Source organism: Sphingobium sp. FG11, from assembly GCF_057809915.1.
Window position 1 is genome coordinate 1 of record NZ_JBMDKW010000002.1, and the last position, 115,343, is coordinate 115,343.

Here is a 115,343-nt window from a genome sequence, read left to right on the forward strand (position 1 = left end):
CACCTATCGGCCATCAAAATTGACGCCGACCGGACACCGTAATCGTCGCGCTACACTTGGAGAGATGAATTGACCTCAGCCGCAATTACCGGAATTTCAGGTCAGGACGGTGCATATCTGGCCGAATTCCTCTTGTCCAAGGGGTACGAGGTTTACGGCACTTTTCGGCGATCCAGTTCGGTTAATTTCTGGCGGCTTGAGGAACTTGGCCTGCTTGAACATCCTCGCCTGCATCTTGTCGAATTCGATCTGACAGATTTGTCTACAGCCATTCGCTTGTTGCAAAGCGCACCAATACGGGAAGTCTATAATCTGGGCGCCCAAAGCTTCGTTGGGGTCTCCTTCCAGCAGCCAATCACTACTTCGGAGATTACTGGCTTGGGTGCCGTCAACATGCTGGAAGCGATCCGCATCGTGGACCCGACTATCCGCTATTATCAAGCCAGCACATCGGAAATGTTCGGCAAGGTTCAAAGCGTGCCCCAGAATGAGGATACGCCCTTCTATCCACGCAGTCCTTATGGCGTCGCAAAGCTGTTTGCTCACTGGATGACCGTGAATTATCGGGAAAGCTACGGAATCTTCGGGACAAGTGGCATACTCTTTAATCATGAGAGTCCGTTGCGGGGAAGAGAATTCGTGACCCGCAAGATCAGCGATGGCGTTGCCAAAATCAGTCTTGGTCAAATGGAATGCCTGGAGTTGGGAAATCTGGATGCATTAAGAGACTGGGGCTTTGCAAAAGAATATGTGGCGGCAATGTGGGAAATGCTTCAGGCCGATTCGCCTGACACCTATGTACTTGCCACAGGAACGACGCACAGCGTGCGCGAGTTTGCCGTTCTGGCGTTTGCGGCGGCCGGTATCTCGCTCGACCTGACTGGTAAGGGGGTAGACGAGAGAGGCATCGACCGGGCCACCGGAAAAACAGTCCTGCGCATCAATCCACAATTTTACCGGCCAGCCGAAGTGGACGAATTGGTCGGCGAGGCTACCAAGGCCCGCGATGCGTTGAACTGGAACCCAAAAACTTCCCTGGCAGACCTTTGCACGATGATGGTCGAGGCGGATGTACGCCGGAACCGGAACGGCCGGTCTATGTGATTTCCTGATAGAGCGGTGCCGATGAACCGAATTCTCGTGACGGGTGCAGAAGGCTTTACAGGCCGATATGTCGTACGGCTTCTCGCGCAGATGGGCCACGACGTTTACGGCATCGTGCGCCGCAAGCCGGACAGGGCGATAGACGGCCTTCCCAACCTCCTTGTCTGCGATATTTGTAATATAGATGTCGTGAGCCGGGCAATGGCAGTAGTGTCCCCCACCCACATTTTACATCTAGCCGGAATCGCCTTTGTCGGTCATGCCTCGCCATCTGCCTTTTACAGAGTCAATATTCTAGGCACGCGAGCCTTGCTGGAAGCCAGCCTCTCCCTCGGCAGGAGTTTGCAGCGCCTTGTACTCGCGAGCAGCGCAAGCGTCTATGGGACAGCCGAGGGCATCTTAACCGAACAACATCCGCTTGCACCGGCCAGCGAGTATGCAGTGAGCAAAATGGCGATGGAATCGCTCGCGCGGCTCTATGCGGACCGGTTACCTATCACAATTGCAAGGCCGTTCAACTATACCGGCGTCGGCCAGTCACCTAACTTTCTCATTCCAAAGATTGTAGATCATATCCGTCGGAGGGCGCCAGTGATCGAACTGGGTAACCTGGATATCGTGCGTGACTTCACCGACGTTCGCTCCGTCGCGGATGTGTATAGCCGCCTACTCATGCGACCCGCCAATCGCGGCGGATCCGAAACATTCAATATATGTTCGGGACAGGGTTATAGCCTTGAAAAAATAGTGACAATGGCGCAGGCAATTTCTGGCCACGCGCTAAACATTCGGATCAATACCGCCTTTGCGCGAGCCAATGAGGTGAAGACGCTCATCGGAAACAATAGTCTGCTTCATGAGGCGATCGGCCCAATTCAGTATCACCCGCTTTCCGAAACGATTGAGTGGATGATCGGTGAAGGATGATTTTTGTGTCGGCTTGGCCACACCTGTAAATTGCATGTCATCAGACAAATGCTAAGCTTTCTCATTCAACCTGTAAGAAGGATATGTTGTCTCCCATGAAGCATTTGATCGCCTTTGACCTTGATGGCACTCTTGCCGAAAGCAAGCAGCCGCTTGCCGATGATATGGCGGAAGCGCTCGCTGACCTGCTGACCGTTGCTCATGTAGCCGTAATTTCAGGCGGCGATTGGCCCCAGTTCGACAAACAGGTCGCCAGCCGATTGCCCGTTGGCGCGGACCGCTCCCGCTTGTGGCTAATGCCTACCACGGGGACCAAGCTATATACATATCGGGACGGACGCTGGGCATCGGTCTTTGCCGAACTTTTCGACGATGCCCAGAAGCAGGCCATCTTTAAAGCGTTCGATGATGCGCTCGAGGCGACCGGCTTTATGCCTGAACAAACTTGGGGCGAACGGGTAGAGGATCGTGGTAGCCAGATCACTTTTTCAGCTTTGGGCCAGCAGGCCCCGATCCATGCCAAGGAGGGATGGGACCCCGACTTTGCTAAGCGCAAGATCATTCAGGCCGATCTGCGGCAGCGCCTACCCGGCCTGTCCGTCAACATGGGCGGCGCAACTTCCATCGATATTACACGCGAAGGTGTGGACAAGGCTTATGGCCTCAAAAAGCTGCGAGACGCCAGCGGCATTCCTCTCGATGCCATGATGTTTCTTGGCGACGCGATTTTCCCCGGCGGAAATGACTATCCAGCAAAGGAATTGGGGCTGGATACCGTGCGCGTACGCGATCCTCAGGAAACCCTGTCGGTCATCACAGCCATCATCGCCTGCCAAAAATAATCAGTGGAGCAAGGCTCGCGGGCAGACGAGTGCGCCTTGCCTCTACTGACCTTACTGCTGCGGCCCCTTGCATGGCGTCCAGCACGATGGAATAGAAGCGCGTGTGACTGAACCCTCCTTGCCATCTCACCGCCCGGCCCGCTCTCTCGCCGAACTGATGCGACTGCATGACGAGACATTTGTCGAGAGCGCCTATTGGACACTGCTTGGTAGGCCGGCCGACCCGGAGGGCCTCGTTCACTATCGCACACATCTGCGCCGGGGCGTCAGCAAGGCTCAATTGCTGTGGGAGTTGCGGCACTCGCGAGAGGGCAACTCGCATACTGCTCGACTAGATGGGCTGGAACAGCTGCTACGCCGTCATCGTCGTACCCGATGGCTAGTGGTCGGGCCTCTTTTTGCGCTCCTGACCGGCGCCGAAAGCCAAGGGCGCCGGGCCAGACAGAAGCGTGCAATCGTCAACGCAATCTGGGCGGTGGAGCAGGAACTGGGGCAGCGGATCGATCGTTTGGAAGCACGTGTTGAGGCGCTAGCCGCATATGGATCGGATCCAGCAAATCGAGCTAGGTCATCCTCGATAATGCCTGATAGCGGGATTATGACGCGCCGAGCCAGGGATCTGCTGACCCGGCTGAAGGCGACGATGGCGTCCGCAGCTAAGGAAGGCTAGGCGATGCGCATATTGATCGACCTGCAAGGAGCACAGAATAACAGCCGGACGAGAGGAATCGGCCGATTCGTACGCGCCTTTTCCCGTGCCCTGCTTCAGCATTGCGACGGGCACGATATATTTGTGCTGGTGAGCGAGCTTTTCCCGGATCAGATCGATCCGCTGATAAGGGCTTTCGCCGGCCTGATCCCCCCCGAGCGAGTCATTCGCTTCACCGCGCCGGGACCGACTGCGGAAGTCGACGGCTTCGTCAAACCCGATAATTATTGGCGGCTCGGCGCGAGCGAACTATTATACGAAAAGTTTCTAGCGGACCTCGACATGGATGCTGTCATCCTATGCACCCTGTTTGAAGGGGCGCAGGATGACAGCATACTCGTCGTGCCTGAGGCGGACCGCCGGTACGTTATGGCCGTCGTCCTCCACGATCTCATTCCCCTTACGGATCCGGAGCAGTATATCAACTGGGCGCCGTCGCGGAAATGGTACGACCGTAAGCTTGCCTCGCTTCGGCGAGCCGATCTGCTGCTGTCCGTCTCGGATTCAGCGAAGGCCGAAGCGGTCGATCTCGCGCATATCGACGCCGGCAAGGTCGCCGTTATCAGTTCCGCGGTGGCGGACGAACTCATTGCGCTCAACAGCGCGCCAGAAGATAGGCAGCGCCTATTAGACAGTCTTGGCATCGTTCGCCCCTTTGTCATGCACATGAGCGCTTATGAGCCGCGCAAGAATTTCGATGGCCTCATTCGCGCTTTTGCAGCGCTACCCGCGCTCGTGCGGGACGCGCACCAGCTGGTACTCGTATGTAAGCTCAACGACGATGAGCGCGCCAAGCTCAATCGGCAAATTGAACAGGCCGCACTCAGCCCTGACGCCGTCATCCTTACAAACTATGTTTCAGATCAGGCGATCATGGCGCTTTTTGCATCCTGCCACCTGTTCGTTTTTCCGTCCTTTCATGAAGGGTTTGGATTACCGGCGTTAGAGGCGATGCGGTGCGGCGCCCCCGTAATCGGTTCCAATCTCAGCAGTATACCAGAAGTTATCGGCCGGACTGACGCGCTGTTCAATCCCCATTCCACGACAGATATGGCGCGGTTGATTGAACGTGCGCTGACCGACAACGCCTTTTTGGCCGACTTACGTCGCCATGGAGTCCAGCGCGCTGCCGGTTTTAGCTGGGAGAGAACGGCCAAGCGAACGATCGCAGCCATTGAAGCCTTGCACCGGCGCCATCAGGCCGCCTCCAGCCTTGTCGAAGCTGTGGCTCAGTATGAAAGTGAGCAGCTGATATCAGCTATTGCCAAGGTGGAGGCAGCCGCGCCGATTACAGAGAAAGACTTCACCTCAACCGCAATAGCGCTCGCACAAAACGAAGGGGTCGCGCGCCTCGTCAGGAGCCAGGCGCGTGCTGGCGCTGAGATAATCTGGCGAATAGAAGGGCCATTCGACAGCAGCTACAGCCTTGCGCTCGTCAATCGGGAAACGGCGCGGGCGCTGGCCGCATTGGGACATGCGCCTTCTCTGCATTCGACGGAGGGAGGCGGAGACTACCCCGCAAATCCGACATTTCTCGCTGCCCATGGCGATCTTGCTGCGCTGGACCGCGCTGCCAGCGCCACGCCTTCATCAAAAGCTGCGATCGTCAGCCGCAATCTTTTCCCACCTCGCGTCGCAGACATGATGGGCCGAATAAATGCTCTTCACGGCTATGCATGGGAAGAGACCGGGTTTCCCCATGCCTGGGTCCAGCACTTCAACGCCCATCTGGACCTGATCCTGGTTGTGTCGCGGCACGTGGAGAAAATACTGATCGACAATGGCGTGCGTGTACCAATTGCAGTGACCGGTAACGGCGTCGACCATTGGGAACGAATCGCACCCAATCCGGCTTTTCGTCTTTCGGCGCGGACCTTTCGTTTTCTGCACGTCTCATCCTGTTTTCCACGCAAGGGCGTGGACGATCTTCTCGATGCCTATGGCGACGCTTTTTCTATCAACGACGATGTGTCGCTGGTGATTAAATCGTTCGATAATCCTCATAATGAGGTGCTGGAAATGATCGTGCGTCGGCAAGCGGGCAACCCGACCTTTCCCCATGTGGTCATGTTATTTGAAGATTTTGCCGATAGCGATCTGAAGAGCCTGTACGAGCAATGCGATGTCATGGTCGCTCCCAGCCGCGCCGAAGGCTATGGGCTGCCTTTTGCGGAGGCCATGCTATCGGGCTTGCCCGTGATCACCACGGCTTGGAGCGGACAGCGCGATTTCTGTAATCCTGAGAATTCATGGCTGGTCGATTATACTTTCGAAAGGCCGTCAACGCATTTTGGTTTGCGCGCATCTGCTTGGGCGCGAGTCGATCGCGCGTTGCTGGCCCAGGCAATGCAGACGGCTCGCGCAACCCCGAGGGCAGAGCGGGCGACAATGGCTGCTGCTGGCAGGACCGAGCTTTTGATGGACCATCAATGGCACGATGTGGCCGGACGCATGATCGACGCGCTAGCGGACCTGCCACTGCGCGTAGCATCTGCCACCAAACCAAAAATAGGGTGGATTTCCACTTGGAACAGTCGCTGCGGCATCGCCACATATTCCAACCACCTGATATCCCATATGCCGGACGACGTGACTATTTTCGCCGCGCATGATTCCGAGCCGGTACATCCGGATAAAGCGAACTGCGTCCGGTGCTGGACTAGCTCAAAAACAGAAAATGGGTTGAGCGTGGCATCTAACGAAATAACCCGTCGTAACATCGATGTTCTTGTCATCCAGTTCAATTACGCTTTCTATAATCACGATGAGCTATGCAATCTGATTGAAGATGCCAACAATGCTGGCCGTACCATCATTATGATGATGCATTCCACACGCGACCCAGTTATGGAAATTCCAGGAGCGGAATTGTTCCGGATCGTCAACCATTTACATCTATGCGAAAGAATATTAGTTCACTCTATTGAAGATCTAAACCGACTCAAGTCGATTGGTTTGATAGATAACGTCGCACTCTTCCCTCACGGGACGTTAAGCTCTTCGACCGCAGCTGCGATCCCTGCTAAACTCCCAAGTTGTCCCTTGATTGCAACTTATGGTTTTTGCCTTCCCGACAAAGGACTGGCCGAGCTACTGGAAGCGGTGCATCTTATGGTAAATGGCGGCAATGCAGTAAGACTGCGGATGGTAAATGCCCAGTTCCCTGCACCATCTTCCTTGAAATTGGTTCAGGCCCTGCGCTCGCAGATCGACACGCTGGGACTTTCGGACCGAATCGAATTGATAAGCGATTTTCTTCCGGACGAGAAAAGTTTGGCCCTACTCGCGGAAGCGGATCTTGTCGTATTTCCGTACCAAAAGAGCGGCGAATCGGCGAGCGGGGCGGTCCGATATGGCATGGCTACAGGGAAACCCGTCGCAGTAACCCCTCTTGCTATTTTCGATGATGTGGCCGACGGGACCTTCCGCCTACCCGGAACCGGCCCAGAAGCGATCGCGCGCGGTATCACGTCGAGCCTTTCCGCGATTCGCGAGCAAACAAAAGACGCTCTCGACATAGCCAGTGCCGCGGCTGCGTGGCGTGCCGAACATGATTATAAGGCTATCGGCGATCGCCTCTATAATATGTGCGTTGCACTGAACAATATGAATACGCGCCATAAATTACGCGCTCATTCGGCCCCACCGATATCATCCAAGACGCCAATCGCTTGATCTCAACTCGGCCAGTGTGTAAAAATCCCCCGCAGGAGATGGATTTTACATAGCTGCGTCAAATTGTTGACGCCGATAGGGCATAATGAGCCTGCCAACCCAGGGTAGGTTGCTCTATATTGCGCGCGTCGGCATCATATTATCGTTCAAGGGGCATCATGCCAAATCAATCTCCTTACGCGCTCGATAATCTGGCGAACTTCGATAGCGCTCCCATATGGAAGCAGTTTGAAGGCCAAAAGATCTTTTTCGACGGTGTATTCAAGGGCGACTACAGCCTAGCGGTTGTTAACCGGCACCTTGCACAGGCACTCATCACCGCCGGCATCGAACTCGTCGTTCATACAGCCGAGGATGATTGGCGGACCGACCCGATGCTCAACGAAATGCCCGAAGTCTTGGCTCGGTGCGTTTTCGACTATCCTGAAAAGGGCGTTTATGATGTTCATTTGCGCAATAACTGGCCTCCACGCTGCGACGACATGGTCGGCCAACTCAACGCCTATGCCTGTTTTGCTTGGGAGGAATCACTCGCGCCTAAGGCGCTGATCGACGATTTCAACCTTCATCTCGACCTGATGATGGTAACGGCGAATTTCGTGGAAGAAAGTTTCCGCAATTCGGGCCTCGTCATTCCAATGACCGTAGTCGGCAATGGCACCGAACATCTCAAGGAGACCAGCCCGGCGAAGGGTGTAAAAAAGCCGTCGCGAAAGCGCATCCTGCACGTGTCATCATGCTTCCCGCGCAAAGGTGCAGACATTCTCGTGCAAGCGTTCGTTGATGAATTTGGGCCTGCCGACAATGTTGAACTGTTTATCAAAACATTCGATAATCAACATAACAAGATCGGCGAATATGTTGATAGCGCCCGCGCCAGCCACCCGAATGCGCCGCCCATCACGGTCCTTTATGAATCCATGCCCAAAGCCAAGCTAGTCGACTTGATGCGATCAGCGTCGGTTTTCGCAGCCCCGTCGCGCGGTGAAGGCTTTGCTTTGCCGTTGGCGGAATCGCTGCTACATGACATCCCGGTCGTGACCACCAACTATAGTGGTCAAACCGATTTCTGCACGGCGGACACTGCATGGCTGGTCGATTATTCGCTCACTCGCTCTCAGGCGCATGTCGCAGCTAGTGAAGCGCAATGGGCGGAACCAAGCCCCGCATCGCTGAGACGAATGCTCAGACGGGCGATCGAGGACGATGCGACGTCCCGTGCCAAGGTCGAAGCCGGCAAGTCGTTACTGGCAGCTTATTTCAAATGGTCTGACGTCGCTCGACGGGTCGCGCAATCGATTCAGTCGGTGCAGGCGCGTATGACCGGGGAGGCCCTCGATGCGTCAATCAAGATTGATCTTATTTCGACGTGGGATCAAATTTGCGGCATCGCTACCTATTCCGGCCATCTGATGCACACGCCTATTTTTACCGGAAAGGTTTCCACGGTCCTCGCCCGCAAGTTGACCAACGATGCGCTAGTGGAGGGATCGGACGCATTTCCAGCGGTCGACGAAGTAAAGCGACCATGGGGTTACGACTTTGCCGGTATCCAGCTTTTAATTGAACAAATCGTGTCAGCCAGCGGCAACGTGCTCTGGTTCCAACATCATCCTGGCTTCTTCTCCAACGTAGATATGGATGTCATTACGGCACGGTTTCAGGCGGGCAAGCACGCGGTGCGGGCTATCACCATGCATAATGTCCGTGAAACGCTCCATTCGTCGGCCAACGAGTGGCTTCATGCTTTCGATGTGATCTTCGTTCACACTGAGGAAGATCGTAAGATTCTCGCTGATGGCGAATATGGTCCTGTGGCGGTGATTCCGCACGGCATTCTGCGCCACAAAAATCATGTAAGCCCGGACGCCGAGCATTTCACTATCGGCTCCTTTGGCTTCCTCTATCCGCATAAAAATATCCCATTGCTTCTTGAGGGCTTCGCGCTGGCGCGCAAGATCGTGCCAAATCTGCGCCTCAAAATTCCGTGCTGCGCAAGGCCGGAGGACAAGAGTTGGCGCGAACGGGCAAAAGTTGAAATGCTCGTCGATTTGCTCGACCTCGGCGATAGCGTCGAACTGGATTTCGATTTCCTCCCGGACGCGATAATTCTGGACAAACTCAGTTCGTGCAATCTCCTGTGTTTTCCTTATGGCCCGTCGCTCGAATCTGCGACCGGGGCTGCACGCATAGCATTAGCCGCTGGACGGCCGTTGTTATGTTCCCAATCGACGGTGTTGCGTGATATCCAACCTTATGGGTTCACTCTCCGCGATCTTGAGCCTGCCACTCTCGCGGAAGCTATCATCGTGCTGGCAGCCAGTCCTGAACTCCTTGCCTTGCGGGACGAAGCTCGGGAGCAGTTGGTGACTCGATATAGCTATGAAGCGGTGTCTCAACGATACAGCGATATATTCGCACGGATGTTAAAGGCTAAGGCTCATGCATGAATCATTCGAAATGAGGGCGGAGGCGACCGGCAATGCCTCGGATCAGGAACCAGAGATACCGGTCATGCCGGAAGATTTCCTCCTGCCGGCGCAGGCTTTCGTCGATCGATGCCTAGACGCCTTTGATCTGACAGACATGATCGGGACTACAGAAAAGGCGAACTTGGTCGAGGCCCTGGAGCATGGCGTGACTAAACTGGCCTTGGTCGGCATGTTGTTCGACAAAAAGTCAGGCAATGGCGCACAAATGCTCACACGCAAGAGCGGCGGCATCAACAGGGAATGGGATAATTACGTGTTGGTCGAACTGCTGGAGAGATATGCCCCGGACAATGATCGCGCTTTCATTCTTCAGGCGTATAAACAGATTTTGAGCCGAGAACCCGGCAAGGCCGAGGCACTTGAAGCCATCAGGGCCTTTAAATTTGGCGACCTGTCGCGCAAGGCTTTTATCGAAGGACTCGCCAGCCGGACTACGCAGGCGGTTTTGTCATCCCACAAAACAGCCGATGCCACATCCGTTACGGTGGCGGCCCATGCTGCCGGGTTTGGCCCTAACGCGAAGCAGCAGGTCGTGCTTGCGCAGTTGATGCCTAATGGCCATTACGTCGTGGCACCCAATGTTTGGTTCCAAGACCTCTGGCAGCCCAAGGCTATGTCGGAAGATGGCATATTGCATTTGAATGAAGGCTGGGTCCTGGCGGGGCCCAAACGAAGCCTCGCCAAGGGAGCCTGGACCATATCGATAGACATTGTTCAGGATGATGCGGCCGAGATCATCGCCGATCTTGTTGCCAATTCGGGCATCGACACGCTGATGCACGCGCATCTTGTAGGATCAGCAAGCCTCAAGCTTCAATTCATGGTCGAAAGCCATCATCACTTTATCGAACTGCGTCTGCTCAAACCGTCGCAGGACCGAGAGCGCAGTTGGATTAAGATCCGCGATCTTTCACTGGGATATATGTAATGGGCATTTTCCGGAATCAGGTTCGCAACACCGCCGATCCGGTTGAGGCCAAAAGCGATGACGAGCTTTCTTTCGATCAGGTCCTAGCCGCAGCGGACGAGGCTCAGCAGGGCCAGAAATGGCTAGCTGCCGCCAAATTATATCTCCAGGCGATCGCTATGCGGTCCGACGCAGTCGGACTTCATATGCAGGTAGGTCATGCCCTGAAGGAATCCGGCGATCTCGAAGGCGCCTTGATTCACTATCAACTCTATCGGGATCATCATGAGGATGATCCCGAAATCTATCTTCAGCTCGGTCATTTATACAATCGTGCTGATAAGAAAGATAAGGCTCTGATTTGGTATCAGAAGCTGCTTAGGAAAGTGCCTTCCGGTCACCAGATGGCGATCGATGCCAGGTTGTCGTTGGAGGACCTGTCAGACCGCCCGATAAAACGAGCAAAAGATCAAATTGAACTGATGGCCCGCGCGGGGCGTTTTGAAGACGCCGTGTCTTACGCCGAAAATATGATAGAGACCCTCCAAGACAAATCATTTTATATCGTTATTGGCAATCTAAAAAGGGACCAGGGCGAATTCGAAGGGGCCGAACGCGCTTATGACGAATGTGATGCCGCCGAAGACGAACCTGATCTGCGATTCGACGCAGCCATGCAACGCGCTTTGCTGGAGAAGTTTCGTCGCAAGCCGCTTGCTTCCTTGAAGCTCTATCAGGAAGCCAGACGGCGCTATGTTCAGACACAAAAGCCCAACATATCCCTTCGCGCAGTCGACGAGGAAATTAGCGGCGCGTTGCAGGTGATCTCGCAGGCGCTTCTCCTACTTCATTGACCGCACCTGCCATCACTGCCGCCTGACGGCGCACCAGAGATTATATGCCTAGCCGCGCCCGCAATTGACTGCCCGTGAAGTCCCAACTCGGCAGGTCGGCCCAATCGTCACGAGAAGCATCGAAATCGCCGATCCAGCGCTCGATCGCTGCGGCCAGCACGGCGCTTTGCGATTCCGCGAAGAAACTCAGGCCTTTGTGGGCCAACTCTCTGAACACGGGAATATCACGTACGAGCACCGGCTTGCGGGCCATAAGCGCTTCAACAACCGGAAGACCAAAACCTTCTCCATGGGATGTCATAAGCAACCCGTCACAACGAGCGTAAAGCAAGGCTAGAAGTTCGTCGCTTGCAGAGGATAGCCGGAAAAAGCGTCGGCCCTGCTCAGCATGACAGGCCATCCGGGCTTCAAGAGCAGCACAGCGCCATCCGATCTGACCAGCCACGACGAGCCGAATTGGCGTTTTCGGCTCTCTAGCCCATAGAAGGTCGAATGCATCCAGCGCCGCGTCATAAGCTTTGCGGGGCTCGACTGTTCCCACCATCAATATGGTAGTACCGGGCTGATTGAGATGGTTAAGTAGCTCAAGTTGGTCCTCAGACAAGCCATGACTGGGCTGTGATAAACCAAAATTACCGGCGAGTGTAATAGTGCTGACATGCAAATCATCACTCCTTTGCGACCGCCTAGCTTTCAATGTCGTTGCGAGACGATCAGCGACGAACGCCGATATACAAATTGCTTCGTCGGCATATGCCAAGACCGTGTCCAGCCAGCGTTTGAAATGACTAACATTCTTGGCTGTAAAAAACTCGGGATGATCATGGGGTAGCAGGTCATAGACCAGGACGGCGATACGCATCCCACTCGCTCTCCACCATCGAAGCTCCGAGCGATAACGCGGCAACAGATGGGCCGATAGGTCCAGACCAAGAAATATGTCGCCAGCTTTGGGCACGATCGGATCGCCGATATTATTTCTTTCTGGGATCGAACCAATCGCAAAATCGCTGCCGACGACCCTGTAGGAACGTCTTTTAGTGGCGAATATGGGAACAATTACATGATCGGAACCCGGATCTCTTAACAATTGAAGCAATAAAGCGCGGACAACCCGCTGAATTCCTGTTCGTCCATCCCGATGATAGATTGTCGAAACATCGACATAGATGTGTTTTGACTCTACGCTCCGCCGACGCGCTGCAGCCCTGAAATAGCGGGCCGGCCGGTTTCTGATGTAATAATCAAGAAAGGAAAACAGACGCCCAATTTGGCTTGGCTTCACCGCAGCGTCTCATGATAATAGGAATAAGCCTCCTCGACGTCGTCGAACATACTCAGATGACCGTCCGCCAAGACACCTGCACGTTGGCAATGTTCGCGCATAAAGCTTCCGTCATGCGATACGAAAACCATTGCTCGGTCCTTACGCTTGCCGAAAAGCTCTTCGTCACATTTTTCTGAAAACCGCTTGTCGCCCACGGAAATAATCTCGTCGATCAAGAAACAGTCGAACTCAATCGCCATGGAGAGACCAAAAGCGAGCCGACTGAGCATACCTGCCGAATAACTCACTAGTGGCTCACGAAGATACTGGCCAAGCTCGGCAAACTGCTCAACTGCTTCTGCTCTCCCATCTGTGTCAACGCCATAGATACGCGATACAAGACGGATATTATCGAGACCAGTTAGCGCCATCTGAAATGCGCCGCCGAACGCCAATGGCCACGAGACGCTCATATGCCGCTCGACCTTGCCGCTCGTCGGGATTTCAACGCCGCCTATCAGCCGAATGAGAGTCGATTTACCAGCACCGTTCCTACCCAAAATCCCCAATTTCTCACCGGGTGCCACCGTGAAATTAATATCCTTCAATATGGGCCGCGGACCGCGACGCGTAGGATAGCTTTGGCATAGACCGCTGACTTTGATCATAGATGTATTGGCCTAGTCGAAAAATCACGAATTTTAGCCATCGCAAACAGCGTAATTATCGAGTTGCAAATAATTACAAATCTTAAATCATGCACAGGATGAAAATGCGAACCAAAATAACCTTCACGAATATATTCCGTGCAATGAACAATAGGAATATAAAGAACGACCTTCTGCATTTGCTCAGGTAAGGCATCTACCAAAAACGCAGCACCGGAAAAGCCGAAGAAGAAATAAGAGGCGGGATGCCATATCCTCTCGATCAATTCTGAAGTCTCCGACAATACGCCCAACAAAAGCGCCACAGCCGAAGCGAGCCAGAACAGAAGAAACCAGCCCGTGATGACCTTTAAAATATCTTCAGGGGGACTAATCCATTCCATGTAAATGAATACCAGGCTGAGCACAAAGAACGAGATGGTCGCGCCACCGGCTTCCAAAATGATACGTGCGAGATAAATATCTATGACTCGGACGTTTCTATGGTACATCAGCGCTTGATTTGGATGAATAGCCTTCATGGTCCTGCCAGGCATATTCCGCCATAATAGAACTCCAGAGTAGCCGGTCAAAGCGAAAACTGCGATCGGTAGATCCGAACCGTGGTTCGCACCTAACACCGACCAAAGGATAGTCACGCCTACTGTGAACATCATCGGTTCGATGAACATCCACAAAAAACCGATATTATGGCGACCGAAGCGTGTAAGCATTTCGCGCATGATTAGCGCATGAATGATCCGGCATTGTATCTGCCATGACCGGCGGAGCGAATCTGGCTGCCGCTCTGACATATCAGTCACGATGTTCCTTGAGACCTGCTAGCAACATGCTTAACACACCCCACGCCACCATTCCCAGAGCGAATGTAGAGAAGATGCCCCGCCAGCGCCGCGGCTCCAGAGCCTCGTCCGGGATATTCGGCTGAACAATCCGTTCAAGGTAGACCTGTTTGCGCCGGGCCTCATTGCGAGCTTCTTCCAGCGAAGCGAGCGCACTGGCCAGTTGCTTATCGGCAAACTGACTCTCCAAACTCAGCCGTTGATAGCGGACCTGAGCGGCAGCAAGCGATTTCTGACCACCGGCCACGCGCGCCACCTGTTCGTCGATCTCCTTAGTCAAGCCAATAATGCTCGTTTGCAACACCGGAATCTGGGGATTGTCCGGCGTGAACGCACGCAGTTGCAAAAGTTGCGTCTTTGCCGTGATCAACTCGTCTTGCAGCTTGGAAACCAACTGTATCTGGACCGTGGCCTGACGGTCAGGATCTACAATACCCTGCTGATTACGAAAGGCGGACAAAGCGATCGCCGCAGTCTGCGCAGCAGCTTCCGCATTGCGAACTTCATTCGTGGCGTATCGGATAAGATCTTCACGACTACGGCCATTAAGTCTGTTTACCAACCCTTCGCTCAACTCCAGCAGCCGTTCATTCATGTGGTAGGCGTCGCTGGCCGAGTAGGCACGAAATTGCATTGTCGTGATCGAAGAAGACGCTTCATGCTTGATATCGACTTTTTTCTTATAATATTTATACAAGTCTTCGAAGCTATGCCGACCTTGATTAAGGCGGCTAAACCAATCGACTCCCGGGCGACTAAAGGCGCGAGAAACGATCCCCTTTTGATCCAATGCCTTCAAAGCATCCCGAGATTCTACATATTCTTGCACTGCAAAAACTTCGTCTCCAGAAGCCGAAACACCTGGACTGCGTAGCAACATACCGAGTGCGGAAGATGTCTGCTTTTCTGGGCTTCTAATGACGAAGCGCGATTCTGATATATATACGTCGGACGCGATAACGCCGAAATATATAATCGCAAGCAAGGTAGGGGCCGCTACACAAATCCAGAAAAGAGGGCCAAGCGCCTTGGTCCGTTTCGAAAGGCCATTGATCATTCATCATTCCAGCCAAAGTGCTGTATCAATACAGCCCGCCGTTTGCCAATGCAGCAAAGAATCCTCCTCCGCACCCCGGGTGGAGTTCCGCAATACCGCGCTCATTCGACTCTTGCCTCAGTTTCTGGAAGTTGGCAATGCCCTACCGCGCCGCACAACGGATCGGTATCATCGCACAACTGATGCGAGCCATCCTATCAATACAGAAGCGTGACAGCGCTCAAGCCGTGGCAAAGTGCTCCACCGCCACAGGGCGACCTGATATTTCCCGACCATTTTAACGATATAATGCTGGATAAAAAGCCCGAGACTAGGCGGCAAGAATGAGTCCATATCGCTCCCGACTCGCCTGATACCGCACTGCAGCCGCTTCCATTAGCAATTGCATGGCTGTCGCTCCTTTTCACTATCGCGACAAACCGCTTGCAATGGGCCATCAACTATAGTTGGACAGGACGGATGATGGACCTTGATCCGTCCAGCGATACGCTGAGGAGTTTAAATGATCGATATGCCGCTTCGCCGTTTGCAGAAGCTCAATGGTTTCAGCGCCCTCGCCCTGATTTCGCTAATGGTGACGTCAGGCTGCACCGCTGTAGGCCCGAGTAGAAAATCGGTCACCACTGCCGCAATGCAGGCGGTAAACGGCATTCAGATCATCGATCTGGATGAACGCGTCGCGCGTGGACTGGACGCGGCGAAACCAGCGGATTTTTCCGAAACCTTGGGCGACGCCCTCCCGATTGGTTCTGTCATCCAACCCGGCGACGTGCTGGAAATTTCTGTCTGGGAAGCTCCGCCTGCCGTCCTGTTTGGAACACAGGCCCTGCCGACTTCTTCTGAAACAAGCCGCTCCACCTCTTTGCCCGCGTTCCTGGTAGAACCGTCAGGCCGAATTTCCGTTCCGTTCGCGGGCATTGTCCAGGTCGCGGGACGTACATTGTCTCAAATCGAAAGCGACATTACCGGCAGACTCCGGAACAAGGCTCATTTACCGCAGGTTATCGTTCGCCTTGTGCGCAACGAGACAGCGACGGTAACCGTCGTAGGGGAAGTGACCAACAGTACACGGATGCCGTTAACGCCCAAGGGAGAGCATCTGCTCGACGCCTTGGCAGCCGCTGGGGGCACGCGCCAGCCGATTAACAAGATGTCTATCCAGGTCAGCCGGAACGGGCGGGTGCATATTATGCCTCTTGAGGCGGTCATTCGAGATCCGCGGCAAAATATCATTCTCAAGACAGGCGATGTCGTCACCGCTCTATACCAACCCTATAGCTTCACTGCACTAGGCGCCTCGGGCAAGAATGAAGAGATTAACTTCGAAGCGACTGGTCTGACCTTGGCCCAGGCGGTGGGACGTATAGGTGGCCTGCAGGATGGTCGGGCTGACGCGAAAGGTGTCTTTATATTTCGTTGGGAAGATCCTGTGACAGTTCCGAATAGAGGCGTTGGCGCCGCCATTGGCCCTGACGGGCGAATTCCGGTAATTTATCGGGTCGATATGAAGAATCCTGTGACATACTTCGCAATGCAGCATTTTAAAATTAGGGATAGGGACGTACTGTACGTATCCAACAATCCTACAGTGGAGTTTCAACGGGTTATCGGCCTGGTCGCTTCCGCGGTATTCCCTGTTCTTAATGTGACAAACACACTCAACAATAGAAACTGACGAGCGTGACACGAGCCGTCGTCAGACTGAAAGAAATATAGGGTTCATGCAAAAACTTCGTCCCCGTCATGTCGAAAAACCGTGGGGTCGCACAAGCTTGCCAGCAAGCTTCGCGAATCCTGACGGGCGGCAGATTGGCGAAATATGGTTCGAGGAATTGAACGGTAACGATCTCCCGCTGATGGTGAAATATATCTTCACCAGCGAGCGGTTATCGATCCAGGTCCATCCATCCGATGCACAGGCCCAAGCCCTAGGATTGCCGCGCGGCAAAGAGGAAATCTGGTATATTCTCGATTGCGAACCCGGTTCTACCCTTGGTATCGGCCTGACCGAACAGTTGACGTCTGAAGCATTTCGACGAGCGGCATTGGATGGATCGATCGAGCAATTCATTGACTGGAAGCCCGTTAAGCCCGGCGATTGTTATTTCATCCCAGCCGGCACGATCCATGCCATTGGAGCTGGAATCTCACTAGCTGAAATACAGCAGAATTCAGATATCACATACCGGCTGTATGATTATGGTCGCCCGCGCGAACTCCATCTGGATAATGGGCAGGCGGTCAGCCGGCTGGCACCTTATGAACGCGCGCCGATAGAAGCACCGCTGGGCAAATCCCAGCGCCTCGCATGCACTAGCGAAGCGCCGTTCTGGCTTGACCTTCTTCGCTGGGAAGACACAGCCCAGGCTACGCTTCCATCAGACGAGCCGCAAATGTGGTTTACGCCATTGAGCGGATCCGGAACGATCAATGGGCAGCCGTGGACACAAGGGGATTGCTGGCTGATAGATGGCGACTGCTCCATTATGCTGAACAGCCCGACTTCGGCACTGCTGGCCGCAGCCCGACAGCCCTAGGATACAACTCATTGTGTCGCAGCCAAAGTGATTAACGCGAGTTGGACTGAGGCAAGCAAGTTGTTGTCGCGCTCGTCATATCGGGTGGCCATAGCTCGGAAATGCGCAAGTTTATGGAAGAAGAGTTCGACAAGGTTGCGATAGTGATAAAGTAGCAGGTTGAAAGCAAGGATGCGGTTCGGTTCAGCATCGGTTGGACGCAAGCCCATGCGCGCCCCGCCAAAGTGGTGCATAGCATCGCTGTCATAGGCTTGGTCAGTAAGCAGGACGCAGCCTTTCGCCCACGCCAATCAGGCATATCTTCAAGCGATCGGCCCATCGGAACGCTAATAATCCTGTCCGCTCAGATTATGCTCTAGGAGCCAGGATTCCGTCAGCTTGGCTTCGTCCTGTTCATGAGTTCGACAATCTTTTTAATGTCCTGCGATCGGCTACGGGGCGCAACAAGGACACCTTCGGCCGTTGAGATCACTAGCATATTTTCCAGGCCAATCGTTGCGATAGGTGGGCCGCCGTCGGCATAGAGTAAATTGCCGCGGCTATCGATATCAACAACCAGACCCCGGCGGCTGTTCATATCCTCATCTTGATCTCGAATAGCCCACAACGCGTCCCATGAACCGACATCGGACCAGCCGATATCCGCCGCCACCACCGCCACTCTCTCGGCCTTTTCCATAACGGCATTGTCGATCGAAATATCGGGGGCGAGGGCAAAGCTTGCCTCATCAGGGCGAACGACGGACCCGTCGTGGATAGCGGCATCAACCGCGTTTGCACTGGCCAGCGCAACGCCCGGTGCATGCTGCCGTAGCGCGTCCAATATGGCGCTGGCCCGGAACAGGAAAATGCCCGCGTTCCAAAGGTAATTGCCTGCAGCAACATATTCTTCTGCACGCTCTATCGCTGGCTTTTCATGAAAACATGTGACTGTGTTAACGCTCTCATGGTGGAGAACCCCGCCAACTTCGATATAGCCAAATCCTGTTTCGGCATGGGTTGGCCTGATCCCAAACGTCATCAGATAGCCCTCTTTCGCCGCCGGCATGGCCCTGTAGATTAAGCGGTGAAATTCCTCGACATTGCTGATGACGTGATCGGACGGCATGACGAGCATTAGCCCGTCGCCCTGATTACGGACAATCCATTCGGCGGCAATGGCTACGGCAGCAGCCGTATTACGCGCCATCGGCTCCATTAAGATGGCCGCCGATTGAACGGCAAGGCCTGCGAGCTGTTCCTGAACAAGTTGCGCATGGGAATGGTTTGCCACGATGATCGGCGCGCCAAAGCTGGCGATACCTTGGACGCGCCGCAATGTTTCCTGCATCATCGAAAATTCGGAAATGAGGGGGATGAATTGTTTGGGTCGGTCCTTTCGTGACACCGGCCATAGCCTGGTGCCCGATCCGCCCGAAAGAATCACCGGATAAGCAAGCTCTGCTAGTAAGGACGCGTCATCACCCACGGACATTTCTCCAAAATATATTACAAATAAACTATAAAGCGGAATGAGAAAGGGACTGGACCGATCGATTGAGACCGTGTGATTGCGCCGGTACTTTGTTTATAGCCGGGCGAGTTAATCGTTCCACTGCATTTTCGACAAGTAATTTTAGACCTTCTTCGCTCAATAAGCCGCCCCGGATAAGACATCGATCCATAAGAACCCGGCGAAACGCCTCATATGTTGCGAAGTCCGGTGGTTGCGGCGCACTCCAAAACTGGTCGAGATCGGCGTCATTGACTACACCCGCAACCTTGTAGACAGCATGGCCCAGCACTGCGACCGGCTTTCCGATATTTAACGCGAGAGTCCCTACGGTGCTGTTGACCGTCACTACACCCATTGAGCGGCCGACCACTTCACCGATATCCCAGTCATCGAGATAAAAGATACGATCTGTTAGCCTGTAGCGAATAGCGAGCTTGCGGACGAGGCGCTCCCAACTAACAAGACCCGGATCGAGCGGATGGCGCTTCACCACCAGATTGATGGTGCCTGGCGCATGACAGGCAAAGCTTTTAACGATGAAACGCAACGCCGCCCGCATATCGCCGAAAGGCGAATGCAAGCGTATCTGATAATCTGAATTCAATTGGAGCGGGAGGGCGTAGTAAGGACGAGTTTTCACGACATCCCATTTGCGCTGGGATCGGGCCAACGCACTTTTCCGTGTGATGAGCTTGCGCGCCCACCCGATCGATTCGATAAAAAAACTATGCGGTCGGTGCGTTCTGTAGAACGGAAAAAGCGGTCGCATCAGGGCCGACGCGAGAGCGTTCCGCATGGTATTGCGTGCTCGTGCACGAAAAGTAGATGCGACAGGAGGCAAATGCGGATCATAATCCGGCAACCCGTCTGCCTGTTCCAGATACCATTGTGGATCCAGAGGCAGGGTCGAGTTTCCATTCACCCCATCGGCCTGAAGGGTAAGAAAATCAGGGCGAATATATCCTTCTTCGACCACATGAACCCGAATATGGCGCAATCGCGCCATCCCATGTGCCGATGCGTGATAGGGACGGCAATCACCATAAAGGATGAGGTCTGTAACGCCGTGATTGACGACAAAATCGTCAAAAAATAAAGGCCAGCTTTTGAAAGTGCCGGAATAATCTACGGAGTCGCCGACCCAGTCGATCTTGTCACCTCCGTTAATATTGATCCGCCGGGTCTTATGGCCCTTCTCAATCAATGCCGCAGACAACATGCTAAAATAAGGCCCATGGGGTCCTTGCAAAAAGAGAAATGTTTTCTGCCAAGGATCAGCCACGGAACCGCTCATAGGACAAAGTCATAATTCTTCGCAATTTCCCTTGCATCATCCGCAATCTGATAAGCCATGTCATCTTCAGCGTCGACCCCGAGGCCATCCGATCGACCATCAATTCCGGCCCACAAGGTAAACATGTGACCGGATCGAGATAGCGCGGGTAGAGGATAAGTGTTCCGGCCACCAGTTGATCCATCGTCAACCGTCTCCCCCGCAGCCCTGTTGGTCTCGCCAGATCGCGCGTTAGACCCCAGCCGGCGTAGAATGGCATGCCATGCACCGTCACCGACCTGTCGCGCATCAGCGCCTCGAAACCGGTGAGTGATGACAGGACATGCACTTCGTCGACCGCCTGCACCAGTTCCATGAGGGATGCGCCTGTGTCGATATGATCGGCATGTTCCAGCACGACGGCGTCGCTCAGATGCCCTTTGCGATGCCCTGCCTGTACATCGGGATGGGGTCGATAGACAATCCATGCGCCGGGTTCGGCACGCCGGACGCGGGCAAGGAAATCGAGATTCCCGGTGACGCCGGCTCCGCCCTGCCGAACCGAGAGATCGTCATCGACCTGACCTACCGCCAGCACAGTGCGCCGACCGACCGGCAGATCGAACATCCCTCCCGATTTCGCGCCATATTTCGTGACGCCGGTGGCCTGGATTTGCTGGCGAAGCCGGCGCGCACGCGCCACCAGAGGTTCGGGGAATGGATGGGTTGCCAGCAATGTTTCCAGGTCGCTGGCCGATCGCGCATCATAATAAATGCCAGACCGATCGACCACAACCGAGCCGGGCGGATGCAGGGCCGCCCCCAGGCCACGCGACCGCAGAAAGCCATCCTCGACGCGGCAGAAGGCTATGCCCGCCGCGGCCGCTTGCCGGGGCAGGGATTCGGGCACGCGGGACGGCCACGCCGCCAGTGCACCGCCTTGCGCCCGCGCCCTTCGCAAAGCCCGAGGCGGAGAAAGAAAGGGCGGCGACCTTAAACCATCCCACAGGAAATGCGCCATCACCTTCCGCTTCCAAAAGGCCATGCCGGTCGCGGCCGCAATGCCCCTGTTGCCATCCATGTGACGGCGCCAGTCGGCCAGTTGCCGGACGACAGCGTCGATATCGGTCGGCTCTCCGGAGAAACAGTCGCGATAGTGCGCACGGGCGAGGGCGCGCCGGGCAGCCTCCCGCAGGTCAGCGGGCGCAATGAGAAGAAGATCGGGACCGAATACGGGCACGTCCAGCAGCCCGGCCACGATCGCCAGTTCATCGTCGGCGGTCGCATGGACGGAGGCAGCTCCCTGGATCAGCGCCCAGGGATCGCAGGGCGTCGGCAAGGTCACGCCACCGACCGATGGCGAAGGCGGGTGCGCTCCCGGCAAAACGCCGATGGCACTTTGTTCGACGCCAGCAAGCCGGTCGGACGCGATGGGTACGCCCTGTCGAGCGATAAGCGTGAACCCGGTCGGCCGGTGCCCCCAGAAATCGCCGCCGACACGCGCTTGCGCGATCGCGTCCAGGACCTCGTCGCCGATCTGCGTTGCGCCCGGCTCGCTACCGCTGCTCACCGCTGCGCGCGCAGGCGCGATGCCGGGAAAGGGCGGGGAGCGCAGGAATGGCGGATTATTCATGGTGCACCGCAACTTTGCGGACCGCAGGGCATCCCGTCAAGGACGATCAGATGCAGCAACCTCGTCGAGCAATTCTGTCACGACATCGAAATAGTCCCGCCATGTCGGCGCCCGCCATTGCCTGATCCGTGACAATTGCGCCGCCCGCTCGGGCGAATCGGTGCTATGATATGCCTCGATGAGCCGCAGCCAGCCCAGGCCATCGAGCGGGTCCAGATAATCGGGCGCGTCGCCTCCCACCTCGCGATGCGCCAATATGTCGCTGCAAATCACGGGAATGCCGGCGGCCAGTGCTTCGACAACCGGCATGCCGAATCCTTCTTCGAAGCTCGGCATCAGCAAGGCGCGGGCATTGGTCACCAGACCCTGCATCTCGTCGTCGGACACTTCGCCTGCTTCGATGACATGGCCGCGCAGCGCCTCAGCACGTTCGAGCATATCGACCACATTCTCATTTTCCCAGCCGCGCCGACCGACCAGCACCAGCACCGGCGCGGCCTCGCCCAATCGCTCTACCAGCCGCCGCCACACATTCAGCAGCAACAGGTGATTCTTGCGCGGCTCGATCGTCGAAATATAGACGAAATAGGGGCGTGGGGGGATCGCGAGGCTGCGTGTCCCGAAAATATCGACGGGATCGGCGCCGAAATGGATGACGCGCACACTGCGGCCCGCCAGCCCGCGCTCCATATGCGGCGAAAGCGCGTCGATCGTGGTCTGGCTGTTACCGATGATCCCGGTGGCATAGGCGTCAATCGTGCGCACCCGCCGCCGATGTTCGTCCGCACCCTGCGGTCGAGCAAATTCGGGATGGCTGAGCGGGATGACGTCATGTACCAGGGTCACGAATTTCGCGCCCTCCGCGCGCAGGATCGCGCCCACCTGCTGCGGATCGTCCAGATGATGCGGCGACACCTGAAGATAGACACGTGGCCCCGCCCGCTTTGGCACGGGCCGGGGACGTAGCGCGAACAGGTGCCGGACCATCGCGGCCTTGTTCTTGCTCTGGTCGGGCGATCCCGCATTTCGCCATTTGGCGGCGGTGAAGGCCAGGAACTGACGCACCGCTGGTGTGCTGAGGCGGCCGTAATAGCCTCCTGCGGGATGCACGGCGGCGAAGGCCAGCCGGTCCGGAATCCGCTCCAGCAATTCGCGGGCATAGACATATTCCACCCGATCGATGCCCGTAGGAGTCGGATGAAAACAGCGCGACAGCAGGCGCGACAGGTCGAGAATAACCTCTGCTTCGCCCGGCGTCGACCGGAACGCCATGGCGGCGCGCTTGGTCAGCAGGGCCAGTCGCGCGCCGGGCGCCCTGAAGGGTTTGAGCGCCATTTAGCGCCCGTCCGAACGATCGACCCGATGGCCGAAAAAATCGGGGCTGGGCATCAGAGGTGCGCGCGAATCTCGTCGGCCAGCGCGTGCAGCACTGCCGCATCGGCGAAATCGCCCTGTGCATGCGCGGTAAAGCCCATAGGCCCGCCCTCCCAGCGCGGCACGATATGGACGTGCAGATGGAACACCGTCTGCCCGGCTGGCGCACCGTTGAACTGGGCGATGTGGATGCCGTCCGGCCGCAACGCCGCGCGGATGGCACTGGCGACCTTCTGCGCACTGGTCATCACCTGACACAGCGCTTCCGGCTCGATTTCCAGGATGTTGCGCGCCTTCGACCATTTGGAAATGACGAGTGCGTGCCCCTTCGACTGCGGCTGGATATCGAGGAAGGCGTAGGTGTGCGCATCCTCGTACAGCGTCACCGAAGGAATCTTGCCCTGAAGGATCAGGGCAAAGACATTGCTTTCGTCATAGTGGCCATCGAGGCTCATGATCGCGCCCTCAGCTCAAATAATGGGCGGTGGTCTTGGCCGCGATTTCCTCCGCCGTGACGCCGGGCGCCAGTTCGATCAGCCGGAACGGACTGTCATGGTCGGCGCGCTGGAACACGCACAGGTCGGTGATGATCATGTCGACCACGTTGCGGCCCGTTAGCGGCAGGGTGCAAGTCGGGATGAACTTGGGGTCGCCGCCCTTGCTGTTATGTTCCATCACGACGATGATCTTCTTGACGCCGGCCACGAGGTCCATCGCGCCGCCCATGCCCTTGATCATCTTGCCAGGGATCATCCAGTTGGCGATGTCGCCATTTTCCGCGACTTCCATCGCGCCGAGCACGGTCAGGTCGATATGCCCGCCACGGATCATGGCGAAGCTGTCGGCCGAACTGAAATAAGAAGATTGCGGCAGTTCGCTGATCGTCTGCTTGCCCGCATTGATGAGGTCGGCGTCCTCCTCGCCCTCATAGGGGAAGGGACCAATGCCCAGCATGCCGTTTTCCGACTGGAGCGTCACTTCGACCCCGGCGGGAATATGGTTCGCCACCAGCGTCGGAATACCGATGCCGAGATTGACGTAAAAACCGTCTTTCAGTTCCCTGGCCGCACGCGCCGCCATATCGTCACGGGTCCAGCCCTTGGCTTGCTCAGACATTATGCGGCCTCCCTCTGGCGGACGGTTCGAAATTCGATCTGCTTTTCATACGGGCTGCCAAGGACGAGCCGCTTCACATAAATGCCGGGGACATGGATGCTATCGGGATCGAGGCTGCCGGTCGGCACGATTTCCTCGACCTCCGCCACGCAAATCCTGGCGGCGGTCGCCATCGGCTGATTGAAATTGCGCGCGGTCTTGCGGAAAATCAGGTTTCCCGCTTCGTCCGCCTTCCAGCCCTTGATGATGGCGAGATCGGCGAAGATGCCGCGTTCGAGGATATAATCCTGGCCGTCGAAATTCTTGACTTCCTTGCCTTCGGCCACGGCGGTGCCGACGCCGGTCTTGGTGTAGAAGCCGGGAATGCCCGCCCCGCCAGCGCGGCAGCGTTCGGCCAGCGTCCCCTGCGGGCAAAATTCGACTTCCAGTTCGCCGGCCAGATATTGCCGCTCGAACTCCTTGTTCTCGCCGACATAGCTCGCCATCATTTTCTTGATCTGGTGCGCGCGCAACAGCTTGCCGAGGCCGACATTGTCGATCCCGCAATTGTTGGAGGCGATGGTGAGGTCCTTGACGCCATTTTCGAGGATCGCGTCGATCAGCCGCTCGGGGATGCCACTAAGCCCAAAACCACCCGAAACAATCTGCATACCGTCGAACAGCAGGCCCTCCAGCGCGGATCGGGCATCGGGGTAGAGCTTATTCACCATTCGGACGTCCTCCAGTTGCTGGCCAATGCGCATAGGCACTAGCGGCGAAAGCGTCAATTTGCCGCAAGCGGCAAAAAACGCTCAGAGATCGTTTGAGAAATCGCGACAGAGCGATTTCTGAATGCGGCACCTGCCGTCTTCCTCAAACAGACGCTCAGATCAAGCCGGCGAGCGGACTCGATGGATCGGCATATAGCCGCTTGCCCATGCGTCCGGCGCGATAGGCCATGCGCCCGGCCTCGACCCCCGCCTTCATCGCGGCAGCCATCAACACCGGGTCCTTCGCTTCGGCAATGGCCGTATTCATCAGCACCCCGGCGCAGCCCAACTCCATCGCCTGTGCCGCCTCCGACGCGGTGCCGACACCCGCATCGACCAGCACCGGCAGGCTCGTGCCCTCCACGATCAGGCGGATCGTCACCCGGTTCTGAATGCCGAGGCCAGAGCCGATCGGCGCACCCAGCGGCATGATCGCGACCGCGCCTGCATTCTCCAGCCGCTTCGCCGCGATCGGATCGTCGACGCAATAGACCATCGGCTTGAAGCCTTCCTTGGCGAGGATTTCGGTCGCGCGCAGCGTTTCCACCATGTCGGGATAGAGGGTACGCGCCTCGCCCAGCACTTCGAGCTTTACCAGGTCCCAGCCCCCGGCCTCGCGCGCGAGCCTCAGGGTGCGGATCGCATCCTCGCCGGTGAAGCAACCGGCGGTGTTGGGCAGATAGGTGATGACCTTGGGATCGATATAATCGGTCAGCATCGGGGCTTTGGGATCGGACACATTGACGCGGCGGACCGCGACCGTGACGATCTCCGCACCCGATGCCGCGAGCGCTGCGGCATTCTGTTCGAAGCTCTTATATTTGCCGGTGCCCACGATCAGCCGCGACCGGAAAGTCCGGCCCGCCACCGTCCAGCTGTCCGCATCGACCGCCGCGACCGGATGGTCGCCGCCACCAACAAAATGCACGATCTCCAGCTCGTCGCCATCCTCGACCCTGACCTGCGCCAAAGTCGATCGCGGCACGACCTCCAGATTGCGCTCCACCGCCACCTTTTCGGGCACGAAACCAAGCTCGCTCGCCAGTTCGGCCAGCGTCATGCCGTCGCGAATGCGGCGATGCTCGCCATTGATATGGATGGAGATGGTGCCGTCTACGCTCACTGTTTCATTCCCACTGGGACAATCCCGTTCGTGCCTTGCAGATAACGTGTCTCGACTTGGCGCGACACGAAGGGCTAAAGATCAGCGCGCATATAGGGCCGCTGTGGCACGGCCCGCAACATACAACTCTTGATGCCGGGGGGACGTCCGATGGCCGACGCACGCAAAATCTATGTGTTGAACGGACCCAATCTCAACATGCTGGGAACGCGCGAGCCGGAAATCTACGGCTATGACACGCTCGATGACATTGCCGAGCGCATGGAGGATGTCGCCACCCGCGCCCATGTGGAGCTGGATTTCCGCCAGTCGAACCATGAAGGCCATCTGATCGACTGGCTGCAGGAAGCCAATATGGAGGGCGCGCATGCCGTCCTCCTCAACCCCGGCGGCCTGACCCATACGTCGGTGGCGCTGCATGACGCGATCAAGGGGATCAGCGTGCCGGTGATCGAAATTCACCTGTCCAACCCCCATGCGCGCGAGCCGTTTCGCCACAAAAGCTATGTCGGCATGGCGGCGAAGGGCACGATCGCGGGCTTTGGCGCGATGTCCTATATGCTGGCGCTCGAAGCCGCGTTCGAATTGTAAGAGTCCATTTGGAAATGCGCGGAAGAGCGCATTTCGGTTGCGGCACCGGCCCTCACCCCCACCCGACCGCCCATTCAGGATACACTCTGTGGGAGGTCGGGTGGGGGTGAGGGCCGGTGCGGATGCGCCAGAGGCGCATTTCCAAACAAACTCTAAAAGTTGCGCTTGGACGTAAAGGCGCATAGGCGCTTGGCGCAATAGACAGAATAGACCGCTAGGGACCGGACATGAACGACAAGACTGAAAAGGGTGCGATGCAGGTGGATGTGCAGCTGGTGCGCGATCTCGCCGCGCTGCTGGACGACACCAATCTGACCGAGATCGAGGTCGAGGATGGCGATCGCAAGATCCGCGTCGCGCGCAAGGCCGCCAGCAACGGCGCCCCCGCCTTCTACGCCCCGCCGCTGGCCGCTGTCGCCCCCGCGCCGGCAGCAGCGCCAGCCGCTTTGGCCGAACCGGCCCTCCCGGCCGGCACCATCGTCCACTCGCCGATCGTCGGCACCGCCTATCTTTCGGCGGAACCGGGCGCCGCCGCCTTTGCGCGGATCGGCGCACAGGTCAGCGCCGGCGAAACCCTGCTGATCGTCGAGGCGATGAAGGTGATGAACGCGATTTCCGCGCCGTCCGCCGGCATGATCAAGGCGATACTGGTCGAAAACGGCCAGCCGGTCGAATATGACCAGCCGCTCGTCGTGATCGAATAAGGCGGCATCCAGCCATGGCCATCGAAAAACTGCTGATCGCCAACCGGGGCGAGATCGCGCTGCGCATCCACCGCGCCTGCCATGAAATTGGCATCAAGACGGTTGCGGTCCACAGCACCGCCGACGCCGACGCCATGCATGTGCGGCTCGCCGACGAGGCGATCTGCATCGGGCCTCCGGCGGCGCGCGACAGCTATCTGAACGTCGCCGCGATCATCTCCGCCGCCGAAATCTCCGGCGCGGACGCGATCCATCCGGGCTATGGCTTCCTGTCCGAAAACGCCAAGTTCGCCGAAATCGTCGAAGCGCATGGCATCGCCTTCGTCGGTCCCAAGCCCGAACATATCCGCATCATGGGCGACAAGGTGGAGGCCAAGCGCACCGCTGGGGCGCTCGGCCTGCCGCTCGTCCCCGGATCGGACGGCGCGATCGAGAGTTTTGCGGAAGCGGCGGAGATCGCCGCGCGGATCGGCTATCCCGTCATCATCAAGGCGGCATCGGGCGGCGGCGGACGCGGCATGAAGGTGTGCGCGTCGGAGGATCAGCTCGAAACCTTGATGCAGCAGGCCGGCAGCGAGGCGAAGGCCGCGTTCGGCGACGCGACCGTCTATCTCGAAAAATATCTGGGCAATCCCCGCCATATCGAGTTCCAGATTTTCGGCGACGGCAATGGCAACGCCATTCACCTTGGCGAACGCGACTGCTCGCTCCAGCGTCGCCATCAGAAAGTGCTGGAGGAAGCCCCCTCCCCCGTCATCAACGCCGCCGAGCGCGAGCGGATGGGCGGCATCGTCTCCAAAGCCATGGCCGATATGGGCTATCGCGGCGCGGGCACGATCGAATTTCTCTACGAGGACGGCGAATTCTACTTCATCGAGATGAATACCCGGCTTCAGGTCGAGCATCCGGTGACGGAGATGATTACCGGCCTTGATCTGGTACGCGAACAGATCCGCATCGCCGAAGGCCGGCCGCTGTCGGTCGAGCAGAAGGATCTGGAATTTCACGGCCACGCCATCGAATGCCGGATCAACGCGGAAGACCCCCGCACCTTCGCGCCCTCGCCCGGCACGGTCACGCGCTATCATGTCCCCGGCGGCATGCATGTCCGCGTCGATAGCGGCCTGTATCAGGGCTATAAGGTGCCGCCCTATTATGACAGCATGATCGGCAAGCTGATCGTCTACGGGCGCACCCGCGAAGGCGCGATCATGCGGCTGAAACGCGCCTTGCAGGAATATGTGATCGAGGGGATGAAAACCACGATCCCGCTGCATCAGGCGCTGCTGGAGGACCCCGACTTCCTCAACGGCGACTATACGATCAAGTGGCTGGAAGAGTGGCTGGCGAAAGACGGCCAGCCGTGAAGGCGACGATCTGGCACAATCCGCGCTGCTCCAAATCCCGCGCGGCGCTGGCCTTGCTGGAAGCAGCGCCCGGTGTCGAAATTGAGGTCGTGGAGTATCTCAAGACCCCGCCAAGCCGCGCCGAGATCGAAGCGGTGTTCGCCAAAGCGGGCGTCACACCCTCGCAGGCGCTGCGCAAGGGCGAAGCCGTGGTGAAGGACATGGGCCTCGACACCAGCGACGACGCCGCGATCCTCGAGGCGATGGCCGCCCACCCGATCCTGATCGAACGCGCCATCGTCATCACGCAAAAGGGCGCGGTCATCGCCCGGCCGCCGGAGCGAGTCCGCAAACTGCTATAGGGGAAACGCTGCTTTAGTGATTTAGCGACATGAAGACTTGGCGCCAATCATCCTGGCACCCCTCCCATACTGAATTATCGGGCGGAAGAACATGCACGGTCACACGCGCCGGGTCATAACGCAGATTGGGTTCTACCCGTCTCTCATATGTTACGAATATATAGCGCGCTGCCGGCCCGGCCACCTTATCGCCTGACGCGACGATCCGATCGATCACGACATTGTCCAACATCAGATCCAACCCATCGCATTCCCTCGCCACATGATCGAGGTTGTTCTGGGTGTTGGACCAAACGAACGTCGTCCTCCTGTCTTGGACGCACCGCAAAAAATTGGCGGTGGTATGCGAAAATTTTGCACGTAAAGTTGCCAACCCACTATCGCTATATTCATTCACATGGGCGTTATTTAGGAATTCATGGTAAAATAAGCTGCCATAACCTGCATATTCCGGTTTGCCGCGATGCCAGAGGATATCGTCGGGCGTCGCGGGGATCGGCAGTCGGCCGTCGATCAGGCGCTCCACGCTGGCCGAAGGCGCGATCAACCAATCAAAATAGGTGCCGATCTGTTGGGAATTCGTCCCATTGAGCACGGCCTGTATCGCCTCGATCTGGGCATTGATCTGATGATTGGTCTGGCAACTGCACCCGAGCGAAAGAACCGCATGATCGTCATCGATGTAGGCCATTGCCGCTCCTCTTGAGACTTGACTTTGCTGCGCATGTCACAGAAACTTCCCCTCGCAAAGCTCAGCCGCATTAAGAGCGGCGATGTGACTATGCAAGGTTCAACATAATCATCATGGAGCTGTTATGCTGATTGAACTTAATGGACTTGCCTATGGCAAAGAATATCCCGTAATAGTGAACACTCAGACGGTCCGTTGGATTGTGCAACATGACGATGACAATTCGATAACCCGCCTTGTATTCGATCAGGAACAAAGCCTTTACGTAAGGGGCAGCGCTAGCGAAGTCGCGGCGAAGCTGGCACCGAAGGCACCATCTTCCCTCCTCAAGCGCGGTCGTTAAGCTCAGCTAATAAGTCCACTGCATGTCCGGGGGGGGCGTATCCGCCCCCCAGGCATACATGTTCTGATTGGCTGAGCTAAGCGGGATCTCGCCGATAGAAACCATGAACTGCCCTCCTTGTCTTATATCCGTAACAATCGCGTGATTGAGTGCTTGCCACGGGGGCGCAGGAGGACTTAGCCTCGCGCCCATGGCAAAGGGCATCTCATTGGCGACCATCGCCGTCTACAGTCTGAAAGGCGGCGTCGGCAAAACGACCTTCGCCATCAACCTCGCCTGGGCCTCCGCCAGCATATCGAAGCGTCGCACCTTGCTGTGGGATCTCGACCCGCAGGCGGCGTCGAGCTGGCTTCTGTCCACCGACGGGACAAGCCGCGACGCGGCGCAAGCGATTTTCAGCAAGGATGTGGACGTCCACAAGCTGATCCAGCCATCGACCGTGCCGGGGCTGGATCTGATCGCGGCCGACACATCGCTGCGCAGCCTCGACCATCTGTTCCGCGAGATGGACAAGAAAAAACGGCTCGCCAAGCTGATCGAGAATCTGGGCCGCGATTATGACCGGATCATCCTCGATTGCCCGCCGGGCCTTACCGAAACCAGCGAGCAGGTGTTGCGTGCCGCCGACATGATCGTGATCCCGGTCATTCCATCGCCATTGTCGCAGCGGGCGATGGGCGAGGTGGCGCGTTATCTCGTCCAGCGCGGGGGCAGCCACGCGCCGATCCTGCCGGTCTATTCGATGGTTGATCGCCGCCGCGCGCTGCATCGCAAGGCGCTGGAGGAACAGCCCGGCTGGTCGGCGATACCGATGGCCAGCACGATCGAGCAGATGACGGTTCGCCGCAAGCCGCTGGGAGCGTTCGCCCCGTCATCTCCGGCGGCGAAGGAATTTTCCAGCCTGTGGACGATGATAGAGCGGCAGTTGCTGGCGCGTTGACCGACTGTCAGGCCCGCGCCTGCATCCTGTCGCGGGGGAAAAGCAAGGCTGCGTCGCGCGCTTCCATCGGCCGGCCGAAATAATAGCCCTGCACCCTCTTGCATCCGATGCGCTGCACCATGTTCAGTTCCGCCTGGGTTTCGACGCCTTCCGCGATCGTCGCCATGCCGAGGCTGTCGGCCAGCGTCACCACCGCCCGGATGATCGCCAGGCTTTCGGGCGTATCATTGGCGGCGCCGACGATGAAGCTGCGATCGATCTTGATCGTGTTGAAGCGGGTGCGGCGGAGATAGCCCAGCGAGGAATAGCCGGTGCCGAAATCGTCGAGCGATAATTGTACGCCCAGCGCCAGCAGCTGATCGAGCACGCGCAGCCCACCGGCATCCTCGTGCATGAACAGGCTTTCGGTGACTTCCAGTTCCAGCCGGCGCGCGTCCAGCCCGGCATGGGCGAGCGCGGAGACAACCACCGAAACGAAATTCGCATGCGTCAGTTGCTCCGCCGACACATTGACGGACACGGACACAGGGTCGGGCCAGTTCGCGGCTTCCGCGCAGGCGGTACGTAGCACCCATTCGCCGATCGGGGCGATCAGCCGCGCTTCCTCCGCTACCGGCACGAATTTGGCGGGCGAAATCGCGCCCAGCTCCGGGTGGTTCCAGCGCACCAGCGCCTCGAAGCCGGTCACGGCACCGCTGATCGCGTCGACCACCGGCTGATACAGGATATGCAATTGGTCCTTGTCCAGTGCTTCTCGCAACGCCAGTTCCAGCAAGCGGCGCTCCTCGGCCAGCGCATGAAGCTGCGGCTCATAGGGGCGATAAACGCCGCCGCCGTCCCCCTTCGCCCGATAGACGGCGAGGTCTGCGCTGCGAATCAGCGCTTCGGATTCGCGTCCATCCCCCGGCGACAGGGCCGAGCCGACCGACGCCCCGACATAAAGGAGATGCTCATCGATCCGATAGGGAGCCAACAGGGCGTCGATGATGGCGTGGGCGAACTCCGCCAGTGCGGCGGTATCGGCGACGCGCGGCACCAGCACGCCGAACTCGTCACCGCCGATGCGCCCGCAAAAGGCGCCATCGGCGCAGACCCGCCGCAGCCGGGCCGCCGCCTCGTTCAACAATCGATCCCCGATCTGGTGGCCGAGCGAATCATTGACCGCCTTGAAGCGATCGAGGTCGATCATCACAAAGGCGCAGCCGGGCTTGCGCCCACCGGCTGCGTCCATGGCCTGATCCAGCATCGCGCGAAGATGGCTGCGATTGGGCAGTCCGGTCAGGGGATCGAACCGCGCCAGCCGGTTGATCTTCTCCGCGGCCTCATGCTGCTCGGTAATGTCCGATCCGACGCCCCGATATCCCAGGAACGCGCCCTTCCCGTCGTGGCGCGCCAGAGCCGATAATCGCCACCAACGGGTTGCGCCGCTCACTTCCACCGGGAGGATCAGATTGCTGAAATTCTCGCCCTGCCGGAAATGATCCGCCAGCGTCCGCGTTCCCGCCGCGAAATGCCCGCTTTCCCACGCACTGCCCGACAGCAGCTGGACGAAGGACGCGCCATCGAGTTTGGCCGGTTCGAGGCCGATCCTTTCCGCAAAGCGCGTCGATGCGCCATATATGCGTCGTCTGGCGTCGGTCTGCCACAGCCAGTCCGATCCGCCATCGTCAAACTCGCGCAGCAGCAGCCTTTCGACCTCGGTTTTTTCGATCAGCAATGCCGCTACGCCGCACTGCGCGGCGAAGCTGCGGGCATAAAGCGCACAGCCGACCAAGAGCAACATCGCATAGATCGCGGCCAACGCCTGCAAGAAAAGCCCGTCCCCGCCGATCATCGCGATGGCACCCAGCATCAACGGCAGCAGGAAGCCGGCAGCGGCCAACGGCGCAACGGCAAAGCTGATCGCGCCACAAAGCATGATGCAGTTGCCGAGCATCCACAGCGCCGTCATCTCGTCTGGCGCGCCTGATCGGGACAAGAATAGCAGGCAAGCCGCCCAGCCTGCACCCTGCAACAGCCCATGAAAGCCGACTTTGCGCAGATCGCGCGTCGTCACTGCCGCATAACCGCCGTGCCACCGTCTCCACGCTGACGGCGCATCCAACATGGTCGATGCCGATAAGCCGACGATCCACATCGCCAGCGTCGCCGACCAAGCCAGATGCCCGAACATCCGCCAGAGGGACAATAGGCCGAAAAACGTCATCGCCAGACGGAGAATCAACAGGCGATCGGCCGCCCGCAGTTGCGCCGCGAGGATGGTTGCCGACGCCTCGCCGCCGGGCGCACCAAAGCCCATGACGGCCCAAAAAGAGGCGCCATCCCGGCGATCGATCGCCAGAGACCTGGATCTATCGCTACCCACGCCATCGCGGTAACAGCAACCCGTTATGATTTGGTAACCCTGCCGTTAAGCCTGGGGGCTTGTTACGACATGCGCCTTCTGGCGCATCCGCACCGGCTTCCGGTCAGGCCGCGATGTCGTAGGGCCGGATTTCGCCGGTCAGATACAGATTGCGCGCCTTGGAGCGGCTGAGCTTGCCCGAGCTGGTGCGCGGCAGGGTGCGCGGCGGCACCAGTTCGACGACGCAGTTCATGCCGGTGATAGCGCGCACCCGTTCGCGGATCTGGTCGCGCAGCCGCGAGCGCTCTTCATTGTCCGACGTGCGGCAATGGACGAGCACGGCGGGCGCTTCCTCACCGCCCGAGGTAGTGATCGCGAAGGCGGCAATATCGCCCTGCTTGAAACCGGGAAGCTGCTCCACCGCCCATTCGATATCCTGCGGCCAGTGATTCTTGCCGTTGATGATGATCATGTCCTTGGCGCGGCCGACGATGTAGAGATAGCCTTCGCTGAGATACCCCATGTCGCCCGTATCGAGCCAGACGCGGTTCAACGAGTCGGGGGCCATGCAGGCGTCGGTCGCTTCCTGATCGCGGAAATAGCCGACCATCAGCGACGGCCCGGTGGTCCAGATCTTGCCGATCTGGCGCTCATCAAGGATGCCGCCATCCTCGTCGCGAATTTCCACGGTCATGCCGCGCGCGGGCTTGCCGCAATTGACGATGGAGCGGAACCGCTGCGGCCGTCCCTCGGTCGCATCACCACCCGACAGGTCGGTTTCCTCGACCAGTTCGACCACGATGCCCTCACCCGGCGGCATGATGGTGACGGCGAGCGTCGCTTCGGCAAGGCCGTAGCTGGGCAGGAAGGCGCGCGGACTGAAGCCCGCATCGGCGAAGGCGTCGACGAAGCTCTGCATCACGTCGGGGCGGATCATGTCCGCGCCATTGCCCGCAAGTCTCCATCGGGAAAGGTCGAAGCGGTCGGCCGCCTTGGTCTGGCTCGACATGCGCCGCGCGCAGATGTCGTAGCCGAAGGTCGGAGAATAGCTGATCGAGGTGCCCTCGTTCCGGCTGATGAGGTCGAGCCAGGCGAGCGGTCGGCGCGCGAAATCCTCAGTCTTCATATAGTCGGTCGACACCTGATTGGCGACGACCGACAGGAAGCAGCCGACCAGCCCCATGTCATGATACCAGGGCAGCCAGCTGATGCAGCGATCGCTCTCCTGCACCTCCATGCCATGACTATGCGCGGCGAGATTGCTCAGCAGCGCATGATGGGTGACGGCGACGCCATGGGGAAAGCGGGTCGATCCGCTCGAATATTGCAGATAGGCGATGTCTTCGGTCCGGGCCTGCGGCAGCGGGCCGGGCTTGGGCGCCAGTTTCATGAAATCTTCAAAGGCGATACTTTCGACGCCGCGCAGCCGCCCGGCTTCACCCGCCATCTCGGCCAGCTCGGCGGGGAACAGGAAGAGATGCGGGTCGCAGCTCGACAGTTGCACTATCAACTGATCGATATAGCTTTCCTTGCCGCCAAAGCTGGTCGGCAGCGGCAGCGGCACCGGCCAGGCGCCGGCATAGATGATCCCGAAGAATAGTTGCGCGAAATCAGCGCCCGTCTCCGCCACCAGAGCCACCCGGTCCTTGGGCCTGATACCATGCGCGACCAGCCGGTGCGCGCAGGCGATCGCATCGCCGCGCAGCTCGGAAAACGGATAGGGCCGCGCCAGATTGCCGCGCGCGTCGTGGAAATTCAGGCCCCGCTTGGTGCGCGCCGCATAGTCCAGAGCCTCGCCCAGCGTTTCGAAATCCGAAAAGCGGCGCGGCAGGTCATCCATCGTTGGCGTGGGAGCGATTGCCGCGCTGTCATTCATCATTTGCGAACCCGTCATATTGGTGTCACCCAATTTCATATCATTTCGTCCGGCGGCCGCTATCATCTTTGAACCCGGCTTGCACGGCCCGTTGCATATCAAACTCCGCTTTTAGCGCATAAGGCGCGGTGAAATTCCGGCCCGACTGTGGCATAAACATGGCGGCGCGCGCATGATGGCCCGAATGATGCACATCTCATGACCCGCAAAGGCCCCGCCCCGCCGCTCGATGAGGATGGTTTGCGCGACCTCGCGCTCCGCTATGTTGGGCGCTTCGCCACCAGCCGCGCGCGCCTGCTCGCCTATCTGGAACGCAAGCTGCGCGAGCGCGGCTGGGCGGGCGAGACTCCCGCCACGCCGGATGCGCTGGTCGCGCGGCTGGGCGAACTGCGTTATGTCGATGACAGCGCCTATGCCGTGATGAAGAGCGGCGCGCTCGCCCGCCGTGGCTTTGGCGCGCGCCGGGTCGATCAGGCGCTGCGGCAGGCCGGGATCGAGGAAGAGGACCGCCGCGCCGCGACCCCGCCCGATGAGGCGGCCCACTGGGACGCCGCCGACCGCTTCGCCCGCCGCAAACGGATCGGCCCCTATGCCGCCGCAGCGCCTGACCCGGCGCAGCGTGAAAAGGCGGTCGCCGCCTTCCTGCGCGCAGGCCATGATTTCGGCACCGCCCGCCGCTGGGTCGATGCGCCGCCCGGCACGCCACCGGAGCGGCCGGACAATGAGGGTTAATCGCCTCCCGACTCCCCGGAAAATCGGCTAGGCCTCACCGCATGACCCGCTTGCTCCTCACCGCCCTGTTGATGGGCGTTTCCGCCTGCTCGTCCCGCCCGGCCACGCCGGACAACAGCACAGCAAGCGCGTCCGCCGCACGGAGCCTCCTCCCCCTCGTCGTCCATAGCGCCAAGGGCGAGCATCGCTTCAACGTCGAGGTCGCGCGATCACCGCAGGAGCAGGAACGCGGCCTCATGTACCGCAAAAGCCTCGACGCCGATGGCGGCATGCTCTTCCCGATGTCGCCGCCGCGCACCGCGAGTTTCTGGATGGAAAATACGCTCATTCCGCTCGACATGCTCTTTATCCGGACCGACGGGACGATCGCCTTCATCAAGGAACGGGCGGAGCCACTGTCGCGCATCCCGGTGTCGGCGGGCATTCCGGTCGCGGCCGTACTCGAACTGAGCGGCGGCCGCGCGGCGGAACTGGGGATCGACCAGGAGGATCGCGTCCGCTGGGGCCGATGCGCCGCGCCGGACGAGCAAGTCGCGGTCTACCTTAATTTCTGTCCGGCGAACTAGGGACGGCCCATAACCGCCTTGCCAATCGCCCGCAGCCCGGAGTAAGCGGTTCGCCTATGGGAATCCTAGGCAAGATCTTCACCTGGTGGGATGGCGCGACCATCGGCACCGCCCTCTTCACCTCGCGCAAGGGCGCGAAAGTGGGCGAGGATCATCAGGGCAATATCTATTATCAGGGTGGCGTCGGGCTGGATGGCAATCCCCGCCGCTGGGTGATCTATAACGGCGCCAATGATGCGAGCCGCGTGCCCGCCGAATGGCATGGCTGGCTGCACCACACGATCGAGGGCACGCCCGAAAGCTTTCTGCCGCCACCGCGCATCTGGGAACGGGAATTCACGCCCAACGCCACCGGCACCATCGACGCCTATCGCCCGTCGGGCGCGCTCGAAAAGGGCGGTCAGCGCCAGCGCGCCACCGGCGATTATGAAGCGTGGAGCCCCGACGCATCATGATGCCGCGTCCGGCGGGGGGTCTCCTGTCGATCCTTTGCGGCACCCTGTTGCTCTCCGCCTGCGGCAGCAATGATGTGCCGGCGGCCAACCAGACCGGCCCTGTGCGGGTGGAAGGCGCGCCCATCCGGGGTGGCGGCGCGACCGCCCTGCCCGGCACGCCCATGGCGGAACGGGTAGCGGTGATCGGCCTGCTGAACAAACGCAACGGCATTACCCAGAGCCTCACCATGAAGCCCGGCGAGGCGCTGCGCGCTGGCGACGCCATCGTCCGCCTTCAGGCGTGCGAGACCACCGCGCCGTGGGAAAATATTCAGGATGTAGGCGCGTTCGTACAGCTCGATGTGCGCAGCAGCGCCGACGGCAAATGGCGGCGCAATTTTTCCGGCTGGCTGTTCCGCGACCGCCCCGACCGCAATGTCGTCCAGCACCCGATCTATGACGTCTGGGTCAAAAGCTGCACGATGGAGTGGCCCGAAACCGGCCCGGATACGGTCAAACTGGGTGACAAGGGCGAAGGCGGCGGCAAATCCGCGCCATCGCCCGTCAGCGGCGCGAATGCGAGCGAGGCCGCCTCGCCCGAGCCGCCCGCCAATCCAGCGAGTCCGGCGCCGAGCGGCACGCCCGCTACCGCCGGCCCGAGCAACGCCAGATAATCTTTCTGGCTGATCTCCACCGCGCCGAGCGAGTGGAGATGATCGGTCATGAACTGGCAGTCGAGCAGGGTAAAGCCGCCCGCCCGCAACCGCGCCGCCAGCCATGCCAGCGCAACCTTCGACGCATCGGTGCGGCGCGACACCATGCTCTCGCCGAAAAAGGCCCGGCCGAGCGCCACGCCATAGAGACCGCCGACCAGTTCCTCGCCGTCCCAACATTCGATCGAATGGGCAAAGCCGATCTCGTGCAAATGGCGATAGGCGCGCTCGATCGCATCGTTGATCCAGGTCGATGGCCGATCCGGCGCGGCTTGCGCGCACAGCGCCACCAGCCCGGCGAAATCGCGATTGGCCGTGACGCGGAACCGCTCCCTGCGGATCACCTTCGCCAGCGAATGCGACAGGTGAAAGCCGTCCAGCGGCAGGATCGCGCGCCGTTTCGGCTCCACCCAATAAATGTCCGTGGCGTCGCGATCGTCGGACATCGGGAACACGCCGATGGAATAGGCCTGCAACAGCAAAACGGGGTCGATCATCGCATTGGGTCTAGCAGAGCAGGCGCACGAGAAAAGCCCGTGCGGGCATTGGCGACACGATTGACTTGAGGTCGGCCCGCTTTAGGCTCCCTCCCATGAAGATATGCGCCCTGCTGCCCTTGCTGATCGCCGCGCTGGCATCGCCAGTTCAGGCTGCGCCTGCCACCGAAACAGCGCGGATCGAAAGACTGCTCGCCCGCACGCCGCTCATTGACGGGCATAATGACTGGGCCGAGGCGCTCGCCGAAAAGGCGAAGGCGGCACGCTGGACCATCTCGCTCGACCGGCTGGACGCAAAGGATTACCAGACGGACATCGCTCGCCTGCGCGCAGGGAAAGTAGGCGGGCAATTCTGGTCGGTCTGGGTATCCGCCGACCTGCCGCCGTTGCAACAGGTCAGGGATACGATCGAACAGATCGAACTGGTCCACGGCTTCGCCCGCCGCTATCCGCAGATATTCACGCTCGCGACCACGGCGGCGCAGGTCCGCGCCGCGCACCAGGCGGGCCGGATCGCATCGATGATAGGGGTCGAGGGCGGCGGCCAGATCGACGAGAGCCTCGCGATCCTGCGCGCCTACCGGCAATTGGGCGCGGGCTATCTGACGCTGACCCACAGTCGCACGCTCGCCTGGGCCGACAGCGCCACCGACGATCCCCGCCATGACGGCCTGACCCCGTTCGGCGAAGCGGTGGTGCATGAACTTAATCGTCTGGGCATGCTGGTCGATCTCAGCCATGTCAGCGAACAGGTGATGGTCGACGCGCTGCGCGTCACGAAAGCGCCGGTCATCTTCTCCCATTCCAGCGCTCGCGCGCTATGCGAGTCGCCGCGCAATGTCTCCGACGCGGTGCTGCGTCAGGTCGCGGCCAATGGCGGCGTGGTGATGGTGAACTATGCCCCGCAATATATTTCGGAAGCCCGCCGCGTCTGGGGCGCGGCCCGCAGCGCGGAGATCGCGCGCAACAATGCACCGCCCTTCGGCGGACTGCATATCGGCGACCCTGTAGCCGCAAAAGTCGCACTGGAACTGTGGGAGAAGGCCAATCCCGAGCCGGTCGCGACGCTAGGCCAGGTCGCCGATCATATCGACCATATCGCGAAAGTGGCCGGCGTCGACCATGTCGGCATCGGCAGCGATTTCGACGGCGTGGGCCGCATGCCCGAGGGGCTGGGCGGCGTCGATACCTACCCCGCCCTGCTCGCCGAACTGATGCGCCGCGGCTGGAGCGACGCCAACATCGCCAAGCTGGCGGGCGAAAATATCCTGCGCGTCATGGCCACCGCCGAGAAGGTCGCAGCCTCGATGGCAGGCGAACTCGAGGGGAACGGCACCGTCGCCGCGCTGGACGGCCCATCCGCCAAATCTCCGACGGGAACGCCATAGAGGCTTAAAACGGGCTGCCATCCTTCCGCCTGTAAACGCCAGCCGCATAATCCATATCGATGTCGGGATAATGGCAATGGCCCGTCGGCGGCCGGCCAAACGCCAGAAACGCGCAGTCGCTATCGCTTTCATTCACCAGTTGATGGCCGCTGGGCCTGTTTTTGGGAAAAACCGCCATGTCGCCAACGCGCATCGGTGCCCGCCCCTCCTCTTCGACCAGCGTCGCTTCCCCCGCCAGCATCACGACATATTCATCCTCTTCCTCATGCCAGTGGCGTTGGGACGAGCAGGCGCCGGGCTTGAGCACCACATGGCTGACGCCGAAGTCGGACAGCTCCAATACCGGGCCAAGGCGACGGACCCAGCGGCCGCGCACCGCCGCCGCATATTCGGCCGGATAGCCGGTATTGCGGGTCTGCGGAATCGTCGCAAGATCGACCTTGGGCATCCTCTTCCCTTTCCAGCTGCTGGCCAAGCCTGATCCCATTCGCTAACGCGACCCTATGAGCATGAACAGCACCAGCGCCGACCCGGTGGCCCTTGCCGAACGCCTGATCGCCTGCCCGTCCGTCACCCCCGCGCGCGGCGCGGTGTTCGACGCGCTCGAAACGATGCTGTCGCCGCTCGGCTTCACCGTCGATCGTTTCGTGACAGGGGAAGCGCCCGATGGGCCGGTCGAAAATCTGCTCGCCTGGCGCATGACCGGGGCAGGGCCGCATTTCGCCTTTGCCGGACATCTCGACGTCGTGCCGCCGGGGCCGGGCTGGACCGCCGATCCGTTCAGCCCGCAGATCAGGGGCGACCTGCTCTACGGGCGCGGCGCGGTCGATATGAAGGGCGCGATCGCCGCCTTCGTCGCCGCACTGGCGGACCTGCCCGCCGATCTGCCCGGAACTATCAGCCTCATCATCACCGGCGATGAGGAAGGGCCGGCGACCTATGGCACGTTGGCGCTGATGGAACGGATGGCGGCGCGCGAACTGCGCCCGGACCTGTGCCTCGTCGGCGAACCCACCTCTTCGGTGCGGCTGGGCGATGTCGTCAAGATCGGCCGGCGCGGCTCGGTCAACATGTGGGTGCGGGTCGCGGGCAGCCAGGGCCATGTCGCCTATCCGCACCTCGCCGACAATCCGATCCCGCGCCTTGTCCGCATCCTCTCCACGATCGAGGCGGAGGTGCTGGACGAGGGCACGAACTGGTTCCAGCCCAGCAATATCGAGATCACCGATCTGGAGGTCGGCAATCCGGCGCACAACATCATTCCGGGCGCGGCGACCGCACGCATTTCGATCCGCTTCAACGACCGGCACAGCGGCAATTCGCTGATCGAACGGATTACCGCGATCGCCGCCACGGAAGGTGGCACGGTCGAGGCGAAGATCAGCGGCGAACCCTTTTTGACGGAACCGGGCGCCTTGTCGGCGCTGGTCGCGGGCGCGATCCTCGACGTGACCGGGATCGAGGCGGAACTATCGACGACCGGCGGCACATCCGACGCGCGGTTTCTCTCGCGTCTGTGCCCGGTGGTCGAATTCGGCCTTAACAATGCGACGATGCACAAGCTGGACGAAGCGGTGGCGCTGGACGATCTGCGCAACCTTGCACGGATTTACGGTCTCATCATCCGTCGCGCCCTGAATCCCTGATCGGAGACCGTTTGGAAATGCGCGAGAGAGCGACCTCTCACACCGAGCGGCGCTCAGCCTCGATCAGCGTCGCCGCAAAACGACCGAGATAATCCGCTTCGCGTGTCGGACGCGCGAGGTGATAGCCCTGAAACAAGGTGCAGCCGATCACGCGCAGCATCTCCATCTGCGCTTTCGTCTCGATACCCTCGACCACCACTTCCATGCCCAGCCCCTGGATGAGGCCGACGACCGCGCTGCATATCGTGCGCGCCTCGGCCGATGTCACAATGTCGCGCACCAGGCTGCGGTCGATCTTCACCCGGTCGACCGGCAGTTCCTTCAACCGGGCAAGGTTGGAATAGCCAGTGCCGAAATCGTCGATCGCGATTCGCACCCCGTCCCGCCGCAACGCGCTCAACTGGTCGAGGATGCGCGCTTCCATCTCCATGGCCAGCGATTCGGTAATCTCCAGCTCCAGCATCGACGGCGGCGTCTGGTGGACGCTCATGGCGTGCCGCAAGCGCAGGAAGAAATCCGCCTGCGCCAGTTCCCGCGTCGAAATATTGATGGCAATCCGCTGCTGAATGCCTTGCGCCGCCCAGCGCGCCGCCGTTTCGCAGACCCGGCCCATCACCCAGTCGCCCAGCGCGACGATGGTCCCGCTTTCTTCCGCTACCGGCACGAAAAAACCAGGCAGCACGATGTCGCGCTCGGGATGCGCCCAGCGCACCAGCGCCTCGGCGGTCACGGCGCGGCCGGTGACGATGTCGATCTGCGGCTGGAATTCTAGCAGGAACTCCTCGCGCTCCAGCGCGCGCAACAGGTCCTGCTCCAGCTCGGCGCGGTCGGAGGCTTCCAGCGCCAGTTCGGCGGTGAACATCTCGGCCCGCCCGCGCCCTTCATGCTTGGCATGATACATGGCGATGTCCGCCGACCGCAGCAGCGCGGACAGGCTCTCGCCATGGTCGGGATAGCAGGCGATGCCGATCGATGCGCCCAGGTCGACATGCTGGCTGCCCAGATCGAACCGTTCGCTCAGCGCGAACTGGATCGCGCGCGCGATCCGCTGCGCCGCGTCCGGACCGGGCAGGCTCGGAAAGAACATCGTAAATTCGTCGCCGGCCAGCCGCCCGATCACCGCATCGCCTACGCCCGCGCTCGCCTGCGCCATCGCCACTTCGCGCAATCGCCCGGCCACGCGCGCGAGCAACTGGTCCCCGGCTGCATGGCCCAGCGTATCGTTGACGCTCTTGAATCCGTCGAGATCGATGAAGAGCAGCGCCGCCATGCCCGCGTCGGTGCGTTCGGTAAGATGGCGTTCGACCTGCCGGCAAAAGCTCGCACGATTGGCAAGGCCCGTCACCTGATCGAACAGCGCCAGCGTCTGCACATGATCCAGATTGGTGCGCACCTGACTGAGCAGGCTTTCCATCGCAACCGCCAGTTCGGGCAGTTCCAGACCGATGCCGCTCGGCACGCGCGACTGGAGGTCGCCATGGGCGGCCGCTACCAGTCTTTCGGTCGCAGCGTCGATCGCGGCGGCGGTCGTCGCGATCGTGCGCTGGGCCGATCCCCAGCTCATGACGCCGCACAATATCGCGATGATGAGCGAGCGGCCGATGGCGACGATATCGTCGCCCTGCCCCTGACCAAGCACGAGCGAGAGAATGAAGACCAGCGCCCCCGCGCTGCAAGCAAAGGCAGCGGCGCGGCTTTTCAGTGTCACGCCCTGCATGTGCCTCCTGCCCGCTCGCGGCCGAACACCGACCTGTCGAACGACTGGATATGAAGGAGACTGGTTAAGAAAAAGTCAGTGGAAACACGGGATTTATATTATTTTTTGCGCCGCAATATTATGTAGAGCGCGCCTTCGCCGCCATGACGTCTATGCGCGATGCGAACGCTGGCGACGCTGGTGGCGTAGGAACTGGTCGCCAGCCACTGACCGATTTCCGCACGGATCGCCCCGCGTCGGGTGCTGTCCCCCACACCACCCATTTTTGGCGGCTTGCCGGTGACCACCAGGATGACGCGCACATCGCGGGAAATCGCCGCCGACAGCGCCTGATTGAGCCGGGCGTGCGCCGCCGCAAGGCTGTGCCCATGCAGGTCGATCGTCATTTCGGGGGCCAGCGACCCGCCGCGAATCCGCTTTTCCCAGGCTGAGTCGAGAACCGCCGCCGGAGCGGCGACCGGCGAGGCAACAACGGCCCGGAAAGAAGGGGGCATTAACCCTTTGCGCGCGGGCGCCGGAAACGCTGGTGGGGGCGCAGGTCGCTCGACTTTCAGGCGCTCCATTGGGGCGCGCAGCGGCCGGATCGATCGGGTCAGCGCCGTCCAGAGCGTCTCTTCGTCAGGGGAAAGGGATCGGCGCGCCATCGCGGTTCATGGCGTGCCAAGACGGGCATAGGTGCCGATCGGCAACAGGATGAGAGCGCTGCCCCGCGCCGACATGCCGCCCGCTATGCCGCGCGCCCGCGCGCCCGCGCCCCAGAAACTGTCGAAACGGTTCGCGCCCTTGATCGCGCCGCCCGTATCCTGCGCGATCCAGATGCCGTTCGGCTCGGCGCGGTCCAGCGAGAGCAGCACGGGCGCGCCAAGCGGCACATATTTGGGGTCCGCCGCCACCGTCGCCTCCGCCGTCACCGGCGCGCCCATCGCGCCGACCGGCCCACTGCCGGTCAATTCGCGGAAAAACACGAAGCTCTTATTCTCGTTCATGATCGCCGCCCCCTCGACCGGGTGGGCGCGCAGATATTGCATGATATCCTGCATCGATCCGGTCTGGATGAGGCCGCGATCCTTCATCAGCTTGCCGATGCCGCTATAATCGCGCCCGTTCTGCCCATCATAGCCGATGCGCATGACGCCGCCGTCGGGCAGCAGCAGCCGGCCGCTCCCCTGCACCTGGAGGAAGAAGAATTCGACCGGATCGGCCGCCCAGGCGAGTTCAAGACCGCGCCCTGCCAGCGATCCCGCAACGATCTGCCCACGGTCGTCGAACGGCACGAAATTGCTGCCGTCCACCTTGCCCCGGATCGTCTTGCCCTTCAGACTGTCGCTGAACAGGCCGAGATTGACGTCCACCAGTTCAGGCGGGCGGCGATAGACCGGCACATCATATCCCGCTTGCCGCGACCGTGCGCCTGCGATCTCCGGCTCATAATAGCCGGTGACGAAGGCCGCGCCGTTGCCGACCTGCACCGCTTCGAAATAGCGGGCGAAAAACTCGTTGGCGCTCGCTTCGGGCCAACTTGATGCAGCGGCGCAGGCGTTGTTCCAATCTGCCCCGCGCGTCAGACCGCTGGCGTCTGATCGCTTCATCAGGCCGGGGCAGGACAGGCGAAACGCCTGCAACGCCCTGCGCGACCGTTCGCCGGGCGGCACAAGGCTGGCGATATCCGGGCCGCGCGTCAGCCCCGCACCCGCAGCGGTCCCGCTGTCGGTCGCCTGATCGAAAGGGAGTGCTGGCGGCAAGGCGGGTCGCGGCGTCGCGGGCACAGGCCTCGTCGCGACCTCGTCGGTGCGGTCGCTGGCGGGGGCTGGCCGTTGCGGTGCAGGTCCTGCGCCCGAGGGGGGAATGACTCCGCCCGCACAGGCGGAGAGCAGCAACGCGGCCAGCAGCGCCGCGCCCGACTGACGCTGGCTCATGCCATCTCGTCGGTTTCGCTGAGCTTCCAATTGGGGTCCGCGCTGCCGATGTCGCGCGTGAAAGTCCAGATGTCGTTGGTGCCGACCGCGTCCGTCATCGACCCGGCAATGACATTGCCGTCGCGATCGCGCGTGATCGCGGCAATGTCGGCTTCGAAACGCAACGTCACTTCGGCGACGCGGCCATGAAGCCCCGCGCTGATGATCTGCACCTTTTCAATTCGCACCAGTCGATTGTCGAGCACTTCGCCCTGCGCTTCACGCGCGGCGATCGCTTCATCGAAGGACGCGCGTACATCCTCGTCACACAGCCAGGCCAACTCCTCCCGGTCGCCGCGCCAGAAGGCTTCAAGCACCATGCGATAGGCCGATTTCGCACCCTCGATAAACTGGGGCACGTCGAACTGGCGATCGGACGCGATCAGCGCGCGCACACCGGCTTCGCCGCCCGGCGCGATCAGGCCATCGGCGAGCCGTACCGAATCGGCGGCCCCGTCGGTGGCCGCACGCGGCTGGACCAGCGTCACGCGGGCGCGTTCCTCCGCTGGCCGGGGCGCCGGCTCCTGTTCGTGTCCGGTCCGTTTGCCCAGCACCGAATAAAGCCGCAGCGCCAGAAAACCGGCAATCATGGCGAGGATGACGATCACATACACGAGGGGCAAAACCCTTTGTTCGAAGGATTGATCCGGGCAACATAGGCATGTTTGGGCGCATATTCAAATAGGCGCGCGCCGCCGCGCGGCATTGCCCTGCTTATCCGCCCCTGCTAAGCGCGCGGGTCACAGCGGCGGCTGTTCAACGACGACCGCTGACAGGGACTTAGCAAGGACAAAAGATGGCCGACGAAGCCGATACGATCCAGTCGACGATTTTGCAGGGCAATGGCGCAGACACGGCCCCGCAGATCGCGCTCATCAGCCAATATGTGAAGGACCTGTCGTTCGAAAATCCGAACGCCCCGGCCGCCTATCAGTGGCAGGACCAGCCCCAGATCGACGTGCAGTTCAACATCGGCGCCGAAAAGGTCGCGGACGATGTGGTCGAGGTCTCTCTCAAGATCGAGGTCAAGGCGACCGCGCCCGAAGGGACCGCCTTTGCCGTCGAACTCCTCTATGCCGGGCTGTTCGGTATGCGCAACGTGCCCGACGACCAGATGCAGCCGTTCCTGCTGGCCGAAGCGCCCCGCCTGCTCTTCCCCTTCGCGCGCCGCGTGCTGGCCGATGCGATCCGCGATGGCGGCTTCCCGCCGCTGCTGCTTGATCCGATTGATTTCGGCGCGCTCTATCTGCAACAGGCACAGCAGCTGGAAGCGACCGCGGGCGAGCCGGCCGGCAACGCCTGACCGACCGATGTCCTGTCGTCCGTTCGCCCTGAGCTTGCGCAAGGGCATCGCTGAGGCGAAGCCGACGCACTGCCCTGCGCTCGGCGGCGAGCGTCGGGTTCGTCCGGCGCGAACGGTCGGAAATATGATCTCGTGAAACTCGCCAAGGCCCTCGGCTCGGTCGGCGGCCTTACCCTCGCCAGTCGTGTGCTGGCGCTGGTGCGCGATTCGCTCGCAGCACGCTATGTCGGCGCGGGCTTCGCGTCGGACGCATTTAACGGCGTCGCCTTCCGCCTGCCCAACATGTTCCGCGCCCTGTTCGCCGAGGGCGCGTTCGCGGCGGCGTTCGTGCCGATGTTCAATCGCAAGGCGTCGGGCGAAGGCGGTCTGCCGGCGGGCTATGATTTCGCCGAGCGCGCGCTGGCGGTGTTGCTGCCGGTCCTGATCGGCTTCACCATCCTGCTGATCGCCGCCGCCTGGCCGATCACCTGGGCGCTGTCGGGCGGCTTTTCTCGCCAGAATCCCACCCCGGCGCAGTTCGATTTCGCGGTGATGCTGGCGCGGATCACCCTGCCCTATCTGGCGCTGATCTCGCTTGCCTCGCTGCTGGGCGGCATTCTCAATTCGCTTGATAAATTCTGGGTCAACGCCGCCGCACCGATCCTGCTGAACCTCGCGATGATCGCCGGGCTGTGGCTGTTCCACGGCGCGAACGAATATGAGACGGCGCGGGTGCAGGCGATCTCCGTCACGGTGGGCGGCGCGCTACAACTGATCTGGCTGATCCTTGCCTGCCGTCGCGCGGGCGTATCGATGCGGCTGCGGCGACCGCGCATGGACAAGGATGTGCGCGATCTGCTCCGCCTGATCCTGCCGGCGGCGGCGGGCGCGGGCGCGTCGCAGATCAACCTGCTGGTGTCCACGGCGCTATCCGGCTGGCTGCTGGCGTCGGGATCGATCACCTATATCTATTATGCCGACCGGCTGAACCAGTTGCCGCTGGGACTGATCGGCATCGGCCTTGGCACCATCCTGCTGCCTACCATCTCGCGCATGCTCTCGCGCGGGGAAGAACAGGCGGCGATGGAAACCCAGAATCGCGGAATCGAGCTGGCGCTTTTTTTGACCCTGCCCGCCACCATCGCCTTTATCGTCGTCGCCGAACCGATCGTGCGCGGCCTGTTCCAATATGGCCGCTTCACCGTCGAGGATGCACGCCGCTGCGGCTGGGCACTGTCGGCCTTTTCGATCGGCCTGCCCGCCTATGTGCTCGTCAAGGTGCTGACGCCCGGCTATTATGCGCGCGGCGATACGCGGACGCCGGTGCGCTACGCGATGCTGTCGATCCTCATCAACATCATCGGCAATATCGCGCTCATTCCCCTGCTCGGGCGCTTCGGCTTCGGCCATGTCGGCCCGCCGCTCGCGACCGCTCTGTCCTCTACCGTCAATGTCGCCATGCTCTATCGCACGCTGGTAGCGCGCGGCCATTTCGCCGCCGACGCGCAGTTGAAGCGCCGCCTGCCTCGACTGGCGCTGGCCGCGGTTGTCATGGGGGTCGCGCTGTTCCTGTTCGACGGGCCGCTTTATCCCTGGCTTTCCGGGCCGATGCTGCACCGTTATCTGGCGCTCGCTGCTCTTGTCGGCGCGGGCGTCGCGATGTACGGGCTGGCCTGTTTCGCGACCGGCGCCTATCGGGTCGCCGACTTGAGAGCGCTGCTGCGCCGCCGAGCCGCCACAAAATAGAAGAACGGATCACAAGCATGCGCGTCCTTTCCGGCATCCAGCCGACCGGCAATCTGCACCTGGGCAATTATCTCGGCGCGATCCGCAACTGGGTGCGGATGCAGGATGAGATGGACGCGCAGTCGCAGTGCTTCTTCTTCCTCGCGGACATGCATTCGATCACCGTGCATGAGTCGCGCGAACAGCGCATCCGCAATGTCCGCGACATGGCCGCGGCGCTGGTGGCCGCGGGGATCGACCCCGACCGTTCGGTCCTGTTCAATCAGGCGCGCGTGCCCGCCCATGCCGAACTCGCCTGGCTGCTGAACGGCACCGCGCGGATCGGCTGGCTCAACCGCATGACTCAGTTCAAAGACAAGGCAGGCAAGGACCGCGAAGGGGCGTCGGTCGGCCTGTTCGTCTATCCCGTGCTTCAGGCGGCCGATATCCTCGCCTATAACGCAACCCATGTGCCGGTCGGCGAGGACCAGAAACAGCATCTGGAACTGGCCCGCGATATCGCGACGAAGTTCAACGCCGATTTCGGCCTCGACCTGTTCACCCTGCCCGCACCGATCATCCCCAAGGAGAGCGCGCGCATCATGTCGCTGCGCGACGGCACCGCGAAAATGTCGAAATCCGATCCCAGCGACATGAGCCGCATCAACCTGACCGATGATGACGACCTCATCATGCAGAAGGTGAAGAAGGCCAAGACCGATCCCGAACCGCTGCCCGAATCGGCGGAGGGCCTCGCCGGACGGCCGGAAGCGAACAATCTCGTCGGCATCTATGCCGTGCTGGCGGGCAGCACCCCGGACGCGGTCTGTGCGGAATTTGCGGGCAAAGGGTTCGGCGCCTTCAAGCCGGCGCTGGGCGAACTGCTGATCGAAACGCTCCGTCCGATCCGCGAGCGCTTCGTGGCGTTGCGCACGGATGATGCGGCGCTTGACGCGATTCTGGAAAAGGGCGCGGCAAAGGCGACGGCCGCCGCCGAGCCAACGCTGCGCGCCGCTTATGACGTCATGGGCCTGATGCGCTGAAAGCCTGACGGATTGTCCTGGCGCGCGCCGTCCTTATATCGGGAGCGTCGTTTGCGGCCATGCGGGTATTCCGCGCGTTCAATCGATGTTCAGTTGCGTTCTGCTACCGCCGAGCGCAAGAATATGTGGTTCACAAGCGTGATACAGGACGCAGGAAAATGATCCGTTTCAACAAGATTGGTCTGGTCGCGGCACCCTTTCTGGCGCTGGCGGCACTGTCGGGCTGCGCGACGCCGTTCAAGGCGGATGTCGCCCGGTTCCAGCAACTGCCCGCACCGGCGGGACAAAGCTTTGCCGTGGTCGCGGATGATCCGCGTCTCGCGGGCGGTCTCGAATTTTCCCATTATGCCGATCTGGTCGCAGCCCGGCTCGCGCAGACCGGCTATGTCGCCGCCAGCGATTCGGCGCGCGCCGACCTGATCGTGCGGGTCGCCTATGATATCGATACCGGGCGGGAAAAGGTGCGCAGCACTGGCTTCGCCTCGCCCGATCCCTTCTTCTATGGCGGCTGGGGTTTTCGCGGTCGCTGGGGCCGCCCCTGGGGTTATGGCTTCTATGATCCCTGGCTGTTCGGGCCGGGCTTTGGCGGCGGCTATAATGATGTGACGAGCTACACCGTCTACACGAGCGACCTGTCGCTAAAGATCGATCGCGCCGCCGACAATCGCCGCCTGTTCGAAGGCAAGGCGAGCGCGCAATCGCTGTCGAACAAGCTGACCTATCTGGTGCCGAACCTGATCGATGCGATGTTCACCAATTTTCCGGGGCAGAATGGCGAGAATGTGAAGATCACGCTCCCGCCTGAAACCAAGGGCTGATCAGCCTTCCCTAGCGATAATGTAGAAAGCCCGGCGATTTGATGATTGCCGGGCTTTTTGCTCTCGTCAGGGCAGGCGGCGCGCGGTGACGATTTTCACCGCCGGCTCCAGCATCTGCCCCTTCATGGCGCCTTCTCCGGCGGTGGGCGATCGGGGGGCGGCGACGATCGCCTTCACCACGTCCAGGCCCTCGACCACATGGGCAAACACGGCATAGCCCTGATTATCGCCCGCAGCCTTCGGATCGGCATCCATGCTGGGCATCTTGCCGAGCACGATGAAGAAATCCCCATTTGCCGTGCCCGGTACATCGCGCGCCATCGACAAGGTGCCATCATCATGGGTGAGGCCGGTCCTGGTCGTGGGTTCATGCGTGATCGGCGGACGCACCCGCTTGGGATCGTTTTTCGTGCCGCCCTGGATGAAGCCATAATCCGGCGTGCCGAACGCGCGGTAGAAGATCGTGCCGTCGAATCGCTTCTGATCGACATAGCGCAGGAAATTGCCACCCGTGATGGGCGCCTGCCCCACATGCACGGCAACGACGATGCGCCCGGCGCTCGTCTCCAGCGCGACCCGCACATCGGCCGGAGCGGCAGGCGTTGGGGAAAGAGTCTGCGCCACGGCGAAACCCGGCGTCAGCAGAGCGAGGATGAACAGGCAGAGGACACGAATCATAGGGCCAAGCCTAGCCCGCTCCGCGATCAGCGCCAGTCTGATAATGCGTGCGGCGCCTCAGCCCTCAAGCTGGCGCTGGAGCGCGCGGACATCGGCGTCGATGTCGGGGTTGGTCTGGCGCAGCGCCTCGATCGTGCGAACCGCATGGATCACCGTGCTGTGGTCCCGCCCGCCGAAGATACGGCCGATTTCGGGCAGCGAACGCGGCGTCATCTTCTTGGCGAGGTACATCGCCACCTGACGCGGACGGGCGACGGCCCGCGCGCGCCGCTTGGAGCGCATTTCCGACGCGTCGATCTTGAAATGGGCGGCGCAGACCTTCTGGATTTCGTCCACCGTGACCCGGCGCGCATTGGCGCGCACCGCGTCGGCCAACATCGCCTGCGCAAATTCGAGATCGATCGACCGGCCGGTCAGCTGGCCATAGGCGATCAGCTTGTTGAACGCCCCCTCCAGTTCGCGCACGTTCGACCGGATCGATCGCGCGAGGAAGTCGATCACCGCGTCGGGCACGGGCGGGTCGCCCGCAATCGCGCGCTTGGCTTCGAGGATGGCGAGGCGGAGGTCGAGTGCGGCGGGCTGAATATCCGCGACCAGTCCACCGGCGAGGCGCGAAAGAATGCGCGGGTCGATCGCATCGAGCAATTGCGGCGCACGATCGGCGGTGATGACGATGCGCGCGCCCGAATCGATGAGATCGTTGATGGTGTGGAGAAATTCCTCCTGCGTCGATCCTTTGCCGGCGATGAACTGGATATCGTCGATCAACAGCAGCCGGGCGGCGCGCAGCCGCGCCTTGAACGCCATTGTCTCGTTTGCCCGCATCGCGTTCACAAATTCCATCATGAAACGCTCGGCCGACATGTAGAGCACGGGCGCGCCCGGCATGTCCGCGCAGAATGCGGCCGCGATCGCGTGCAACAGATGCGTCTTGCCCTGGCCGGTGCCACCATGGATGAACAGGGGGCTGAAACGCGGCTCGGCCCTGCCCGCCATCGCCCGCGCCGCGGACAAAGCGAGGCGATTGCTCTCCCCCGTCACGAAGCCCGCAAAATCATGCCGGGGCTGGAAATTGCTGGCGGCATACACCGGCGTATCCGATACCGGCGCATCTTCTGCCGCCACGGGAGCCGCCGCGATCGCCAGCAGGCGTGGCCCGGACGCATCCGGCGCGCGAAGCAGGCGAACCTCGCGGACCCCCACGGCGGCACTGCGCCAGGCCATGCGCAGCCGGTCGCCAAACTGGCCGGACACGAAATTGGCGGTGAAGTCGGAAGCGAAATAGAGATCGAGCGTCTGCGAATCAGGGCAATAATCGCCCAGCGCCACGGGCTTGAGCCACTGGTCGAACATGCGCGCACCAATATCGCGGCGCAGGCCGGTGCGAATAGCGCTCCAGGCGGCGTCGAGCGACGCAACGTCCTGCGCTCCCGATTCCGTCTGAGGCCTCGCCATCGCCATCCCGTCCTTCATATGACCCCTGACCCTATCATATATGCTGCCCCGCAGGCCAATAAAGGACGCAAGAATCCTATCCGGAAAAAGCCCCCGCTTTCCCGAGTTCCTTGCGCATAATCAGCCTGTTTGATGACCATCGGAATGATTCGATTGATGGCCCGAAGCGCAAATTAGACAGGCCCGGCGCATCCGATCAAGGGCGAGACTAGTCAAAAAAGTGAAATAAACAGCGTTGACTCTGTAAACCCACGGGAATTGGCCGTGGATAAAATATCCCTATATATCAACGTACTATTTAAGACATTTTATGGTGCAGCGCGTCGAATCGCGGGAAATGCGCCAATCCCCAAAATGACCGCTCCATGAACGGCCCATGCAAAAAAGCCCGCCCCGACGGATCGGGACGGGCTTTTGATATCTGCTTGCCGAAGGTGGCTTTAGCCGAGCGCGCTAACCCGCTTGGTCAGGCGACCGAACTTGCGGGCCGCGGTGTTCTTGTGCAGCACGCCGCGTGCTACGCCGCGCGCCAGCTCCGGCTGAACGCTCTGGAGAGCCGTGGTCGCCGCAGTCTTGTCGCCAAGAGCAAGCGCGCTTTCCACCTTCTTCACCAGGGTACGGATGCGGCTGATGCGGGCGCCATTGATTTCGGCGCGGCGCTCGTTGCGGCGGATGCGCTTCTTGGCTTGCGGCGTATTGGCCATTTATATCCTCGGGCTTTTCAAATCGCGTGAAAGAGCCGACTGGACCATGCCGGTGGCTCGTGAAGGCGTGGCCGATACAGACATCGCGATGCGGGGTCAAGCCGGTGGATGGTGTTAACCGACACAAAGCGCGATAGATTAATCGATGTCGGTTCGCTCAGAAGGGATAAAAGAGACGTTGACCATATCGTGACCTTCCGGCAGCGCCTCGCCGCGGTAGGCGGCTCCCAGACCGGTTTCGGTCAAAACACGACATATATAATCATGGTCAAAAATCTGAGTCAGTAACTCATCTACGGTTATACCAGACACCATTTTAAGCAACGCTGGGTTAATTTCGGCCATGATTATAGGCCGTTGCTCGTTCAGCAGTTTCTGCGCGCCAGCCAAAGCTATCGACTCCGCGCCCTCAATATCGATCTTTAAGAAGTCAATTTTTCGACCAGCCACGACATCGTCGATCCGTCTCATCGGAATTTCCTGAATGACGGCATTATTTTCATCGAACATAGCAATCAGTCCATCATCCGGCAAAGACCAAGTTCCACCGGGATTGCCGGAATTTTCGGTCCAGCCAATTTTCATTGTGCCGCTTTCTCGACCAACTGCTATATTATGTAGTTCGAACCTGGATGAAAACCCGTTCTCCAAAACCGACCTAGATAGTTCTCGAAATGTCGTATTCCTGGGTTCAATCGATATGACCTTACCTTTTGGACCGACCAAAGCTCCGGCCTGGATTGAAAACCAACCGATGTTTGCACCGACATCAAGGAATGTCATGCCGCTCTTTACCACCCGCTTCACAAAGTGGGTTTCAAGCGGCTCATACACCCCCTTGATGCAGGGTTGGGAAACCCCAGAATCACCCAGATCAACACGTAATTTAAGGCCGTCAACGATATCCGCCGTGACCCAGCTATCCTCGGAAAATGGCTGCACGAAGCGAGGAGGCAGCGAATTCCTATATTCCGCGCTGTTGACTACATCTTCCATAAAGGAAACGATCCTGGCAAAATTCGTATCGCTCAATTGCGTGCTCTCGAGTGAGTCAGCTATGCGCCCTTCAGGTTCTCTTTTTAACAATGCCTTGTAGGAGGCTCTAACCATAACAGACCAAATTTCTCCTTCTCCGTGGCCCACTATTCTGCTTTTCGCTCTTCTGAAAAATGTCATTATCAATCCCAATATCATTTTCTTCTAACGGGCGAATAGAGCCGTACGTTTCCAAATAAAACCTGATCTTACCGCTGGCAAGACGAACAGTAAAAAGACGATCGTCCACCATCGACGCGCCGCTGAACCGTGCCGCCACAGGGGCAGGGCAGCCCTTCACGCCCATAGACGCGCCATTGTTTCGAAAAATAGCCCAGCTCGCCGTCGGGCCGTGCATAGTCGCGCAGGGTCGATCCCCCTGCGACGATGGCGGCGGTCAGCACCGAGCGAATCGCCTCGACCAGCTTCCCGAGCCGCGCCCTGCTGATTTGCCGTGCCGCGCATGTCGGCGCGATACCGGCCATGTTGAGCGCTTCGCACACATAGATATTGCCCAGCCCCGCCACGATTCGCTGGTCGAGCAGCGCCGCCTTGATCGACGTCGCCTTGCCGTCCAGCGCAGTGGCGAGCGCGGCGACGGTGAAATCGGGTCCCAGCGGCTCCGGCCCCATGCGGGTGAAGGGCGGATATTCCTCGCCCGCGTCGCTACGCACAAGATCGATGAAGCCGAAGCGCCGGGGATCGTTGAGTGCGAGCAGCCGCCCCGAATCGGTTTCAATCAGTAGATGGTCGTGCGCGCCGATCTCTGCCGGATCGATCCGCCAACGCCCCGACATGCCGAGGTGAAAGATCATCCGGTCGCCCCGGTCGGTATCGATGAGGCCATATTTGGCTCGCCGCGACAGGCCGGTGACTCGCGCGCCGGTCAGGCGCTGGCGCAGATCGACGGGGATCGGGAAGCGCAGGTCCGCGCGGCGCGGCTCGACTCGGGTGAGCAGCGCCCCTTCCAGCACGGCGCGCAGGCCGGCGACGGTGGTTTCGACTTCGGGAAGCTCTGGCATTGTCCCTATCTAGGTTAAGGACAGTCATAATCCCAGCCTTGGCGCTGGCGGGCGGCCCAAATCATGGCTAGAGCGTCGCCATGAACGACACCGCATCCTTCGGCTATCGCGACGTCGATGCCACGCAGAAGGCCGGCATGGTCCGCGCCGTCTTTTCCAATGTCGCCGCCAAATATGATCTGATGAACGACGCCATGTCGATGGGCGCGCATCGACTGTGGAAAGATCAGTTCGTCGCGCGGGTCAAGCCGCGCGCAGGCGAAGCGATCCTCGACATGGCGGGCGGCACCGGCGACATTGCCTTCCGCATGGCAAAGCAGGGCGCGCAGGTCACGGTGTCGGATATCAACCCGGAAATGCTCGCCGTCGGCGTCGAGCGGGCGCAGAAGAAGCAAAAGAAGGGGCTGGATGGCCTCGTCTGGTCGGAGCAAAATGCCGAGGAGCTGAGCTTTTCCGATCGTGGCTTCGACGCCTATACGATCGCCTTCGGCATTCGCAACGTCACCCATATCGACCGCGCGCTGGAGGAAGCCCACCGCGTCCTCAAATTCGGCGGGCGATTCTTCTGTCTCGAATTTTCGACGACGACCTGGCCCGGTTTTTCGGATGTCTATGACACCTATTCGCATCGGCTGGTGCCCAAGCTCGGCAAGCTGCTCGCCAATGACGAGGAGAGCTACCGCTACCTGATCGAATCGATCCGCCGCTTCCCGCCGATGCCGGAATTCGAGCGCATGATCCGCGCGGCAGGCTTTGTGAACACAAAGGTCGAGCCGATTCTGGGTGGCATGGTCGCGATTCACAGCGGCTGGAAGATCTGACCGACACGTGGCTTCGCATCTGACGCATATCTGGCGGCTGCTCACATGGGGCCGGATTCTCGCGCGCCACGGGGCGCTGCGCGGGATCGAGCGCGATCCGCTGACCCCTGCCCCCGTTCGGCGGCTGGCGCGGCTTGCCCGCTTTGGTGCGCGCGTGCCCAAACAGCCGCGCTATGCCGACGCATTTCAGGCGATCGGTCCGGCGGCGATCAAGCTCGGCCAGACGCTCGCGACCCGGCCCGATCTGGTCGGCGAGGATGCGGCGAACGACCTGCTGCGCTTGCAGGACGCCCTTCCCCCGGTGCCGTTCGCAACGATCCGCGCGCAGATCGAACTGAGTTTCGGCCGGCCGCTCGAAGAAATTTACGCCGCTTTCGAAGAGGTCCCGGTTGGCGCCGCTTCGATCGCGCAGGTGCATCGCGCCGTCACCACCGATGGCCGCACCGTCGCGGTCAAGGTGATCCGCCCCGGCGTGATCGATCGCTTCAACCGCGATATCGCCACCTATGAATGGGCCGCCGCCCATCTCGAAATGCTGGGCGGCGAAGTCGCGCGCCTGCGCCCCCGCCTCGTCATCGCCAACCTCAAGCGATGGACCGCGCGCGAACTCGACCTGCGGCGCGAAGCCGCTTCCGCGTCCGAACTGTCCGAAGCGATGGTGGCGGAGCCTGGCTATGTGATCCCCGCGATCGACTGGGACCGGACATCGGGCAAGGTCATGACCATGGCCTGGGTCGATGGCATCAAGATCGCCGATCGCGCCGCGCTGATCGCCGCCGGCCATGATGTGAAGGCGATCGCGGCGCGGCTGGTCAACGCCTTCCTGCGGCAGGCGATCGCGGAAGGCTTCTTCCACGCCGACATGCACCAGGGCAATCTGTTCGTGACCCCGGCTGGCGAGATCGCAGCGATCGATTTCGGCATCATGGGGCGGATCGACCGCCGCGCGCGCATGTGGCTGGCGGAGATTCTCTATGGTCTCATCACCGGCAACTATAAACGCGTCGCGGAAATTCATTTCGAGGCGCAATATGTGCCCGCCCATCATGACGTCGCGGAGTTTGCGACGGCCCTGCGCGCCGTGGGCGAACCGATGCGGGGCAAGCCGGTCAGCGAATTGTCGGTCGGCGGCATGCTCGACGGGCTGTTCGCCATCACCCGCGATTTCGATATGCAGACCCAGCCGCATTTGCTGCTGCTGCAAAAGACGATGGTGATGGTGGAGGGCGTTGCGACCGCGCTCGACCCGCAAATCAACATGTGGGAGACGAGCGGTCCCTATGTGAAGGAATGGCTGCGCACCGAACTGGGGCCGGAAGCGAAGGCCGCCGACGCTCTCATCCAGAACTGGCGTACGTTGCAACGCCTGCCTGACCTCGTCCGCCGGATAGAGGACGCTTTCCCTGAAAAGGGCGGCGCACCGCCACCGCCGCCGCTCACCGAAGTCCGCCTGATCCGCGTTGGCGGCGGCTGGCGCTATGCGGTGGTCGCGGTGATGGCTGCGGCGGCTGGAGCGATTGCCACTGCGCTGCTACATTTAGGACTATGACCCAACGCATCCTCCTCATCGTCTCCGGCGGCATCGCGGCGTATAAGTCGCTCGAACTGGTCCGCCTGCTCAGAAAGCGCGGCATCTCCGTGCGCGCGGTGTTGACGGACAGCGCGGCGCACTTCGTGACGCCGCTGTCGCTCGGCGTGCTGACCGAGGATCATGTCTATGGCGATATGTTCGACCTCAAGGAAGAACGCGAGATCGGCCATATCCAGCTCAGCCGGCAGGCCGACCTGATCGTCATCGCCCCGGCCACCGCCAATATCCTGGCGAAGATGGCGAACGGCATCGCCGACGATCTCGCCACCACGATCCTGCTCGCCACCGACAAGCCGGTGCTGGCGGTGCCCGCGATGAACGTGCGGATGTGGCATCACAAGGCGACGCAGCGCAATCTGGAGCGGCTGCGTGGCGATGGCATCCACATATTGGAGCCGGACGATGGCGACATGGCCTGTGGCGAATATGGCAAGGGCCGCCTGCCCGAACCCGAAGCCATCGCGCGCGAGATCGAGCGGCTGCTCGCCCTGCCGCCTTCGCACACGCTGCTTGCCGACCAGCCCGACTTCGCCCCTCCCAAAGAGGGCAGGCTGGCCGGGCGGCATATCCTCATCACCGCCGGTCCTACGCACGAGCCGATCGACCCGGTGCGCTACATCGCCAACCGTTCGTCGGGCAAGCAGGGTTTCGCCATCGCCGCCGCCGCCGCGCAGGCGGGCGCGCGGGTAACGCTGGTGGCCGGACCGGTCGCCTTGCCGACGCCCAATGGGGTGATGCGGGTCGATGTCGAGACGGCGCGCGAGATGCTGATCGCGGTCGAGGCGGCGTTGCCAGCCGATGTCGCGATCATGGTCGCGGCGGTGGCGGACTGGCGCACCGCCGATGCGGCGGACCAGAAGATCAAGAAAGACGGCTCGGGCGCGCCCGCCCCGCTCGCGCTCGTCGAGAATCCCGACATATTGGCGATGCTGGGCGTATCCGCCCGCCGCCCGGCCCTGCTCATCGGCTTCGCCGCCGAGACCCGGACGGTTCTGGATCACGCGCGCGCCAAGCTGGCGAAGAAGGGTGCGGACTGGATCGTCGCCAACGACGTATCGGGCGACGTGATGGGCGGCGACGTCAATGCCGTGCACATCGTCACCGCCGATGGCGTCGAAAGCTGGCCCGCCATGGCCAAGACCGGCGTCGCCACCCGCCTCATGGAAAAGGTCGCCGATGCCCTCCGCGCCGATTGAAATCCGCCTCAAGCGCCTGCCCCATGGGCAGGGCCTGCCCGTGCCAGCCTATGCCACCGCCCACGCCGCGGGCATGGATGTGGTGTCGGCCGAAGACCTGACGCTGCCCCCCGGTGGCCGACATGCCGTCGCGACCGGCTTCGCGATGGCGATACCAGATGGCTATGAGGTGCAGGTCCGTCCGCGCTCGGGCCTTGCGCTGAAACATGGCATTTCGCTCCCCAATACGCCGGGCACGATCGACCCCGATTATCGCGGCGAGCTCAAGATCATCCTCATCAATCTCGGCGATCAGCCCTTCGTGATCGCGCGCGGCGACCGGATCGCGCAGCTCGTCGCCGCCCCGGTGCAGATCGCGTCCTTCGCCGAGGTCGAGGAACTGGACGAGACGGCAAGGGGTTCGGGCGGTTTCGGGTCGACCGGAGTGACCTCATCGTGACGCTCAGCGATACGCAACTGGAGCGCTATGCCCGCCATATCGTGCTGAAGGAGATCGGCGGCGCGGGACAGGCGCGGCTCTTGTCGGCGGACGTTGCTGTCATCGGCGCGGGCGGCATTGGCAGCCCGGCGATTCTCTACCTCGCGGCGGCGGGCGTCGGCACCATCCGGGTGATCGATGACGATCATGTCGCCCTGTCCAACCTCCAGCGGCAGGTGCTGTTCGGCACCGCCGACATCGGCGCGCTCAAGGCGGAACGCGCTATGGCGGCGGTGGCGCGGATCAATCCCGATGTGAAGCTGATCCCGATCAACGCGCGGATCGATGCGGATAATGCCAGCCTGATACTGCGCGACGCCGATGTGGTGCTCGACGGCTGCGACAGTTTCGCGACCCGGCTGGCGGTCGCGGACGCGGCGCAGGCCTTGCGCATCCCGCTGGTATCGGCGGCAGTCGGCCCGTTCGAAGGTCAGCTCGCCACCTATCGCGGTTGGGAGGCGGACAAGCCCTGCTATCGCTGCCTGGTGGGCAATCCGGTGGACGCACCCGAGCGCAATTGTGCCGAAACCGGCGTGATCGGGGCGCTGACCGGCGTGATTGGCAGCCTCGCCGCGCTGGAAGTGATCCGCGCGCTCGTTCCCTTCGGGCCGGACATGGCGGGACGGCTGCTCATCGCGGACCTGCTTTCGATGCGCTTCCGTTCGCTCGATGTCGCCAAGGACCCGGCCTGCCCCGCCTGCGCCGCAGAATTATGCGCGAGCTGAGGATCGTCGTCATGACGGCGGACGCGGAACGATTTCGCGGTGCGCTCATGCTGGCTGCGGCGCAGGCCACGCTGGGCGGCGAGGCGGCGGTCTTTCTGCAACTGGACGCCGTGGCATTGCTCACGGCCCCCATCCATGCGCCGCAGGACGACCCGCATATTCGCGCTGGCTTGCCGACGCTGGCTGCTCTGCTCGCAGAGGCGCTGGCATTAGGCGTCACGATCACGGTCTGCCAGAGCGGGCTGGCGCTTGCGGGGCTTTTGGCGGACGCACTGCCGGACGGCGTGGAGGCAGGCGGGCCGATCGCCTTTCTGCAAGCAACCGGGGACGAGGCGCGGCTGCTGATCGCCTGAGCGGTGCGGAGCGCGCGGCCAGCCCTTCCCTTGACAGGCGGGGCGGCCCATCTAAGGGATCATGCGCGATATTCCGCCCGCGCCCCGCCCATCAGAAAGACCAGCCCCGTGTCCGCCATGCTCACCATCACCCTGCCCGACGGTTCCGTTCGCGAAGTCGCGCCCGGCACCACCCCGGCGGACATTGCGGCGGCGATCGGGCCGGGTCTCGCCAAAGCGGCGATCGCGGCGCGCGTCGATGGCGAGTTGCGCGATATCATGCGGCCGCTGGAGCGGGATGCTGCCCTCGCGCTGGTGACGGCGAAGGATGAGGCCGATGCGCTGGAACTGGCGCGCCACGATTTCGCGCATATCCTCGCCGAAGCGGTGCAGGCGCTGTTCCCCGGCACGCAAATCACTTTCGGCCCGTCGACCGACGATGGCTTCTACTATGATTTCGCGCCGAAGGATCGCCCTTTCACCGAAGAGGATCTGCCCGCGATCGAGGCCAAAATGCGCGCGATCATCGCCGCCGACAAGCCGCTGGTGCGCGAGGAGATCGACCGCGATGTGCTGATCGCGCAGTGGCGCGCGGCGGGCGAGACGTTCAAGGCCGAATGGGCCGCCGAACTGTCGGGCGACGAGCCGCTGACCGTCTATCATAGCGGCGGCGAATGGTATGATATGTGCCGGGGTCCGCATCTTGCCTCGACGGGCAAGCTCGATCCCGCCGCTTTCAAACTGACCCGCGTGTCGGGCGCTTATTGGCGCGGCGATCAGAAGAACGCGATGCTGTCGCGCATCTATGGCACCGGCTGGCTCAACAAGAAGCAGCTTGCCGCGCACCTCATGCGCCTCGAAGAAGCGGCGAAGCGAGACCATCGCAAGATCGGCCAGGAAATGGACCTGTTCCACCTCCAGGCCGAAGCGCATGGCAGCGTGTTCTGGCACCCCAAGGGCTATCTGATCTGGCGCGAGTTGGAAGCCTATATGCGCCGCGCCATCGACAAGTCCGGCTATCGCGAGGTCAAGACGCCGCAAGTGATGGACGCGCGCCAGTGGGAGCAGTCGGGCCATTGGGGCAAATATCGCGAAAATATGTTCGTGATCCCCGACGAGGTGCCGAACGTCGCCGATGAAGGGCCGATCGTGTCCGACGATGCCGACTGGATGGCATTGAAGCCGATGAATTGCCCGGCGCACGTCCTGATCTTCCGTCAGGGCATCAAATCCTATCGCGACCTTCCGCTGCGCCTCTACGAAAATGGCTGCTGCCACCGCAACGAGCCGCACGGCGCGCTGCACGGCCTCATGCGGGTCCGCCAGTTCACGCAGGACGATGCGCATATCTTTTGCCGCGAGGACCAGATCGTCGAGGAAGTCCGCTCCTTTTGCGCGCTCGCCGACCGAATCTACAAGGATTTCGGCTTCACCTATTCGATCAAGCTGGCGCTGCGTCCGGACAAGCGATTCGGCACCGAAGAGATGTGGGACATGGCCGAAACCGAGCTGCGCGCGGCGGTGGTCAGCGCGGGCCTCGCAACGGCGGACTATGGCTGGGAGGAGCTGCCTGGCGAAGGCGCTTTCTATGCGCCCAAGCTCGAATGGCATCTGACCGATGCGATCGGGCGGACCTGGCAGGTCGGCACGATCCAGTCGGACCGCGTGCTGCCCGAGCGGCTCGACGCCAGCTATGTCGCCGAGGACGGCGAGCGCCACCGGCCCGTGATGCTGCACCGCGCCATCTTCGGCAGCTATGAACGGTTCATCGGCATATTGGTCGAACATTTCGCAGGGCGGCTGCCGCTATGGCTCGCGCCAGTGCAGGCAGTGGTCGCGACCATCGTGTCGGACGCGGACGATTATGCCGCGCAACTGGTCGAGCGGCTCAAGGCGGCGGGCATTCGCGCCGAACTGGACGTCCGCAACGAGAAGATCAATTACAAAGTGCGCGAGCATAGTCTGGCCAAGGTGCCCAATCTGCTGGTCGTGGGCCGGCGCGAGGCTGACGAGGGCACCGTCGCGCTGCGGGTGCTGGGCAGCGAGGGGCAGACGATGCTTTCGGCCGACGACATCGTTTCCCGGCTTGCAAATGAAGCGCTGCCGCCCGATATGCGTTGAGGCAGCAATGCCACAGGGTTGGTGATTCCGTCGCGACGGGACCGCCGACCCCTTTCGGCTTTGTGCAAAAGCCGCTAAGAGCCGTTCGTTTTTCACGACTACAGGAGAGTCTGCTATACCTCCCCCGATGATGCGCCGCCCGCTGGCGCCGCCGCCGAAGTCCGGCCCTCGCTATAATGAATTCATCACCGTGCCCAAGGTCCGCGTGATCGACGAGGAAGGCGAAAATCTGGGCGTGATGTTCACGCAGGAGGCGATCGAACAGGCTGCCGATGTCGGCCTCGATCTCGTCGAAGTCTCGCCGACGGCCGATCCGCCGGTTTGCAAGTTTCTGGACATCGGCAAATTCAAATACGAAGCCCAGAAAAAGGCGAATATCGCCCGCAAGACCCAAAAGACGCAGGAACTCAAAGAGATCAAGATGCGTCCGAACATCGACGATCATGACTATGATACGAAGATGAAGAAGGTCCATGATTTCATTGGCGACGGCGACAAGGTGAAGATCACCCTGCGCTTCCGTGGCCGCGAATTGTCGCACCAGCAGCTCGGCATGGCTCTGCTTCAGCGGGTGGCGGAAAATGTCGCCGAAATCGCGAAGGTCGAAGCCTATCCCCGCATGGAAGGCCGACAGATGCTGATGGTGCTATCGCCGAAATAATGTCTGTGACCGGAACGGCGAAGATGAAATCGCCTTCCGGTCACACGCCTGCCTTTCACAGGCGGCTATGGATCATCGCGCCCCACATGGTTGGCGACAGAAAGATGATCGCAGCCACCAGACCAGAATAGCGCGAACGCCGGTTGAGCCACGTGACCGCCATCGCCGCCATTAGCGCTATGCCCGGCCATAGGATATTATAGTAGCGCGTCTGCGTGATGGTGAGATCGCCCAGCGTCTGATAACTCCGCCAGCCGAAGCAGAAATGGATCGCGAGCAGGACGGCCAGCCCTGCCGCATAGGCAACTCCCCATGATCGCGACGCGCGATGACGCAGGCCAATTCCCGCCAGAATGAGCGGCGCAAGCAGGATCAGAAGAGCGGCCGGCAGGCTGTAGGCAAATTCCGAAGCCGGCCATTTCATTACCATTCCCTCGAAGAACCACCGGGCAAATCCCAGCGGGTCGAGATGAAGTCGTTGGGCGCCGGGGACCCGCCATACAGCTTCGTTGACCCACAAAAGCTGACCGATCCGTACGAACGTCACCAGATAGGGAATGGCGCCGAGCGCGAGGCCAATTCCTGCAAGGATGACGCGACGGTCCGCGAGTTTGATTCTGCCCGCGAGAAAGTCGATGCCAAGCCAGACCCCCGCGACCGCCGCCAGTCCGATGAAGACGGTCAGCTTCGTCCAGCCCGCGACCGCCAGCCCAGCCATGATCCACCAGCCGGCACCGGGCAATCCCAGCATGCCGCCGAACAGCGCGGCTCCCGCCAGCGCAGCGAGATTGTCATTATTGACCATGCCGCCGACAACCGCCGCTTTGGGGAAGGTGGCCGCGAAGATCGCGAACAGCGCTGGTGATACGACGTCCGACGAGAATCGACGCCGCACCGCCACGAACATGATGACGAGAGCGCAAGCGGAGAGGAACGCGTTGACGATGCGGAATACCATCGGGTCCCCAGTCAGCGACCACAACGGGGCGAGCATCAGATAATAGAGCGAAGGATGGTTGATATAGTTGATCGTTTCAGACCATTGCGTCAGATCATCCGGTCGAAGAATGCGATACTGACTCCAGTCCGGAAACAGCGTCGGATGGTCATATTGCGCCCGGATCACAGAGAAATGGGGAAGCTCATCGATCTGGGAGGGAAAAGGAACCTGCAATATGATGACGAACATCATCATGATGTAGATCGCGAGCACCAGATACATGGATGCGGGCAATCCCAGCCAAGCCCGGCGCGGGCGATCGGGAGCAATAGATGCGGGGAAAGACGCTGATATTATCCAGGTTGCCATGCTGCGCGATCATCAATGGTTACCGCCCGTCTTTCGCAGCATAATCTTGATATTTGGTTGGCGGGGCGCGGACTGCCCATGCCCCCGCGGATGCGCCTTCAGGCCGAAGGACGCGCGCGATACAGTTTGGGGAACATCGCCTTGAATGCCGCCAGCTTGGGCGCATCCCAGCGCTGGATATAGGGGTGGTGCGGGTTCTTCACCATGAAGTCCTGATGATAGGCCGCCGCATCCTGAAAGCCGGTGAAACGCTCGACCCCAGTGACGATCGGCCCACGCCACAGGCCCGCCGCGCCAAGTTGGGCCAGATAGGCGCTCGCAGCCTTCTGCTGCCCGGCGTTTAACGGAAACAGCGCGCTGCGATATTGCGTGCCATGGTCGGGACCCTGATAATCCAGCGTGGTCGGGTCAGCGATCACCGAGAAAAATACGCGCAACAATGTCCCGTAACTGACGATCTTGGGATCATAGGTGACGCGCACCGCTTCGGCATAGCCGGTGTCGCCGCCGCTCACCGCCTCATAATCGACCTTGCGCTCCTTCGGCCCACCCGCAAAGCCCGATTTGACGAGGTGAACGCCCTTCACATGGGAGAACACTCCTTCGACACCCCAGTAACAGCCGCCCGCAAATACTGCGGTTTCGAGCGCACGCGTCGGCGGAGCGTCGATCGTGGCAACGGGCGCTCGCACCGCATTTTCCGCACGCAGGGGCGAGGCGACGGCAAGCGCCGCCAGAAAAGCAAGGCTGATGCCGTCAGAGCGCCGCATGGCCGCTGGGCGTGCCGGTCGATGCGATCGCCGACGAACTGAGAACCGGCGGCTCGCTGGGCTGGAGCGCGAACACGCCGACCGCCCCGATGGCGAAGCCACCCAGGAAACGGAGGAACAGTTCGGATCTCAGAAACGCCAACATTGGCCCGTGCCTTTCTCGTCTGTTATCGGCCGTCGACCGACTGACTATCCGCCATCGCCTTGCCCAAGGCTGAACCTGAGGGCAGCGAGCGCTTATTTACGTTTTATTACGCAATGGGCATATAGCGCCCTTCGCGCCATGCACAAGACGGCGCGAAGGGAAAAGGACCGTTTCGATTTATGCGATTCGCAGCCTTATTTCAGTGCGGCACAGGCTTCCTGGATGCGCGTGCACGCCTTTTTCAGCACTTCGTCCGACGTCGCATAGCTGATGCGGAACGCCGGCGAGAGGCCGAAGGCGCCGCCATGCACGGCCGCGACCTTGGCTTCGTCCAGAAAATAGCCGATCAGCGTTTCGTCGGTGTCGATCCGCACGCCCTTGGGCGTGGTCTTGCCGATCAGCCCGCTGGCGTCGGGATAGACGTAGAAAGCGCCCTCTGGCGTCGGACAATCGAGGCCCGGCGCATCGTTCAGCATCGCGACGACCATGTCCCGGCGCTTCTTGAAAGCGGCGTTGCGGTCTTCCAGAAAGTCCTGCGGGCCGGTGAGGGCGGCGACGGCGGCAGCCTGGCTGATCGAACAGGGATTGCTGGTCGATTGCGACTGGAGCTTGCCCATCGCCTTGATGATCCATTCGGGGCCACCGGCAAAGCCGATGCGCCAGCCGGTCATCGAAAAGGCCTTGGAACAGCCGTTGACGGTCAGCGTGCGGTCATACAGTTCCGGGCACACCTGCGCGATGGTGGCGAAGGGCGTGGGCGCGTACCAGACATGCTCATACATGTCGTCGGTCATCACCAGCACATGCGGATGGCGCAGCAATACCTCGCCCAGAGCCTTCAGCTCCGCCGCGGAATAGGCTGCGCCGCTGGGGTTGGACGGCGAATTGAGCATCACCCATTTGGTGCGCGGGGTGATCGCCGCGTCGAGCTGTGCCGGGGTGATCTTATACCCCTGCCGCGCCGGCCCCTCGATGAAAACGGGCGTGCCGCCGGCGAAGTTCACGATGTCCGGATAGCTCACCCAATAAGGAGCCGGGATGATAACCTCGTCGCCCACATCCACGGTCGCGACCAGCGCGTTGAACAGGGTGTGCTTGCCACCCGAATTGACGCTGATCTGGCTGCGCGCATAGTCGATGCCATTGTCGCGCTTGAACTTGAAAGCGACCGCATCCTTGACCCCGGCGGTGCCGTCGACATCGGTATAGCGCGTCTGATTGCCCCGGATCGCGGCGATGCCGGCTTCCTTGACGAAATCGGGCGTGTCGAAATCAGGCTCGCCCGCTGACAGACCGATGACGTCCACGCCTTCGGCTTTCAGCGCATTGACCCGCGCGCTCATGGCGAGCGTGGCGGAAGGCTGGATGCGACCGAGGGCGGCGGAAGTCTGGCTCATGATGCGAATCTCTCTTGGAAAGTCCCCTCGCCCGCTCGACAAAGCGGACGCGGCGTCCCTTAGGCTGCAAAGCCGCGTGGAGCAACCGCCAGTTGGCGGTCAGTGGCGCGGGCGCTTTTTGAAATGCGCGAGAGAGCGCATTTCAGGTTGCCGCACCGGCTGCGCCAAAGGCGCATTCCCGAAAAAACCCTTCAGCGCGCGAGTGTCGCCGACACCATGCCGCGCGCGGCATTGCCGATGAAGAAGCCATTTTCCAGATCATAGGGCCGCAAATCGCCCTCGACCGCCTCACCCATGTCAAGCAGGCTCTGGCGCAAAATGCCGGGCAGCAGTCCGCGCGACACGGGCGGCGTCACCAGCTTGTCGCCGCGCTCCACGAAGATGGAGGAAAAACAGCCTTCGGTCAGAAAGCCCCTGGCGTCGGTCATCAGCACCTCGAACGTGCCGCCCCGGCGCAGCGCATCGCGATAGAGCGAGCGATCGGTGGTCTTGTAGCGCAGGCGCGGATCGTCGGCGGGTGCACGGCGCGGAACGACCGCCACCTCCATGATCGGTTCGGGCCAGGTGCGGTGATCGCGCACCTCGATCGCCAGCGCACCGCCGCGCGAGGCGAGCAGGCGCAAGCGGCTGGGTACGCGCAGGCGGAATGTCGCCGCCTGCAATTCATTGCGCGCGGCATGGCGATCGAAGGAAAAATTCAGTTCATCGGCCGCACGTTTGAGGCGCGACAAATGCAGGTCGAGCATGCGAATGCCATCGACCGGGTCGAACGCCATGGTTTCCAGCAGATCAAACCGACCGTCAGCCAATGCCATCCAACCTGTTCAAACTCCGCCGCTTCACCAGTCAAGCCGGGGCCAGGAAACGGCCCTTGGCCAGACATTCCGCCCATTCCGACGCACAATCGGAATCCGCGACGATGCCCGAACCCAGGCCAAGACGCCCCATCCCCGCGCCCTCTTTCACGGAAATGGTGCGAATGGCAACATTGAAGGCGGCGTCGCCTTCCGGATCGATCCATCCCATCGTGCCGGTATAGACGCCGCGCGGCCCGGGTTCGACCAGATCGATGATCTCCATCGCCCGCACCTTGGGCGCGCCCGTGATCGAACCGCAGGGGAATAATATCCGCAGCACATCGACAGGCGACAGGCCGGGCAGGATACGGCCGCGCACGGTCGAGACCATCTGGTGCACCGTGGGATAGGTTTCCACCTTGAACAGTTCGGGCACCGTCACCGATCCGGCGCGCGCGACCCGCGACAGATCGTTGCGCAGCAGATCGACAATCATGAGGTTTTCCGCGCGCTGTTTATCGTCGGCCACAAGATCGCGCGCCAACAGGGCGTCACGGACAGGATCGGGGTCGCGCGGCGCGGTGCCCTTCATCGGCCGCGCGGTCAGTTGCCCGCGCACCTGGCTGAAGAACAGTTCGGGCGAAAAGGACAGGATGGCGTGATCGCCGGTGCGAATGACACCGCCATAACCGGCGCGCGCGCGCGGGCGCAACGCCGCATAAAGCGCCATCGGGTCGCCGGTGAAATCCAGGTCGCAGGGAAAGGTCAGATTGACCTGATAGATGTCGCCGGCGCGGATCAGCTCCTGCACCTGCTCGAATGCGACACGATAGGCGGCCTCATCGATCAACGGCCTGAGCGCGGACACGGATGCACCGGCAGGGTCCGGCAGCAAAGTTTCGACCTCGCCCGCCGGGATCAGTCGGCATCCTTCGAACAGGCCGAACCACAGCAAAGGCTCGCCCATCCCGCCCGGCTGGCCGCGCGTTCGGGCGGCGACGGGGGCGAGGCGGTCCTCCAGGCAGAGACCAGCCTCATAGCTGAGGAAGCCCGCCGCGTGCAGCCCCGACTCTCCCGCTTCGGCGAGGCGGTCGAGCGCGGGCTGGACCTCGTCCGGCCGATGCGCGACGATGGTCGCCACGGGGTCGCGATAAAGCCGCGCCGGTGCGCCGCGCGGGGCGCGCGCGTCATCAAACAGGGCGAAACATTCGGTCGGTCCGGGCAGGCGCATGCCCTTGTCTTAACAGGCTTTGCGCGCCGCGAAAGGGCGATGACCGTTGCCGCCGCCCGGCTCAGGCGGCGAGGCGCAGATCCGGTTTGGACAGTAAAGCGAGCAGCGAAATGCGGTTGAAAAACCACATCTGCTCGACCGTCATGCCGCTATATTTCCGCACAGTATTGGTGAAAGTATAGGGCGTGTACCAGACATTATGGTCGGGGTGGACGACCTCGACGAAGGTCTGCGTACCCTCGACATAATCGAAATGCGCCGACCGGCACTGGAAGGCGTCGGGCACCGACAGGAAATAGCAGGGCGCGTCGATCGCCTGCAACTGGGCGAGAAATTCGGGCACGTTCGCGACATGTTCGAGCACTTCGGGGACGAGGACGATGTCATAGCTGTCCGTGATATCCTCGATCCGGGAATAGAGCCTGCCCCTGGTCAGCGGGGCGAGATGCTCCAGCGCCTCGACATGGGGATCGAATCCGTCGAGCTGCGCGCAATAGGGTTCGAGCGCCAGATGCAGCGAGGTTGCGGGATCGGTGATCGGCCAGTCGGCGCACCCGATATGCAGCACCCGCTTGTCCCGGCATAGATTGGCGAACACATCGAGCCGGTTGAGACCGACGATGTCGCTCGACACTTCGACGCGCTGGACGAAATAGGGATCGTGCAGCGATTCGAGCGCGGAGCCTGCCGCCGGTGCGGCTTGAGCGGGCGACGGATCGGCCGGGGCGACGGCGACGGGGGGCGCTGGCGTCGTCACACCGAAATCATGGCGGTGGATCTCGTCATAGGCGCGGCGCGTCGATCCCCACAGTTGATGGGCATAGACGGGATCGCTGCCCTCATAGGCCGCGCCGGAGAAATGCTGCGGAATGAAATAATGGCTCGGATAGATGCGCAGCTTGGAATAGGCATATTTGCGATAGCTGTCGGTCAGCCGCTGCGGCCCCACGGTCTGCCATGCCATTTCGTGCACGACGGTCGGTTCGGCCGCGATATCGTCGATGATCTGTTTGAGGAACGGGGTCCCCGCGACGCTGCCGAAATAGCCGGCCGCGATCAGGCCGGGGCGCACGATCTCATTTTCCCAGCAGGCAAACGCCTCGCAATCGAGCAGCGAGTCCGGCAGCGGCCGCAGCGCGACGCTGTCGGCGTCCACCACGATCCCGCCATGGGCGTGCAATATCTCCCAGCGCATCATGTCGGCGACGCCGTTCAGTTCGCGGTCGGCCATCGCGGTCATGTGGGCGCGATTGGTCCATTCCATCCCCTCCAGCTCGGCATTGCCCCAGAGCAGGAAATCCCAGTCGGGATTCATCGTCCGCCATGTCTCGATGCAATTGTCCGGCCGTTTGCTTTCGTCGCCGACCCAGATGAAATGAATGAGCTTGGGGATCATCGTGCCTGCGTCCTGCATCGTTGCGCGCCGGGAGCGGGATACGCCCTGCCGCTTGCGAAAAAGGGTAAAGCGAAATGCCTAATTTTTTCTTGCGGCCTGCCCCGGCCCTTAGCCGATGGTGATGGGCGCAGGCTCCAGCCCGTCCAGCCGGCGCTGATGCGCGGCGGTGTAGGCGGCCTCGATCTCGCGGGCATAGCGCGCCGTGTCGAACAGCGGCGCGTCCTTTCTGTTAGCGGCCAGACGCGCCTTGAGCGCCGCCAGCGTGTCAAGCGACCGCGCCAGATCGAGCGCCCGCCGCTCATAATCGGCCTCGGATGTGGCGATGAGATCGGGCAGGCCGATAGCGGTCAGCAGGCTTGCGCCGACCCGCGCGGCGAACTGGCGTCCCGGCAGCGTCAGCACCGGCAACCCCGCCCAGAGCGCGTCGCTCGCGGTGGTGTGGGCGTTGACGATGAAACTGTCGAGAAACAGGTCGGCATGACGATGGCGGGCGAGATGGTCGGCGGGCGACCGCTTTTCCGCAAAGATCAGCCGGGCGGGATCGACACCATGGGCCAGCGCCTGCGCCCGCAGGTTCGCCTCCGCCCACGGGTTGGACCGGATCAGCCATAGCACGCTGCCCTCGACCTGCGTCAGCAGACGCATCCAGATCGCAAATTCGCGCGGCGATATTTTCCAGTTCTGGTTGAACGAGCAAAAGACGAAGCCCTCCGCCGGCAGGCCGTGGCTGGTGCGGTCGTCAGCGCACTCGCCGATCACGCGGCGGTCGTCATTGGGCTGGTAGCTGCCCGGCAACCGGATGACCTGCTCGCTATAATGGCGCTCCTCTCCCTGCGGGATTATCACGGAGTCGGCGATGATATAGTCGAGACAATCGCCGCCGATCGATCCGGGATAGCCGAGATAGCCGATCTGCACGGGCGCCATGCGTCCGGCAAACAGCGCGAGCCGGGCGTCGCGTGTATGGCCCTTGAGATCGACCGCGATGTCCAGCTTATGACTGCGGGCGAGATCGATCGCCTGTGCGTCGCTCAGGCCGCGAATGTCGTGGAACCCGTCGAAATGGGGCAAAATCCGCGCGCGCGCGCCTTGCCCATCATCCGCGCCGAAACTGAAGGCGTGGATTTCGAACCGATCCCGGTCGTGCGCCCGCAACAGCCCGCTCATAAGGTGCAGCGTCGCATGATCGTGGAAGTCGGCGGAAAAATAGCCGAGGCGTATCTTCTCGCCCGGCTCGACAGGCGCAAGCGGCGCAACGTGGTCGGAGTCGACAGCCTGCGCCACGATCCGCGCCCGCGCCAGCAGCCGCGCGGGGTCGTCCGCGAACGGCAGGGCGATGAAGGGAGGAACGGGATCGCCGCCCCGCATCGGCTGGACCGGCAGGTCGGCAAAGCTGTCCCGCGCCGACCAGTCGCACAGATGCGCCTCCAGAAACAGCAATTGCGCGCGCAGATGAACGTCATCGGGCGTAAGGTCCAACGCGCGGCCAAAGGCCGCATGCGCCTGATCCATCACGCCGCCCAGCGTCAACGCATTCGCCAGATTGACATGCGCCTTGACGGTATCCGGCTCGACCACGGTGGCTTGGCGGAAAGTCTCGATCGCGGCGTCCCGATCGCCCAGTTCCAGCAGCGCATAGCCCAGATTGTTGAAGGCGTCATAATGATCCGGCCGGATCGCCAGCGCGCGCCGGTAAAGATCGCTCGCCTCGCGCCAGTCCTTGCGTTCGCGATGGATGTTACCGAGATTATAGAGCGCATCGCCATAATCGGGCCTGAGCGCCAGCGCCCTCTCATAGCCCGCGATCGCCTCGTCGTCGCGGCCTTGCAACCCGACAAGATTGGCGAGGTTGAAATGCGCTTCGGCATGGTCGGGCCGGATCGCGATCGCCTCGGCATAGCAATGTTCCGCATCGGCGAGCCGCCCCTGCCGTCGCAGCGCGATCCCGAGATTGCTCTGGTTCGCGGCATCATGGGGATGGGCGGCAAGCGCCGTGCGAAACGCCTTCTCCGCCAGAATAGCGTCATCGAGACCGAGATAGGCCGCACCCAGCAAGCCATGCAGCCCCGCCACCTGCGGGAAGCGCGCGATCAGCGCCTCCGCCTGCCGCGCCATTTGCGCATAGGCGCCCTGCGCATGGAGCACACTCACCGCCGCGACGCCCGCTTGCAGCGCCGCACCGTCCTCCACCCGGTTTCCCGGATCGATCCGCGCCAGTCCTTCCGCCGCCCGCCTGTTATTGGGATAACGGCTCAGCAGATCGGACAGCAGCCGGCGCGCTTCCTCGACATCGCCGCGCCGCTCGGCATGCTTGGCCTTCGAAAGCGCGATTTCCAGTCCACTCGGCATCGGTCCATCCTGTTACGGCGTCGGTCGCGCCGGAACCTAAACAAGCAGCCGATAAAAGATGGTTAATGGTTCCGCTCACCAGACGACCGACAGGCCCAAGCGCGCGCGCAGGGGCGCAAGGGGTGTGGCCTGGCTTCGCGTCGCCAGCATAAACGGATTACCGAGCGAAAAGCGATTATCCTTGCGGTTGGTGATATTGTCGACCGACAGCGACGCCATATACTGTTTGTGGGTCCAACTGCCGGACAGGCCCGCAACCGCATAGCGTCCCTGACTGATGTCGAAATAATCGCCTGTGCCGAGCACTGACCGGCCCACATATTGGGCATTGCCGGTGACGAGGAACTGATCGCTGTCGCCGCCCTTCCAGCGATAGCTGAGACTGGCGGAGGCGGACAAAGCGGGCGTGTCGGGCAGCCTGCGATTTTCCCGCAGCGAGGAATCGGCGAGCGGTCCGGTGGCTTTGTTGAACGTGTAGAGGGCGGCAAGCGCGCCATCCAGTCCGTTCAGCGGCGACCAGTGCGCATTGCCCTCCAGGGCCACGATATGGGCGTTCCCGATATTGGCGGTATAGGGCAACCCCCGCCGGTCGACCAGATCGGCCTGGATGGCCCGCCAGCGCGCCAGCGACATGCCGGTGGACAATGACGGCGCACGCGGGTTGTCCGGTTGCAGCCGCAGGCCCGCTTCGACGACCCGGATGGAATCGGATTCGAAATCGGTAACCCGTCCGACCCCTCGCGCCACCGCGATTCCGCCGGTGCGAAAGCCCGACTGATAGCGGGCATAGAGCGCCATATGCGGAGCGACAGCCCATGACGCCGCGATCGTGGGATCAAGGCGCAGGGTCGCCTTCCCCCGCACGAGCGCGGCGCCACGGGGGACTGCCGAAGGCTCGCCATCCATTCGCGTCCAGCTCAGGCGGCCACCCGCAGTGATGGACAGGGCGCGATTGAGCGCCAGGGTTCCTTCCGTGAACCCCGACAGGCTCAGCGTCCGGTTGGTTACACCGATGATATCGACCGGATCGCTCGCGGGCCCCAGCGCGCGCTGCTGCCGGTCCAGATCGCGCAGGAAAGCAGCCCCGATCAACCAGCTACTGCCATTGGGCAAGGTCCTGAAAATCCGCGTCTCGTGCGAGAAAAACTCGTTGTTCGTCGCGTTTTTATAGATGGTCGGCCCTACAGACGCGGCATTGCGGGTCGCATCGAATATGTCGCGCGAGCCATAATCGACCAGCCCGGTCGAGGACGTAAGCCGCAGGCCGCTGTCCCATTGCCTGTTCACGACTACCCGCCCCAACACGATATCATTGCGAAATGGCTGGGCGATCGCGGATTTGCGGATCAGGTCGCCACTGCCATCGGCATATTGCGCGTCGGCGGCGTTGATTTTCTGGAACAATGCGCCCAGTTCGACCGACCAGCCATCGCCCGGTTCCAGTGCGAGGGCGATCCTGCCGCCGACCGTGCGCACGCTGTTGACATCGGAAAGGCCGCGCGCCTGATCGTCAATATAACCGGGCGAACGCAACGCATAAGCCACCGCCCGCAGGCCGACCTCATCGGGCTTCAAAACCAGATTCAGCATGGCGTTACCGTCATAGCCCAGCCGTGCGTCGCTGAGCGTCACGCCGCCCGCCGCCATGCCGGTATTGCGCGACAGGTCGACCGGGTTCGGCGTGACCCGGATGATGCCGCCGATCGCGCCCGCGCCATAGAGCGTGCCCTGCGGCCCCTCCAATATCTCGACCCTGGCCACGTCATACAGGCGCAAATCCGGGTCGGCGCCGCTATAACCCACTTGAATATCGCCGAAATAGACGCTCGATACCGACTGGGTCGGCCCGTTGAAGCTGCTGTCGGCAATGCCGCGAATGAAGATCTTGTTCCGCCCCGGCCCCAGTTCCGTATTCTGAAGGATAGGCATCGCGCCCGCGATATCGCTCAGCGACCGCGCCTGTGTTGCGCCACTGTCGCTGATCGTGCCGGCATCAATGAAAGTGACGGTGCTGGGCAGGCGCAGCAGCGTCGAATCCCGCTTGCTCGCGGTGACGATGATGTCCGACGTCGAATCGATCTGTGGTTGGGGCGGCCTGGCCTTCGCCGGCCGCGGGACCGATGGCGGCAAGGTGCGGCGGACGATGCGAAAGCTGGCGCCATCGAGTTGCCTGACCATGAACGGCAGGCCAGACAGCAGGCGATCCAGCGCTTTTCTCGTCGAGAGTCGGCCATAGACGCCACGCACGGGGACGCGATCGAGACCCGGCTCCATGCTGGCGATATCGACACCGCTTTGCTGGGCCAGCCGCATCAGCGCAACATCGAGAGTAGAAGGCGGGATTGCCAACGCCAGATCCCGCGCGCAGGCGGCGGGCTGCCACAGGATGGCGAACGGAAGGACGGCGAAAAGCCAGACGCTAGGGCGTGTTATGCCCGACCAGTTCAAACGCCCACCCCTCCCTGCTACGCCGCGCACTCACCCCGATCAGCGCCGCTATATGGGACACATCCTTTTCCGCCGATCCGGTCAAGCGGATCGTGCCTGTAAAGGGTCGGGACGCCAGCGGCAAATCAAGATCGATCCGCATCCCCGACTGACGGCGCACCGCTTTTATGACATCGCCGAGCGCCGTCCCGCTGAAGGCCAGTCGGCCATGGCGCCACCCGCCGACCATCGCCGGGTCGACTCGCCCGATCAGGATCTGGTCGCCCCCTTCCCTGGTTGACAGGGTGCTGCCGGGCTTGAGCACGACGGCTTCGGCATCGGGCTGGAACATCACGGCCCCTTCCGCCACCTGCACGCCCATTTGAGCGCCCTCTCGCGCGACATTGAAGACCGTGCCCAGATCGCGGATTGTCAGCCCACCCGAATGCAGTGTGAACGGATTTTGTTCGTCATGCCGCACATGGAAGATGGCCTCCCCGCTTTTGAGTTCGGCGAAACGCATGTCGTCACGGCGCAGCGCCAGCCGCGTGCCGCCGCTCATTTCGATGCGCGTACCATCGCCCAGCGCCACCGTCTTTTGCTCGCCGGGCCTGGTGTTCACCTCATAGGCGGGATCGCCGCGGAAGCCGACCGGCATGATCGCCAGCACCAGCCCGGCCGCAAGGCCCCCGCCGGCGACCGCCCACGGCCATCGCCGACGCAACGGCGACGCGGCTCTGATGTCGCGGGCCGGCACAGGCTGGCCGATATCGCGCGCAAATGAGATATCGAGCAGGCTGTCATCGAGCGCGATCCGGTCGAAGGCATCCGCATGCTCCGGCGACTCCTCCATCCAGATCGTGAAAGCGCGCCAGTCATCAGCCGTCAGCTCGCTCCGGCGCAAATGCCAGGCGATGGCCTGATCGATAATATCGCCCGGTGGCCCGGTCATGGCGTGCTGTCCCTTTCCTGATACAGACGCCGCGCCGCCGGACTATCCACATCAAATTTCCGCCCGCTGTCGTGAATATGGCGATAGGCGCGTTCCAGCAGCTTCTCCACGCCGCTCACGCTGATGCCCAGTTCCTGCGCAATCTCCTTGCGCGGACGCTCGTCGAACCGGAACATGCGAAACGCCCGGCTCATCCGTTCCGGCATGGATGCCAGCGCCGCCTCGACATGGCACAGCCGTTCGCGGGCCAGCAGCGCCCGGTCGGTGAGCGGCTGTTCCTGTGCGCCGGACTGAACATCCGCCCAATCGCTGTCGCGCACGATCCGGCGCGCCGCCTGACGGAGACGATCCGACGCCAGATTGGCCGCCATGCTGTAAAGATAGGCGGCGGGCTGGGCCACCGGCCCGCCGGGCGGTCGCGCCAGCTTGATCCACATATCCTGCAAGGCGTCCTCCGCTTCCGCCGCGCTGCCCAGCCGGGCGACCAGAAGGCGCAGGAGCATGGCGCGCTCGGCCAGAAAGATCGCTCGCAGGCCGCTTTCCATCACAACTGCCTATATACCATGCGCCGGAAGCTGATCGCCAGCGCCACCAGGGCAACGCCATTTTGCAGCAGCGCGTGCCATCCGGCGCCATTTTGGCCCACCATCCACAGCAGGACCGGCAATAGCGGATAAAGGCCGAAATTCGTCGCCAGCGAAATGGTCATCGACCGCTGCGGATGACCGAGCGCGGTCAGGCCCGACGCCAGCGGCGCGGCGACCAGCGTGCCAAGCCGCGCGAGCCCGATCAGCACCAGCAGCGCGGCTCCATCCTCAAAGCTGCCACCGCCCAGCCATCCCAATATTTGACGGCCGAACAGCGCGAACAGCGCGATGATGGGTACGCCCACCAGCATCGACACGCCGACGCTCTTCCACACCGACTGGCTGAGCTGAACAAAGGATCGCGCCGCCGCCTGTCGCGCCAGCACGGCATAGCTCGCCTGTCCCAGCGCCTGCGCCGGCTGCGCCAGGATCGCACTGGCGCGCTGGGTCAGGGCATAAAGGCCGGCGGCGGCCGGTCCCAGAAACCAGCCGATGGTCAGCGGCGCAAGATTGGGCGCAAGCTCCCTGACCGTGATGTCGAGATTGGTGCTGACGATGAACCGCATGAAACCGGGCGCGCGCCTTGGCACATGCCGCCAGGGTCCCCTGAAATTTTCGCCATGAGCAAGCGCCCGCCAGGTCGGGATGGCCAGCAGCCACATCACCACGCCTTCGGCCACCGACGACAGCAGCCACGCCCAGACGAACCCCGCCAGCCCGCCGCCCGTCGCCCATATCAGCAGCGCGCCGCCCAGCCGGACCAGGGGGGATGCCAGCTGGTGCAGCCCGATCAGATCGAACCGCCCCGCCACTTGCAGAATCCCTTGCGGCGTTGCGCGCACAGTGCCGACAACGGCAAGGCTATAAAGAAGCGCCAGTCCCGTCAGGTCCTGTGGCCAGCCAAAGCGCGGCAACAGCAGGGCGATCACGCCTGCTGCAACGGCGATGGCGATCAGGCCGAACATCAGTTCGATCACCGTCATGAACCGGGCGACTGCGGCGAAACCGGGCCGGTCCTGTTCCTCCAGCGCCAGCGCGCCATAGCGCACCACGCCATGGAATCCCGAAAATGCCACGACGCTGCCCACGAAAACGACGCTGCCATTCAGCAGCACGATCAGGCCGTAACCCCGCGCGCCGAGTGAATGCGTGACGATCAGCAGATAGACGAGACTGATAAGACCGGCACCCGCCTTGCCCGCGAGCAAATGTCCGAGGTTGCCCATAATGTGGCGAAAACCCGAATGCGCGACCTTATTGGAGCTTCCCACCCCCTCAGACAAATGGACCGGCGACAGCGGGCCTGAAGGCAATGATGGCAAGTCCGGCGGCATTAGACTCTTTCTGAACGATAAAGTTCCGCAAATCGCTAAAAATTTTTCGGTGCCAACTGTGGCTTCGGGCTGGCGACTTCGTCTGGCCTATATGAGGATCGGCTTCCTGTTCAACCACGACCAGATTCATCAGGTCGCCCATTCCCTTCCGATCGCCCTTGCCTTGCTGCGCGACCATCCCGGTGTCGAGGTCGTCGTCGCCACCACCAATGCGCAGCTGACGGCGGAAGTCCAACGGATCGCAGGACAAGCGGGGATGACCGTTCCCATGGTGCAACTCGGCCTCAGCGGCCGTTTTTCGCGCTTCGCCGCTCGCCATCTGGAAGCAGTCCTGCCGGTCACGAAGATCGCCATTTACCGCGACAATCTGGATTTCTTCGCCAGCCTCGACCTGCTGGTCGTCGCGGAAAAGACGTCGCTGATCCTCAAGACCCGTTACGGGCTGCACGGGCTGACCATCATCCACACCCGGCATGGCGCTGGCGACCGGGCGATCGGCTTCGACAAGGCGAGCCGGGGGTTCGATCATGTACTGGTATCCGGCCCCAAGATCCGCGAGCGGCTGGAGACCGAGGCGGGCATCCCGGCCGACCGGATGAGCATCGTGGGCTATCCCAAATTCGATCTCTCGCCGGAAACCGAATGGGTTCCGCCCTTTGCCGAACCATCGCTGCCGACGGTGCTCTATAATCCGCATCCCTCACCGCATCTGTCATCCTGGTATCAGGACGGGCAGGCGGTGCTGGAGCATTTCCTGCAAAATCGCCGCTACAACCTGATCTTCGCACCGCATGTCATGCTGTTCCATCGGCGCTTCGTGGTGACGATCGACCGGCTGCGCATTTCGCGCGTCGGCAAGATCGAGCAGCGGTTTCTGGACGCGCCCAACATCCATGTCGATCTGGGCAGCCGCCGGTCGACCGACATGAGTTATACCAATGCGGCCGACATCTATCTGGGCGACGTGTCGAGCCAGATCTACGAATTTCTCCGGCAACCGCGCCCGTGCATTTTCCTCGACAGCCATGATACCGACTGGCGCGCCGACGCGAATTTCGGCCATTGGCAGGCGGGCGATGTCATCAGCGATCCGACGGCTTTGGGGGAGGCGCTGGATCGGGCAGGAGAGCGCCATGAACGCTACCGTCCGATCCAGCGTGACATGTTCGAACGCAGCTTTACCCTGACCGGCGAGCCATCCGCCGACCGCGCGGCGCGCGCGATCCTGAGCGTCATCGGGTCCCGCCGCATCGAACCGATCGCCACGCCCGACATCGCCCCCTTGCGTCGCAGCGCCTGATCGCCGCATAGACCCGCCATGGGTTTACGAAAGGATATCTGGCGCCCGGCGATCGTCGATGCGCCGATCGAGGCGATCTGGGCGCGCGGATCGATCGATGCCTTCCCGCTGCGCTGGCTGCCGCCCATGCCGTCCTTCTGCTTCCTGGCCGATCCGTTCGGCCACTGGCGCGACGGCAAGCTGCACGTCTTTGTCGAAACCTATGATTATCGGCTTCGTGTCGGTGCGATCGAGGTGCTGATCTATGACAGCGAAGGCCGGTTGCTGGAGCGCGGACCCGTGCTGAACGAGCCGTGGCATCTGTCCTACCCCTTCATTTTTGAAGGCGAAGGCGAAACATGGATGCTGCCCGAAGCGCACAGGTCCGGTGGCCTGACTCTCTATCGCGCAGTCGATTATCCCTATCGCTGGGAGGCGGCGGCACGCATCGCGCTGGATCATGTTGCGGTCGACGCCTCGCCCATTTTTCATGACGGGCTATGGTGGCTCTTCTATACCTCCGCCAGTCAGGAAGCGCACAAGATGGAGGCGTTGCACGTCGCCTGGGCTAAATCGCTGACGGGGCCGTGGACGCCGCATTCCGGCAATCCGGTGCGAATGGACCGGGCGAGCGCCCGGCCGGGCGGGACCCCCTGCATCATCGACGGACGGATTATCCTGCCGGTGCAGGATTGCAGCCGCACTTATGGAGGCGCGATCCGCCCGCTGCGAATCGACCGGCTGACGCCCGACGTTTTCGTGGCGGAGGTTGGCCCGTCCCTCACGCCGCCCGCCAGCGCCGCGCCTTATGTCGAGGGGCTGCACACACTGACCGCAGCCGGTCCGGTGACGCTGATCGACATGAAGCGAACCGAATTGTCGCTGCACGGGCTTTCGATCGAACTGCGGCGCGAAGCCGGAAAGCTGGTCAGGGCCGCGCGCGCTGGCCGCTGACCGTACCGGCCAGCAATTGACCGAATAAGGCGAGATAGGCGTCCGCCACCGCGTCAATACGATGCCCCGCCACCAGATCAGCAAGCGCTTGCGGCTCCGGCGCTGACTTGGCCAGCATGATGTCGATCGCCTCTGCCAGCGCCTGTGGCGCGCGGATCGGCACCACCATGCCAGCGCCCTCCAATCGATCGAGCAGCGCCGTCGCGGGCGTGCAGCCGGTCGCGATCACCGGGCGGCCAGCGGCCAGCGCTTCCACCAGAACGGCGGGGAATCCTTCGAACCAGGACGACAGCACGAACAGGTTCGCCGCGTCGAGCCAGGGTCTGCTGTCCGCCACATAGCCCGGCAACGCCACGCGATTGTCGAGGTCGAGCGCCGCGATGCGGCCGCGCAAACGCGCTTCATCGGGACCTTCGCCTACGATGACGAGCCGCACATTGCGGGTCGTGATCCGGGCAAAGGCCTCGATCAGATCGCCAAAACCCTTTTCAGGCACCAACCGCCCGACCGCGACGATGGTCCTGTCGCCTGTGGGCGGCGGGACGGGCGGACAGGGGGCACTATCCAGTGCGGGGGTTGGGATGGTCGTGACCAGCGGGCCGCGCACTACGGCCTTTGCCTGCGTCGCCACATCATCGGTCATCGCGACCAGCGCGTCGGCACGGCGGAGCAATCGCGCCATCTGGAGATCGAACAGCCACTGACGCAGCCATCCGCGCTGCGGTTTGCGCAATGCGGCGCTGATCTGCGCCACCTGATGCGGGGCGGCCTTACCCAGTCTGGCGACCGGCGCGATGACCGGCCAGTGATAATTGCCGGGCACGAACACAATATCCACGGGATGGTTTTTCAGATCGCGCGCGATCCACCGACCCAGCCGCCGCCGGCTACCCCGCGCCCGCATGATCGGCGGCGAGGCCTGGACGATTTCAACACGGGAGCCGGCAAGGTCGGCGAGCGGCCCTGATCCGTCGCCGCAAAACAGCGTCACCCGCGCGCCCTTTTCCGACCAGGCCCGCGCCAGACGCAGCGCAACCCGCTCCGTCCCGCCCAGCGAGAAATCATGGATCGCCACCCCGATCGCCATGCCATCTGCAACTGTCACGCGCCGGTTTCTCGCCTCGATCCTGGAACTGGAGCCGACCCTATAGAGAAGCCGGCGCCAAACCCAAAGGCCCGTGCCCTTTGGGCGTGTAGCATCAACCAATGAGCGGGCGCAGGTCGCGCGCCTGCATGTCGCTGCCTATGAATTGGCGCTCGCGAGTCCACCCATCGTCACATAGTCGAGCTTGCCGGTGCCCAGCACGGGCAGCGCGTCCACTAACCGGATATCGCGCGGGATGGCGAGTTCGGTGACGCCATTCGCCCGCCCCCAGCCTTGCAGGTCGGCCGCCCTGGCTTCCCGGCATGTGGTGAAAAGGACCAGTTGCTCGCCCTTGCGCGGGTCCGGGCGCGTGACGACGGCATGTTCGGCCTCGGGCCACAGCGCGGCGGCATAGCCCTCCACCGCAGGCAGCGAGATCATCTCGCCACCGATCTTGGCGAAGCGCTTGGCGCGACCCCGGATCGTGACGAAGCCATCCTCGTCGATGGTGACGATGTCGCCGGTATCGTGCCACCCTTGAGCGGGCGGCTGCAGCACGCCCGGCGCATCGACCTTCATATAGCCCGCCATGATGTTGGGACCCCGGATCGACAGGCGTCCGCCCTCGGTAATGCCGGGCACATCCTCCAGCAGCGGCTCGATCCCTGGCAGCAACCGGCCAACGGTGCCGGCGCGAAAATGCATCGGCGTATTCACCGCGATCACCGGCCCGGCCTCGGTCGCGCCATAGCCCTCCAATATGCGCAGGCCGAATTTCTCCGCATAGGCCTTGCGCGTCTCGTCGCGCACCCTCTCGGCGCCCGCGAAGATATAGCGTAGCGAATAAAAGTCATAGCCATGCGCCATCCGCGCATAGCCGGACAGGAACGTATCGGTGCCGAACAGGATCGTCGCATTGCTGTCATAGGCTAGCGCAGGGACGATCCGGTAATGAAGCGGGCTGGGATAGAGCAGCGTCTTCACCCCATGCAGGATCGGCAACAGCGTACCCCCGGTCAGCCCGAAACTGTGAAACACCGGCAGTGCGTTGAGCACTGTGTCGGCGGCGTTGAAGTCGATCCGCGCAGCGAGCTGGCGGCAATTGGACAGGAGGTTGCGATGCGTCAGCACGACGGCCTTGGGCAGACCTTCGGAGCCGCTGGTGAACAGGATGACGGCGGGTGCATCGGGCGCTATTCTCAGACGCTTGTGGCTGCGCCCGGCAAAGCGACTGGCGATAAGCGCGCGGGCTTTGGCGGCGGGGCCAACCGAAGCGCCGATATCCTCCAGCCACAGGATTGTGATCCCCTCCGCCTCCAGCGCCGCGACGACCTCGCCCAGCTTCGCCTGGGCGACGAAGGCGCGGGCAGTCACGATGGTGCGGATAGCGGCGGCGGTGCAGGCCGCCTTCAGGTTGGTCAGACCGGCGGTATAGTTGAGCATCGCCGGCACACGGCCATGCGCCTGCAACGCGAAGAATGTGGCGACGACGGCCGACACGTTGGGCAGCAGCACGCCAACCGCCTCACCCTGCGCCGTCGCGGCGGCGAGCGGGCGACCCAGCGCGAGGCTGCCGATCACCAGTCTGCCATAAGACATCGGCGCGCGCTTGACGTCCTCGATGACTGCGGCCTTGGCGCCGTGAATGTGCCGCGCCTCCAGCAGCGCCTCGAACAATGTCTCGTCGGTGCGCGAGGTGGCGAAGATCATTGCGCTCATCTCGTCATACAGGCGGCGGCCGGCGATGGCCCGGCGGGCGCGCGCCGTCATCTCGCCCTCGATCGCGAAGCGGCGCGGCGGCAGCACGGTCAGGCGGATCTTGGGAAAATGGCGCAGCCGCACCCGGCCGCGCAGCCGCGAAAAGGGCGTATATTGCGCGCCATCGATGCGCACCGGAATGATCGGCGCGTCGGCCTTGTCAGCCACCATGCCCGGCCCGTCGAATATCTTCATCAACGCGCCGGTTACGGTAATGCGGCCTTCGGGAAAGATGACGAGCGTACGTCCCTCGCGTACCGCCTTCACCATCGCCTTGGCGGCCATCGGATTGGTGGGATCGACCGGGAAGGCATCGAACAGCGCCAGGAACGGCTTGATCCACCAGGCTTTGGCGATGTGGGTATGAACCGCGAAGGTCGGCTTGCCCGGCAGGAACGCCGCCAACAGCAGCCCATCCAGGAAGGACACATGATTTACCACCACAACCGCGGGCGTGCCCGGCTGCGGCATATTCTCCGCGCCCGAGACCTCGACGCGATAGAATAGCCGCAATGCGCCCCGGAAAAGCGCCTTGATCACTGTCTCGGGCAGCAGCCAGCAGGAGATGAGCGCGATGGTCAGCGTCGCAAAGCCCATCGCGCCGATGATTCCGGGCACGGCCTCGCCGCGTGCCAGCATCGTCGTGACCGCCAGAACGACCACGACGCTAACCGCGGCATTGACGATATTGTTGGCCGCGATCGTGCGCGAGCGCTCCTCGCGCGGGGCGTGGGTTTGAAGGATGGCGTAGAGCGGCACGATGAACATGCCACCGGCAAAGGCGATGCCGAACAGGTCGACGAGGATCCGCCAGCTTCCCGGCGATGCGACGAACGCGGCGATTCCGACATCTGCGGCGGTGGGGGCGTAAGCGGTCGTGGACAGCCACAGGTCGATCATGCAACCGGCCAGCGCGAGAGCCGATATCGGCACATAGCGCGCCGACACTTCGCCGCCGAGCAGGCGGTTCACCAGCAGCGATCCGGCCGCGACGCTGAGCGAAAAGACCAGCAGGAACAGGGTCGCAACTTCTTGTCTGGCTTGCAGTACACCGCTGACCAAAGGCGCGAATTCGGACAGGAGCACCGCGCCGACCGCGAAAAACCAGCTGATGCCCAAGATCGACAGCCATACCCCACGGCCATGGCGGGCAGCCTTGAGGATGCGCCATGTGCTGCGGAAGATATTGCGGTCGATATGCAGACCCTGCGCCACCGGCGGCGCTGGCGGGACGGCGAGGCTGGCGAGAAAGCCGAAGATGGCGATGCCGACAGCGGCGAGGCCAGCCGTCTCAGCAGGGATCACGCCCGCCAGCAACTGACCGCCCAGGATCGCGAGGAAGGTGCCCGCTTCGATAAGGCCGGTGCCGCCCATCATTTCCTGCGGCCCCAGATGCTGGGGCAGGATCGAGAATTTGACCGGGCCGAACAGGGTCGAATGCAGGCCCATAAGGAACAGGCACCCCAGCAACAGCGGCACCGATTGCGACCAGAAGCCGATCAGCGCCAGCGTCATGATGACGACTTCGGCCGCTTTTACCGCGCGCACCAGCTTTGCCTTGTCCCAGGCGTCGGCTATCTGTCCGGCGATCGCGGAAAACAGGAAATAGGGCAGGATGAACAGGCCCGTCGCGATCGTCGCCAATAACTCCGCCTTGTCAGGCTCGGCACGAAACAGCCCGAAATTCGCCAGAAACAGCAGGGCGAATTTCAACAGATTATCGTTGAACGCCCCCAGAAACTGAACGACGAACAAGGGGGCGAAGCGGCGCTTGCCGAGCAACGACAGATCTGGTGCAGACATAGACAAAACCCCCGTGGACCAAGAGCGCTAGCCGGTAATGATGGCCAGTTCGTTAATCGCCCACCGAGCTAAGTCTAAATTGAACACTGGTCAATTGAAATATTGGACAGTGTTCAATTAAACTTTTAAACATCCTCCATGGGCAGACGATCGGACCATAGCCGCAGCGAGCTGGAGGCGTTAATCCTCGGAGAGGGCCACGCCCATATGGCGGAAGTCGGCTTTGCCCGCTTTTCGGCGCGCGAAGTGGCCAAGCGGATCGGTTACGCGGTCGGCACGCTCTACAATGTCTTTGGCAGCTACGATCTATTGATCGCGGCGATCAACACCCGAACCTTCGATCAATGGTCCGCGCATCTCGAAGACAGGCTGGCATCCGCCCCCAATGACCGGATCGGGGCGTTGGTCGAAGGCTATTTCAGTTTCGCTGGCGAACATATGAATCTCTGGACCGCGATCTACGATCACCGCCTCCCGTCCGGCATGGCGATGCCCGAAGCGCTGGCGCAACGACGCGCCGCCCTCACCGACATCATAGTGCGCGAAGTGGCGGGCGTTCTGCCGCCCGAGGCGATTGATCGTGCCCCCCGCCTCGCCCGCTCATTGGTGGCGACCGTCCATGGTCATTGCACTTTCGCCTTGAACGGCAGCTTCGCCCTGTTGGGCGAGGAGGCACCGCTGGACCTTGCGATTGCGCGAGTCAGGGAATCGCTGGCGGTGGCAGGCTCCGCCTAGGCCCGGCCGATCGCCTGAAGCCGCCAAAGCCTGTTCCAGCCGAGCCGCACGATGCCCAGCGGCGCAATGTCGATGCGCAGGCTCGCCTCTAATGGCATGCCGATCGCGGCGGCGATCGCGGCGCGCATCACCATCGGATGCGTGATCGCCCATAATGACTCGTTCTGGGCGACTCTTTGCGCCAGCCAGTCCGCCATCCGGGCGCGCACCGCATCCATCGATTCACCATGGGGAGCGCCCGCCACGGGGTCCGCCATCCATGCGAGCAGCCCATCGGGATCGGCCGCGTCGATCTCCGCCAGCGTCCGGCCACGCCATGCGCCATGATCGATATCGCGAAGGACGGGATCGACCTCTTCCGCAATATCCCACAACTGCGCCGTTTGTCGCGCCGCGAGTGCCGGGCTGACGACGCAGCGCAATCCGGTGGCGGGCGGGCCGAACGCCCCGATCTTGGCGACGCCGCCTGCATCGAGCGGTTCGTCGTCCGCCGCGAAACCGCCCTCCCGCATCATCCGGGTCGCGCCATGGCATTGCAATATCAACTCGAACGCCATGTGTGCTCCAGATCGTTGACGTCCCGCATCATTCCAGCGTAGGGCGGTGAGGCAGACTGAGGAAGAAGCCGGTGTAATTCCGGCACGGTCGCGCCACTGTTATCGTCCCCGCCCTCGCCTTGTCGAGATGCGGGGATGTAGTCAGACCTTCCTCCGTCACGGATCATCTACGGGACGCGCCCATCCCGCAAGGAGACTGAAATCATGGCGATTGCCGCGCTATTCCCAGACGATGCCTTCATTCCGGTCGGGCAGGACGTAGCGATTCCGCTGCGCGAATTGCTCCCCTGGGCGGTTTTCGGCCTGATCCTGGCGATGATCTTCCTCTATTTCGTCAGCACTGAACAGGGCGCGATGTCGCTGTTCAAGGGCATGTATGTGCATGAATTCGTGCATGACGGGCGGCATCTGCTCGGCTTTCCCTGCCACTGATCGGTGGCGCGCAATCTTCTGATCCGCGGCATGATCGCCGGCGTGATCGCTGCCGTGCTCGCGACGCTGTTCGCGCGTCTGGTGGCTGAACCCCAGGTCGATCTGGCGATCGCTTTCGAAGCCGGCCATGCGTCCATGGCCCATGCCATGAACGCCGCGCCGGAGCCGGAACTGGTCAGCCGCGCGACCCAAAAGGGCCTTGGTCTGCTGACCGCCGTTCTTCTCTATGGCGCGGCCGTCGGAGGGCTATTCTCGCTCGTGTTCGCGGCCGCCTATGGCCGGGTCGGGCGGATCGGGCCGCGGGCGCTCGCCATGCTGCTGGCGACTGGCGCATTTATCGCGGTCGCCCTCGTCCCGGCGCTCAAATATCCGCCGACGCCGCCCGCCGTCGGGCTGCACGAGACGGTCGGATTTCGCACGCTCGTTTACTTCGCGATGATCGGCACGTCACTTGCGGCGCTGGTTTTGTCGGTCAAGGCGGCGCGCGGACTGGCCGGGCGGCTGGGCGCGTTCGATGCGATGCTGGCGGGTGCGGCGCTCTACGTCGCCATAATCGTCGCGGTGGGGTTCGCCCTGCCGGTCATTGATGAAGTGCCGCGCGATTTCCCGGCCGTTCTGCTCTGGACATTCCGTATCGCGTCCATCGGTATGCAGGCGCTGCTATGGGCCGTGATCGGCGTCCTGTTCGGCGTGATGGCGGAACGGGTGCTGCGCGCCGGTGCGACTGTCCCGCGTCGACTGCATTAAAAAGAACAGGTGAAGGCGAACCCGGCCCATTCGGCGCGGCGTTCGCCTTCACCGGCCCTTAACTTTCGAAATCTACCGTGGCCCGGCATGAAAACGGACCGCAAAATGCGCCCGCATCAAGGGGTTGAGACGCAAGCACTTGCCGCACCGCGCGAGCGACGCAGCCCGAACGGCTGCGGCAACATAGCCCCACATCCGGCTTGCCCGACCAGCAAGGCGCAATCATGCGCGGCCTGATCGAACGCCTGGCGCGCTCCCGCACCCATCCGGCTGGTCCCGGCCCAGCGCTGGCGCGCCTGCCATGGTATCTCCCGCTGCCGCATTTGTGGCCTATTCTGCTGCTGGTCGGACTCAGCCTCGGCTGCCTGTTCGCCCTGCTTTTCCACCTCACCGCCATGCAGGACCGCATGGAGCAGGGCCGCGAACGCCAGTTGGTTGAAAATGCGTTCAGGACGGCGAAGGAAATGACGCTGCGCGATCTGCGCGACTATGCGATGTGGGACGATGCGGTCGTCCACCTCGTGCGCCGGTTCGACAGCGACTGGGCGGACGATAATCTGGGACCCTATCTCGGCAAGAGTCAGGGATACAGCCATGTCATCGTTCTGGACGGCACGGACAGGCCCCTTTACGCCTTTGTACGTGGCGCTCGCACCAGGACGCCCCCCGGTATCGAGCAGGCGCTCGGGCCGGCCTTTGGTCGCGCACTGGCCCAACTGGATTCGGTTCATCCGGCCAACGGCTTTCGCACCGGGTTCAGCCGCGCTGGCGGCAAGCTCTATGTCTTCGCGGTCGCTGCGATCGTCCCGCTCACGCACAAGGTCAGCCTGCCGCCCGGCCGTCGCCACGCGATGCTGATCGCCGCCGAAGTAACCCCCGCCTATCTGGCGACATTGTCACGCGACAACCGCACGCCGTTACTCCATGTTCTGAAAGACGGTACATCGCATCCAGGCGAAAGCATGGCTTTGGGCGAGGCCGGACACGCCCCGGTCGCCTCTATCGGCTGGACCGCCAATCGGCCCGGCCTTGCGCTGCGCAACAAGATTTTTCCCGCCTTTCTGTTCATCGGCCTGTGCGCGCTCGCTGTCGGCAACGTCATCGTTCGCCGGACGAGGCGCGGCATCGACGCGCTGCGCCTGAGCGAAACCCGCGCCCAGCATCTCGCATGCCGGGATATGCTGACCGGCCTGTTCAATCGACGCGCCCTGCTCGACCATCTTCACGCCTGCCTTGCGACCGAGGGACGGCAGCATCTGCTTTATATGGACCTCGATGGCTTCAAGGACACCAATGATGTCTATGGGCATGGCGCGGGCGACGAGTTGCTGCGGGAAGTCACCCGCCGTCTGAATCGCGCCTGCCCCGGCGCCGATATGGTTGCCCGGGTCGGCGGCGACGAGTTTGCGGTGCTGTTGCACGGCGCCGAGGAAGGCCCGACGGAACTCGCGCAATCCATCCTGGCGCAATTCGAGGCCCCCTTCATCGTCGGCGGCTATCGCGTGGCGCTGGGGATCAGCATCGGGATTGCCTCCAGCGCCACCGGAGATAGCGCAGAGGAACTGCTGCGCCGCGCCGACGTCGCCATGTTCGCGGCCAAAGCGGGCGGGAAAAATTGCGCCCGCGCCTATGACCCGGCGCTCGATGCTGGTCGCGAGATGCGCAAACGGATGGAGCAGGATCTACGCCAGGCGATCGAGCGCCGCGAGATCGGCATCGTGTTCCAGCCGATCGTCGACGCAGGCCGGCAACGGATCGTCTGCGTCGAGGCGCTGGCCCGCTGGTCGCATCCCGATCATGGCGCGGTCCCGCCCCAGACCTTCATTTCGATTGCCGAGGAAAGCGGACTGATCGTCGCGCTGGGCCGCGACGTTCTGGCGCAGGCCTGTGAACAGGCGCGCGACTGGACCGTCGACCTCGCCGTCAATCTCTCCCCCGCCCAATTCTGGGACCGGGGGCTTTGCCATACGATCCGGGAGGTTCTGGAGGCGACCGGCTTCCCGGCACATCGGCTGGAACTGGAAATCACCGAAGGCTATCTGCTGCGCCGTCCCGATGCGGCCGGCGCGATTCTGGACCAGCTTCGGGCCACCGGCATTCGCATCGTGCTCGACGATTTCGGGACGGGCTTTGCCAGCATCGGCTATCTGCAACGCCTGCCGTTCGACCGCATCAAGATCGACCGCAGCTTTATCGCCCAGATCGACGAGGACAGCGGCGCATCGGAACTGGCGCGCGCCATCGTGGCGATCGGCGATGCGCTGCGGTTGCCGGTGACGGCGGAAGGCGTGGAGACGCCGCGACAGGCGATGGTCATGCGACAGGCGGGCTGTACGCGATTGCAAGGCTGGTTGTTCGGGCGCCCGATGGATGCGACCAGCATGGCGGAGCATCTTGCCGTGCGTGAGGCTTTCCATCCCGTGCGGGCGGTGAGCGGCTGATCGGCCGGCGATTATTGCTCGCTCAGATCCATGAAGTTGCGCGCCGCGTCGCGATCGGCGGGGTGCTCGAATGTCTTGTCGAGATCGGGAGCGTCGCCCAGCAGAAAGAGCAACGACCACAGAGCGAAGCGGCGACCCCGATCCGTTTCCAGACCGAGGTCGACCCGCATGCGCTCGATGCCGGCCGCCAGCGCATCGGGCGAGACGGCATCGAGATCAGCGTCGCCGAAATAGCGGTGGAACTGGTCGTCCAGATTCACTGGCTATTCCGGCAACTGCTGGATCAGCCGTTCAGCTGGTCCTTGACCGCCTTGGCAGGCGTGAAGGTCAGCTTCTTGGACGCGGCGATCTGGATGGTCGCGCCGGTGGCGGGATTGCGGCCCTCGCGCGCGGGCGAGTCCTTCACCTTGAACTTGCCGAAACCGCTGAGCGAAATTTCTTCACCCTTGGCGGCTGCGTCGGCGATCGCGGCGAACACGCCATCGACGATCGCACGGGCGTCGGCCTTGGAGATGCCGCCGGTCGCGGCCACGCTTTCGGCGAGATCACTATTGTTCATGGAGGTGCCTTTCCTTTGTGATGAACAGCGCACATAGCCAGCCTGCGCGCGCTGGTCCATCGCTCGCTGTCATCAGACGGGCAGGAAAAGAGGGTTTTTTGCGATTTATCGCGCCAAATACGATCTGGATTGCGCTTCAGTAGCGATCCGCGCCGCCCTACAGGGGCTTGCGGCGACCGCTTCACCGATCAGCAGCAGCGTCGGATCGTCATCGCTGATCGTCGCGACCAGAAAGGCGAGACCCGATAATTTACCCCGGATCAGGCGCTCGCCGGGCAGCGAGACGTTGACCGCGACGAGCACCGGCGTTTCCGGGTCACGCCCCGCCCCGATCAGGGAACGCGCGATTTCACTCGCCGCCGCGCGGCCCATATAAATGCCGATCGTCCCCTCAGGCCGGGCCAGCATGTCCCAGTCCAGCTTCAACGGTTCGCCCGCCCGCAGATGCGCCGTCACCAGCGTGAGGCCCCGTGCCTTGCCGCGCAGGGTGAGCGAGGCGTTCGCACTCGCCGCCGCCGCGCTGGCTGTGGTGATGCCGGGGCAGATATGCACGGCGACGCCCGCACCGCGCAGATGATCCATCTCCTCCGCCGACCGGCCGAATACCGATGGATCACCGCCCTTGAGCCGGACGACGCGCCGGCCCGCCAGCGCCGCCGCCAGCAACAGGTCGTTGATGCTCTCCTGCTGTTTGGAATGACGGCCCGATCGCTTGCCGACGCTCACCTGCTCCACGCCCGCCGGGATGAGGGCCAGCACGCCGGGGCCGACCAGCGCATCGTAGAAAATAATGTCGGCGGCGGCGATCAGCCGTTCGGCCTTGCGCGTCAACAGATCCGGGTCACCCGGCCCCGCCCCCACCAGCCAGACCTGTCCGGGCGCGATAAGCTCATTCGGCTGCATCGAGAGTCTCCGTGGGAAGCTGGCTGAGGATATTGGCTAGCGCGGGACGGCAGGAACCGCAATTGGTCCCAGCCCCCAGCGCCTTGCCGATCGCGGGCACATCGACCAGTTGCTGCTCGCGAATCGCGGCGACGATGCTGTTGAGACCGATGTCGAAGCAGACGCAGATGATCGCGCCCTTGTCGACCTGCCGCCCCGGCCCGCGCGCGGCCAGCACCGACGCACCGACCTCCGCCGCCCCAAGCTGTTCGATCAGCCAGTCGCGCGAAGGGAGAAGCCCGTCGCGCGTCACGATAAGAATGCCCGCCAGCTTGCCATCGGCGATGATCGCGACCCGGCGGGTTCCGCGCGTTACGTCGATCGCCTCGACCCGCTCGCCTTTGGGCAGGCAGGCTTCGAGCCGCGCGGGATCGCCATTGCCCGCGATTTCATACAGCGCGCCGCCCGGCACCGTTATCCGCGTCGCCCACAGACAGGGGACGCGAACCGGCTCCGCGCCGCGCAGAATCAAAAAGCCCTTCCATTCGGTCGCGACCTTGTCGACCCGCGCGGGTGTCGCCTTGAAGCCGGGCTGGCCCGAATGCGGATCGACCAGCGGCCGGGGCAGCAGGCCGGTACGCCCGCCCGTCGACTGTTGATCCGTCCAGTGGATCGGGGTGAAGGCATCGCCCGGCCGCTGCCCGGCTTCCAGCCGCACGCGGAACAGGCTGTCGCCCTGCGGCGTCGCGACGCGAGCCAGATCGCCATCGGCAAGGCCCAGCGCCACCCCATCCTGCGGGTGCAGTTCCACCAGCGGCTCCTCGCGATGGCGCGCGAGTTTGGGCGACAGGCCGGTGCGCGTCATCGTATGCCACTGGTCACGATAGCGGCCGGTGTTGAGCGTCATCGGCCAGTCGCGCAGCGGCTTTTGCACATCGGATTGCGTGACCGGCACCAGCTTCGCCTTGCCGCTGGCGGTCGGGAAGCGTCCATCGGCGAAGGGGATGCCGCCCCACCGGAACGGTTCCATCGCCTCATAGGCTTCATTGCCGATCGTCGCATGGGTGCGCAGATCGAACAGCCGCGCGCCGTCATTCTGATAAGCGGTCAGGCGCGCATGCTCGCGCCAGATATCGGCGGGCCGGGCATAGGCGAAGGCCGTGCCCCAGCCCATGCGCCGCCCGACTTCCTTGACGATCCACCAGTCGGGCTTCGCCTCTCCCGGCAGCGGCAGCAGCGCGCGCTGGCGGCTGATCGTACGATCGCTGTTGGTGACGGTGCCGTCTTTCTCGCCCCAGGCGGCGGCGGGCAGCCGGACATGGGCGTGGACGCTGGTGTCGGTCTGCTCCATCACATCCGACACGACGACGAAGGGGCAGGCGGCGAGCGCCTCGCGCACCCGGCCGGCGTCGGGCATGGACACGGCGGGATTGGTGGCCATCACCCACAGCGCCTTGATCCGCCCCTCGCCGATCGCCCGGAACAGATCGACCGCCTTGAGACCGGGCTTGGTCGCCATGGCGGGCGCGGCCCAGAAGCGGCCGACGCGCGCCACATTATCGGGCGCGAAATCCATATGCGCCGCGAGCGTGGAGGCCAGGCCACCAACCTCGCGCCCGCCCATGGCGTTAGGCTGGCCGGTGATCGAAAAGGGCGCGGCGCCCGGCTTGCCGATGCGGCCGGTGGCGAGATGGACGTTGATGATCGCGTTCACCTGATCGGTCCCGCGCAGCGACTGGTTGATGCCCTGACTGAACATCGTGACGGTGCGGGGCGTAGCGGCGAACAGCTCGAAGAACTGCTGAAGCAAGGCGGGCGGCAGATCGCAGGTTTTCGCCGTTGACCACAGGTCATGGCCGCTGCGAATGCCCTCCCAGAAGTCCGCTGGCGCATCCACGCTCCGTGCCAGAAAGTCGGGGTCGAGACCGCCCGCCTGCTCCATCCATGCCAGCAGGCCGTTCATCAACGCGACGTCAGTGCCGGGCTTGAGCGGCAGATGCAAATCCGCCCCTTCGCAGGTTTCGGTGCGGCGCGGATCGATGACGACCAGCTTCGTGCCGCGCGCCTCGCGCGCCGCCTGAATGCGCTGATAGACGACCGGATGGCACCAGGCGGTGTTCGACCCGACCAGCACGATGAGGTCCGCCTCGTCCAGATCGTCATAGCTCGCCGGCACGACATCCTCGCCCAAGGCGCGGTTATGCCCCGCCACCGCGCTCGACATGCACAGCCGACTGTTGGTGTCGATATTGGCCGAGCCGATAAATCCCTTCATCAGCTTGTTGGCGACATAATAATCCTCGGTCAGCAACTGGCCCGAGACATAGAAGGCGACGCTGTCCGGTCCATGCTTGGCAATCGTGTCGCGAAAGCGCTTCGCCACCAGATCGAGCGCCTTGTCCCAGCTCGCCCGCTTGGCTCCGATCATCGGGCTGAGCAACCGGCCTTCAAGACCCACGGTTTCGCCCAGATGCGTGCCCTTGGAACAGAGCCGCCCGCGATTGGCCGGATGCGCCTCGTCTCCCCGGATCTCGACCGACCGCGCGCCCGTCGGCGTCGCCGCGATGCCGCAGCCGACACCGCAATAGGCGCAGGTGGTGCGGATCGCGGCCTCGCTCATGCCGCCGCCTTCGTCGCGGCCGGGATCACCGCCTCGCGCAGCAGGAACAGCCGCCCGGCGTCGACCTTCAACGGGATGGTCGGCACGCAGCCCTCGTCGCTGCCCAGCGCCTTGCCGGTCTTGAGCGAGATGTTCCAATTGTGCAGCGGACAGGTGACGACGCTGCCATGGACGATGCCCTGGCTCAGCGGCCCCTGCTTGTGCGGGCACTTGTTGACCAGCGCGAAGAAGTTATTGTCGAGCGTGTGGAAGATCGCGATCTCTTCCCCGCCGCGCACCGGCAGGGTGCGGGCATGACCGGGGGAGATTTGTTCGATCGGGCCGATATCCAGCCACTGGCCGACATTGTCATTGGGGATCATGCGACAAACTCCATGGGCCGCACTTCGGCCAGATGCTGGTGCAGTTCGCTTTCCTCGCCCGCAGCGCGCTTGGCCCACGGGTCGTCCTGGCTGAAGCTTTGCGAATAGAGGAAGCGGGCGCGCAGCGCTTCGCGGCCGGTTTCATCCTCGACGATGCGGCTCTTCACATAATCGACGCCGACCCGTTCGATCCAGGGCGCGGTGCGCTCCAGATAGCGGGCTTCCTCGCGATAGAGCTGCGTGAAGGCGGCGCAATAATCGAGCGCCTCCTGCTCGGTCGCGACCTTGCACAGAAAGTCGGTGGCGCGAACATGGATGCCGCCATTACCGCCGACATGCAGTTCATAGCCCGAATCGACGCAGACGATGCCGAAATCCTTGATCGTCGCCTCCGCGCAATTGCGGGGGCAGCCGGACACCGCGATCTTGAACTTGTGCGGCATCCACGACCCCCAGGTCATCCGCTCGGTCTTGACGCCAAGGCCGGTCGAATCCTGCGTGCCGAAGCGACACCATTCGGAACCGACGCAGGTTTTCACCGTGCGCAGCGACTTGCCATAGGCGTGGCCCGACACCATGCCGGCGGCGTTGAGATCAGCCCAGACGGCGGGCAGATCTTCCTTCTTGATCCCGAAAATATCGAGCCGCTGGCCACCCGTGACCTTCACCATCGGCGCATCATATTTCTCGACCACATCGGCGATCGCACGCAGTTCGCGCGGGTTGGTCAGGCCACCCCACATGCGCGGGACCACCGAATAGGTGCCGTCCTTCTGGATATTCGCATGCATCCGCTCGTTGACGAAGCGGCTTTGCTGATCGTCGACATACTCGCCGGGCAACGCGCAGAGCAGATAGTAATTGAGCGCGGGGCGGCAGGAGGAACAACCATCGGGCGTCGTCCAGTGCAGCTTCTGCATGACTTCGGGGATGGAATGCATGCCCTGCGCCACGATCTCGCGCCGCACATCGTCATGACCGAAGCTGGTGCATTTGCACATCGTCTTGGGACCGGACTGGACATCATCGCCCAGCACCACCGCCAACAGATTTTCGACGAGGCTAGTGCAGGAGCCGCAGCTCGCCGATGCCTTGCACCCCGCCCGCACCGCGTCGAGGCTGCTCGCACCGCCATTGATGCAGGCGACGACCTGGCCCTTGCTGACGCCGTTGCAGCCGCAAATCTCGGCATCGTCCGAGAGCGCCGCAACGGCCGCCTTAGGGTCCAGCGCGCCTCCTCCCGAGGCGAAGGCCTGGCCGAAGATCAGCAGGTCGCGGATTTCGCCGATGTCCTCGCCGCGCCGCAGCATATCGAAATACCAGCCGCCATCGGCCGTATCGCCATAGAGCACCGCGCCGATGACCTTGTCGTCCTTGACCACGACCCGCTTGTAAACGCCGCGCGAGGCGTCGCGCAGCACGATATCCTCGCAGCCTTCGCCGCCGGAAAAATCACCGGCGGAAAACACGTCGAGACCCGCGACCTTGAGCTTGGTCGATGTGACGGACCCCTTATAGCCCGAATGCTGATCGGTCAGGCCGTCAGCGAGGCTGCGGCACATGTCCCACAGCGGCGCGACGAGACCATAGACATTGCCGTCATGCTCGACGCATTCGCCGACCGCCAGCACGTTGGGATCGCTGGTGACCATATGGTCATCCACCTTGATGCCCCGGCCGATGTCGAGACCCGCCTCACGCGCCAGGGAGACCGAAGGACGGATACCCACCGCCATCACGACGAGGCTCGCCGGGATATCGCGGCCATCCTTCAGCCGGACGCCCTCGACCTTGCCGTCTCCGTATATCTCGGCGGTGTCGGCGCCGGTCAGCACCGTCTGGCCCCGGCCTTCCAGCGCGGATTTGAGCAGCCAGGCGGCGGCTTCGTCGAGCTGGCGCTCCATCAGCGTCGGCATGATGTGGAGGACCGTGACCTTCATGCCGCGCAGCGTCAGGCCATGCGCGGCTTCCAGACCCAGCAGGCCGCCGCCGATCACCACCGCCTCGCCGCCGCCCTGCGCCTTGCCCGCTTGCGCGGCGGCCAGCATCGAATCGACATCCTTCATGTCGCGGAAGGTGATGACGCCGGGCAGGTCCTTGCCGGGCACGGGGATGATGAAGGGATCAGAGCCGGTCGCGATCAGCAGCTTATCATAGCCGACCGTGCGCCCCGACTGGCTGGTGACGGTCTTGGCCGTGCGGTCGATCGCCGCCACCGAGTCGCTGGTGATGAGATCGATGCCATTATCGCCATACCATTGCTGGTCGTTGATGATGATGTCCTCGAAGCTTTTTTCGCCGGCCAGCACCGGAGACAGCATGATCCGGTTATAGTTCACATGCGGTTCCGCGCCGAAGATGGTGACGCGATAGCGCCCCGCGTCGCGCGCCAGCAATTCCTCGACGGCGCGGCACCCGGCCATGCCATTGCCCACGACGACCAGATGCTCGCGCGCATCGTCCGACGGTATGAAGAGCGTCTCTTCGCTGCCCGTTCCCGGATCGACTCCGTCCTGAAATTCCATCCTCGTGACTCCAGAAAAAGAAAAAGCCGCCATCCTGATCTCCGGCCGTGAACCGGAAGTCAGGATGGCGGCTTTGCCATCATATGCGCCGCACCGATCCGTCCCTGGACCGGCTTGGCTATGTGAGAAGAGCGCCCTTGCTCTCTTGCAATGCAACATAAACACAATCGCCCGACCACTCAAGCGATTCCTGCATAGCTTTGCCACTTACGCGACGGACTGTGTCCGCGCGCTGGCTGCAAAAGGCGAAATCTTCGCCGTCGCGGCGAAGATTTTGGCATGGAACGGGCGGCGGCCTCGATGGACCGCCGCCTCCTCTCCAACCGTTCAGATGCGCGCGCCGGTGCTCCAGCTTGCGCGCCACCGGGCTTTGACCAAAGTCAGGCCGAGCAACGCCAGCAGGGCAAGACCGGCAAAGATCAGGAAGCCCGACGAGAAGCTGCCCGTCAGTTGCTTGGCGATGCCCAGCGAACTGGCGAGGTAGAAGCCGCCGATGCCGCCTGCCATGCCGACGAGGCCGGTCATGACGCCGATTTCCGCCTGAAAACGCTGCGGCACGAGCTGGAAGACCGATCCGTTGCCAGTGCCCAGCGCCAGCATGGCGAGGACGAAAAAGCCGAGCGCGCCGGTCAGCGTCGAGGCATAGGCCACGCCCGACAGGGCCAGCGCCGCCACGAGATAGACCATCGTCAGCGTCTTGACCCCGCCGATCTTGTCGGCAAGCGCTCCGCCCATCGGCCGCACCAGCGATCCGGCGAACACGCAAGCGGCCGTGCAATAGCCCGCGATGATCGGGGTCAGGCCGAACTGGTCGGTGAAATAGATCGGCAGCGAAGCTGCAAGGCCCACAAAACCGCCAAACGTCACGGCATAGAAGGCCATCAGCCACCAGGCGTCAGCCTGCTTGAGCGGCTCGAAATAATCGACCAGCTTCTTGGGCGCCGGTGCATTGGGCGCGTCCTTCGCCATCAGCATATAGGCGACGAAGACGATCGAAAGCGGAATGCAGGCAAGGCCCAGCACCGCGTTCCAGCCGAACAGCTTGGCCAGCATCGGCGCGAACAGCGAGGCAAGCACCGTGCCCGAATTGCCCATGCCGGCAAGGCCCATCGCCTTGCCCTGATGCTCGGGCGGATACCAGCGGCTGGCGAGCGGCAGCGCGATCGCGAAGCTGGCCCCGGCAAAGCCCAGAATGACGCCCAGCGCCAGCGTGCCACCGAAGCTGTTGACGCCCATCATCCAGGCTGTGAACAGGCCGACGATGACGATGATCTGGCTGATCGCGCCCGACCGCTTCGGCCCGATCCGATCGACCAGCAGGCCGTTGACGACGCGCAGCAGCGCGCCGGCGAGCGTCGGCGTGGCGACCATCAGACCCTTTTCGGCCGGGGTCAGCATCAGCGTCTTGGAGATCATGGGCGCGAGCGGCCCGAGCAGCACCCACACCATGAAGGCGAGGTCGAAATATAAAAAGGCGGCGATCAGGGTCGGCGTGTGGCCGGCCTTCCAGAAGCTTGTCGCGGGCGTGGCCCCTGCGGCCTCGCCTTCACGATCCCAATAAGCGGTAGCCATATTGCGTTCCCCATGACGGAAATGGACACGAAAAAAAGCCGCAGGCCAGACCCATGCTCAATCACATGGTCCGGTCAGCGGCTTTGCTGCTTTGATTCGGTGGGAACACGCGGTCCCGACCTTGGGAGAGCGCATCCTGATAAGCGCGCTTCATCGCGCGATGCCTATATCATCTCGCGAATCGCTTCATGTTGCAAGGCACAATTTTCGCCGCGATTTCAACGCGGCGCGCCGAACGTCTCCAGAAACGCCTCGATTCGGTCCGGGTCGAACACCCGCCCGTCGAAGAAGCTGTCCGGGCCGAGTGTCAGCTCGCCCCGGCGCGAACCTACCGCGAGCGGGGCCGCCACCGCGCCTTCCAGCTTCATGCTCGCGCCCGGCATCGGCACGGCGCTGTCGGCCAGCGCGCGGCGGAAGATGTCGGGCCGGAACACGCCGCCCGCCTTCGCCGCATTGTCCGCGCTATGTTCCACCATGCCCCAGCGCGCGAGTTGCGAATAAATCCACAGCGCTTGGCTGCGCCAGGGAAAGGGCGTCGCTTCGCGCGAAAACAGCATGAAGTCGGGATTGGAGACCAGCGGTTCGCCGACTCGGGCGAGAATATTGCCGGACAAGGCGCAGGCGATCAGTTCGGCCGGCTGATCGACATAGCGCGGCTGGGACAGAAGATGCGCCAGCTCGTGATGATTCGCCGGATCGTCGCACCACAAAGCCGCACGGGCGAGCGCCCGCAGCAGCCGGTCGACGCTGTCGGGATTTTCTTCCATCCAGCTTTCGCGAAAGGCCAGGATCTTTTCGACGCCGCGCCGCCAGATCCGCTCGCCGATCGCCACGGCCTCGGCAAGGCCCGCATCCACCGCCGCGCTGCCCCATGGCTCGCCCGCGATGAAGCCGTCAATCTCGCCAGCGCGCATGGCCTCCACCGTCAGCGACGGCGGCAGAACCCGCAGCATCACATCGCGATCGGGATCGACGCCAGCGCTCGCCAGCCAGTAACGCAGCATGATCGCATGGCTGGAAAAGCGGTGGACGACGCCGATCACCGGCTTGCGCCGCCACAGGCCGATCGCGGCGGCGAAATCATGCGCGGTGCCCAGCGGATCGGAGAGGCGGCGCGCGACATCGGGATCCAGCGCCTTGGCGAAATCATTCGCCATGACCAGCATATTACCGTTGACGTTAAGCTTGAACGGCGCGGCAAGCGGGGCCGGCTGCTGGCTCAGCCCCAGCGTCACCGCGACGGCCAGCGGCGCGAGCATATGCGCCGCCTGCACCTGACCATAGACCAGCCGGTCGCGCAGCGTCGCCCAACTGGTCGTGCGGACGAGGTCGAGGCTCAACCCCTCCTCCTCGGCAAAGCCGCGCTCGCGCGCGACCGCCAGAACGGCGGCGTCGGTCAGCGGCAGGAAGGCGATCCGCAGGCTGGTCATCATAAGGCTCCTCCGAGCAGGTCGCTGGCGGTGATCAGCGCCTGCGCCACTTCGACGATCTTCTTGCCCTGATTCATCGCGCTCGATCGCAACAGCGCATAGGCGTCCTGTTCGCTCAAGGATCGCTGGTTCATCAGGATCGACTTGGCGCGATCGATGATCTTGCGATCGGAAAGGGCGGTGCGCGCTTCGTCCAGTTCCGACTGGATGCGCGCGAAGGCGTTGAACCGCCGGACGGCGAGTTCCAGCACGGGTTTGACCCGTTCCTTGCGCAGCCCGTCGACGACATAGGCGGAGACCCCCGCGTCGATCGCCGCGCCGATCATCGTATCGTCGGACTGGTCGACGAACATCGCGATCGGACGGGCCAGCGCGCGGCTGACCGTCAGCATCTCCTCCAGCGTGTCACGGCTGGGACTGCCCAGATCCATGAGCACGACATCGGGCGCCATCCGTTCCAGCCGTGCGACGAAGGCGCCACGCGGCGGCACGATATGGATATCGTCATAGCCCGCCTCGCGCAGCCCCTCTTCCAGGACCGTCGCTCGCAACCCGCTGTCATCGATGATGACGATTCTCATGAAGCTCCGTCCAATGCGGCAACCGATGACGCCGCATGGCCAAGCCGCATCCTCTGGTCAACGGTATAAAGGCGCGGGGCGATACAAGCTATCTATGAGTTTGGCGTGCGACCGATTGGCCGAACTCGCTTGAGCAATTTCTCTACTGATTTACTCGGCAATTCACCCCTGGGCGCGCTTGCGTGTCCGGGGGACCAGTAAGGGGGAATTTCAAGCGCAATGAAGAACAGCATTTTGGCGGGCGTCGCGAGCGCCGTCCTCTCCACAGGACTGACGGCGGCGGGCGCGCAAGCCCAGATATCAGCACTGGCGTTGGCGCCAGCAGAGGCGGCCGCCGACAGCGGTGGCGAGATCATCGTCACGGCCGAACGGCGCGCGACAGACCTCCAAAAAACCGCCATCGCGATTTCCGCCTTCACGCCCGAAACGCTGGCGCAGCGCAATATCAGCAATGTGCGCGACCTGGCGGGTCAGGTGCCGAACCTGTTCGTGGCGCGCACGTCCATCAGCCACACGACGCAGACCTTTTCCCTGCGCGGCGTGGGCGAGGCCGATCCCATTCAGGAGCCGGTGATCGCCATCTATGTCGATGATGTCTATGTGCCGCGCCAGATCGCCTCGATGAGCGAATTTGTCGATCTGGAGCGTATCGAGCTGCTGCGCGGGCCGCAGGGCACGCTCTATGGCCGCAATTCGAGCGCGGGCGCGCTGCGCATCATTACCCGCGCGCCGGACGAGGAGACGCATGTCACCGCCGAGCTTGGCTATGGCAGCTTCAACGATGTTCAGGGACGCGCCCTCGTCAGCGGCAAGATCGCCGATGGGCTGTCGGGCAGCATCGCCTACATCCACCGCTCGCGCGACGGCGTGACCTATGATCCGACGCTGGGCCGCGATGTGAACCGCATCGACCTCAATGCCTGGCGCGGCAAGCTGCGCTTTACCGGCATCGAAAATCTCGACGCGCTGCTGACGGTCAACGTCACGCGCGACCGCAGCGACACCCGCGCCTATATCCCGGTCGTCCAACCGGGGGGGTTCAGTCGTCGCCGCTCTTTTTCGGAGGTCGATCCGGTCCAGCCGCTCAACGCCACCAGCGGGTCACTGCGCCTGATCTACACGCTATCGCCGCAGCTTTCGATCAAGTCGATCACCGCCTATACCGGCTTCAACCTCAATCCGGTCGCCTATGACAATGACGGTCAGGCGGCGCTGATCCAGCGGAATGTCATTCATTATAATGACAAGGCCTTTAGCCAGGAGGTGCAGCTGAACGGCGAATTTGGCGATTTTTCGTTCACCAGCGGGCTATTCTATCTGCACGAGCGGTTTTTCGTGCAGCGCGACGGGTTCAGCCGGGTCGGACCGCTGCCCACCTCCGCCATCAACCGGCAGCGGGCGCATAATATCACCTATACCGACGCCTACGCCCTGTTCGGCGAAGGCACATGGAAGGCGAACGACATCTTCAGCATAACGGCGGGCCTGCGCGGCACGATCGAAAAGAAGCGCTTCGTGTTCGACAACAAGGTGATCGACGATAATCGCAATGTCGTGGCGCAATCCATTGCGGGTGAAGCCGAAAAAACCTGGAAGGCGTTGACCCCGAAATTGTCGGTGCAGGCGCAATGGTCGCCCGAACTGCTGCAATATCTGACCTATTCGCGCGGGTTCAAATCGGGCGGGTTCGACAATCGCGCGACCCGGATCGATCTGGCCACCCTGCCCTTCGACCCGGAAAAGGTGTCGACCTATGAAGGCGGGTTGAAAGCGACCCTGTTCGGCAAGGCGCTACGCAGCAATCTGGCGGTGTTCTACAATGATTATCGCGATTTGCAGGTCTCGTCCTACGACCCCGTCTATGTCGGCAACCGGCGCGGCAATGCGGGCAAGGCACATAGCTGGGGCGTCGAGCTGGAAAATGACCTGCGCCTGTCCGATCGCTTCTCCATTCAGGCGTCGGGCGGCTATCTCAAGGCGGTCTATGACGATTATAAAGGCGCGGGCGGGCCGGGCGTCGACGCGGATGGCAATCCGCTGGTCAATGCGCCGAAATGGTCGCTGTCGGGCGGCGCGAACTATGAATTGCCTCTCGGCGCCGGGGCGAGCACGCTGCGGCTGTCGGCGAACGCGCAATATCAGAGCGGCTTTATCCAGAATGCGCTGAACCGGCCGCAGGATCATGTGCCCGGCCAGACCTTCGTGAACGGCTCCGTCACATGGGTCCTGCCCGACGATCGCTTCCAGCTATCCTTGCAGGGCAAGAATATATTGGGCGCGAACAAGCCGGTCGGGTCGGTCTACATCCCTTCGACCGGCATCTATTATAAAAATTACGCCGATCCCGCGACCGTGCTCGTCAACGCACGCTTTTCCTACTGAACGCGCGGGGGGGGCGTGGATGCGCCCCCCTCGCTTTGGCGGTTCAGCGGACGAATCGGCCTTCGAACGCGAAGTCGGCAATGGGCTTGCGATCGCTCGGCTGCTCGCGCGCCTGCAAAGCGTCCGGCAGGATCGCTACGTCCCCGCGCCGGCCGATGGCGACCGCCGCCTCGATGCGGAAACGATCCGGCACCTCCAGCGCCTTGCGGGCCGCATCCATATCCACGCCGGTCATGCCGTGGCAATGATAGCCAAGCCGCGTCGCCTGCAAGGCGAGCAGCGCCCAGGCGGCGCCCGCATCGAAGCTATGGCTGTGCGACGGCTTGGGTTCCGACCCGTCGCCCTTGTCCATCACGCCGTCCGACAGGATGAACAGCAGGACCGAGGCATGCTGCGCCCACCCCTGATTGAACGGCAGCAACAGGTCGAGAAAAGGCTGCCATTCGGCCCCATCCCGATGGGCATAGAGGAAACGCCAGGGTTGATAGTTGAACGCCGACGGCGCCCAGCGCGCGGCCTCCAGAATGGAATCGAGATCGGACTGCGGGATTGCCGCTCCGTCGAAGGCGCGGGGCGACCAGCGCTCGGTAAAGAGGGGATCGATCGGATGCGCGGGCGCGCGGCTGTTCATGCTCATCGGGTCTCCTTTAGGGCCGGAGGCGCGATAACAGCACCACCGCCGACGGCCCAAAGATATTTGAACCGACCGCGATTATCCTTCCCGGCAAGTCCCGTGCGTCAGACGTCGAAACCCGGAACATGCCGCTGCGCGTGGCGCAGCGCCGCCTGCCAGACCAGATCATGGATCGAAATCTTGCCGCCCAGCGTGACGCGCCCGCCTTCCATCTGACGGCGCACTTCTTCCTGTGCCGCTTCCGGCGCGATCAGCACATGATCGCGGCCGATGCCGAGCGAACGGACCTGCACGGTGCAGGCCGATTCCAGATTATAGATGTTGAGCCAGGCTTCACCGACCGATCGACCCAGCGCCAGCGTGCCATGATTGCGCAGCAGCATGATTTTGGAGTCGCCAAGGTCCGCGACCAGCCGTTCCCGTTCGTCGAGATTGAGCGCGACCCCTTCATAATCATGATAGGACAGACGCGGAATGACCGCGAGCGCGCGCTGGTTGAGGGGCAAAAGCCCTTCGGCATGGGCCGACACGGCGACGCCGTCGGCGCTGTGGAAATGCGCGATGAACAGCGCATCCTCGCGGGCGCCGTGAATGGCGGAATGGATGACGTAACCGGCATAATTTATGCCGTAATCGCTGTCGCCGATGACGTTGCCGTCGAGGTCGACCTTGACCAGACTGGACGCGGTGATTTCCTCGAACATCAGGCCGAGCGGGTTGATCAGGAAATGATGGTCCGGCCCCGGCACGCGCGCGGATATGTGGGTGAACAGGAAATCGTCCCAGCCATAATGCGCCGACAAGCGGTAGAAGGCGGCCAGATCGACCCGGACCTTCCACTCCGCCTCGCTGATGCCGGCGTCATGGAGAGAATCATTTCTAAGAATGGTGGCCATGGGTGGGCTCCTTCAAAAAACTCGGCCGTCCGCAGTGCAGGCAGAAAGGGCCTTGCGAGGGTCGGCGGCGGCGATCATCCGCCCTGGGCCAAACTGGTGTCGAAAGCATCCGCCACGTCGCGCTTCCCTTCTATCAGGCCGACGCGCCGATAGCGAGCGGCGACCACCTGTTCGCAGGCAATGATGGCCGCCCTTCCCGGCCCGTATCAGCCCGCGAGCGCAAGGCGGGCGGCGCCACGCTCGGCCACCTTGCGATGAACGACCGGCAGCAATTCGCGGCCGTAGAGGATGCTGTCGCCCAGTGGATCGAACCCGCGGATCAGGAAATGATCGATGCCGATATCATAATATTCCAGCATGGCGTCGGCCACCTGTTCGGGCGTGCCGACAAGGCCGGTCGAATTGCCCTGCGCGCCGGTCAGCGCCGCAACCCCGGTCCACAGCCGCGAATCATGCCGCTGGCCACCAAGCGCGGTGTCGAGCAGGCGCAGCGAACCGGCATTGGCCGGGCGGTGGCCGCTGACGGGAAGGCCGGCGGCGATCCGGTTTTCGCGCACCTGTTCCTCGATCTCGTCGGCGCGCTTCCAGGCCGCTTCCTCGGTATCGGCGATCACGGGGCGCAGCGACAGCGAAAAGCCGGGATCGCGGCCATGACGCGCCGCCGACCGCCGCACTTGCCGCACCGTGTCGGCCACGCCCTCCAGCGTCTCGCCCCAAAGCGCATAGACATCGGCATGACGCCCGGCGACCTCGATCGCCTCGTCCGACGATCCGCCGAAAAAGACCGGCAGATTGTCGGGCTTGATTGAACTGAACGCCTGCCGGATGTCGTAATATTTGCCCTGATGGTCGAAGGGCTGCGCCTGCGTCCATTCCTGCCGCAGGATGGTGAGATATTCATCGGTGCGCTGATAACGCTCGGCCTTGACCGTATGGCCGTCGCCGTCGCGCGCCATTTCCTCGTCCGCGCCGCCGGTGATGATGTGCACCGCCACCCGTCCGCCCGAAAGCTGGTCGAGCGTCGCGAGTTGCCGCGCCGCGACCGTGGGCTGGGTGAAACCGGGCCGATGCGCGACAAGGAAACCGAGCTTCGAAGTGATCGCGGCGGCGTGGGCGGCGACGATCTGGCTTTCGGGCGTGTTCGACCCGAACGGGATGAGGACGCGGTCGAAACCGCCCTCCTCCTGCGCCTTCGCCGCAGCCTCGACATAGGCCTTATCCAATATGCGGCTGCGCACGGCGGAATGGGTTTCGGAGTCGTTGTTAAAGCCGATATAGCCGATGAACTTGACGCTCATGAAAGCTTCCCTTCGTATCAGATAATGTAAAAGCCATGGGTGCCGTCGCGCTCCAGCTGAGCGACGAGGCCATATTCCCAGTCGAGATAGGCCTGCATTTTTTCGGCCTGATTATCGGTGCCCTCATAGGGGCGCTTGTAGCGTCCTTCGGGGCCGCGCGGCGCGGGCGCGCCGCCATGGCCCTGCTCCAGCGTCACGGCGGACCAGTCGACGGCGAGCACATAGACTTCCCAGCCAAGCTGCGCGAGCCACGACGCCGTCATGTCGGCCCGTGGACCCACATCGTCGGCGAGCACGATGCGCGCGCCGCGCACTGGCGCATTATGATCGGTTTCCTGCACCAGCTGGCCGCCCTGCGCATTGCGGAAGCCGGGCAGATGCCCCGCTTCATAAGCACGCGGCTGGCGCACGTCATAGCGATAGAGGGTGCGGCGTTCGTCCGCTTCCAGATGGGCCAGTTCGTCCCAGCCGATCCATTTGACCCCGGCGCGATAAGCGACCGCGCGGGCGTTGGCGCGCGCTTCATCGATCGCCTGGTCGTCCACCTCGGGCGCGACGCGGACTTGGCCCGTCTCCAGCGTCTGGCCGGCGAGCGTCCATCCGATCGTGCCGTTGCGCAGCGCATAGACCCGGTTGGGCAGGCCCGCATTGACCAGCGATTGCGTGCCGATGATCGACCGGGTGCGACCGGCGCAATTGACGATGATCGTCGTATCCGGGTCGGGCGCGATCGTGCGCGCCCGCAGCACCAGTTCCGCGCCGGGCACGCTGGTGCCGGTGGGAATGCTCATCGTGCTATATTCTTCGTAGCGCCGCGCGTCGAGGATCGCGATGTCCGCTTTCTCCCGGATCAGCGCCTGCACCTCTTCGGCGGCGAGCGACGGCGTGTGGCGATGATGTTCGACCAGTTCGCCGAACGCCTTGGAATAGCTGTTGACGTCCTCGAACAGTTCGTAGCCGGCGTCGCGCCAGCCCGACAGGCCGCCTTCCAGTTCGCGCACGTCGGTGTAGCCGAGCGCCGAGAGGCGCACCGCCGCCTTGCGCGCCAGCCCCTCCCCGGCATCATAGACGACGACCGGCGTATCGAGCCGGGGAATCCGCCAGCGCGCTTCGGCATCGATCAATCGCAAGGGGATTTGCGCGGCGAACAGCGGGTGGCCCTGCGCGAAATCATGTTCCTCGCGCACGTCGATCAGCGCGATCTCGTCGCGGGCCAGCAGCGCGGCGCGGATTGCGGCGGGGGTGGCGAGATGATGGTCGAGAATGATGGTGCTCATGCGTCTTTCGATCTGTCCCAGAGGTTGGGGATGCTTGCGTTGGCGTAGCCAGAAACAAAGGGTTTGCGCCTGCCGTCGGCCGCGTAGGTGGCCCGCTGCACCGCGCCGATATTGGCGCCATAGACGTGGATGCTGACCGACGGTGCGTCGGCCCGGCCATTGGCGACGCGATGAATGTCGCCGACGCGCGGCGAAACGGGGTCAACCTCCCCTTCACGCAGGATATCCTCGCGCTCCAGTTCAAGCCCGCCCTCCGGCAGGCGACGATAACGCTCGACCCGTTCCGATCCCCGGAGCACGCCCACCAGCCCCCAGACGCCATGGTCATGGATCGGCGTCGATTGGCCGGGACCCCAGACGAAGCTGACGACGCTGAACCGCTCCCGGCTGTCGCAATGGAGCAGATATTGCTGGTAGCGATCGGGATTCGGGCGCGCATAGTCGTCCGGCAGCCAGTCGTCACGGGCGATCAATCGGCTGAGCAGCGCGCCGCCGCTTTCCAGCAAAAGCCGCTCGTCGCGGGTGCACGCGACCAGATCGGCCAGCGCGGTCACGAAACCACGCAGCCGCGCCGTATCGACCAGCGCCGGTCCCGCAATCGGAGCGACGGCGTTCATTCCGCAGCCTGCGCGACGGGGACAAGCGTCGTGCGCGCATCGTCAGCCGCTTCACCGCCCAGTTGGGACAGTAATTGCTGGCGCAGGCGCGGCGCGAAGCCCGCCCGGTCGCCTCGCGGCGCGGTGATCCGCTCCTGCGCGACGATGCGACCGCTGTCGAGGACGAGGATACGATCGGCCAGGGCGATCGCTTCGTCGACATCATGGGTCACGAGCAACACCGCCGGGCGATGCCGCCGCCAGAGCGACAGCACCAGATCATGCATGCGATAGCGGGTGAGCGCGTCGAGCGCGGCGAACGGCTCGTCCAGCAGCAGCAGTTGCGGCTCGCGCACCAGCGCGCGGGCAAGCGCGGTGCGCTGCGCCTCGCCACCGGACAGCGTCAGAGGCCAGGCGTCGATGCGGTGGCCCAGGCCGACCTCCTTCAGCGCGGCTTCGCTGCGCGCCCTGATGTCACCGCCTTTCAGGCCCAGCGCGACATTCTTCCACACCGGCTTCCACGGCAGCAGCCGGGCGTCCTGAAACACCACCGCGCGCGATCCCGGCACGGTGATATCCTGACCGCGCGCATCGTCCAGCCCCGCGAGCGTGCGCAGCAACGTGGTCTTGCCCGATCCCGATCGGCCAAGCAGGGCGATGAATTCGCCGGGCGCGATCTCCAGATCCAGTCCGTCGATGATCGTGTTCGGGCCAAAGCGGCGGACGAAATTGCGCAGGCGGACCACGGGGTCGGCATGCAGGATATCGCCCTGACCCGAATCGACGATGGAAAATCCCAGGCGTGCGTCCATGATTATTGCTCCACTAGGCTGGGGCGCCAGGCAAGGGCGCGGGTTTCCACGATGCGAACCAGCCAGTCGGCGCCAAGGCCAAGGATGGCGTAGACCATCAGGCAGACGACGATGATGTCGGTTCGCATGAAATCGCGGGCGTTGTTGATGAGATAGCCAAGACCCGCCGACGCGTTGATCTGTTCCGCGACGACGAGGACGAGGATGGAGATCGACAGCGCATAGCGCAGCCCGACCAGCAGCGAAGGCAGCGTCGCTGGCAGCACCACATGCCATATCTGCTCCCGCCGGGTGAGGCCGAAGCTTTTGGCGGCGTCCAGCAAGCGGACGTCCACGCCGCGAATGCCGCTATACAGGTTGAGATAGACCGGAAAAATGGTGGCGAAGGCGATGAGCACGACCTTGGGCGTTTCGCCGATGCCGAACCACATGATGAACAGCGGCGTCAGCGCCAGCGCGGGGATCGTCCGCTTGATCTGCATCAGCGGATCGATCGCCAGCTCTCCGGTCCGGGACAGGCCCGCAGCCAGGCCGAAGATCACGCCGAGACAGACCCCCAGCACAAGCCCCGCCGCCACCCGCGCGAACGACACCAGCAGATTGGATGGCAGCTCGCCGGTGACTATCATCTCGAACAATGTGCCGACGACCGCCGATGGCGCGGCGAGCGTCCGCTCGGGGATCAGCCCCGCACGCGAGCCAAGCTCCCACAGGATCAGGAGAATGACGGGCGAAACCCACCTGCCGCCCAGCCGGGTGAAGGAGGTTTTGTGCGGCCTGGCGGGCTGCGCGGTTCCGATGGAAGGTGCCAGACTGGCCATGGTTCGAGTCTCATATTCCGAGGAATGTCCAACCCACCATGATTTCTCTACTCTATCAATTGAGTTTTATCTTGGCCGCTTATAAGCAGAAGTTATACGCGGTTGCCGTGCCGGCCCCGAAGCGTCCCAGCAGCCTTATTTGGGGGATTTCCGAACGAGAAAATCACCGCTGAAAGCTTTTTATGAGCGATGCAAATGTCAACTTGTTTGATTGACATATGAGGGCCGGAGATAAGCGCAGGCCCGCTCCGCCAAGGATCGGCTTACCCTTTTGAAATGAGGCCCCGCGTGCCGGTCAACCTGCCTACCAATCTCCTCCGCAGCTTCGTCGCCATCGTCGATACCGGCTCGATGCTGAATGCGTCGGAACAGGTGTTCGTCACTCAGTCGGCGCTCAGCCTCCAGATCAAGCGATTGGAGGAACTGGTGCAGCAGTCGCTGTTCCTGCGGGAAGGGCGGCGCCTGCATCTGACGCAGGCGGGTGACGTCCTGCTGGACTATAGCCGCCGGGTGCTGAGCCTGCATGACGAGGCGATCGCGGCCGTCAGCGCGGGGCGCTTTGTCGGTCCCGCGCGGATCGGCATGGTGCAGGATTTCGCGGACACGCTGCTGACCGGCATGCTCTCGCGCTTCGCCCAGCTTCATCCCGATGCACAGATTTTCGCGCGCGTCGCCGGGACGGCGGAATTGCAGGGCCTGCTCGATCGGCGCGAACTGGACATTCTGCTCGGTTTCGCAGCGCCCAATGATCCGGATGCGATAACGGTCGCGCCGATGGCCTGGTATGGCGAACCTACGCTGGTCGATCGCGATCCCATCCCGCTCGCCGTGCTCGAACAGCCGTGCCGGTTCCGCGAAGCGGCAATCCGGGCCCTTGAGGACGCCGGGCTGCAATGGCGGATCGCGGTGGAGACGCCCAATCTCGCAACGCTCAAGGCGGCGGTCGGAGCGGGCCTTGGCATCACCTGCCGCACCCATTTGTTCCAGAGCGACGGGACGGCGCTGGAGGATGAACGCCTGCCCGCCCTGCCCCGCGTCGCGGCCATATGCCGTGCCGGTGAGAAGCTGGATCATGCCGCGCATCGCCTGGCCGAACTGGCGCGCGAAACGGTCGCAGCGCTCTGAAATATGTCAGGGAATGCGCGGCGGGGCGCATTTCCTGACGTTCTAGTAACCGCGCACCGGATCGACGATATCGGTCGGCTTCTCCCCCCGGACGAAGCGGGTGAGATCGTCGTGAATTTTTTCGAGCAGGCGAGGAAGGACCTGCATATAGTTGCTCGAAACATGCGGCGTCAGCCGCACCCTGGGGTGGGTGTAGAGCGGATGGCCTTCGGGCAGCGGTTCGGGATCGGTGACGTCGAGCGTCGCGAACCCCAGACGGCCATCGTCCAGCGCCCGGATCAGCGCCGCCTGATCGACCACCGATCCGCGCGCGACGTTGATGAGATGCGCGCCGGGCTTGACCCGCGCCAGCAGCGCATCATCGACCAGATGGCGCGTGTGCGGCGTCGCCGGCACCGACAGCAGGATATGGTCGGCCTGCGCCACCAGATCGGCGACATCGCCGACCAGCTGCACGCCAGCAACACCGGCCTGCGCGCCGGAACGACGCACGCCGACAACCTGCGCGCCGAGCGCCAGCCCACGTCGCGCCACCGCCGCGCCGATCGCGCCCAGGCCGATGATGCCGATGGTCGTCCCCGACACCCGGCCCAGCGGCGCGTGCACCCATTGCGCGCGGGAGCGTGCGGTCACCGCCTCCAGATTCTTCGCCTGCGCGTAGATGGCGGCGATCACATAATCGGCGATCTCGTCGGCCGCGACGCCGCGCCCGCATGTCACCAATGGCGCGTCGAGCAGCCAGGGCGGGTAGAAATCCACGCCTGCCGATGTGCTGTAGACCCATCTCAGCCGACCGGGCCAGGGATCTGGCCGGGGAACTGCCGACTGCCGCCACGATAGCGAAGGCCGCACGAGCAAGACGTCCGCCTCCACCGCCGCCGCCCATGGCGCATCGTCGCCAATATCGATCAGCGTCGGCGCGGCGGGGTGGCGCGCAAGGCCGGCGTTGAAGTCCGCATCCATCTGACTGGCGATAACAAGTTCGCTGGTCCCGCGCATCGGTCAGTTCCCCAGCGCCGCGCGCCCGGCGGAGATCAGGATCGTGTCAGTCTGCGGCGAATGGATTCGACTGCACAGCACGTCGCGATAATGGCGTTCGAGCGCGTTCTTGCGACTGATCCCCGGATTGCCCGTCAATTCCAGCCCGATTTCGACCGCGCGGATGGCGTTGGCGGTCACGACATATTTGATGCCGTTCGCTTCCACGCCGCCGGGCACGTCGCCCGCATCGACACGCGTTGCCGCATCGCGGATGAGGGTGCGGTTGACCTGAAGCAGCGCTTCGATCTCGCCGAATTTTTCCTGCACCCGCGGCAGCGTGGCGAGCGATGCGCCCAGATTGCTGGGCACGCGATCGTTGAGATAGGCGCGCAGCCAGTCGCGCGCCGCGCGCGCCACCCCGTCATAGATGACCGATATGGACAGGGCGTTCCACAACGTCTGGAGCGGATCGGGCGCAGCCGCCGCCCATTGTTCGGGCAGGCGAACGTCGACGCCATGGTCGAGCGGCGTCGGCGTATCGGTGAAATGCACCGCATGGCTGACGGTCGCGCGCATGCCCAGATGATCCCAGACCGGCTCGATGACGATCCCCGGCGCGTCGGCGCGGACCAGGAAATTGCCCACGCGCGGCGTCGCCTCGTCCGTCTTGGCCCAGACCGAGAACCAGTCGAGACCCGTCGATCCGGTGGAGTAGATTTTCGTGCCGGTCAGCGCCCAGCCATCGGCTGTCCGCCGCGCAACCGTGGCCGGCAAACCACCGCGCACGGGCGTGCCCAGTTCCGGCTCGACGCGCAGGCCGCCGATCAGCCCCTGGCCCGCCACGGCATCGCGCGCAAGCTGCTCGTACAGCCCCGCCGGCCAGTTGCGCGCGCGCGTTGGCGTGGCGTGGTAATGATAGGTCATGAAGAGGATCAGCGCGGTTGACGGCTCACCCTTCGCCACCGCGCCGAGCACGCGCATCGCTTCGGAAAAAGACGCGCCGCCGCCACCATAGTCGCGTGGCACGGTCAGGCCGACCAGCCCCTCCTGCGCCAGCAGGTCGAAACAGGCGCGGGGAAATTCGGCGGAGCGGTCATATGCCTCCGCATGCTCCGCGAGCCGCCGGGTGATCCGGTCGAGCGCCGGAGCGGACACATCCACCGGCTGCGGCAGGGACAAGACGGGGGCCGGGCTGGTCGCCATGATCTCTCAATCCTTCTTCAGCAGCGCGGCGTTGAAACGATCGTCCCACAAGGGCCGCACATCGATGCGTTTGGGGATGAGGCCCCCCTTGGTGAACACATCCGCCACCTCCTGCTGCGAAGCAATCGCGACAGGCGTGACGGGCCGCACCTCCAGATCGGCGCTCTTGCGCGCGAACTGGTCGACGACATATTCGCGGGGCACGCGGATATCGTTCGCGACGATGCCCGCCCATTCCTCCTGATGCGCCGCCGCCCACGCATAGCCTCTCCGCATAAGTCCGAGATATTCGCCGAGCAGCTTGCTTTTTTCCGGGTCCGCCAGCGCGTCGATATGGGCCACGGCCACATAATTGCCCGACAATATGCCGTTGGCCGTCGCCAATATGCGCGCGCCTTCGGTGGCGATGGCGCGCTGGATCGGGAAGCCGAAAATCACCCAGGCATCGAGCGCGCCCTGCGAAAAGGCCGCCGCGCCATCAGTCAGGCCCATGGCGACCGGCTTGATGTCATCCCACCCCAGTCCGGCCTTTTCCAGCAGACGGATCAGAAGATATTGAGAGGTGGTGGCCCGCACATAGCCCACGCGTTTGCCGCGCAGATCGGCGATCGACCGTGCGCCGGATCCCCGTGGCACGAGCAGAACCTGATTATTGACGTCGCCATGCAGGACCGCGATCTGCTTGAAGCTCTGGATCGTCGAGGCGGCGGCGAAGATCGGCGGGATTTCGCTCATGCCGCCGAAGTCGAGCGAACCGCCGTTCAGGGCCTCGACAATCAGGTTGCCGGAGGCAAATTCGCTAAAGTCCAGCGCGAGACCATCGGTCGCAATGCCCGCCGACTTGAAAAGCAGACGGGTATTCCACTCCCCTTTGCCGGTGACAGCGACGCGAAGCCGGGCGCTGCCCGATGTCGCCGCGCCGCAACCGCTCAGCATCAGGCCACCGGCCATCGCCGATCCCATGAATGTCCGTCGCGAAAACATCCTATCGCGCCGCCACTTCATGATGCCGTGGCTCGAACGCCTCTTCGGCGCTGCGCTCGAACAGGATCACCGTCGGCTGCCGCAGCAGGCTTCGCTGGGCGCGGGCATAGGATTGGGCGATCCATCGGGGCAATCGAAGACTCACGGGGGAAACCTCACTCGCTAATTCCCTATTTATCTATTTCACGAGTAGAGATAAGTCTCTCAAGCAATGCTGTTCGACTCATTAGATTTGCTTGACCGATGACAGGCACCGACCATGTCGTCATCGTCGGCGGGGGCTTTAGCGGCACCCTGCTCGCCATCAACCTGCTGACCCATGGCGCGCGCCGGGTGACGCTGATCGAGCGCAGAGCCGACCGGCTGGCCAAGGGGCTGGCCTTTGGCGGGGCGCAGCCCGATCATATCCTCAACGTGCGCGCCGGCAATATGAGCGCCTTTCCCGACCGGCCGACGCATTTCGTCGACTGGCTGGCACAGCGCAAGGCGGGCGGCGACACATCCTTCGCCACGCGCGAAACCTATGGCCATTATCTGCAATCCTTGCTGGCGGTGGCGCGGCTCGAAGCGGCCGACCGTCTGGTGATCGTGCAGGATCAGGCGGTGGACGTCGCATTCCGCACCGGCGATTGCGTGCTGACGCTGGCGTCGGGGCGGCGGGTGGAAGGCGACATCGTCGTGCTCGCCCCCGGCAACCTGCCGCCGCACGATTTGCCGCCCTTTCACGACCTGTCGCCGCCGCGCTATATGCGCGAGCCATGGGCGCAAAATATCGCTGCCGGGCTGACCGATCAGGACAGCGTGCTGCTATTGGGCAGCGGGCTTACCGCCGTGGATTGCGCGCAGACCCTGGAAGCGAGCGGCTTTGGCGGGCGGATCATCGCACTGTCGCGCCGGGGCCTGATGCCGCGCAGCCATAAGGCGGCTGCGCCTTTCACCCCGCGCTCCGACAAGCCGGGCGGGTCCTGCTCCGCGCTGGTGCGATCGCTGCGAGAGCGCGCGCAGGCGGTCGGCTGGCGCAACGCCGTGGATGAAATCCGGCCCTTCACGCAGGATATCTGGCGCGGCGCATCGCCCGCCATGCGCGAACGGTTTTTGCGGCATCTGCGCCCTTATTGGGATGTGCATCGCCACCGGATCGCCCCGGCGGTGGCGGAACGCGTCGCCCGCATGACCGCCGGCGGCAAGCTGGAAACGCTGGCCGGCAAGGTCCGTGAGGCGGTTCCTGCGGGCGATGGGGTCATGGTGAGCTGGCGGCCACGTGGAGCGGCGGTGGAACAGCAATTGACGGTCACGCGCGTCATAAACTGCACCGGGCCGCTGTCCGACCTGTCGCGCACGGTCGATCCGCTGCTCGGCCGGCTGGCGCGGAACGGGCTGGTCCGTCCCGACGCGCATGCGATCGGGATCGACGTGGACGGGCAGAACCGGGCGATCGCACGGGACGGAACCGCGCAGGACCGGCTGCTGGTCGTGGGACCGATGACGCGCGGCGCGCATTGGGAAATCGTGGCCGTGCCTGACATCCGCCGTCAGACCTGGTCGATCGCGCGCCGCCTGACCAGCGCGCACTGGGTCGAAGCCGAAGGGCTATAGACCCGCTCAGCCTTCAGTCAGGGCCGATCAGTCGACATCCTCGACATCGACCTTCTCGCCCGTCACCTTCTGGCTGAGCGCGGCGGCCATGAAGGGATCGAGCGCGCCGTCGAGCACATCGTCGGGCGCGGTCGATGTGACGCCGGTGCGCAAATCCTTCACCAGCTGATAGGGCTGGAGCACATAGGAGCGGATCTGGTGGCCCCAGCCGATCTCGGTCTTGGCCTGATATTCGCCGAGCGTCGCTTCCTCGCGCTTGCGCAGTTCAGCTTCGTAGAGCCGGGCCTTGAGCATGTTCATCGCGGTCGCGCGGTTCTTGTGCTGCGAACGGTCGTTCTGCGACGCGACGATGATACCCGACGGCACGTGGGTGATACGAACGGCAGAATCGGTGGTATTGACGTGCTGCCCCCCCGCGCCGGACGCGCGATAGGTGTCGATCTTGAGATCGGATTCCTTCACCTCGATCTCGATATCATCGTCGATCACCGGATAGACCCACACGCTCGAAAAGCTGGTATGGCGTCGCGCCGCGCTGTCATAAGGA

Annotated in this window: 104 protein-coding genes and 1 pseudogene (1 of these 105 running past the window's edge); 42 read left to right on the forward strand and 63 right to left on the reverse strand. The window is 62.6% G+C overall.

Annotation, left to right across the window (positions count from 1 at the left end; translation table 11 throughout):
• Positions 1-69: 69 nt before the first annotated feature.
• The 8 genes from gmd to ACODSN_RS01635 all read left to right on the forward strand — a co-directional run bounded on the left by gmd (position 70) and on the right by ACODSN_RS01635 (position 11,510).
• Positions 70-1,104, forward strand: coding sequence for a GDP-mannose 4,6-dehydratase (gene gmd, locus ACODSN_RS01600; protein WP_489052623.1), 1,035 nt, complete (start codon positions 70-72; stop codon positions 1,102-1,104).
• Positions 1,105-1,125: 21 nt separating this feature from the next.
• Positions 1,126-2,031: an NAD-dependent epimerase/dehydratase family protein gene (locus ACODSN_RS01605; RefSeq protein WP_489052625.1), complete on the forward strand. Its 906-nt coding sequence runs from the start codon at positions 1,126-1,128 to the stop codon at positions 2,029-2,031.
• 95 nt (positions 2,032-2,126) lie between these two features.
• Positions 2,127-2,873, forward strand: coding sequence for an HAD-IIB family hydrolase (locus tag ACODSN_RS01610; RefSeq protein ID WP_489052626.1), 747 nt, complete (start codon positions 2,127-2,129; stop codon positions 2,871-2,873).
• Between the two features lie 157 nt (positions 2,874-3,030).
• Positions 3,031-3,543, forward strand: coding sequence for a DUF4214 domain-containing protein (locus tag ACODSN_RS01615; protein WP_489053024.1), 513 nt, complete (start codon positions 3,031-3,033; stop codon positions 3,541-3,543).
• A gap of 3 nt (positions 3,544-3,546) precedes the next feature.
• Positions 3,547-7,257 carry a glycosyltransferase gene (locus ACODSN_RS01620; RefSeq protein ID WP_489052628.1) on the forward strand — a complete coding sequence of 1,237 codons (3,711 nt, stop codon included), beginning with the start codon at positions 3,547-3,549 and terminating at the stop codon, positions 7,255-7,257.
• Positions 7,258-7,415: 158 nt separating this feature from the next.
• Positions 7,416-9,707, forward strand: coding sequence for a glycosyltransferase family 4 protein (locus tag ACODSN_RS01625; protein WP_489052629.1), 2,292 nt, complete (start codon positions 7,416-7,418; stop codon positions 9,705-9,707).
• Positions 9,700-10,677, forward strand: coding sequence for a hypothetical protein (locus tag ACODSN_RS01630; RefSeq protein WP_489052631.1), 978 nt, complete (start codon positions 9,700-9,702; stop codon positions 10,675-10,677). Before ACODSN_RS01625 ends, ACODSN_RS01630 begins: the two co-directional genes overlap by 8 nt.
• Complete coding sequence (locus ACODSN_RS01635; protein WP_489052633.1) at positions 10,677-11,510, forward strand: hypothetical protein; 834 nt, start codon at positions 10,677-10,679, stop codon at positions 11,508-11,510. The genes ACODSN_RS01630 and ACODSN_RS01635 overlap by 1 nt, the downstream gene beginning before the upstream one ends.
• A gap of 40 nt (positions 11,511-11,550) precedes the next feature.
• Here ACODSN_RS01635 and ACODSN_RS01640 read toward each other — a convergent pair whose 3' ends face one another.
• The 4 genes from ACODSN_RS01640 to ACODSN_RS01655 are packed head-to-tail and all read right to left on the reverse strand — an operon-like array spanning position 11,551 to position 15,344.
• The gene (locus ACODSN_RS01640) at positions 11,551-12,795 is read right to left on the reverse strand and encodes a glycosyltransferase family 4 protein (RefSeq protein WP_489052634.1); all 1,245 of its coding nucleotides are present in this window, start codon (positions 12,793-12,795) and stop codon (positions 11,551-11,553) included.
• The gene (locus ACODSN_RS01645; RefSeq protein WP_489052635.1) at positions 12,792-13,445 is read right to left on the reverse strand and encodes an ABC transporter ATP-binding protein; all 654 of its coding nucleotides are present in this window, start codon (positions 13,443-13,445) and stop codon (positions 12,792-12,794) included. Before ACODSN_RS01645 ends, ACODSN_RS01640 begins: the two co-directional genes overlap by 4 nt.
• A complete protein-coding gene (locus ACODSN_RS01650; RefSeq protein ID WP_489053025.1) occupies positions 13,442-14,239 on the reverse strand; it encodes an ABC transporter permease in 798 nt (265 codons plus the stop codon). The genes ACODSN_RS01645 and ACODSN_RS01650 overlap by 4 nt, the downstream gene beginning before the upstream one ends.
• A gap of 1 nt (position 14,240) precedes the next feature.
• Positions 14,241-15,344, reverse strand: a complete 1,104-nt coding sequence (locus ACODSN_RS01655; RefSeq protein WP_489052637.1) for a KpsE/RkpR family capsule polysaccharide export protein — start codon at positions 15,342-15,344, stop codon at positions 14,241-14,243.
• 502 nt (positions 15,345-15,846) lie between these two features.
• Between ACODSN_RS01655 and ACODSN_RS01660 the strand changes: the two genes are divergently transcribed.
• Entirely contained in the window at positions 15,847-17,019 is a 1,173-nt protein-coding gene (locus tag ACODSN_RS01660; RefSeq protein WP_489052639.1) for a polysaccharide biosynthesis/export family protein, read from the forward strand.
• Between the two features lie 46 nt (positions 17,020-17,065).
• Entirely contained in the window at positions 17,066-17,881 is an 816-nt protein-coding gene (locus ACODSN_RS01665) for a class I mannose-6-phosphate isomerase (protein ID WP_489052641.1), read from the forward strand.
• An 8-nt stretch (positions 17,882-17,889) separates the two neighbouring features.
• Here the strand turns inward: ACODSN_RS01665 and ACODSN_RS01670 are convergent, their stop codons facing one another.
• The 9 genes from ACODSN_RS01670 to thiS all read right to left on the reverse strand — a co-directional run bounded on the left by ACODSN_RS01670 (position 17,890) and on the right by thiS (position 26,644).
• Positions 17,890-18,171, reverse strand: a complete 282-nt coding sequence (locus tag ACODSN_RS01670) for a hypothetical protein (protein WP_489052643.1) — start codon at positions 18,169-18,171, stop codon at positions 17,890-17,892.
• Between the two features lie 83 nt (positions 18,172-18,254).
• Positions 18,255-19,349: a mannose-1-phosphate guanylyltransferase/mannose-6-phosphate isomerase gene (locus ACODSN_RS01675; protein WP_489052645.1), complete on the reverse strand. Its 1,095-nt coding sequence runs from the start codon at positions 19,347-19,349 to the stop codon at positions 18,255-18,257.
• Between the two features lie 31 nt (positions 19,350-19,380).
• Complete coding sequence (locus tag ACODSN_RS01680; protein WP_489053026.1) at positions 19,381-20,658, reverse strand: capsule polysaccharide biogenesis protein; 1,278 nt, start codon at positions 20,656-20,658, stop codon at positions 19,381-19,383.
• Entirely contained in the window at positions 20,651-22,282 is a 1,632-nt protein-coding gene (locus ACODSN_RS01685) for a capsular polysaccharide export protein, LipB/KpsS family (protein WP_489052647.1), read from the reverse strand. The genes ACODSN_RS01680 and ACODSN_RS01685 overlap by 8 nt, the downstream gene beginning before the upstream one ends.
• A 36-nt stretch (positions 22,283-22,318) precedes the next feature.
• A complete protein-coding gene (locus tag ACODSN_RS01690; RefSeq protein ID WP_489052649.1) occupies positions 22,319-23,617 on the reverse strand; it encodes a glycosyltransferase family 4 protein in 1,299 nt (432 codons plus the stop codon).
• Positions 23,618-23,670: 53 nt separating this feature from the next.
• On the reverse strand, positions 23,671-24,111 hold the full coding sequence (locus ACODSN_RS01695) for an HIT family protein (protein WP_489052652.1): 441 nt from the start codon (positions 24,109-24,111) through the stop codon (positions 23,671-23,673).
• A gap of 10 nt (positions 24,112-24,121) precedes the next feature.
• Positions 24,122-24,772, reverse strand: coding sequence for a CoA transferase subunit B (locus ACODSN_RS01700; RefSeq protein WP_489052654.1), 651 nt, complete (start codon positions 24,770-24,772; stop codon positions 24,122-24,124).
• The gene (locus ACODSN_RS01705) at positions 24,772-25,482 is read right to left on the reverse strand and encodes a CoA transferase subunit A (RefSeq protein ID WP_489052656.1); all 711 of its coding nucleotides are present in this window, start codon (positions 25,480-25,482) and stop codon (positions 24,772-24,774) included. Before ACODSN_RS01705 ends, ACODSN_RS01700 begins: the two co-directional genes overlap by 1 nt.
• Before the next feature lie 154 nt (positions 25,483-25,636).
• Complete coding sequence (gene thiS / locus ACODSN_RS01710; RefSeq protein WP_489052658.1) at positions 25,637-26,644, reverse strand: sulfur carrier protein ThiS; 1,008 nt, start codon at positions 26,642-26,644, stop codon at positions 25,637-25,639.
• A gap of 150 nt (positions 26,645-26,794) precedes the next feature.
• On the opposite strand from thiS, the gene aroQ reads away from it, so the two are divergent.
• From aroQ to arsC, 4 genes are all read left to right on the forward strand, one after another.
• A complete protein-coding gene (gene aroQ, locus ACODSN_RS01715; protein ID WP_489052660.1) occupies positions 26,795-27,235 on the forward strand; it encodes a type II 3-dehydroquinate dehydratase in 441 nt (146 codons plus the stop codon).
• 227 nt (positions 27,236-27,462) lie between these two features.
• Positions 27,463-27,939, forward strand: coding sequence for an acetyl-CoA carboxylase biotin carboxyl carrier protein (gene accB / locus ACODSN_RS01720; RefSeq protein ID WP_489052662.1), 477 nt, complete (start codon positions 27,463-27,465; stop codon positions 27,937-27,939).
• A 14-nt stretch (positions 27,940-27,953) separates the two neighbouring features.
• Entirely contained in the window at positions 27,954-29,306 is a 1,353-nt protein-coding gene (gene accC / locus ACODSN_RS01725) for an acetyl-CoA carboxylase biotin carboxylase subunit (RefSeq protein WP_489052664.1), read from the forward strand.
• Positions 29,303-29,647 carry an arsenate reductase (glutaredoxin) gene (gene arsC / locus ACODSN_RS01730; RefSeq protein ID WP_489052666.1) on the forward strand — a complete coding sequence of 115 codons (345 nt, stop codon included), beginning with the start codon at positions 29,303-29,305 and terminating at the stop codon, positions 29,645-29,647. The genes accC and arsC overlap by 4 nt, the downstream gene beginning before the upstream one ends.
• A gap of 13 nt (positions 29,648-29,660) precedes the next feature.
• Here arsC and ACODSN_RS01735 read toward each other — a convergent pair whose 3' ends face one another.
• Entirely contained in the window at positions 29,661-30,338 is a 678-nt protein-coding gene (locus ACODSN_RS01735; protein ID WP_489052668.1) for a hypothetical protein, read from the reverse strand.
• Positions 30,339-30,871: 533 nt separating this feature from the next.
• Between ACODSN_RS01735 and ACODSN_RS01740 the strand changes: the two genes are divergently transcribed.
• Positions 30,872-31,621, forward strand: a complete 750-nt coding sequence (locus tag ACODSN_RS01740; protein ID WP_489052670.1) for a ParA family protein — start codon at positions 30,872-30,874, stop codon at positions 31,619-31,621.
• Between the two features lie 7 nt (positions 31,622-31,628).
• Here ACODSN_RS01740 and ACODSN_RS01745 read toward each other — a convergent pair whose 3' ends face one another.
• Together ACODSN_RS01745 and ACODSN_RS01750 are read right to left on the reverse strand one after the other, a co-directional pair.
• A complete protein-coding gene (locus ACODSN_RS01745; protein ID WP_489052672.1) occupies positions 31,629-33,920 on the reverse strand; it encodes a putative bifunctional diguanylate cyclase/phosphodiesterase in 2,292 nt (763 codons plus the stop codon).
• Between the two features lie 169 nt (positions 33,921-34,089).
• Positions 34,090-35,880: a fatty acyl-AMP ligase gene (locus ACODSN_RS01750; RefSeq protein WP_489052674.1), complete on the reverse strand. Its 1,791-nt coding sequence runs from the start codon at positions 35,878-35,880 to the stop codon at positions 34,090-34,092.
• 159 nt (positions 35,881-36,039) lie between these two features.
• Between ACODSN_RS01750 and ACODSN_RS01755 the strand changes: the two genes are divergently transcribed.
• From ACODSN_RS01755 to ACODSN_RS01770, 4 genes and pseudogenes are all read left to right on the forward strand, one after another.
• The gene (locus ACODSN_RS01755; RefSeq protein ID WP_489052676.1) at positions 36,040-36,573 is read left to right on the forward strand and encodes a regulatory protein RecX; all 534 of its coding nucleotides are present in this window, start codon (positions 36,040-36,042) and stop codon (positions 36,571-36,573) included.
• Positions 36,574-36,614: 41 nt separating this feature from the next.
• The gene (locus ACODSN_RS01760) at positions 36,615-37,139 is read left to right on the forward strand and encodes a DUF192 domain-containing protein (protein ID WP_489052678.1); all 525 of its coding nucleotides are present in this window, start codon (positions 36,615-36,617) and stop codon (positions 37,137-37,139) included.
• 56 nt (positions 37,140-37,195) lie between these two features.
• On the forward strand, positions 37,196-37,594 hold the full coding sequence (locus ACODSN_RS01765) for an NADH:ubiquinone oxidoreductase subunit NDUFA12 (protein WP_489052680.1): 399 nt from the start codon (positions 37,196-37,198) through the stop codon (positions 37,592-37,594).
• 227 nt (positions 37,595-37,821) lie between these two features.
• A pseudogene (locus ACODSN_RS01770) lies at positions 37,822-37,992 on the forward strand (DUF2155 domain-containing protein); the annotation flags it as partial.
• A 35-nt stretch (positions 37,993-38,027) separates the two neighbouring features.
• On the opposite strand, the gene aat reads toward ACODSN_RS01770, so the two are convergent.
• The gene (aat, locus tag ACODSN_RS01775) at positions 38,028-38,783 is read right to left on the reverse strand and encodes a leucyl/phenylalanyl-tRNA--protein transferase (RefSeq protein WP_489052682.1); all 756 of its coding nucleotides are present in this window, start codon (positions 38,781-38,783) and stop codon (positions 38,028-38,030) included.
• 95 nt (positions 38,784-38,878) lie between these two features.
• On the opposite strand from aat, the gene ACODSN_RS01780 reads away from it, so the two are divergent.
• Positions 38,879-40,171 carry a dipeptidase gene (locus ACODSN_RS01780; protein WP_489052684.1) on the forward strand — a complete coding sequence of 431 codons (1,293 nt, stop codon included), beginning with the start codon at positions 38,879-38,881 and terminating at the stop codon, positions 40,169-40,171.
• A 4-nt stretch (positions 40,172-40,175) separates the two neighbouring features.
• On the opposite strand, the gene ACODSN_RS01785 is transcribed toward ACODSN_RS01780, so the two are convergent.
• Positions 40,176-40,619 (reverse strand): cupin domain-containing protein, encoded by a 444-nt coding sequence (locus tag ACODSN_RS01785; protein ID WP_489052686.1) that lies wholly within the window; start codon positions 40,617-40,619, stop codon positions 40,176-40,178.
• A gap of 55 nt (positions 40,620-40,674) precedes the next feature.
• Between ACODSN_RS01785 and dapE the strand changes: the two genes are divergently transcribed.
• Positions 40,675-41,817, forward strand: a complete 1,143-nt coding sequence (dapE, locus tag ACODSN_RS01790; RefSeq protein ID WP_489052688.1) for a succinyl-diaminopimelate desuccinylase — start codon at positions 40,675-40,677, stop codon at positions 41,815-41,817.
• Positions 41,818-41,854: 37 nt separating this feature from the next.
• Here the strand turns inward: dapE and ACODSN_RS01795 are convergent, their stop codons facing one another.
• The 4 genes from ACODSN_RS01795 to ACODSN_RS01810 form a co-directional block, all read right to left on the reverse strand.
• Entirely contained in the window at positions 41,855-43,534 is a 1,680-nt protein-coding gene (locus ACODSN_RS01795) for a putative bifunctional diguanylate cyclase/phosphodiesterase (RefSeq protein ID WP_489052690.1), read from the reverse strand.
• Between the two features lie 98 nt (positions 43,535-43,632).
• Positions 43,633-44,178: a Smr/MutS family protein gene (locus ACODSN_RS01800; RefSeq protein WP_489052692.1), complete on the reverse strand. Its 546-nt coding sequence runs from the start codon at positions 44,176-44,178 to the stop codon at positions 43,633-43,635.
• A 6-nt stretch (positions 44,179-44,184) separates the two neighbouring features.
• Positions 44,185-45,450 carry a murein transglycosylase A gene (gene mltA / locus ACODSN_RS01805; RefSeq protein ID WP_489052694.1) on the reverse strand — a complete coding sequence of 422 codons (1,266 nt, stop codon included), beginning with the start codon at positions 45,448-45,450 and terminating at the stop codon, positions 44,185-44,187.
• The gene (locus ACODSN_RS01810) at positions 45,447-46,103 is read right to left on the reverse strand and encodes a Tim44/TimA family putative adaptor protein (protein ID WP_489052696.1); all 657 of its coding nucleotides are present in this window, start codon (positions 46,101-46,103) and stop codon (positions 45,447-45,449) included. The genes mltA and ACODSN_RS01810 overlap by 4 nt, the downstream gene beginning before the upstream one ends.
• Positions 46,104-46,285: 182 nt before the next feature.
• On the opposite strand from ACODSN_RS01810, the gene secB reads away from it, so the two are divergent.
• The 4 genes from secB to ACODSN_RS01830 all read left to right on the forward strand — a co-directional run bounded on the left by secB (position 46,286) and on the right by ACODSN_RS01830 (position 50,357).
• Positions 46,286-46,792 carry a protein-export chaperone SecB gene (secB, locus tag ACODSN_RS01815; RefSeq protein ID WP_489052698.1) on the forward strand — a complete coding sequence of 169 codons (507 nt, stop codon included), beginning with the start codon at positions 46,286-46,288 and terminating at the stop codon, positions 46,790-46,792.
• A gap of 132 nt (positions 46,793-46,924) precedes the next feature.
• Entirely contained in the window at positions 46,925-48,517 is a 1,593-nt protein-coding gene (gene murJ, locus ACODSN_RS01820) for a murein biosynthesis integral membrane protein MurJ (RefSeq protein WP_489052700.1), read from the forward strand.
• A 17-nt stretch (positions 48,518-48,534) separates the two neighbouring features.
• Positions 48,535-49,539: a tryptophan--tRNA ligase gene (gene trpS, locus ACODSN_RS01825; RefSeq protein ID WP_489052701.1), complete on the forward strand. Its 1,005-nt coding sequence runs from the start codon at positions 48,535-48,537 to the stop codon at positions 49,537-49,539.
• 158 nt (positions 49,540-49,697) lie between these two features.
• Positions 49,698-50,357 (forward strand): DUF4136 domain-containing protein, encoded by a 660-nt coding sequence (locus ACODSN_RS01830; protein ID WP_489052703.1) that lies wholly within the window; start codon positions 49,698-49,700, stop codon positions 50,355-50,357.
• 66 nt (positions 50,358-50,423) lie between these two features.
• Here ACODSN_RS01830 and ACODSN_RS01835 read toward each other — a convergent pair whose 3' ends face one another.
• From ACODSN_RS01835 to mutM, 5 genes are all read right to left on the reverse strand, one after another.
• A complete protein-coding gene (locus tag ACODSN_RS01835) occupies positions 50,424-51,035 on the reverse strand; it encodes a peptidylprolyl isomerase (protein ID WP_489052704.1) in 612 nt (203 codons plus the stop codon).
• A gap of 57 nt (positions 51,036-51,092) precedes the next feature.
• Entirely contained in the window at positions 51,093-52,490 is a 1,398-nt protein-coding gene (gene dnaA / locus ACODSN_RS01840) for a chromosomal replication initiator protein DnaA (RefSeq protein ID WP_489052706.1), read from the reverse strand.
• Positions 52,491-52,930: 440 nt separating this feature from the next.
• On the reverse strand, positions 52,931-53,194 hold the full coding sequence (rpsT, locus tag ACODSN_RS01845; RefSeq protein ID WP_489052707.1) for a 30S ribosomal protein S20: 264 nt from the start codon (positions 53,192-53,194) through the stop codon (positions 52,931-52,933).
• Positions 53,195-53,332: 138 nt separating this feature from the next.
• Entirely contained in the window at positions 53,333-54,370 is a 1,038-nt protein-coding gene (locus ACODSN_RS01850; protein ID WP_489052709.1) for an FkbM family methyltransferase, read from the reverse strand.
• A 68-nt stretch (positions 54,371-54,438) separates the two neighbouring features.
• Positions 54,439-55,251, reverse strand: a complete 813-nt coding sequence (gene mutM, locus ACODSN_RS01855) for a bifunctional DNA-formamidopyrimidine glycosylase/DNA-(apurinic or apyrimidinic site) lyase (protein ID WP_489052710.1) — start codon at positions 55,249-55,251, stop codon at positions 54,439-54,441.
• An 80-nt stretch (positions 55,252-55,331) separates the two neighbouring features.
• Here mutM and ACODSN_RS01860 point away from each other — a divergent pair, with 80 nt between their 5' ends.
• The 8 genes from ACODSN_RS01860 (at position 55,332) to infC (ending at position 63,176) form a co-directional block, all read left to right on the forward strand.
• Positions 55,332-56,072 (forward strand): class I SAM-dependent methyltransferase, encoded by a 741-nt coding sequence (locus ACODSN_RS01860; protein ID WP_489052711.1) that lies wholly within the window; start codon positions 55,332-55,334, stop codon positions 56,070-56,072.
• 7 nt (positions 56,073-56,079) lie between these two features.
• Positions 56,080-57,621 (forward strand): 2-polyprenylphenol 6-hydroxylase, encoded by a 1,542-nt coding sequence (gene ubiB / locus ACODSN_RS01865; RefSeq protein WP_489052713.1) that lies wholly within the window; start codon positions 56,080-56,082, stop codon positions 57,619-57,621.
• Positions 57,618-58,859, forward strand: coding sequence for a bifunctional phosphopantothenoylcysteine decarboxylase/phosphopantothenate--cysteine ligase CoaBC (coaBC, locus tag ACODSN_RS01870; RefSeq protein WP_489052714.1), 1,242 nt, complete (start codon positions 57,618-57,620; stop codon positions 58,857-58,859). Before ubiB ends, coaBC begins: the two co-directional genes overlap by 4 nt.
• Positions 58,840-59,298: a dUTP diphosphatase gene (dut, locus tag ACODSN_RS01875; RefSeq protein ID WP_489052715.1), complete on the forward strand. Its 459-nt coding sequence runs from the start codon at positions 58,840-58,842 to the stop codon at positions 59,296-59,298. The genes coaBC and dut overlap by 20 nt, the downstream gene beginning before the upstream one ends.
• On the forward strand, positions 59,295-60,062 hold the full coding sequence (locus ACODSN_RS01880; protein WP_489052716.1) for a HesA/MoeB/ThiF family protein: 768 nt from the start codon (positions 59,295-59,297) through the stop codon (positions 60,060-60,062). The genes dut and ACODSN_RS01880 overlap by 4 nt, the downstream gene beginning before the upstream one ends.
• Positions 60,050-60,415 (forward strand): DsrE family protein, encoded by a 366-nt coding sequence (locus ACODSN_RS01885; protein ID WP_489052717.1) that lies wholly within the window; start codon positions 60,050-60,052, stop codon positions 60,413-60,415. The genes ACODSN_RS01880 and ACODSN_RS01885 overlap by 13 nt, the downstream gene beginning before the upstream one ends.
• A gap of 117 nt (positions 60,416-60,532) precedes the next feature.
• Positions 60,533-62,515 (forward strand): threonine--tRNA ligase, encoded by a 1,983-nt coding sequence (thrS, locus tag ACODSN_RS01890; RefSeq protein WP_489053027.1) that lies wholly within the window; start codon positions 60,533-60,535, stop codon positions 62,513-62,515.
• Positions 62,516-62,642: 127 nt separating this feature from the next.
• Complete coding sequence (gene infC / locus ACODSN_RS01895; RefSeq protein WP_489052719.1) at positions 62,643-63,176, forward strand: translation initiation factor IF-3; 534 nt, start codon at positions 62,643-62,645, stop codon at positions 63,174-63,176.
• Between the two features lie 55 nt (positions 63,177-63,231).
• Here infC and ACODSN_RS01900 read toward each other — a convergent pair whose 3' ends face one another.
• From ACODSN_RS01900 to ACODSN_RS01955, 12 genes are all read right to left on the reverse strand, one after another.
• A complete protein-coding gene (locus ACODSN_RS01900) occupies positions 63,232-64,398 on the reverse strand; it encodes a hypothetical protein (protein WP_489052721.1) in 1,167 nt (388 codons plus the stop codon).
• A gap of 185 nt (positions 64,399-64,583) precedes the next feature.
• Complete coding sequence (msrA, locus tag ACODSN_RS01905) at positions 64,584-65,255, reverse strand: peptide-methionine (S)-S-oxide reductase MsrA (protein ID WP_489052722.1); 672 nt, start codon at positions 65,253-65,255, stop codon at positions 64,584-64,586.
• Entirely contained in the window at positions 65,242-65,400 is a 159-nt protein-coding gene (locus ACODSN_RS01910) for a hypothetical protein (RefSeq protein WP_489052723.1), read from the reverse strand. The genes msrA and ACODSN_RS01910 overlap by 14 nt, the downstream gene beginning before the upstream one ends.
• A 194-nt stretch (positions 65,401-65,594) precedes the next feature.
• Positions 65,595-66,797: a pyridoxal phosphate-dependent aminotransferase gene (locus ACODSN_RS01915; RefSeq protein ID WP_489052725.1), complete on the reverse strand. Its 1,203-nt coding sequence runs from the start codon at positions 66,795-66,797 to the stop codon at positions 65,595-65,597.
• 191 nt (positions 66,798-66,988) lie between these two features.
• On the reverse strand, positions 66,989-67,612 hold the full coding sequence (locus tag ACODSN_RS01920; RefSeq protein ID WP_489052726.1) for an aminotransferase class IV: 624 nt from the start codon (positions 67,610-67,612) through the stop codon (positions 66,989-66,991).
• A gap of 31 nt (positions 67,613-67,643) precedes the next feature.
• Positions 67,644-68,825, reverse strand: a complete 1,182-nt coding sequence (gene pabB, locus ACODSN_RS01925; protein WP_489052727.1) for an aminodeoxychorismate synthase component I — start codon at positions 68,823-68,825, stop codon at positions 67,644-67,646.
• Between the two features lie 61 nt (positions 68,826-68,886).
• Positions 68,887-70,239 carry a glycosyltransferase gene (locus ACODSN_RS01930; protein ID WP_489052728.1) on the reverse strand — a complete coding sequence of 451 codons (1,353 nt, stop codon included), beginning with the start codon at positions 70,237-70,239 and terminating at the stop codon, positions 68,887-68,889.
• A gap of 90 nt (positions 70,240-70,329) precedes the next feature.
• Positions 70,330-72,570: a tetratricopeptide repeat protein gene (locus tag ACODSN_RS01935; protein ID WP_489052729.1), complete on the reverse strand. Its 2,241-nt coding sequence runs from the start codon at positions 72,568-72,570 to the stop codon at positions 70,330-70,332.
• A 75-nt stretch (positions 72,571-72,645) separates the two neighbouring features.
• On the reverse strand, positions 72,646-75,018 hold the full coding sequence (locus ACODSN_RS01940) for a TonB-dependent receptor (protein ID WP_489052731.1): 2,373 nt from the start codon (positions 75,016-75,018) through the stop codon (positions 72,646-72,648).
• A complete protein-coding gene (locus ACODSN_RS01945) occupies positions 74,990-75,949 on the reverse strand; it encodes a FecR family protein (protein WP_489052733.1) in 960 nt (319 codons plus the stop codon). The genes ACODSN_RS01940 and ACODSN_RS01945 overlap by 29 nt, the downstream gene beginning before the upstream one ends.
• Positions 75,946-76,494 (reverse strand): RNA polymerase sigma factor, encoded by a 549-nt coding sequence (locus ACODSN_RS01950; protein WP_489052735.1) that lies wholly within the window; start codon positions 76,492-76,494, stop codon positions 75,946-75,948. The genes ACODSN_RS01945 and ACODSN_RS01950 overlap by 4 nt, the downstream gene beginning before the upstream one ends.
• Positions 76,494-77,762: a lipopolysaccharide biosynthesis protein gene (locus ACODSN_RS01955; protein WP_489052736.1), complete on the reverse strand. Its 1,269-nt coding sequence runs from the start codon at positions 77,760-77,762 to the stop codon at positions 76,494-76,496. Before ACODSN_RS01955 ends, ACODSN_RS01950 begins: the two co-directional genes overlap by 1 nt.
• A gap of 199 nt (positions 77,763-77,961) precedes the next feature.
• Between ACODSN_RS01955 and ACODSN_RS01960 the strand changes: the two genes are divergently transcribed.
• On the forward strand, positions 77,962-79,170 hold the full coding sequence (locus ACODSN_RS01960; RefSeq protein WP_489053029.1) for a hypothetical protein: 1,209 nt from the start codon (positions 77,962-77,964) through the stop codon (positions 79,168-79,170).
• Between the two features lie 18 nt (positions 79,171-79,188).
• The gene (locus ACODSN_RS01965; protein WP_489052737.1) at positions 79,189-80,103 is read left to right on the forward strand and encodes a glucosamine inositolphosphorylceramide transferase family protein; all 915 of its coding nucleotides are present in this window, start codon (positions 79,189-79,191) and stop codon (positions 80,101-80,103) included.
• On the opposite strand, the gene ACODSN_RS01970 is transcribed toward ACODSN_RS01965, so the two are convergent.
• On the reverse strand, positions 80,078-81,208 hold the full coding sequence (locus ACODSN_RS01970; protein WP_489052739.1) for a glycosyltransferase: 1,131 nt from the start codon (positions 81,206-81,208) through the stop codon (positions 80,078-80,080). The genes ACODSN_RS01965 and ACODSN_RS01970 overlap by 26 nt on opposite strands.
• 138 nt (positions 81,209-81,346) lie before the next feature.
• On the reverse strand, positions 81,347-84,748 hold the full coding sequence (locus tag ACODSN_RS01975; RefSeq protein ID WP_489052741.1) for an acyl-[ACP]--phospholipid O-acyltransferase: 3,402 nt from the start codon (positions 84,746-84,748) through the stop codon (positions 81,347-81,349).
• A gap of 138 nt (positions 84,749-84,886) precedes the next feature.
• On the opposite strand from ACODSN_RS01975, the gene ACODSN_RS01980 reads away from it, so the two are divergent.
• The gene (locus ACODSN_RS01980; protein ID WP_489052742.1) at positions 84,887-85,483 is read left to right on the forward strand and encodes a TetR/AcrR family transcriptional regulator; all 597 of its coding nucleotides are present in this window, start codon (positions 84,887-84,889) and stop codon (positions 85,481-85,483) included.
• Here ACODSN_RS01980 and ACODSN_RS01985 read toward each other — a convergent pair.
• Entirely contained in the window at positions 85,480-86,040 is a 561-nt protein-coding gene (locus ACODSN_RS01985) for a histidine phosphatase family protein (RefSeq protein ID WP_489052744.1), read from the reverse strand. The two genes, ACODSN_RS01980 and ACODSN_RS01985, sit on opposite strands and share 4 nt — an antisense overlap.
• A 204-nt stretch (positions 86,041-86,244) precedes the next feature.
• Here ACODSN_RS01985 and ACODSN_RS01990 point away from each other — a divergent pair, with 204 nt between their 5' ends.
• The 3 genes from ACODSN_RS01990 (at position 86,245) to ACODSN_RS02000 (ending at position 89,660) form a co-directional block, all read left to right on the forward strand.
• A complete protein-coding gene (locus ACODSN_RS01990) occupies positions 86,245-86,472 on the forward strand; it encodes a CbtB domain-containing protein (RefSeq protein ID WP_489052746.1) in 228 nt (75 codons plus the stop codon).
• Positions 86,473-86,475: 3 nt separating this feature from the next.
• Positions 86,476-87,219, forward strand: coding sequence for a CbtA family protein (locus ACODSN_RS01995; protein ID WP_489052747.1), 744 nt, complete (start codon positions 86,476-86,478; stop codon positions 87,217-87,219).
• Between the two features lie 224 nt (positions 87,220-87,443).
• A complete protein-coding gene (locus ACODSN_RS02000; RefSeq protein WP_489052748.1) occupies positions 87,444-89,660 on the forward strand; it encodes a putative bifunctional diguanylate cyclase/phosphodiesterase in 2,217 nt (738 codons plus the stop codon).
• A gap of 11 nt (positions 89,661-89,671) precedes the next feature.
• On the opposite strand, the gene ACODSN_RS02005 is transcribed toward ACODSN_RS02000, so the two are convergent.
• The 9 genes from ACODSN_RS02005 to ACODSN_RS02045 all read right to left on the reverse strand — a co-directional run bounded on the left by ACODSN_RS02005 (position 89,672) and on the right by ACODSN_RS02045 (position 100,191).
• Positions 89,672-89,920, reverse strand: a complete 249-nt coding sequence (locus ACODSN_RS02005; protein WP_489052750.1) for a hypothetical protein — start codon at positions 89,918-89,920, stop codon at positions 89,672-89,674.
• Between the two features lie 23 nt (positions 89,921-89,943).
• On the reverse strand, positions 89,944-90,219 hold the full coding sequence (locus ACODSN_RS02010; RefSeq protein WP_489052751.1) for an HU family DNA-binding protein: 276 nt from the start codon (positions 90,217-90,219) through the stop codon (positions 89,944-89,946).
• 105 nt (positions 90,220-90,324) lie between these two features.
• A complete protein-coding gene (gene cobA / locus ACODSN_RS02015; RefSeq protein ID WP_489052752.1) occupies positions 90,325-91,122 on the reverse strand; it encodes a uroporphyrinogen-III C-methyltransferase in 798 nt (265 codons plus the stop codon).
• Complete coding sequence (locus ACODSN_RS02020) at positions 91,109-93,721, reverse strand: molybdopterin-dependent oxidoreductase (protein ID WP_489052753.1); 2,613 nt, start codon at positions 93,719-93,721, stop codon at positions 91,109-91,111. Before ACODSN_RS02020 ends, cobA begins: the two co-directional genes overlap by 14 nt.
• Positions 93,718-94,083 carry a nitrite reductase small subunit NirD gene (nirD, locus tag ACODSN_RS02025; protein ID WP_489052754.1) on the reverse strand — a complete coding sequence of 122 codons (366 nt, stop codon included), beginning with the start codon at positions 94,081-94,083 and terminating at the stop codon, positions 93,718-93,720. Before nirD ends, ACODSN_RS02020 begins: the two co-directional genes overlap by 4 nt.
• On the reverse strand, positions 94,080-96,608 hold the full coding sequence (gene nirB / locus ACODSN_RS02030; RefSeq protein ID WP_489052755.1) for a nitrite reductase large subunit NirB: 2,529 nt from the start codon (positions 96,606-96,608) through the stop codon (positions 94,080-94,082). The genes nirD and nirB overlap by 4 nt, the downstream gene beginning before the upstream one ends.
• A 327-nt stretch (positions 96,609-96,935) precedes the next feature.
• The gene (locus ACODSN_RS02035; protein WP_489052756.1) at positions 96,936-98,180 is read right to left on the reverse strand and encodes a nitrate/nitrite transporter; all 1,245 of its coding nucleotides are present in this window, start codon (positions 98,178-98,180) and stop codon (positions 96,936-96,938) included.
• A 218-nt stretch (positions 98,181-98,398) separates the two neighbouring features.
• The gene (locus ACODSN_RS02040) at positions 98,399-99,613 is read right to left on the reverse strand and encodes a CmpA/NrtA family ABC transporter substrate-binding protein (RefSeq protein ID WP_489052757.1); all 1,215 of its coding nucleotides are present in this window, start codon (positions 99,611-99,613) and stop codon (positions 98,399-98,401) included.
• Complete coding sequence (locus ACODSN_RS02045) at positions 99,610-100,191, reverse strand: ANTAR domain-containing response regulator (protein WP_489052759.1); 582 nt, start codon at positions 100,189-100,191, stop codon at positions 99,610-99,612. Before ACODSN_RS02045 ends, ACODSN_RS02040 begins: the two co-directional genes overlap by 4 nt.
• A gap of 219 nt (positions 100,192-100,410) precedes the next feature.
• Here ACODSN_RS02045 and ACODSN_RS02050 point away from each other — a divergent pair, with 219 nt between their 5' ends.
• Positions 100,411-102,573 (forward strand): TonB-dependent receptor, encoded by a 2,163-nt coding sequence (locus tag ACODSN_RS02050; RefSeq protein ID WP_489052761.1) that lies wholly within the window; start codon positions 100,411-100,413, stop codon positions 102,571-102,573.
• Positions 102,574-102,616: 43 nt separating this feature from the next.
• On the opposite strand, the gene ACODSN_RS02055 is transcribed toward ACODSN_RS02050, so the two are convergent.
• The 7 genes from ACODSN_RS02055 to ACODSN_RS02085 form a co-directional block, all read right to left on the reverse strand.
• The gene (locus tag ACODSN_RS02055) at positions 102,617-103,210 is read right to left on the reverse strand and encodes a nitroreductase family protein (protein WP_489052763.1); all 594 of its coding nucleotides are present in this window, start codon (positions 103,208-103,210) and stop codon (positions 102,617-102,619) included.
• A gap of 101 nt (positions 103,211-103,311) precedes the next feature.
• A complete protein-coding gene (locus tag ACODSN_RS02060; protein ID WP_489052764.1) occupies positions 103,312-104,103 on the reverse strand; it encodes a class II aldolase/adducin family protein in 792 nt (263 codons plus the stop codon).
• A gap of 206 nt (positions 104,104-104,309) precedes the next feature.
• The gene (locus ACODSN_RS02065; RefSeq protein WP_489052765.1) at positions 104,310-105,401 is read right to left on the reverse strand and encodes an LLM class flavin-dependent oxidoreductase; all 1,092 of its coding nucleotides are present in this window, start codon (positions 105,399-105,401) and stop codon (positions 104,310-104,312) included.
• A 17-nt stretch (positions 105,402-105,418) separates the two neighbouring features.
• Entirely contained in the window at positions 105,419-106,678 is a 1,260-nt protein-coding gene (locus ACODSN_RS02070) for a rhodanese-like domain-containing protein (protein WP_489052767.1), read from the reverse strand.
• Positions 106,675-107,295: a cysteine dioxygenase family protein gene (locus ACODSN_RS02075; RefSeq protein WP_489052768.1), complete on the reverse strand. Its 621-nt coding sequence runs from the start codon at positions 107,293-107,295 to the stop codon at positions 106,675-106,677. The genes ACODSN_RS02070 and ACODSN_RS02075 overlap by 4 nt, the downstream gene beginning before the upstream one ends.
• Positions 107,292-108,086, reverse strand: a complete 795-nt coding sequence (locus tag ACODSN_RS02080; protein WP_489052770.1) for an ABC transporter ATP-binding protein — start codon at positions 108,084-108,086, stop codon at positions 107,292-107,294. The genes ACODSN_RS02075 and ACODSN_RS02080 overlap by 4 nt, the downstream gene beginning before the upstream one ends.
• A gap of 2 nt (positions 108,087-108,088) precedes the next feature.
• The gene (locus ACODSN_RS02085) at positions 108,089-108,907 is read right to left on the reverse strand and encodes an ABC transporter permease (protein WP_489052772.1); all 819 of its coding nucleotides are present in this window, start codon (positions 108,905-108,907) and stop codon (positions 108,089-108,091) included.
• A gap of 288 nt (positions 108,908-109,195) precedes the next feature.
• Between ACODSN_RS02085 and ACODSN_RS02090 the strand changes: the two genes are divergently transcribed.
• Complete coding sequence (locus ACODSN_RS02090; protein WP_489052773.1) at positions 109,196-110,032, forward strand: LysR substrate-binding domain-containing protein; 837 nt, start codon at positions 109,196-109,198, stop codon at positions 110,030-110,032.
• Between the two features lie 42 nt (positions 110,033-110,074).
• Here ACODSN_RS02090 and ACODSN_RS02095 read toward each other — a convergent pair whose 3' ends face one another.
• The 4 genes from ACODSN_RS02095 to ACODSN_RS02110 are packed head-to-tail and all read right to left on the reverse strand — an operon-like array spanning position 110,075 to position 113,345.
• Positions 110,075-111,031 (reverse strand): NAD(P)-dependent oxidoreductase, encoded by a 957-nt coding sequence (locus tag ACODSN_RS02095; RefSeq protein ID WP_489052775.1) that lies wholly within the window; start codon positions 111,029-111,031, stop codon positions 110,075-110,077.
• Positions 111,032-111,034: 3 nt separating this feature from the next.
• The gene (locus tag ACODSN_RS02100; RefSeq protein WP_489052777.1) at positions 111,035-112,216 is read right to left on the reverse strand and encodes an acyl-CoA dehydrogenase family protein; all 1,182 of its coding nucleotides are present in this window, start codon (positions 112,214-112,216) and stop codon (positions 111,035-111,037) included.
• A gap of 6 nt (positions 112,217-112,222) precedes the next feature.
• Positions 112,223-113,179 carry an ABC transporter substrate-binding protein gene (locus ACODSN_RS02105; protein ID WP_489052779.1) on the reverse strand — a complete coding sequence of 319 codons (957 nt, stop codon included), beginning with the start codon at positions 113,177-113,179 and terminating at the stop codon, positions 112,223-112,225.
• Positions 113,180-113,201: 22 nt separating this feature from the next.
• On the reverse strand, positions 113,202-113,345 hold the full coding sequence (locus ACODSN_RS02110) for a hypothetical protein (protein ID WP_489052781.1): 144 nt from the start codon (positions 113,343-113,345) through the stop codon (positions 113,202-113,204).
• Between the two features lie 98 nt (positions 113,346-113,443).
• On the opposite strand from ACODSN_RS02110, the gene ACODSN_RS02115 reads away from it, so the two are divergent.
• Entirely contained in the window at positions 113,444-114,796 is a 1,353-nt protein-coding gene (locus ACODSN_RS02115; RefSeq protein ID WP_489052783.1) for an FAD/NAD(P)-binding protein, read from the forward strand.
• A 27-nt stretch (positions 114,797-114,823) separates the two neighbouring features.
• Here ACODSN_RS02115 and prfB read toward each other — a convergent pair whose 3' ends face one another.
• Positions 114,824-115,343: the final stretch of a peptide chain release factor 2 gene (gene prfB, locus ACODSN_RS02120; protein ID WP_489052784.1), read on the reverse strand. It continues 608 nt past the right edge of the window; only the last 520 of its 1,128 coding nucleotides appear in the window; its start codon lies off the right edge, out of view; it ends in the stop codon at positions 114,824-114,826.

Excerpts from the sequence above, each read along its gene's own strand:
- ACODSN_RS01620 (WP_489052628.1), top strand. The coding sequence starts at position 3,547 with ATGCGCATATTGATCGACCTGCAAGGAGCACAGAATAACAGCCGGACG.
- ACODSN_RS01835 (WP_489052704.1), bottom strand. The coding sequence starts at position 51,035 with ATGATTCGTGTCCTCTGCCTGTTCATCCTCGCTCTGCTGACGCCGGGT.
- ACODSN_RS02100 (WP_489052777.1), bottom strand. The coding sequence starts at position 112,216 with ATGGCGACCAGCCCGGCCCCCGTCTTGTCCCTGCCGCAGCCGGTGGAT.
- ACODSN_RS01990 (WP_489052746.1), top strand. The coding sequence starts at position 86,245 with ATGGCGATTGCCGCGCTATTCCCAGACGATGCCTTCATTCCGGTCGGG.
- ACODSN_RS01665 (WP_489052641.1), top strand. The coding sequence starts at position 17,066 with ATGCAAAAACTTCGTCCCCGTCATGTCGAAAAACCGTGGGGTCGCACA.
- ACODSN_RS02080 (WP_489052770.1), bottom strand. The coding sequence starts at position 108,086 with ATGGACGCACGCCTGGGATTTTCCATCGTCGATTCGGGTCAGGGCGAT.
- ACODSN_RS01625 (WP_489052629.1), top strand. The coding sequence starts at position 7,416 with ATGCCAAATCAATCTCCTTACGCGCTCGATAATCTGGCGAACTTCGAT.
- ACODSN_RS01735 (WP_489052668.1), bottom strand. The coding sequence starts at position 30,338 with ATGGCCTACATCGATGACGATCATGCGGTTCTTTCGCTCGGGTGCAGT.
- thrS (WP_489053027.1), top strand. The coding sequence starts at position 60,533 with ATGCTCACCATCACCCTGCCCGACGGTTCCGTTCGCGAAGTCGCGCCC.
- ACODSN_RS02000 (WP_489052748.1), top strand. The coding sequence starts at position 87,444 with ATGCGCGGCCTGATCGAACGCCTGGCGCGCTCCCGCACCCATCCGGCT.
- ACODSN_RS01615 (WP_489053024.1), top strand. The coding sequence starts at position 3,031 with ATGCGACTGCATGACGAGACATTTGTCGAGAGCGCCTATTGGACACTG.
- ACODSN_RS02035 (WP_489052756.1), bottom strand. The coding sequence starts at position 98,180 with ATGGCTACCGCTTATTGGGATCGTGAAGGCGAGGCCGCAGGGGCCACG.
- ACODSN_RS01705 (WP_489052656.1), bottom strand. The coding sequence starts at position 25,482 with ATGGTGAATAAGCTCTACCCCGATGCCCGATCCGCGCTGGAGGGCCTG.
- ACODSN_RS02010 (WP_489052751.1), bottom strand. The coding sequence starts at position 90,219 with ATGAACAATAGTGATCTCGCCGAAAGCGTGGCCGCGACCGGCGGCATC.
- trpS (WP_489052701.1), top strand. The coding sequence starts at position 48,535 with ATGCGCGTCCTTTCCGGCATCCAGCCGACCGGCAATCTGCACCTGGGC.
- aroQ (WP_489052660.1), top strand. The coding sequence starts at position 26,795 with ATGGCCGACGCACGCAAAATCTATGTGTTGAACGGACCCAATCTCAAC.
- infC (WP_489052719.1), top strand. The coding sequence starts at position 62,643 with ATGATGCGCCGCCCGCTGGCGCCGCCGCCGAAGTCCGGCCCTCGCTAT.
- ACODSN_RS02050 (WP_489052761.1), top strand. The coding sequence starts at position 100,411 with ATGAAGAACAGCATTTTGGCGGGCGTCGCGAGCGCCGTCCTCTCCACA.
- secB (WP_489052698.1), top strand. The coding sequence starts at position 46,286 with ATGGCCGACGAAGCCGATACGATCCAGTCGACGATTTTGCAGGGCAAT.
- ACODSN_RS01850 (WP_489052709.1), bottom strand. The coding sequence starts at position 54,370 with ATGACATTTTTCAGAAGAGCGAAAAGCAGAATAGTGGGCCACGGAGAA.
- ACODSN_RS01985 (WP_489052744.1), bottom strand. The coding sequence starts at position 86,040 with ATGGCGTTCGAGTTGATATTGCAATGCCATGGCGCGACCCGGATGATG.
- dnaA (WP_489052706.1), bottom strand. The coding sequence starts at position 52,490 with ATGGCGAGGCCTCAGACGGAATCGGGAGCGCAGGACGTTGCGTCGCTC.
- ACODSN_RS01760 (WP_489052678.1), top strand. The coding sequence starts at position 36,615 with ATGACCCGCTTGCTCCTCACCGCCCTGTTGATGGGCGTTTCCGCCTGC.
- ACODSN_RS01655 (WP_489052637.1), bottom strand. The coding sequence starts at position 15,344 with ATGATCAATGGCCTTTCGAAACGGACCAAGGCGCTTGGCCCTCTTTTC.
- ACODSN_RS01650 (WP_489053025.1), bottom strand. The coding sequence starts at position 14,239 with ATGTCAGAGCGGCAGCCAGATTCGCTCCGCCGGTCATGGCAGATACAA.
- ACODSN_RS01660 (WP_489052639.1), top strand. The coding sequence starts at position 15,847 with ATGATCGATATGCCGCTTCGCCGTTTGCAGAAGCTCAATGGTTTCAGC.
- ACODSN_RS01965 (WP_489052737.1), top strand. The coding sequence starts at position 79,189 with ATGGGTTTACGAAAGGATATCTGGCGCCCGGCGATCGTCGATGCGCCG.
- ACODSN_RS01975 (WP_489052741.1), bottom strand. The coding sequence starts at position 84,748 with ATGTCTGCACCAGATCTGTCGTTGCTCGGCAAGCGCCGCTTCGCCCCC.
- ACODSN_RS02075 (WP_489052768.1), bottom strand. The coding sequence starts at position 107,295 with ATGAACGCCGTCGCTCCGATTGCGGGACCGGCGCTGGTCGATACGGCG.
- ACODSN_RS01945 (WP_489052733.1), bottom strand. The coding sequence starts at position 75,949 with ATGACCGGGCCACCGGGCGATATTATCGATCAGGCCATCGCCTGGCAT.
- ACODSN_RS02105 (WP_489052779.1), bottom strand. The coding sequence starts at position 113,179 with ATGGGATCGGCGATGGCCGGTGGCCTGATGCTGAGCGGTTGCGGCGCG.
- ACODSN_RS01750 (WP_489052674.1), bottom strand. The coding sequence starts at position 35,880 with ATGAAATTGGGTGACACCAATATGACGGGTTCGCAAATGATGAATGAC.
- ACODSN_RS01980 (WP_489052742.1), top strand. The coding sequence starts at position 84,887 with ATGGGCAGACGATCGGACCATAGCCGCAGCGAGCTGGAGGCGTTAATC.
- ACODSN_RS01745 (WP_489052672.1), bottom strand. The coding sequence starts at position 33,920 with ATGGGCTTTGGTGCGCCCGGCGGCGAGGCGTCGGCAACCATCCTCGCG.
- ACODSN_RS01645 (WP_489052635.1), bottom strand. The coding sequence starts at position 13,445 with ATGATCAAAGTCAGCGGTCTATGCCAAAGCTATCCTACGCGTCGCGGT.
- ACODSN_RS02040 (WP_489052757.1), bottom strand. The coding sequence starts at position 99,613 with ATGATGACCAGCCTGCGGATCGCCTTCCTGCCGCTGACCGACGCCGCC.
- ACODSN_RS01900 (WP_489052721.1), bottom strand. The coding sequence starts at position 64,398 with ATGTATCTGGTGCTCGCGATCTACATCATGATGATGTTCGTCATCATA.
- ACODSN_RS01800 (WP_489052692.1), bottom strand. The coding sequence starts at position 44,178 with ATGGCGCGCCGATCCCTTTCCCCTGACGAAGAGACGCTCTGGACGGCG.
- dut (WP_489052715.1), top strand. The coding sequence starts at position 58,840 with ATGCCCTCCGCGCCGATTGAAATCCGCCTCAAGCGCCTGCCCCATGGG.
- ACODSN_RS01955 (WP_489052736.1), bottom strand. The coding sequence starts at position 77,762 with ATGGGCAACCTCGGACATTTGCTCGCGGGCAAGGCGGGTGCCGGTCTT.
- ACODSN_RS01795 (WP_489052690.1), bottom strand. The coding sequence starts at position 43,534 with ATGCAGGGCGTGACACTGAAAAGCCGCGCCGCTGCCTTTGCTTGCAGC.
- nirD (WP_489052754.1), bottom strand. The coding sequence starts at position 94,083 with ATGATCCCCAATGACAATGTCGGCCAGTGGCTGGATATCGGCCCGATC.
- ACODSN_RS01765 (WP_489052680.1), top strand. The coding sequence starts at position 37,196 with ATGGGAATCCTAGGCAAGATCTTCACCTGGTGGGATGGCGCGACCATC.
- aat (WP_489052682.1), bottom strand. The coding sequence starts at position 38,783 with ATGATCGACCCCGTTTTGCTGTTGCAGGCCTATTCCATCGGCGTGTTC.
- ACODSN_RS01830 (WP_489052703.1), top strand. The coding sequence starts at position 49,698 with ATGATCCGTTTCAACAAGATTGGTCTGGTCGCGGCACCCTTTCTGGCG.
- ACODSN_RS01695 (WP_489052652.1), bottom strand. The coding sequence starts at position 24,111 with ATGAGCCTCGATGGCCACTATGACGAAAGCAATGTCTTTGCCCTGATC.
- ACODSN_RS01685 (WP_489052647.1), bottom strand. The coding sequence starts at position 22,282 with ATGAATAATCCGCCATTCCTGCGCTCCCCGCCCTTTCCCGGCATCGCG.
- ACODSN_RS01910 (WP_489052723.1), bottom strand. The coding sequence starts at position 65,400 with ATGTTGGCGTTTCTGAGATCCGAACTGTTCCTCCGTTTCCTGGGTGGC.
- ACODSN_RS01780 (WP_489052684.1), top strand. The coding sequence starts at position 38,879 with ATGAAGATATGCGCCCTGCTGCCCTTGCTGATCGCCGCGCTGGCATCG.
- ACODSN_RS01610 (WP_489052626.1), top strand. The coding sequence starts at position 2,127 with ATGAAGCATTTGATCGCCTTTGACCTTGATGGCACTCTTGCCGAAAGC.
- dapE (WP_489052688.1), top strand. The coding sequence starts at position 40,675 with ATGAGCATGAACAGCACCAGCGCCGACCCGGTGGCCCTTGCCGAACGC.
- ACODSN_RS01635 (WP_489052633.1), top strand. The coding sequence starts at position 10,677 with ATGGGCATTTTCCGGAATCAGGTTCGCAACACCGCCGATCCGGTTGAG.
- nirB (WP_489052755.1), bottom strand. The coding sequence starts at position 96,608 with ATGGAATTTCAGGACGGAGTCGATCCGGGAACGGGCAGCGAAGAGACG.
- ACODSN_RS01690 (WP_489052649.1), bottom strand. The coding sequence starts at position 23,617 with ATGGCGCTCAAACCCTTCAGGGCGCCCGGCGCGCGACTGGCCCTGCTG.
- ACODSN_RS01930 (WP_489052728.1), bottom strand. The coding sequence starts at position 70,239 with ATGCAGGACGCAGGCACGATGATCCCCAAGCTCATTCATTTCATCTGG.
- ACODSN_RS02060 (WP_489052764.1), bottom strand. The coding sequence starts at position 104,103 with ATGGCCACCATTCTTAGAAATGATTCTCTCCATGACGCCGGCATCAGC.
- ACODSN_RS01785 (WP_489052686.1), bottom strand. The coding sequence starts at position 40,619 with ATGCCCAAGGTCGATCTTGCGACGATTCCGCAGACCCGCAATACCGGC.
- coaBC (WP_489052714.1), top strand. The coding sequence starts at position 57,618 with ATGACCCAACGCATCCTCCTCATCGTCTCCGGCGGCATCGCGGCGTAT.
- ACODSN_RS02020 (WP_489052753.1), bottom strand. The coding sequence starts at position 93,721 with ATGAGCGAGGCCGCGATCCGCACCACCTGCGCCTATTGCGGTGTCGGC.
- mltA (WP_489052694.1), bottom strand. The coding sequence starts at position 45,450 with ATGAGCCAGCGTCAGTCGGGCGCGGCGCTGCTGGCCGCGTTGCTGCTC.
- ACODSN_RS01920 (WP_489052726.1), bottom strand. The coding sequence starts at position 67,612 with ATGGCATTGGCTGACGGTCGGTTTGATCTGCTGGAAACCATGGCGTTC.
- mutM (WP_489052710.1), bottom strand. The coding sequence starts at position 55,251 with ATGCCAGAGCTTCCCGAAGTCGAAACCACCGTCGCCGGCCTGCGCGCC.
- ACODSN_RS02065 (WP_489052765.1), bottom strand. The coding sequence starts at position 105,401 with ATGAGCGTCAAGTTCATCGGCTATATCGGCTTTAACAACGACTCCGAA.
- ACODSN_RS02095 (WP_489052775.1), bottom strand. The coding sequence starts at position 111,031 with ATGCGCGGGACCAGCGAACTTGTTATCGCCAGTCAGATGGATGCGGAC.
- ACODSN_RS02115 (WP_489052783.1), top strand. The coding sequence starts at position 113,444 with ATGACAGGCACCGACCATGTCGTCATCGTCGGCGGGGGCTTTAGCGGC.
- ACODSN_RS01860 (WP_489052711.1), top strand. The coding sequence starts at position 55,332 with ATGAACGACACCGCATCCTTCGGCTATCGCGACGTCGATGCCACGCAG.
- ACODSN_RS01935 (WP_489052729.1), bottom strand. The coding sequence starts at position 72,570 with ATGCCGAGTGGACTGGAAATCGCGCTTTCGAAGGCCAAGCATGCCGAG.
- accC (WP_489052664.1), top strand. The coding sequence starts at position 27,954 with ATGGCCATCGAAAAACTGCTGATCGCCAACCGGGGCGAGATCGCGCTG.
- ACODSN_RS02070 (WP_489052767.1), bottom strand. The coding sequence starts at position 106,678 with ATGAGCACCATCATTCTCGACCATCATCTCGCCACCCCCGCCGCAATC.
- ACODSN_RS01950 (WP_489052735.1), bottom strand. The coding sequence starts at position 76,494 with ATGGAAAGCGGCCTGCGAGCGATCTTTCTGGCCGAGCGCGCCATGCTC.
- ACODSN_RS01700 (WP_489052654.1), bottom strand. The coding sequence starts at position 24,772 with ATGTCTGAGCAAGCCAAGGGCTGGACCCGTGACGATATGGCGGCGCGT.
- ACODSN_RS01885 (WP_489052717.1), top strand. The coding sequence starts at position 60,050 with ATGCGCGAGCTGAGGATCGTCGTCATGACGGCGGACGCGGAACGATTT.
- ACODSN_RS02045 (WP_489052759.1), bottom strand. The coding sequence starts at position 100,191 with ATGAGAATCGTCATCATCGATGACAGCGGGTTGCGAGCGACGGTCCTG.
- ACODSN_RS01630 (WP_489052631.1), top strand. The coding sequence starts at position 9,700 with ATGCATGAATCATTCGAAATGAGGGCGGAGGCGACCGGCAATGCCTCG.
- cobA (WP_489052752.1), bottom strand. The coding sequence starts at position 91,122 with ATGCAGCCGAATGAGCTTATCGCGCCCGGACAGGTCTGGCTGGTGGGG.
- ACODSN_RS02085 (WP_489052772.1), bottom strand. The coding sequence starts at position 108,907 with ATGGCCAGTCTGGCACCTTCCATCGGAACCGCGCAGCCCGCCAGGCCG.
- ACODSN_RS01915 (WP_489052725.1), bottom strand. The coding sequence starts at position 66,797 with ATGAGCCAGACTTCCGCCGCCCTCGGTCGCATCCAGCCTTCCGCCACG.
- accB (WP_489052662.1), top strand. The coding sequence starts at position 27,463 with ATGAACGACAAGACTGAAAAGGGTGCGATGCAGGTGGATGTGCAGCTG.
- msrA (WP_489052722.1), bottom strand. The coding sequence starts at position 65,255 with ATGCGGCGCTCTGACGGCATCAGCCTTGCTTTTCTGGCGGCGCTTGCC.
- ACODSN_RS01740 (WP_489052670.1), top strand. The coding sequence starts at position 30,872 with ATGGCAAAGGGCATCTCATTGGCGACCATCGCCGTCTACAGTCTGAAA.
- rpsT (WP_489052707.1), bottom strand. The coding sequence starts at position 53,194 with ATGGCCAATACGCCGCAAGCCAAGAAGCGCATCCGCCGCAACGAGCGC.
- ACODSN_RS01960 (WP_489053029.1), top strand. The coding sequence starts at position 77,962 with ATGAGGATCGGCTTCCTGTTCAACCACGACCAGATTCATCAGGTCGCC.
- ACODSN_RS01755 (WP_489052676.1), top strand. The coding sequence starts at position 36,040 with ATGACCCGCAAAGGCCCCGCCCCGCCGCTCGATGAGGATGGTTTGCGC.
- pabB (WP_489052727.1), bottom strand. The coding sequence starts at position 68,825 with ATGCGCCTGCCCGGACCGACCGAATGTTTCGCCCTGTTTGATGACGCG.
- ACODSN_RS02055 (WP_489052763.1), bottom strand. The coding sequence starts at position 103,210 with ATGAGCATGAACAGCCGCGCGCCCGCGCATCCGATCGATCCCCTCTTT.
- ACODSN_RS01605 (WP_489052625.1), top strand. The coding sequence starts at position 1,126 with ATGAACCGAATTCTCGTGACGGGTGCAGAAGGCTTTACAGGCCGATAT.